We start from the raw sequence: 112,605 nt of genomic DNA on the forward strand, positions 1-112,605 counted from the left end.
GAAGAGCTACGCGCTGCTCGACGAGAACAAGTACACGTTCATCGTCGCGCCCGGCTCCAACAAGACCCAGATCAAGCAGGCCGTGGAAGCGGTCTTCTCGGTCAAGGTCACCGGGGTCAACACGATCAACCGGCAGGGTAAGCGCAAGCGCACCAAGACCGGTTTCGGCAAGCGCGCCGACACGAAGCGCGCCATCGTGACCCTCGCTGAGGGCGACCGTATCGACATCTTCGGCGGCCCGACCTCCTGACGGAGGTTGAGACGTCCAGGATCCGGAAATCTTCCGAGGACTGAGAGATAATGGGTATCCGCAAGTACAAGCCGACGACCCCGGGCCGTCGTGGCTCCAGCGTCGCCGACTTTGTCGAGATCACGCGGTCCACGCCGGAGAAGTCGCTGGTCCGCCCCCTGCACAGCAAGGGCGGCCGTAACAACACCGGTCGTGTGACCGTTCGCCACCAGGGTGGTGGCCACAAGCGCGCCTACCGCGTGATCGACTTCCGTCGTCACGACAAGGACGGCGTGCCGGCCAAGGTCGCGCACATCGAGTACGACCCGAACCGCACCGCGCGCATCGCGCTCCTGCACTACGCCGACGGCGAGAAGCGATACATCATCGCGCCGCGCGGCCTGACGCAGGGCGACCGTGTCGAGAACGGTCCGGCCGCCGACATCAAGCCCGGTAACAACCTGGCGCTGCGCAACATCCCGGTCGGTACGACCATCCACGCCATCGAGCTGCGGCCCGGCGGCGGCGCGAAGTTCGCCCGTTCCGCGGGTGCCTCCGTGCAGCTGCTGGCGAAGGAGGGCACCATGGCCCACCTTCGTATGCCGTCGGGTGAGATCCGCCTGGTCGACGCCCGCTGCCGCGCCACCATCGGTGAGGTCGGCAACGCCGAGCAGTCGAACATCAACTGGGGCAAGGCCGGCCGCATGCGCTGGAAGGGCGTTCGCCCGTCCGTCCGCGGTGTCGCGATGAACCCGGTTGACCACCCGCACGGTGGTGGTGAGGGCAAGACCTCCGGTGGTCGCCACCCGGTCTCGCCGTGGGGTCAGAAGGAGGGTCGTACTCGCTCGCCGAAGAAGGCATCGAGCAAGTACATCGTCCGCCGCCGCAAGACGAACAAGAAGCGCTAGGAGCGGGTTTAGATGCCGCGCAGTCTCAAGAAGGGGCCCTTCGTCGACGGCCACCTCATCAAGAAGGTGGACGTACAGAACGAGGCAGGCACCAAGAACGTCATCAAGACCTGGTCCCGTCGCTCGATGATCATCCCGGCCATGCTGGGTCACACCATCGCGGTGCACAACGGCAAGATCCACGTCCCGGTGTTCGTCACCGAGTCGATGGTCGGCCACAAGCTCGGCGAGTTCTCGCCGACTCGCACCTTCCGCGGCCACGTCAAGGACGACCGGAAGTCGAAGCGCCGCTAAGCGCGGGGTGGAAACGACTATGACTCACACCGAAGGGACAACCATGGAAGCCAGGGCCCAGGCGCGGTACATCCGCGTCACGCCCATGAAGGCCCGCCGAGTGGTGGACCTCATCCGTGGCATGGATGCCACGGAGGCTCAGGCGGTCCTGCGTTTCGCCCCGCAGGCCGCGAGCGTGCCGGTTGGCAAGGTGCTTGACAGCGCCATTGCCAACGCTGCACACAACTACGACCACCCCGACGCCTCTTCGCTGGTCATCAGCGAGGCGTTTGTGGACGAGGGTCCGACCCTGAAGCGGTTCCGTCCGCGTGCTCAGGGCCGTGCCTACCGGATCCGTAAGCGGACCAGCCACATCACCGTGGTCGTCAGCAGCAAGGAAGGAACCCGGTAATGGGCCAGAAGGTTAACCCTCATGGGTTCCGGCTCGGCATTACCACGGACTTCAAGTCCCGTTGGTACGCCGACAAGCTGTACAAGGACTACGTCAAGGAAGACGTTGCCATTCGTCGCATGATGACGAAGGGCATGGAGCGGGCCGGCATCTCGAAGGTCGAGATCGAGCGCACCCGCGACCGCGTCCGCGTTGACATCCACACCGCCCGCCCGGGCATCGTCATCGGCCGCCGCGGCGCCGAGGCCGACCGCATCCGTGGCGAGCTGGAGAAGCTGACCGGCAAGCAGGTCCAGCTGAACATCCTCGAGGTCAAGAACCCCGAGGTGGACGCTCAGCTGGTGGCCCAGGCCGTCGCCGAGCAGCTCTCCTCCCGCGTCTCCTTCCGTCGTGCCATGCGCAAGAGCATGCAGAGCACGATGAAGGCCGGCGCCAAGGGCATCAAGATCCAGTGCGGCGGTCGCCTCGGCGGCGCCGAGATGTCCCGCTCGGAGTTCTACCGCGAGGGCCGCGTGCCCCTGCACACCCTCCGTGCGAACGTCGACTACGGCTTCTTCGAGGCCAAGACGACCTTCGGCCGTATCGGTGTGAAGGTCTGGATCTACAAGGGCGACGTCAAGAACATCGCCGAGGTCCGCGCCGAGAACGCTGCTGCCCGTGCGGGCAACCGCCCGGCCCGTGGCGGCGCTGACCGTCCGGCCGGCCGCGGTGGCCGTGGTGGCGAGCGTGGCGGTCGCGGCCGCAAGCCGCAGCAGTCGGCTCCGGCCGCCGAGGCCCCCAAGGCCGAGGCGTCCGCCGCTGCTCCGGCGGCTGAGAGCACCGGAACGGAGGCCTGACCGAAATGCTGATCCCCCGTAGGGTCAAGCACCGCAAGCAGCACCACCCGAAGCGCAGCGGTATGTCCAAGGGTGGCACGCAGGTTGCGTTCGGCGAGTACGGCATCCAGGCGCTGACCCCGGCGTACGTGACGAACCGTCAGATCGAGTCCGCTCGTATCGCGATGACCCGTCACATCAAGCGTGGCGGCAAGGTCTGGATCAACATCTACCCGGACCGCCCCCTGACGAAGAAGCCTGCCGAGACCCGCATGGGTTCCGGTAAGGGTTCTCCCGAGTGGTGGATCGCGAACGTCAAGCCGGGTCGGGTGATGTTCGAGCTGTCCTACCCGAACGAGAAGATTGCTCGTGAGGCGCTCACCCGCGCTGCTCACAAGCTTCCGATGAAGTGCCGGATTGTTCGGCGCGAGGCAGGTGAGTCGTGATGTCGGCCGGTACCAAGACGTCCGAGCTGCGCGAGCTGGGCAACGAGGAGCTCCTCAACAAGCTCCGCGAGGCCAAGGAAGAGCTGTTCAATCTCCGCTTCCAGGCGGCGACTGGTCAGCTCGAGAACCACGGCCGGCTCAAGTCCGTCCGTAAGGACATCGCCCGGATCTACACCCTGATGCGTGAGCGCGAGCTCGGTATCGAGACGGTGGAGAGCGTCTGATGAGCGAGAAGACTGTGACTGAGACCAACACCGACCGCGGTTTCCGCAAGACCCGTGAGGGTCTGGTCGTCAGCGACAAGATGGACAAGACCGTCGTCGTCGCTGTCGAGGACCGCGTCAAGCACGCGCTGTACGGCAAGGTCATCCGCCGTACGAACAAGCTCAAGGCTCACGACGAGCAGAACGCCGCCGGCGTCGGCGACCGCGTCCTCCTGATGGAGACCCGGCCGCTGTCCGCCACGAAGCGGTGGCGCATCGTCGAGATCCTCGAGAAGGCCAAGTAATTCCTGAAGGGCATTCCCCTCAGGCAGGTTCCGCCAGGCTCGGTGGGGAGCTGCGTAAGTCACTTACGGAGCTCCCCGCCGGGAACCGGCAGACGATCAGGAGATAGACGTGATCCAGCAGGAGTCGCGACTGCGCGTCGCCGACAACACGGGTGCGAAGGAAATTCTCACCATCCGTGTTCTCGGTGGCTCGGGTCGCCGCTACGCGGGCATCGGTGACGTCATCGTCGCCACCGTCAAGGACGCGATCCCCGGTGGCAACGTGAAGAAGGGTGACGTCGTCAAGGCCGTCATCGTTCGCACCGTCAAGGAGCGTCGTCGTCAGGATGGCTCGTACATCCGCTTCGACGAGAACGCCGCCGTCATTCTGAAGAACGACGGCGACCCCCGCGGCACCCGTATCTTCGGCCCGGTGGGCCGTGAGCTGCGCGAGAAGAAGTTCATGAAGATCATCTCGCTCGCGCCGGAGGTGCTGTAAGCATGAAGATCAAGAAGGGCGACCTGGTTCAGGTCATCACCGGTAAGGACAAGGGCAAGCAGGGCAAGGTCATCGTTGCCTACCCTGCTCAGGACCGCGTCCTCGTCGAGGGTGTCAACCGGGTCAAGAAGCACACGAAGGCCGGTCAGACCGCTCGCGGTTCGCAGACCGGTGGCATTGTGACGACCGAGGCTCCCGTCCACGTCAGCAACGTGCAGCTGGTTGTTGAGAAGGACGGCAACAAGGTCGTTACTCGCGTCGGCTACCGCTTTGACGACGAGGGCAACAAGATCCGCGTTGCCAAGCGCACCGGTGAGGACATCTGATGACTACCACCACTGCGCCGCGTCTCAAGACGCGCTACCGCGAGGAAATCGCCGGCAAGCTGCGTGAGGAGTTCTCCTACGAGAACGTCATGCAGATCCCCGGTCTGGTCAAGATCGTGGTCAACATGGGTGTGGGCGACGCCGCCCGCGACTCCAAGCTGATCGATGGCGCCGTGCGCGACCTCACCACGATCACGGGCCAGAAGCCGGCCGTCACCAAGGCCCGCAAGTCGATCGCGCAGTTCAAGCTGCGCGAGGGGCAGCCGATCGGCTGCCACGTCACCCTTCGTGGTGACCGCATGTGGGAGTTCCTGGACCGTACGCTGTCGCTCGCGCTTCCGCGTATCCGTGACTTCCGCGGCCTGTCGCCGAAGCAGTTCGACGGCCGTGGCAACTACACCTTCGGTCTCACGGAGCAGGTCATGTTCCACGAGATCGACCAGGACAAGATCGACCGGGTCCGGGGCATGGACATCACCGTGGTCACCACGGCGACCAATGACGACGAGGGTCGTGCCCTCCTTCGTCACCTCGGCTTCCCGTTCAAGGAGAACTGACCGTGGCGAAGAAGTCCCTGATCGCTAAGGCCGCCCGCAAGCCGAAGTTCGGCGTCCGCGGGTACACCCGCTGCCAGCGCTGCGGCCGGCCCCACTCCGTCTACCGCAAGTTCGGCCTGTGCCGCGTGTGCCTTCGTGAGATGGCTCACCGTGGCGAGCTGCCGGGCGTGACCAAGAGCTCCTGGTAATTCTCCTTCGCCCCTTGGGCGTTGGGATTACCCGGAAGCTCTCGGTAAGTATCTGGTCGGCAGGAGCCCGCCCCCACATGCCGTAGGCTTGTGTGGTTGGGCGCCTGCCGCCCTAGACCGACTTACTACGCCGTAGGTCCCCGCACCGCACCCGTCCCGCCACTGAGTGGGGAGAGGGATGGCGCATACAGGAAACCCCGGCGAGAGAGGCCGAAGGCCAACTCATGACCATGACTGATCCCATCGCAGACATGCTCACGCGTCTGCGTAACGCGAACTCGGCGTATCACGACGACGTCAAGATGCCGCACAGCAAGATCAAGTCGCACATCGCGGAGATCCTCCAGCAGGAGGGCTTCATCACCGGCTGGAAGGTCGAGGACGCCGAGGTCGGTAAGAGCCTCGTTCTCGACCTGAAGTTCGGTCCGAACCGCGAGCGTTCGATTGCCGGCATCAAGCGTATTTCGAAGCCGGGTCTGCGTGTATACGCAAAGTCCACCAATCTGCCGAAGGTTCTCGGCGGCCTGGGCGTGGCGATCATCTCCACGTCCCACGGTCTCCTGACCGGCCAGCAGGCCAGCAAGAAGGGCGTAGGTGGGGAAGTCCTCGCCTACGTCTGGTAGTCGGGAACGGAGGAAAAGCTCATGTCGCGAATCGGCAAGCTCCCCATCCAGGTTCCCGCCGGTGTGGACGTCACCATCGATGGCCGTACGGTCGCGGTGAAGGGCCCCAAGGGCACCCTCTCGCACACCGTTGCCGCGCCGATCGAGGTCACCAAGGGTGAGGACGGCGTTCTGAACGTCATCCGCCCGAACGACGAGCGTCAGAACAAGGCCCTTCACGGCCTGTCCCGCACGCTGGTGGCGAACATGATCACCGGTGTGACCCAGGGATACATCAAGGCGCTCGAGATCAGCGGTGTCGGTTACCGAGTCCAGGCGAAGGGCTCCAACCTGGAGTTCGCCCTGGGCTACAGCCACCCGATCCTCATCGAGGCCCCCGAAGGCATCACCTTCAAGGTCGAGACGCCCACGAAGTTCACTGTCGAGGGCATCGACAAGCAGAAGGTCGGCGAGGTTTCGGCGAAGATCCGCAAGCTGCGGAAGCCTGACCCGTACAAGGCCAAGGGCGTCAAGTACGCCGGCGAGGTTATCCGCCGCAAGGTCGGAAAGGCGGGTAAGTAAGCCATGGCATACGGTGTAAAGATCGCCAAGGGCGACGCCTACAAGCGTGCCGCCCTCAAGCGTCGCCACATCCGCGTCCGGAAGCACATCTCCGGTTCGCCCGAGCGTCCGCGCTTGGTTGTGACGCGTTCGAACCGCCACATGGTCGCTCAGGTCATCGACGACATCGCGGGCCACACGCTCGCGTCGGCGTCGACGCTCGACGCCTCCATTCGCGGTGCCGAGGGTGACAAGAGTGCCCTCGCCAAGCAGGTCGGGGCCCTGGTCGCCGAGCGCGCCAAGGCCGCAGGCGTCGAGGCCGTCGTGTTTGACCGCGGTGGTAACCAGTACGCCGGGCGGATTGCCGCTCTGGCTGACGCCGCCCGTGAAGCCGGGCTGAAGTTCTAAGCCCCGGTTCCTACGCACAGCGGACGTAACAGAGAGAGGTAATTCCAATGGCTGGACCCCAGCGCCGCGGAAGCGGTGCCGGTGGCGGCGAGCGGCGGGACCGGAAGGGCCGTGACGGTGGCGCCAGCGCCGCCGAGAAGACCGCGTACGTCGAGCGCGTCGTCGCGATCAACCGTGTCGCCAAGGTCGTGAAGGGTGGTCGTCGCTTCAGCTTCACCGCGCTGGTCGTGGTGGGCGATGGTGACGGCAGCGTCGGTGTCGGATACGGCAAGGCCAAGGAAGTTCCCGCGGCCATCGCCAAGGGCGTTGAAGAGGCCAAGAAGAGCTTCTTCAAGGTTCCGCGTATCCAGGGCACCATCCCTCACCCGATCCAGGGCGAGAAGGCCGCGGGCGTTGTCCTGCTCAAGCCTGCTTCCCCCGGTACCGGTGTGATCGCGGGTGGCCCGGTGCGCGCCGTTCTGGAGTGCGCCGGCGTTCACGACATCCTGTCGAAGTCGCTCGGTTCTTCGAACCCGATCAACATCGTGCACGCGACGGTGGCGGCCCTTCAGGGTCTGCAGCGTCCCGAGGAGATCGCGGCTCGCCGTGGTCTGCCCCTCGAGGACGTGGCCCCCGCCGCTCTGCTCCGCGCCCGAGCGGCAGGTATGTGATGGCTCGCCTCAAGATCACACAGACCAAGTCGTACATCGGTAGCAAGCAGAACCACCGCGACACCCTGCGTTCGCTCGGGCTCAAGCGCCTGCACGACGTGGTTGTCAAGGAGGACCGCCCCGAGTTCCGCGGAATGGCTAACACCGTCCGCCACCTCGTGACGGTTGAGGAGGTCGACTGACATGGCGGAGAACCAGCCGCTGAAGGCCCACGACCTCCGGCCTGCCCCGGGCGCCAAGACCGCCAAGACCCGTGTGGGTCGAGGCGAGGCGTCCAAGGGTAAGACCGCCGGACGTGGCACCAAGGGCACGAAGGCCCGTTACCAGGTTCCGGAGCGCTTCGAGGGCGGGCAGATGCCCCTCCACATGCGTCTCCCGAAGCTCAAGGGCTTCAAGAACCCGTTCCGCACCGAGTACCAGGTCGTGAACCTGGACAAGCTCGCGACGCTCTACCCCGAGGGTGGAGAGGTCACGGTGGCCGATCTGGTCGCCAAGGGTGCGGTGCGCAACAACCACCTCGTCAAGGTCCTCGGACAGGGCGAGATCTCCGTGGCGCTGCAGGTTTCGGTTGACGCCGTCTCCGGCTCCGCCAAGGAGAAGATTGCCGCTGCGGGCGGCACTGTCACCGAGCTGGTCTGAGACAACTCGGACACATAGGTGGCCTGAACATCCGACCGGGGATGCCTCTCATATGGGGCATCCCCGGTTGGTCGTTCCTAGGGGGGCATGTACGCCGGTAAGGTGGCCTCCGTTGCTGTGGTAAGCCCTGGACGCATGTCGCCCGGGGACCTTTGACTGTTACGTATTCGTCAATCCTCAAGACCGTCACCTCTACGCATCGCGCGGGGGTCGCAGGAGGCACCGTGCTCACCGCGTTCGCCCGGGCGTTCAAGACGCCCGACCTGCGCAAGAAGCTGTTCTTCACGCTCGGCATCATCGTGCTCTACCGGCTCGGGGCGCACATCCCGGTCCCGGGAGTGAGCTACGAGAACGTCCAGACCTGTGTTGATCAGGCAAGTAAGGGCAACAACAGCCTCTTCGGCCTGGTGAACATGTTCAGCGGTGGTGCACTGCTGCAGATCACGATCTTCGCGCTCGGCATCATGCCGTACATCACGGCCAGCATCATTCTTCAGCTGCTGACCGTGGTGATCCCCCGACTCGAGGCGCTCAAGAAGGAGGGGCAGTCCGGCCAGGCAAAGATCACGCAGTACACGCGTTATCTGACGGTCGCGCTCGCCATCCTCCAGGGCACCGGCCTGGTGGCCACGGCCACCAGTGGCGCACTGTTCAGCGGCTGCCCGGTCGCCGACCAGATCGTCCCCAACCATTCGGTCTTCACGACCATCGTCATGGTCACCACGATGACCGCCGGCACTGCCGCCGTCATGTGGCTCGGTGAGCTCATCACCGACCGCGGCATCGGCAACGGCATGTCGATCCTGATGTTCATCTCGATCGCGGCCAGCTTCCCCGGCGCCCTGTGGGCCATCAAGACGAGTGGCAAGCTCGCGGACGGCTGGATCGAGTTCGGCACTGTCATCCTGATCGGCTTCGTGATGGTGGCCCTCGTGGTCTTCGTCGAGCAGGCCCAGCGCCGTATCCCGGTGCAGTACGCGAAGCGCATGATCGGCCGCAGGTCGTACGGTGGCACGTCCACCTACATCCCGCTGAAGGTCAATCAGGCGGGTGTGATTCCGGTCATCTTCGCTTCTTCGCTGCTCTACATTCCGGCCCTGATCGTTCAGTTCTCCAACTCCACCGCGGGCTGGGCGACCTGGATCAAGGACCACTTCGTCAAGGGCGACCACCCGTACTACATCACCGCGTACTTCCTGTTGATCGTGTTCTTCGCCTTCTTCTATGTGGCGATCTCGTTCAACCCCGAGGAAGTCGCCGATAACATGAAGAAGTATGGTGGCTTCATCCCGGGTATCCGGGCTGGTCGACCTACTGCCGAGTATCTGAGCTACGTGCTCAACAGGATCACTTGGCCGGGCTCGCTGTACCTGGGTCTGATCGCTCTGGTGCCAACGATGGCGTTGGCAGGCTTCGGTGGCGCTAACCAGAACTTCCCGTTCGGCGGGACAAGCATCCTGATCATCGTGGGTGTGGGTCTGGAAACCGTGAAGCAGATTGAGAGTCAGCTCCAGCAGCGCAATTACGAAGGGTTCCTCCGCTGATGCGAATCGTCCTCGTCGGCCCGCCGGGTGCCGGCAAGGGAACGCAGGCTGCGTACCTTGCCAAGAACCTGTCGATTCCGCACATCTCCACGGGCGACCTCTTCCGCGCCAACATCAGCCAGGGCACTGACCTTGGCAAGCAGGCCCGTTCCTACATGGACGCGGGACAGCTGGTGCCGGACGAGGTCACGATCGGGATGGCCAAGGACCGGATGTCCCAGTCGGACGCGGTCAACGGCTTCCTGCTCGACGGCTTCCCGCGCAACGTGGGACAGGCCGAAGCCCTCGATGTGATGCTCAAGGACGAGGGCGTAAAGCTGGATGCGGTTCTCGACCTCGAAGTCCCCGAGGACGAGGTCGTGAAGCGGATCGCGGGCCGCCGGATCTGCCGCAACGACAGCGCGCACGTGTTCCACGTGACGTACAACCCGCCGGAGACCGAGGGTGTCTGCGACACCTGCGGTGGCGAGCTGTACCAGCGCGACGACGACAGCGAAGAGACGGTCCGCACCCGGCTCGAGGTCTACCACACGCAGACCGAGCCGATCATCGACTACTACAGGTCGCAGGACCTGGTGGTCACCATCTCCGCGCTCGGCAAGGTCACCGATGTGACCGAGCGGGCCATGGAGGCGCTCAAGAAGTCCGACGAGGGCTGAGAGCGAAACCCGTAGTACTTGTGCAGTCGGCCGCGGCGTCCATGGGCGCCGCGGCCGACTGTTTGCGCCGTATCGTGGAGTACGCCGCACCCGTCACCGTCGATGCAGAAAGGCGCCGCGCAATGGTGCAGATCAAGACCCCCGAGCAGATCGCGAAGATGCGTGAGGCGGGGCTGGTGGTCGCTGCCATTCACGCGGCCACCCGAGAGGCCGCGGTCCCCGGCGCCACCACACTGGACCTGGACCAGGTCGCCCGCAAGGTGATCGCCGACCACGGTGCGAAGTCGAACTTCCTCGGTTACGGCGGATTCCCCGCGACGATCTGCACCTCGGTCAACGAGGTCGTCGTGCACGGCATCCCGGACGACAAGACCGTCCTCAAGGACGGCGACATCATCTCCATCGACGCCGGCGCGATCATCGACGGCTGGCACGGCGACGCCGCGTACACGGCGTTCGTCGGCACCGGTCACGCTCCGGAGCTCGTCGAGCTGTCCCGGGTGACCGAGGAGTCGATGTGGGCCGGCATCGCCGCGATGAAGGTGAACAACCGCCTGGTCGACATCTCGAAGGCGATCGAGTCCTACATCCGCCGTCAGCCCCGCCCGTCGACCGGCAAGTACGGGATCGTCGAGGACTACGGCGGCCACGGCATCGGCACCGAGATGCACATGGACCCGCACCTGCTGAACTATGTCGCCCGCAAGCGCGGCAAGGGCATCAAGCTCGTTCCCGGTGTCTGTCTGGCCATCGAGCCGATGGTCTCGCTCGGCACGGCCCGCACCGAGGTGCTGCCCGACGAGTGGACCGTCATCACGACCGACGGCAGCTGGTCCTCCCACTGGGAGCACTCCATCGCCCTCACGGAGCAGGGCCCGCTGGTGCTGACCGCACCGGACTGCGGCCGCGCGAAGCTGGCGGAGTACGGCGTGGAGGCGGCTCCGGACCCGCTGGGGTGAGGGTCTCCCGGCGGGCGGAGCCCGACGCAGCGGGCCGAAGCCTGTGAGGCGCGTCGGCGCCGAGCCCGCGAGGGCTGCGTGAAAGTGGGGCCGGCGTGGAGGCGGCTCCGGACCCGCTGGGGTGAGAGCCGCCCGGCGGGCGGAGCCCGACGCAGCGGGCCGAAGCCTGTGAGGCGCGTCGGCGCCGAGCCCGCGAGGGCTGCGTGAAAGTGGGGCCGGCGTGGAGGCGGCTCCGGACCCGCTGGGGTGAGGGTCTCCCGGCGGGCGGAGCCCGACGCAGCGGGCCGAAGCCTGTGAGGCGCGTCGGCGCCGAGCCCGCGAGGGCTGCGTGAAAGTGGGGCCGGCGTGCAGGCGGCTCCGGACCCGCTGGGGTGAGAGCTGCCCGGCGAGGGGAGCCCCGCTGCGGTGATGAGGCCGCCACCGGCCCCGACACGGTGATTCGGGGCGGCCCGGAGGTCTAAGGATCTCCCGCGGTGGGCAAACTTGACGGATTCGTCTTTTGGAGTCCGCTGACGTAGACTGACTCGTCGGCTCTCGTGCATCAGTGTGCCCGTATGTATGCACACGAGTGTGCGGAGTCGATCAAGGTAGCCGATTCGAAAGGCGAAGCGTGGCCAAGAAGCAAGGTGCCATCGAAATTGAGGGCACCGTGATCGAGTCTCTCCCGAACGCCATGTTCAGGGTGGAGCTCCAGAACGGTCACAAGGTCCTCGCGCACATCAGCGGGAAGATGCGGATGCACTACATCCGAATCCTTCCCGATGACCGGGTCGTCGTGGAGCTCTCCCCGTACGACCTGACGCGTGGCCGGATCGTCTACCGCTACAAGTAGATCTTGCCCACATTCCGCTGCGGCGGAGTGCTGGCACTGACCCGGAGAACCTGACATCCCATGAAGGTCAAGCCGAGCGTCAAGAAGATCTGCGACAAGTGCAAGGTGATCCGCCGTCACGGTCGGGTCATGGTCATCTGCGACAACCTGCGCCACAAGCAGCGCCAGGGCTGACGCACGACCCCCTCGCATCTCGCAGTACTTCGCGCGACGCACGTAAACGTACATACGCAGAGCCCGTCCAAGCCTCGGCTGACGACACCTCCGGCGGGGGCCGGAGACCCGGACGTACCACTTCTCCCAGTGAGAGGTCGGCGGTCGGGAGTGGTACTGCGGAAGACCCCCGAAATGACAACTGGAGCCATTGAATGGCACGCGTTTCAGGTGTTGACATCCCGCGCGAAAAGCGCGTGGAGGTTGCCCTCACCTACGTCTTCGGTATCGGGCGCACCCGGTCCAAGGAGATCCTCGCCACCACCGGCGTGAACCCGAACACCCGCGTTCGTGACCTGGCCGAAGAGGACCTGGTCAAGATCCGCGAGTACGTGGACGCCAACCTCCGCACCGAGGGTGACCTCCGCCGCGAGATCCAGGGCGACATCCGCCGCAAGATCGAGATCGGCTGCTACCAGGGCATTCGTCACCGCCGTGGTCTGCCGGTGCACGGTCAGCGCACCAGCACCAACGCCCGCACCCGCAAGGGCCCGCGTCGCGCGATCGCCGGTAAGAAGAAGCCGGGCAAGAAGTAGTCCTCAGCGGACGCACTGCGAACGTCCGGGTTCCCGGACATCCGCAGCATCCAGCGGTCTTCGCTGTAGGACCGATCACCTCCCCTCTCCATCTGGAGTAAAGACATGCCCCCCAAGGGTCGTCAGGGCGCAGCCAAGAAGGTGCGTCGCAAGGAAAAGAAGAACGTCGCTCACGGCCACGCGCACATCAAGAGCACGTTCAACAACACCATCGTCTCGATCACGGACCCCGCGGGCAACGTGATCTCCTGGGCCTCCGCCGGCCACGTCGGCTTCAAGGGCTCGCGCAAGTCCACCCCCTTCGCCGCGCAGATGGCCGCCGAGTCGGCCGCCCGCCGCGCGCAGGAGCACGGCATGCGCAAGGTCGACGTCTTCGTGAAGGGTCCGGGCTCCGGCCGCGAGACCGCGATCCGCTCCCTCCAGGCCACGGGCCTCGAGGTCGGTTCGATCCAGGACGTCACCCCGACGCCGCACAACGGCTGCCGTCCGCCGAAGCGTCGCCGCGTCTGATCCGCAACGGCCGGTGACGGCCGTGCGTCAGTAGCGTGGGTACGGGCGGTATGTCCCCTACGGGGGTGTGCCGCCCGTACCCTTGTTTCATCTGTCGGGTGTCAAATAGTGGGCGCCCACGACTGAAGGATTCACACCATGCTTATCGCTCAGCGTCCCTCGCTGACCGAAGAGGTCGTTGACGAGTTCCGCTCGCGGTTCGTCATCGAGCCGCTGGAGCCGGGCTTCGGCTACACGCTCGGCAACTCTCTCCGCCGTACGCTCCTCTCCTCGATCCCCGGTGCCGCTGTCACCAGCATCCGGATCGACGGCGTCCTGCACGAGTTCACCACCGTGCCGGGTGTCAAGGAGGACGTCACCGACCTCATCCTCAACATCAAGCAGCTGGTCGTCTCCTCGGAGCACGACGAGCCGGTCGTGATGTACCTGCGCAAGCAGGGTCCCGGCCTGGTCACCGCTGCCGACATCGCCCCGCCGGCCGGTGTCGAGGTCCACAACCCGGACCTCGTCATGGCCACGCTCAACGGCAAGGGCAAGCTGGAGATGGAGCTGACCGTCGAGCGCGGTCGCGGCTACGTCTCCGCCGTCCAGAACAAGCAGGTGGGCCAGGAGATCGGCCGTATTCCGGTCGACTCCATCTACTCGCCGGTGCTCAAGGTCACGTACAAGGTCGAGGCGACCCGTGTCGAGCAGCGCACCGACTTCGACAAGCTGATCGTCGACGTCGAGACCAAGCAGGCCATGCGTCCGCGTGACGCCATGGCGTCGGCCGGTAAGACCCTGGTCGAGCTGTTCGGTCTGGCGCGCGAGCTCAACATCGACGCCGAGGGCATCGACATGGGCCCGTCCCCGACGGACGCCGCGCTCGCTGCCGATCTGGCGCTGCCGATTGAGGAGCTGGAGCTCACGGTCCGCTCGTACAACTGCCTCAAGCGCGAGGGCATCCACTCGGTGGGTGAGCTCGTGGCGCGTTCCGAGGCCGACCTGCTCGACATCCGCAACTTCGGTGCGAAGTCGATCGACGAGGTCAAGGCGAAGCTGGCCGGTATGGGCCTGGCGCTGAAGGACTCGCCTCCCGGCTTCGACCCCACCGCCGCTGCGGACGCGTTCGGCGCGGACGACGACGCGGACGCGGGTTTCGTGGAGACCGAGCAGTACTGAGCCGCCTCCGGCCGGGGCGCGCGTCCTTGACGGGTGCCCCGGCCGGGCGAGGGCTTTGTTCAATCGCCGGACGGGCCTGATCCTCGGGCTCGGGCGAGGGCTTTGTCCTCAAACGCCGTGCGGGCTTGATCTTCGGGCTGGGGCTCGATGTCGAGTGCGTGCGGCCGACGCATACTTCCGTGTGGCGACCGCCGCACGGGAACTGACACCGGTACCTGGTACGGCCGGTGCAGCACACAAGGAGAAATACCATGCCTCAGCCCGCCAAGGGCGCCCGTCTGGGCGGCAGCGCTGCGCACGAGAAGCACCTTCTCAACAACCTTGCGAAGGCGCTGTTCGAGCACGGCCGCATCACCACGACCGAGGCCAAGGCCCGCCGCCTGCGTCCGGTCGCCGAGCGTTTCATCACCAAGGCGAAGAAGGGCGACATCCACAACCGTCGCCTGGTGCTGCAGTCGATCACGGACAAGGGCATCGTGCACACGCTCTTCACCGAGATCGCCCCGCGGTACGAGAACCGCCCCGGTGGTTACACCCGTATCACCAAGATCGGCAACCGTCGTGGCGACAACGCCCCGATGGCCGTCATCGAGCTGGTCGAGGCCCTGACCGTGGCGCAGGCCGCCACCGGTGAGGCCGAGGCCGCCACAAAGCGTGCGGTCAAGGAAGACGCCCTCAAGAAGGACGAGACCCCGGTCGAGTCCGTCGAGGACGCCAAGCCGGCCGAGGCCGACGCGGAGTCCAAGGACGCCTGAGCGTTCTGAGACCACTGGACGGGCCCGCATCACCCTTCGGGGCGGTGCGGGCCCGTTCTGCTGTGCACGGATCTTGAGAGGATCGCTGGTGAGTGACGTAGTGGAGCCCGGTTTCGTACGGGTGCGGCTGGACCTGGCGTACGACGGCAAGGACTTCTCGGGCTGGGCGAAGCAGACCGGCCGGCGGACCGTCCAGGGGGAGATCGAGGATGCCCTGCGCACGGTGACCCGCTCCCGGCGGACGTACGACCTGACCGTGGCCGGGCGTACCGATGCCGGGGTGCACGCCCGCGGCCAGGTCGCGCACGTGGACCTGCCGGCCGAGGTGTGGGCCGAGCACGCGGACAAGCTGTTGCGGCGGATGGCCGGGCGGATGGCGCCCGATGTACGGATCCGGCGGATCGCGGAGGCGCCCGCGGGGTTCAACGCCCGCTTCTCGGCGCTGTGGCGCAGGTACGCGTACCGGGTGGCGGACCGGCCGGGAGGGGTCGACCCGCTGATCCGGGGTCATGTCCTGTGGCACGACCGGCCGTTGGACGTCGACGTGATGAACGAGGCGGCGGCGCGGATGACCGGCGAGCACGACTTCGCCGCGTACTGCAAGAAGCGGGAGGGTGCGACGACCATCCGCACGCTGCAGAAGCTGAGTTGGGTACGGGACGAGGCGTCCGGGGTCATGACGGCGACCGTGCAGGCCGACGCGTTCTGCCACAACATGGTGCGGGCGCTGATCGGCGCGGCGCTGTTCGTGGGGGACGGGCGGCGCCCGGCGGCGTGGCCGGCCGAGGTGCTGGCGGCCCGGGTGCGGGACCCCGGGGTGCACGTGGTGCGGCCGCACGGGCTGACGCTGGAGGAAGTCGCTTACCCGGCCGACGAGTTGCTGGCCGCGCGAGCCGTCGAGTCCCGTAACGTGCGGACCCTGCCGGGGGGCGGCTGCTGCTGACCGGGGGGCGGAAGGGGGGAACGACGGATCGGTCGGGCCGTGGAGCTCTCGCACGTGGACGGGTCGGTCGGGCCAGGGTGCTCTCGCACATGGACGGGGCGGTCGGGCCGTGGAGCTCTGTGTTGCACGCCGGGCCGGTCAGGCCGTGGAGCGTCGGCGCCGCAGCAGCGAGCCCGTGAGCGACGCCGCCACGTGCACCGCCGCACCGCTCAGCAGCAAGGCGCGGAACCAGCCGATCTGCGGGTTCCACCAGGCGAGGACGGCGGCCGGGGCGAGGACCAGCAGCATCAGCGCCCGGACCAGCAGCCAGAGCGGGGTGCGCGGGGGACGGGGCTCCGGCGGATGGCCGCTGCCGCCCGTGGACATCGTGTCGCGCATCCCCGCCAGGAGCCCGCGCCGGGCCAGCACCCGCGCCCCCGGGAGCTCACCGAGGACCTGGGTCTCCCCGCCGAAGCCCGGCGGTACGGGCGGCAGGCCCAGGGCCGTCACGAGGGTTTCCTGGTGTCCGGCCGGGTCCCCGGTGGAGCGCAGGATGTGGGCCAGGGGGCGCGGGTCGGCCCGCCGGTAGAGGTGCGCGAGGCTCTGGGCGGTGGCCCTGACCTCGGCGTGGTCGGGGGTGGGGGACTCGGTGTGCCAGGTGTGCGTGGCGAGCACCTTCCCCTGGTGGAGGGCGGTGACGCTGCTGCGTCCGGGGGCGCGGTGCAGGACCAGGGCCGGCCAGCTCTCACCGGTCGTGAAGGTCTCGGCCGCCGAGGTCAGGGGCTCCTCCGGGAGCAGCGCCGCGCGCCGGCTGCGGACGGCTCCCGGGACCACCTCGACATAGCTGGAGCCCTCGCCGGCCGGGGCCGTACGCAGGGAGTAGCCGCAGAGCAGTGCGGCCTGGGCGACCTCGGCCGGGGGAGCGGGCACGATCGCGACCGCGCGCGGGGTCAGCTCCGCCCAGTCCGGGGCGTCGGTGGCGGGCGGCTCGGGCGGGCGGCCGAAGAGCGGGATCCGCGAGGCGAGATCGAGCCGGACGTCCGAGCGGGCGTCGAGGAACTCGGCGAGGGGGTCGCCGAGCCGGGCCCACGGGAACTCCGTGGCGTGGGCGCCGATGGACCGGAACGCGTCGAGGGCCTCGGCCGGGCGGTCCGCCATGATCAGCAGCAGGGCCAGTTCGTTGCGGAAGCCGGCCGCCTCGCGGTCGCCCGCGCCGTAGCCGCCCGACAGGCTCAGGGCCCGGGTGAGGGCTGCCTCGGTGTCGGGGCCGTACGGGTCGGGGCCGTCGGGCTCGTCCCGCTCGGACAGCCGGTACTCCAACGCGGCCCGGAGCGGCAGTGCGTGCAGCTTCGAGCCGGGCGGGGCCGAGGCCGCCACCCGCTCCGCGTACCGGAACATCTCCTCGTGCGAGCCGTACCACTTGGCGCACAGGTACTGCAGGGCCTGCTCGTGGCAGCCGAAGTGGTGCGGGTCGCGGGCCTGCGCCTCGGCGAGGTAGGCGTCGAAGACGTCGCGCGGGGCCTGGACGGAGCGTGCGTGCGTGAGGGCGATGCGCCATGGGACCGGGTCGGCGGGGTTCAGCTCGGCCGCGGCGCCGATCACCGGTGCGGCGTCCTCCAGGAGCGCGAAGAAGGCCTGGAACTGGTCGCGTTCCACGTCCTTGGCGCCGGCGTCCGTCCGTATCGTCCAGGCCTGGTGGATCTGGAAGTCGGCCACGACGAGGATCGCGTCCGGGTCGCCGGGCGACTCCTGTATCCAGTTCTCCAGCCAGCCGTCGTGGTGCAGCGCGGTCCGGGCCAGCCGGCTCACGTACGCGTCCCTGCGCTCCCACTGGGCGTGCGTCCGGGTCGCGGCGAGGAGCTCCCGGGCCGGTGCGTGGTCACCGGACACCGCCGCGGCGACGGCGGCGCGCAGCGGGGCGTCCGGCGGGTCGAGGACCACCGCCTCGTCGGGTGCGAGGTCGGTGCCGACGGCGTCGCGGTGGCGCACGACGCGCAGGAACGCGAGCAGGAAGGCAAGACGCACAGCGGCAGTTCCCCCGCATTCGGAAGAGGTGACTCAGACCGGCCGGCATGGCGGGACCGCGGTCGCGGCCGGGATCAGGCGGTGGTGGGGGCGGTGGCCGCCGCCGATGCCTGGACCTCGCCGCGGTGGTGGATCTGCCGGAACGTGAAGTACGTCAGGTCGTCGCCGACGGCGAACACGTTCTTGTCGGCCTTGGTGACGTTCTTGCCGCTGATGAACCCGCCGACCGTGAAGTAGGCGTACCGGCCGTAGGAGTTGGCCGTGCGACGGCAGACGGCGCCGGCGCGGCAGAAGGTCGGCACGCCCGATCCGCTGAGCGACGCGATGCCTCCGTCGGCCTGCTGGGCGGCCTTCTTGGCCTGGGCCTCGGTCCCGAAGACGGCCAGCCCGACGGTCACGGCCACGCCGTCGCGGCTGTACGTGGCACGGATGACCTGGTCGCAGCCGTTGTTGGCGAGGATCGAGCCGAGTGCGCCCTGGGTGGTCGCGGCGCACTTCGTGGTGCGGTCGGTGGGGCCCTTGGCGTAGACCCGGTCGCCCATCTTCAGCTGCTTGCCGGGGAAGAAGGCGTCGGCGTTGATGGGCGCCCGGTCCTTCTTCCCGTCGGATATGTAGTCCTTGGGGTCCGGCGGTGGCGCCGGCGCCACCGAGGAGAAGGACGGCTCCGGCTGGGCCGTCTCGCTCGGCAGGTCGGTCACCGACGGCAGCTGGCTCGCGTCCTTCCCGCCGGACGCGGCGGAGTCGTTCTTGTTGGTCGAGATGACCGCGGTGGCCACGATCGCGCCGACGGCCGCCGTGGCCAGCGCGCCCCCGCCGATCATCAGCCACTTCTTGCGCCTGGCCCGTGCCGCGGACTGCTCGGCCATGGCCGCCCAGTCCGGAGTCCCGCTCTCCCCTGGCCCCCAGGAGGGCCCCCCTTGCCCAAAGCTCATGCGGCGAATCCTAGACGGAACACAAACCGGTTGGGCCAGAGCTTCGCGGCCCGTGACAATGCTGTCCATGGGACATCTTGAAGCAGGCCATCTGGAGTACTACCTACCGGACGGGCGGGTGCTGCTCGGCGATGCTTCGTTCCGGGTGGCGGACGGAGCGGTGGTAGCGCTCGTCGGGGCGAACGGCGCCGGGAAGACCACGCTGTTGCGGCTGCTCGCCGGGGAGCTGCAGCCGCACGGCGGCTCGGTCTCGGTGAGCGGCGGACTGGGCGTGATGCAGCAGTTCGTCGGCTCGGTGCGCGACGAGCGCACGGTGCGTGACCTGCTGGTGTCCGTCGCCCAGCCCCGTATCCGCGAAGCGGCGCGGGCCGTCGACCTGGCCGAGGAGAAGATCCTCAACGTCGACGACGAGGCCGCGCAGATGGCGTACGCGCAGGCGCTCAGCGACTGGGCGGAGGCGCGCGGGTACGAGGCCGAGACGGTCTGGGACATGTGCACGATGGCCGCGCTGGGCGTCCCGTACGAGAAGGCGCAGTGGCGCGAGGTGCGCACGCTGTCCGGCGGTGAGCAGAAGCGGCTGGTGCTGGAGGCGCTGCTGCGCGGGCCCGACGAGGTGCTGCTGCTCGACGAGCCGGACAACTATCTGGACGTCCCCGGCAAGCGCTGGCTGGAGGAGCGGCTGAAGGAGACACGTAAGACGGTGCTCTTCGTCTCGCACGACCGGGAGCTGCTGTCCCGGGCCGCGGAGAAGATCGTCAGCGTGGAGCCCAGCCCGGCCGGCAGCGACGTGTGGGTGCACGGCGGCGGATTCGCCACGTACCACCAGGCGCGCAAGGAGCGCTTCGCGCGCTTCGAGGAGCTGCTGCGGCGCTGGGAGGAGGAGCACGCCCGGCTGAAGGCGCTCGTTCTGCGGATGCGGCAGCAGGCGGCGAACAGCCCCGACATGGCGAACCGCTACCACGCGATGCAGACCCGCTTCAAGAAGTTCGAGGACGCGGGCCCGCCGCCGGAGCCGCCGCGCGAGCAGGACATCCGGATGCGGCTGCGCGGCGGCCGGACCGGGATGCGGGCGGTGACCTGCAAGAACCTGGAGCTGACCGGCCTGATGAAGCCGTTCGACCTGGAGATCTTCTACGGGGAGCGGGTCGCCGTCCTCGGTTCGAACGGGTCGGGGAAGTCGCACTTCCTGCGGCTGCTGGCCGGCGAGCCGGTGGCGCACACGGGGGAGTGGAAGCTCGGTGCGAGGGTGGTGGCCGGCCACTTCGCGCAGACCCACGCCCACCCGGAGCTGCTCGGCAAGACCCTCGTCGAGATCCTGTGGACGGAGCAGGCCAAGGACCGGGGCGGCGCGATGTCCGTGCTGCGCCGGTACGAGCTGGAGCGGCAGGGGGACCAGCCCTTCGAGAAGCTGTCCGGCGGGCAGCAGGCGCGGTTCCAGATCCTGCTCCTGGAGCTGGCCGGCACGACGGCCCTGCTGCTGGACGAGCCGACCGACAACCTGGACCTGGAGTCGGCCGAGGCGCTCCAGGACGGGCTTGAGGTGTACGACGGGACGGTGATGGCCGTCACGCACGACCGGTGGTTCGCGAAGTCCTTCGACCGGTACCTGGTCTTCGGCTCCGACGGGGTCGTACGGGAGACGGCGGAGCCGGTCTGGGACGAGCGGCGGGTGGAGCGGGCACGGTAGGGGCGGCGCGTTTTGACCCATCCGTGGCGGGGCGGGTAGTGTCGAGGTTTGTTATACGTATGGGCTGCGCCGTTAGCGCGCGAAGGCCCGTGCGTAGGTTCTCTGGAGCAGTTACCAGTGGCTCGCATACGGGCAGCGTTCCCGGCATTGTGGGCCCCAGCTGCATGATCGCTTCAGAGGTGTCGTGTGTCTGGACCCCATCCACTGAAGAAGCGAAGGCTACGAAGTGCGTACGTACAGCCCCAAGCCCGGCGATGTCACTCGCCAGTGGCACATCATTGACGCCCAGGACATCGTCCTGGGCCGTCTGGCCACCACGGCTGCGAACCTCCTCCGAGGCAAGCACAAGGCGATTTACGCCCCCCACATGGACATGGGCGACTTCGTCATCATCATCAACGCCGAGAAGGTTCACCTCTCCGGCAACAAGAAGACCCAGAAGATGGCTTACCGCCACTCCGGGTTCCCGGGCGGTCTGCGCTCCGTGCGTTACGACGAGCTCCTCTCGAAGAACCCCGAGAAGGCCGTCGAGAAGGCCATCAAGGGCATGATCCCCAAGAACACTCTGGGTCGCCAGATGATCTCGAAGCTCAAGGTCTACGCGGGCGAGCAGCACCCGCACGCTGCGCAGCAGCCGGTCCCGTTCGAGATCACCCAGGTCGCGCAGTAGTTCCGGCCTCCCCCTAAGACGTACAGAAAGATCTGAGGAGAATCGTGGCCGAGACCACTGCAGAGACGCCCGTCGAGGGCACCGAGGTCACCGAGGGCGAAGAGACCTTCGCCGAGGTGACCACCTTCGAGTCCGAGGTGCCCGTCGAGGGCGAGTACACCTCGGAGTCCCTCGTGGGCCGCTTCGGCGACCCGCAGCCGGCGGCCGGCCTTGGCCGTCGCAAGAACGCCATCGCCCGCGTCCGGATCGTTCCGGGCACCGGCAAGTGGAAGATCAACGGTCGCACCCTTGAGGACTACTTCCCCAACAAGGTGCACCAGCAGGAAGTCAACGAGCCCTTCAAGGTGCTCGAGCTCGACAACCGCTACGACGTCATCGCCCGCATCTCGGGTGGCGGCGTCTCGGGTCAGGCCGGTGCCCTGCGCCTCGGTGTCGCCCGCTCGCTGAACGAGGCGGACGAGGACAACAACCGCGCCACGCTGAAGAAGGCCGGCTTCCTCTCCCGCGACGACCGTGCGGTCGAGCGCAAGAAGGCCGGTCTCAAGAAGGCCCGTAAGGCCCCGCAGTACAGCAAGCGCTAAACCGCCTGCTCATCCGCGTTACACGTTCGCCCCGGCGGCACACCTCGTGCTGCCGGGGCGTTCGTTTATTGACAGCCTCGGGCATATAACGGCATAAGAGGTTCATACGCCGATTGCATGCCTGGTCTGATTCTTATGCGTTTCGGAGCACTTTCGGAGGACACCAGTGGGACGACTCTTCGGCACGGACGGCGTGCGCGGTATCGCCAATGCGGACCTGACGGCTGAGCTCGCGCTCGGCCTGTCGGTCGCTGCGGCGCACGTACTGGGCGAAGTGGGCACCTTCGAGGGCCATCGGCCGACGGCCGTGGTCGGCCGGGACCCCCGCGCCTCCGGAGAGTTCCTGGAGGCCGCCGTGGTGGCGGGCCTCGCCAGCGCGGGCGTCGACGTCCTGCGCGTCGGCGTGCTGCCGACCCCCGCCGTGGCCTACCTGACCGGTGCGCTGGGCGCGGACATCGGTGTCATGCTCTCCGCCAGCCACAACGCCATGCCGGACAACGGGGTCAAGTTCTTCGCCCGCGGCGGCCACAAGCTCGCCGACGAGCTGGAGGACCGCATCGAGACGGTCTACGAGCAGCACCGCACCGGCGCGCCGTGGGCCCGGCCCACCGGTGCCGGAGTGGGCCGGATCAACGACTACGCCGAGGGCTTCGACCGCTACGTCGCTCACCTGATCGGCGTACTGCCCAACCGGCTCGACGGTCTGAAGGTCGTCCTCGACGAGGCACACGGCGCCGCCGCCCGCGTCTCGCCCGAGGCGTTCGCCCGCGCCGGGGCCGAGGTCGTCACGATCGGCGCCGCCCCGGACGGCCTGAACATCAACGACGGCTGCGGCTCCACACACCTGGAGCTGCTCCGCGCCGCCGTCGTCGAGCACGGCGCCGACCTCGGCATCGCGCACGACGGTGACGCCGACCGCTGCCTGGCCGTGGACGCCGCGGGCGAGGAGATCGACGGCGACCAGATCCTGGCCGTGCTCGCCCTCGCCATGCGCGACGCCGGACAGCTGCGCAAAGCCACTGTGGTCGGCACCGTGATGTCGAACCTGGGCTTCAAGATCGCCATGGAGCGGGAGGGCATCGAGCTCGTCCAGACCGCTGTCGGCGACCGCTATGTGCTGGAGTCGATGAAGGCCGAGGGCTATGCCCTGGGCGGCGAGCAGTCCGGCCACGTCATCGTCCTGGACCACGCCACGACCGGCGACGGCACGCTGACGGGCATGATGCTGGCGGCACGGGTCGCCGCCACCGGCCGTACGCTCGCCGACCTGGCCGGTGTGATGGAGCGCCTGCCGCAGGTGCTCATCAACGTGCCGGACGTCGACAAGTCCCGGGTGGACACCTCCCCGGAGCTGGCCGCGGCCGTCGCCGAGGCCGAGCAGGAGCTGGGTGCCACCGGACGCGTGCTGCTGCGCCAGTCGGGCACCGAGCCGCTGGTACGTGTCATGGTCGAGGCCGCCGACATCGACCAGGCACGCGCGGTGGCCGGACGGCTGGCCGATGTGGTGAAGTCCGCGCTGGGCTGAGCGGTAGGGGCCGGGGCCGGGTGGGCGGATCTCCGCCACCCGGCCCCGGCTTGGTTCCGGCCCCGGCTTGGTTCCGGCCCCGGCTTGGTTCCGGCCCCGGCTTGGTTCCGGCCCCGGCTTGGTTCCGGCCCCGGCTTGGTTCCGGCCCCGGCTTGGTTCCGGCCCCGGCTTGGTTCCGGCCCCGGCTTGGTTCCGGCCCCGGCTTGGTTCCGGCCCCGGCTTGGTTCCGGCCGGTCTCAGCTCCCGCTGGTTCCCGCGGGCGCCTGTGCCGGTGGCCGCACGGCAGCCCGCCTGTGGCGGGTCGCCCGCCACAGGGCCTTCTGGGCCAGCAGCGTCAGTGTTCCCGCGAGCACGATCCCGCCGAGGTTCGCCAACAGCTGCTGCGTCGAGCCCGTCATCTGCCGGTAGTCGCTGTAGCTGAAGGCCACCGCCGCATTGGCCGCGGCCGGTACGGTCGTCACCGAGATCGCGACCCCGATCAGCGCCCCGGACTTCGCCGAGGTGAGGGAGAGCGTCCCGGCGATGCCGGCCAGGAACGCCACCACGAACGACATCCAGTCCGGCTTCCAGATGAACGCCGTATTGGGCCGGGCCCCCTCGATCATCGTGGCGTCGAACAGCCCGAAGGCGTTCATCAGCCAGGCGAAGCCGGCCGTCAGCACCATCGCCACGGCGAAGCCGCCGACCAGGGCGTACAGCGAGCGCCACACCAGCCCAGGGGCCCGCTGCACCAGGGCCGTGGAGATCCCGGCCAGCGGACCGAACTCCGGGCCCACCGCCATGGCGCCCACGATCAGGATCGCGTTGTCGAGCATCACACCGCAGGCGGCGAGCATCGTCGCGACCGCGAGGAACGACACGTAGGTGACGCTGAACGTCGACTCCTCGTGGGTCGCCTCCGTCAGCTCCTCCCACAGCACCGCGTCCGCGCCCTCGCCCGGCGCCTCCTCCTCGGCCCGGTCGGCGTGCGCGGAGAGCGTCAGGTCCGTCTTCTCGACGGTGATCGCCCCGTACTCGTCGACGCCGAGCTCCCGCAACGCCCCGATCAGCTCGTCGCCCGCCTCCCGCGCCACGTCGCACAGCACCACGTCACCCACCGGGTCGCGGGCCGCTCCCGCCAGCACCACGAGGTGGGTGGTGCCGACGGTCCGCTCCAGCAGGTCGACCACCTCGTCCGTACGGCCGGCGGGCACGATCAGGCGCAGATGCAGCACAGGGCTCCTCGGGGAGATCGGTCGATCGGCCCTGCGGCTCAGAGTTTGCGCAGGGACAGCCGCTGGACCTTGTGGTCGGGCCCCTTGCGGAGCACCAGAGTGGCACGGCCCCGGGTCGGCGCGACGTTCTCCACCAGATTGGGCTTGTTGATGGTCCGCCACATCGTCGCCGCGTACTCCATCGCCTCCGCCTCGGAGACCTGGGTGTACTTGCGGAAGTACGAGGACGGGTCCTGGAACGCCGTCGCGCGCAGCTTGCGGAAGCGGTTGAGGTACCAGGTCTCGATGTCCTCGGGCCGCGCGTCCACGTACACACTGAAGTCGAAGTAGTCCGCGAGCCCGACCCTGGTCCGGCCGTCCTTGCCGGGCAGCGCGGGCTGGAGCACGTTCAGCCCCTCGACGATGAGGATGTCCGGGCGCCGTACGGTGAGCCGCTCACCGGGCACGATGTCGTAGATCAGGTGCGAGTAGACGGGGGCCGTCACCTCGTCCTTGCCCGCCTTGATGTCGGCGACGAAGCGGGTGAGGGCGCGCCGGTCGTAGGACTCCGGGAAACCCTTGCGCGACATCAGCCCGCGCGAGTGGAGCTCCTTCATCGGCAGCAGGAACCCGTCCGTGGTCACCAGCTCCACCCGCGGGTGCTCCGGCCAGCGGGCCAGCAGCGCCTGGAGGATACGGGCGCTGGTCGACTTGCCGACCGCGACACTGCCCGCGACCCCTATGACGAACGGGGTGCCGCGCTGCGCGCCGTGCCCGTTGCCCGCGTCCCCGAGGAAGGTGTTCAGCGCGCCGCGCAGCCCGGAGGTGGCCTGTACGTACAGGTTGAGGAGCCGGGAGAGCGGCAGATAGACGTCCCGCACCTCGTCCAGGTCGATGACGTCCCCGAGCCCGCGCAGCCGTTCCACCTCCTCGGCGGTCAGCGGCAGCGGCGTCTTGTCGCGCAGGGCGCTCCACTCCGCTCGGGAGAGGTCGACGTACGGCGTCGCGGCATGCTCGGCGCGTCGGTTCGTGCTCCGTGTCGGCGAAGTGATCACGGTTTCATTGTCGCGGGAATCCGAACGGAGTGGAGGGTGGGCTCGGTCACGTGAGGACCGGCCGGGACCCGTTCCGGGCGGCCCGCCGACGCAGCCGCCGGACGGGATTCTTCATGATCACCCTGCCCGGATCGCCCGGCCGGCCCGCTGGTAGCCTGCGGCTCCGCCGATCGGCCGGTGACGGTCCGGGCAGGCGGGTCCGCAGTCCTTTCACAGCGAGCATCAACTCACAGCGAGCATCAACTCACAGCGAACATCAACTCACAGCGAGCATCAACGAGGTACGCATGAAAGCAGGCAGCAGAACCGGCGCCGTGACCGCACTCGCGGGGGCCCTCGTCCTCTCGGCGTTCACGGCTCCGACGGCGCAGGCCGCCGGCACCGGGATCACGGTGACGGGAATCGTCGTGAACGGCGGCAAGCCCGTCGTCGTGGGCACGACGGACGTGAAGGAGCCACGGATCACCTTCCGGATCCAGCTTCCCGCCGGCCTCAGCACGGCCAAGCCCGCCGCGTGGGACGTGTATCCCTACCTCTACCACGGCGGCACCGCCGCGAAGGAATGGGAGAGGAACGGCTTCCAGGGGATCTACACCTGCTACGAGAAAACCGCCCGGATCTCGGACTGCGAAGGCACGCTGTACATCGATCCCCGATACCGCCTGAAATCGGCCAAGGACGCCACGACCTGGAAGATCGGCGTCGCGACACAGCTCTGGACGGCCAACGACCACCTCAAGACCGAGCAGTTCGCGACCGCTCCGGGCGGTGTGCAGATCAGGCGGTGGGCGAAGGCGACGGTCAACGCCTCCCCGGAGCCGGTGAAGAAGGGCAAGACGCTCACCGTGACGGGCAGCCTCAAGCGCGCCGACTGGGCGAAGCACACGTACACGGGCGTAGCCGCGGCGACGGTCAAGCTGCAGTTCCGCAAGAAGGGCAGCTCCGCCTACTCCACGGTCAAGACGGTGACGTCGAGCTCCACGGGCGCGCTGAAGACCACCGTCAAGGCATCCGTCGACGGCTACTGGCGCTGGAGCTTCGGCGGCTGGTCCACCACGGGCGCCGCCACCTCCCCCGTCGACTACGTCGACGTGCGCTGAGCGGCCCCGCCGGGCGGTACGGGGCCGTGCGACGGCCCCGTACCGCCACCGCGAGGGCCCGCGACGGCGGTCGGCCGCGGTCCCCGGACGGCGCCCGGGGGCGGGGCGGGGCGGGCATGGTGTGATGGCGGTGTGAGCCGCGCCGCAGAAGAGTCGAACCGCCGGATGCTCCGGGCCCGGGACGCGATGGACCGTGCCTACGCGCAGCCGCTGGACGTACCCGCCCTGGCACGCATCGCCCATGTGTCCCAGGCACACTTCTCGCGCACCTTCCGTGCCACGTTCGGCGAGACGCCCCACCGCTATCTGCAACGCCGCCGGGTCGAACGCGCGATGTTCCTGCTGCGGGAGACCGACCACAGTGTGACGGCCATCTGCTTCGAGGTCGGCTTCGGCAGCACGGGCACCTTCAGCCGTACCTTCAGTGACATCGTCGGCCGCTCACCGAGGACGTACCGCAAGGAATCCGCGCCCACGGGCGTACCCACGTGCTTCACGATGGCGTGGACGCGGCCGAGCGGCTGAGTGGCCGAGCTGCCGGGCGACTCAGCAGTTCCGGATAAGTTTTCCCGCCTGGTTCCCCGTAGCGTTGAGCACATGTTCAACGCAATCACGCACTCGCAGATCTACGTCCTCGACCAGGACCAGGCCCTCGACTTCTACGTCGGCAAGCTCGGCCTGGAGGTCGCCGCCGATGTCGACATGGGCTTCATGCGCTGGCTCGCCGTCAGCGTCCCCGGCCACCCGGAGCGCCAGATCCTGCTGGAGAGGCCCGGAGCTCCCGCGATGTCCGAGGAGACGGCGGAGCAGGTACGCGAACTGGTGACCAAGGGCGCGATGGGCGGCTGGCTCATCCTCACCACGGACGACTGCCGCAAGACGTACGAGACGCTGCTCGCCAAGGGCGTCGAGTTCACGGAGGAGCCCACCGAGCGTGATTACGGAATCGACTGCGGTTTCCGTGACCCGTTCGGCAACCGCCTCCGCTTCACCCAGCTGAAGACCGCGTAGCGCCCCGGGCGGGCGGCCAGGGCCCGCCCAGGGGTGCCCGCACCCGTGTCGGAAGTGCGCATGACTGCCCCCTGCGGATCGGCGTGTACCGCGCTAGAGCATCAGGGACGCCTGTTCGGTTCCCGCCGGCGGGGCTCCGGCGATCAAGGGCCGGTCAGCCCGGTCACCGCCACGCGGCGAGTACGTCCTCGGGCCCCCAGTGCGCGGCTAGCCCCTCGGCCGCCGCGTCTGTCGGGGGCCTGCGGCTGACCGCGATCAGGGCCGCGCCCTGCGCGCCCGGCACCTGCTGCGCGGACGCGACGAGTTCGGCCAGGTCCCGTGCCCCGAACGGGGTCTCGTCGCGCCACTTCACCGAGCCCACGAAGGCGACTTGGCGCGCCACCGGTTGGGTGTCGGCACCGATGAGGTCGACCTCCGGGTTGTTCTGACGGTTCCACCAGCCGCCGACCTCGGTCGCCTCGGGGAAGAGGCCGTCCGGCACCCGGCGGGCGAGCGACTCCCTGATCACCGGTTCCACCGCGCGCCCCCGCCAGGACGGCCAGGACTGTTGGATGCGTGCGGCCGAGACCTCGCCCCGGCCTCTTTCTGCCTGTGCGACGGCGTTCTCCAAGTGGGCCAGCCAGAAGCGCAGATAGGTGTCCGCGATGCGGTAGCGCTTGAGCTTGGGGGCCGCCCGGGTGGACAGCGGGAGGTCGGCGGCCACGATCCGCTTCGCCTCGGTGAGTTCGGCCAGTATCGGGGCGAGGGTGCCGTGCGCCAGCGCTCGCCCGTCGGCGCCGCCCGTGCTTGCGGCGATGCCGGAGAAGGTGCGCTCGCCGGAGCCGATCGCCCGGAGCACTCTGCCCGCCTGCAGCCTGGCGGGGAACTCCGCGGCGAGGGATCGCTCACCCGTCGTGAGCAGGACCGACGACGGGTCCTCCACCTGGCGGTTCAGGTACGCGGCGACGGGTTCCCCGGTCCGCCAGCCGGTGACCACTTCGGGGAAGCCCCCGGTGACGAGGTAGGCGTCGAGCGCGGCTGCCGCGTCCAGTCCGGTGGAATCCTGCACGTCCGCCGGGCTGAGCGGCCCCACGGTGTACTGACCCGCCCGGCCGTAGAACGGATGGTCGTACGACGTCAGCCGGTCCATCATCGCCAGGTCGGAGCCGAGCAGCAGCAGGAGCACCGGCTTCGCGGACAGATGCATGTCCCACGCCGTCTTGAGCGCCGCGTCGAATCCCGGGTCCGCCTCGGAGAGCCAGGGGACCTCGTCCAGTACGAGAATCACCGGCTCGTCCGTGGGCAGGGTGGCCGCGACTGCGGCCAGCGTCCGGACCCAGTCCTGCGGGGCGGCGGCGTGCTCCAGCGCCGCGCCGTGGTCTCGCATTCCCTGGCCGCACGCAACCGCGTCGAACAGGGCCCGCCGGGCCATAGGCGCGGGTTGGCTGCGGGTCGCCTGGAAGAAGACGTACGGCTGCCCCGAACGGGCACAGAACTCCTGCACCAGGCGGGTCTTGCCGATCCGGCGTCGGCCCTTGATCACCAGCGCCTGCCCGGTGCTGCCCCCTGCCCCCGAAGTGACGCGCTCCAGCCATGTTCCGAGAATGCGCAGCTCACGGCTGCGTCCGGTGAAGGCCACGGGCTCTCCTGAGGCAGGCGGTAAAGTAGGAACGGCTCAAAGTATGAGTGGTTCCTACTTTACTGCTCGGCCGCAGGAACGGCATCGACCCTTCAGGAGCTGTTCAGGTCCACTGCCGGTGTCTCAGACGGCCGGTCCCTGCTCGAAGGCCGCCTTCGACCGGGTGGCGAGCAACGCGGTGATCTCATCGGCGACGTGCGGGCCCAGCTCGCCCCAGCCGTCCTTGTAGCCGTAGACACCGGACAGGGTGCGGGCGTCGTAGTCGCCGTTCAGGATCTCGATGTCGTTGGCCGTGATGAAGGCAGGGTGGGCGACGCCGACGGCCGCCGAGACCTTCATCAGCTCCATCCGCAGGGTGCGCAGGTAGGCGGCGGCGCGGGCGGCCTTCGAGGTCGGGTCGAGGCCGCGGGCCAGCCGCGGGTTCTGGGTGGCGACGCCGGTGGGGCACTTGTCGGTGTGACACTTCTGCGACTGGATACAGCCGATCGACAGCATCGCCTCACGCGCCACGTTGATCATGTCGGCACCGAGAGCGAAGGCGACCACGGCGTTCTCGGGCAGGCCGAGCTTGCCGGAGGCGATGAAGGTCAGGTCGTCGGTCAGCCCCAGCTCGGCGAAGGTGCCGTAGACCCGGGAGAAGCCCATCCGGAACGGCAGCGACACCGAGTCGGCGAAGATCAACGGTGCTGCCCCGGTGCCGCCCTCGCCGCCGTCGACGGTCACGAAGTCGACGCCGCGGTCGCCACGCGCCATCAGCGTGGCCAGCTCCTGCCAGAACGCCATCTCTCCCACGGCGCTCTTGATCCCGACCGGCAGACCGGTCTCGGTGGCGAGCAGTTCGACGAAGTCGAGCATCGAGTCGACATCGCTGAACGCGGTGTGCCGCGACGGGGAGGCGCAGTCCTCGCCGAGCGGGATGCCACGGATCTCGGCGATCTCCGGGGTCACCTTCGCGCCCGGCAGCAACCCGCCCAGCCCTGGCTTGGCGCCCTGGGAGAGCTTGATCTCTATCGCCTTGACCGGGGCGCCGGCGACCACATCCATGAGCTTGTCAAGGTTGAAGCTGCCGTCCTCGTTGCGGCAGCCGAAGTAGGACGTGCCGAGCTGAAGAATCAGGTCGCCGCCGTTGCGGTGGTACGGCGAGAGGCCGCCCTCGCCCGTGTTGTGCATCGTGCCCGCCAGCGCCGCCCCCTTGTTGAGGGCCGTGATCGCCGCACCGGAGAGCGATCCGAAGCTCATCGCCGAGATGTTCACCACGCTCGCCGGCCGGAACGCCTTGGCGCGTCCGCGCGGCCCGCCCAACACCTTGGCCGAGGGCAGCAGGGCCTGCGGGTCGTGCACGTCGGGGAGCAGTTCTCCGGCGAACGTGCGCTGCTTCACGTACGCGTGCCCCTGCACGTGCTCGATGTCGTTGTCGGTTCCGAACCCGAAGTAGTTGTTCTCGCCCTTCGCCGACGCGTAGATCCAGGTGCGCTGGTCACGACTGAACGGGCGCTCCTCGTCGTTGGAGGTCACGATGTACTGCCGCAGCTCCGGCCCGATCGTCTCCAGCAGGTACCGGGCGTGCCCGACCACCGGGAAGTTCCGGAGCAGTGCGTGCTTCTTCTGGACGAGGTCGCGGGCGCCCACCAGCGCCAGTGCTGTCGCGGTGGCGGCAACGATATTCCGGGCACGCATGAACGTTCCTCTCGTCGATGCTCGACTCCGACGCCATGTGGTGGCCGTCGTCGTGTCGTGTCGCTGTTGGGCGGCGGGGCACGACCGAGCGGGCGTCGGCGTCCGCCGGAGAACACCGAAACTGATATTAGAAGCCCGCGCGGGTGGGCCCGTGATCAGGGTCGTCGGGTGGGGGACGGCCCGGCGCAGTCCTCCGGGGCGGCGGCGTGCTCCGGCGCCGAGCCGTGGCGCCGCATTCCCTGACCGACGCCGTCCTCCCCGACACCCCACGCCCCTTCTGCGAATATGCGAAGAACATGGGCAGGTGACCACGAAGGGACCGGTATGTGCGGAATCGTCGGATACGTCGGTAGGCAGTCGGCGCAGGACGTCGTCGTCGCCGGCCTCAAGCGGCTGGAGTACCGGGGGTACGACTCCGCCGGGATCGCCGTCCTCGCCGATGGCGGGCTGGCCGCCGCGAAGAGGGCCGGGAAGCTGGTCAATCTGGAGAAGCTGCTGGTCGAGCGGCCGCTGCCGACCGGGAGCGCCGGCATCGGCCACACCCGCTGGGCGACCCACGGCGGGCCCACCGACGTCAACGCCCACCCGCACCACGACAACGCCGGACGCGTCGCCGTCGTGCACAACGGGATCATCGAGAACTTCGCCGCCCTGCGCGCCGAACTGACCGGGCGCGGCCACGAGCTGGTCTCCGAGACCGACACCGAGGCCGTCGCACACCTCCTCGCCGAGGCGTACGCGGGCAGCGGGGACCCGGCCGAGGCGATGCGGCAGGTCTGCCGGCAGCTCGAAGGGGCGTTCACCCTCGTCGCCGTGTTCGCGGACGAGCCCGACGTGGTGGTCGGAGCCCGGCGGAACTCGCCGCTCGTGGTGGGGGTGGGGCAGGACGAGGCGTTCCTCGCGTCCGACGTCGCCGCGTTCATCGCGCACACCCGGTCCGCGATCGAGCTGGGCCAGGACCAGGTGGTGGAGCTGCGCCGGGAGGGTGTCGTCGTCACCGGGTTCGACGGGCGGGACGCCGAGGTGCAGCCGTACCACGTGGACTGGGACGCGTCCGCCGCGGAGAAGGGCGGCTACCCCTCCTTCATGCTCAAGGAGATCGCCGAGCAGCCGAAGGCCGTCACGGACACCCTCCTCGGCCGGATCGACTCGGAGGGCACGCTCCACCTCGACGAGGTGCGGATCACGCGGACGGAGCTCCGCGAGGTCGACAAGGTGGTGATCGTCGCCTGCGGGACCGCGTTCCACGCCGGGATGATCGCCAAGTACGCCATCGAGCACTGGACCCGGATCCCGTGCGAGACCGAGCTGGCCAGCGAGTTCCGCTACCGGGACCCGATCCTGGACCAGCGCACCCTCGTCATCGCGATCTCGCAGTCCGGCGAGACGATGGACACCCTGATGGCGCTGCGGCACGCCCGGGAGCAGGGGGCGAAGGTCCTCGCCATCTGCAACACGAACGGGTCCACCATTCCGCGCGAGTCCGACGCGGTCCTCTACACGCACGCCGGGCCCGAGGTCGCTGTCGCCTCGACCAAGGCGTTCCTCACCCAGCTCGTCGCCTGCTACCTCGTCGCCCTGTACCTCGGCCAGATCCGCGGGACCAAGTGGGGCGACGAGATCCGCACCGTCATCCGTCAGCTCTCCGCGATCTCCGGCGAGGTCGAGCGGGTCCTGGAGACCATGGAGCCCGTACGCGCACTGGCGCGCTCCCTGGCGGGCCACGACACCGTGCTCTTCCTCGGCCGGCACGTCGGCTACCCGGTCGCCCTGGAAGGCGCGTTGAAGCTCAAGGAACTGGCGTACATGCACGCCGAGGGGTTCGCCGCCGGAGAGCTCAAGCACGGGCCGATCGCCCTCATCGAGGACGGTCTGCCGGTGGTCGTGGTGGTGCCGTCCCCGGCCGGGCGCTCGGTGCTGCACGGCAAGATCGTGTCGAACATCCAGGAGATCCGGGCCCGCGGCGCCCTCACCGTCGTCATCGCCGAGGAGGGCGACGAGGCGGTCGTCCCGTACGCCGACCACCTCATCCGGATTCCCGCAACGCCTACGCTGCTTCAGCCGCTGGTCGCGACCGTGCCCTTGCAGGTCTTCGCCTGCGAACTGGCCACGGCCCGCGGCAACGAAGTGGACCAGCCGCGCAATCTGGCGAAGTCCGTCACCGTGGAGTGAGAGCTGAGGCTACGTACGTGATCATCGGGGTCGGGATCGATGTGGCGGAGATCGAGCGGTTCGACGCGGCGCTGGAGCGCACGCCGCAGATGGCCCAACGTCTTTTCCTGGAGCAGGAGTTGCTGCTGCCCGGCGGCGAGCGGCGCGGTATCGCCTCGCTGGCCGCCCGGTTCGCCGCCAAGGAGGCCCTCGCCAAGGCGCTCGGCGCGCCCGCCGGGCTGCTGTGGACGGACGCCGAGGTGTACGTCGAGGAGACCGGGCAGCCCCGGCTGCGGGTGAGCGGCACGGTCGCCGCGCGCGCCGCCGAACTGGGCGTGCGGCAGTGGCATGTGTCGCTCAGCCATGACGCGGGGATCGCGTCGGCCGTGGTGATCGCGGAGGGGTGATCAGGGGGGTGATCGGGGAGGGGCGATCGCGGAGGGGTGATCGTGGCGCCGGAGCGAGGAGCCCGTCCGAGTGCCGAAGGCGTACACCTCCGCGTACGTTGGAGCCATGCGTACTGCGTACAGCGTCTCGACCGTACGGGCCGCCGAACAGGCCCTCATGGCACGGCTCCCGGAGGGCGCGCTGATGCAGCGCGCTGCCGCCGGGCTCGCCGCCGCCTGCGCCGATCTGCTGCGGCGCGGCGGCCGGGTGTACGGGTCCCGGGTCGTCCTCCTCGTCGGCAGCGGCAACAACGGCGGCGACGCCCTGTACGCGGGCGCCCGGCTCGCCCGGCGCGGGGCCGGGGTGGTGGCCGTACGGGTCACCCCGGGCCGGGCCCACGAGGGCGGCAGCGCGGCGCTGCGCGCGGCGGGCGGGCGGGTGGTGGACGCCGACGCGGGCCGAGCGGCGGACCCGCACCGCGACTGGGGCCGCCGGGTCGACCTCGTCGTCGACGCCATCACCGGCATCGGCGGGCGCGGCGGGCTGCGCCCCGGGGCCGCCGCACTGGTGGAGCGGTACACGGCACACGGGGCGCCCGTCGTCGCCGTCGATCTGCCGAGCGGTGTCGAGGCCGGCACCGGAGAGGTGCTGGGGGACGCGGTCCGCGCGGACGCGACCGTCACCTTCGGGGCGTACAAGCCGGGGCTGCTCGTCGACCCGGCCGCCGAACTCGCGGGGGCGCTGCACCTCGTCGACATCGGGCTCGGCGCCGAACTGCCCGACGTACCCGATCTGGAGGCGCTCCAGTACGCGGACGTGGCCGCGCTGCTGCCCGTCCCGGGCGCCGAGAGCGACAAGTACCGGCGCGGTGTCGTCGGCATCGTCGCCGGGTCGGCGCGCTATCCGGGAGCGGCGGTCCTGGCCGTCTCCGGGGCGCTGCGCGGCGGGGCCGGTGCGGTGCGGTACGTCGGTCCGGGGGCGGACGCGGTCATCGCGCGGCATCCCGAGACCCTGGTCCACGCGGGCCCGCCGTCGAAGGCCGGGCGGGTACAGGCCTGGGTCGTCGGGCCGGGGCTCGGCGACGGCACGGACGCCGTCGAAGCGGTCCGGGACGTGCTGGCCGCGGACGTCCCGGTGCTGGTCGACGCGGACGGGCTGCGGCTGCTGGACGCCGCCGTCGTGCGGGCGCGCACCACCCCCACCGTCCTCACCCCGCACGCCGGGGAGGCCGCCGCGCTGCTCGGCGTCCCCCGTGAGGAGGTCGAGGCGGGGCGGCTCGCCGCCGTACGCGAACTCGCCTCCCGGTTCCGTGCGACGGTCCTGCTCAAGGGGTCGACGACCCTGATCGCCACCGATGACCCGCACACCCCCGTGCGGGTCAATCCGACCGGCACCTCCTGGCTGGCCACCGCGGGCAGCGGCGACGTCCTGTCCGGGCTGACCGGCTCCCTGCTCGCCGCCGGCCTCGCCCCCCGCGACGCCGCGTCCGTCGGCGCCCACCTCCACGGCCTCGCGGCCCGGCACGCCTCGGACGGCTCCCCGGTCGCCGCGCAGGACGTCGCGGACGCGATCCGGGCGGCCTGGCGGGACGTACGGGTCTGAGTGATGCTGAGGGAACGGGGGCGGCGGCAGTGAGGGAGTGATCGGTCGTGGGCAGCAGCAGTGACGTGCGGGTACGCCGGGTGTACGACCCGCAGGAGGACGGCGACGGCACCCGCGTCCTGATCGACCGGCTCTGGCCGCGCGGGGTCGCCAAGGACCGCGCCGCGATCGACAAGTGGCTCAAGGACCTCACCCCGTCGAGCGAGCTGCGCTCCTGGTACCACGAGGACCGCTCCGGCACCCGCTACGACGACTTCGTCGACCGCTACCGCGCCGAGCTGGCCGACCCCGTGCACACCGCGGCCGTCGGCGAACTCGTCGCACTGGTCCGCGACGGCGGCCCGGTGACGCTGGTCACGGCCGTCAAGGACGTCCCGCACAGCCACGTACCGGTCCTCGTCGACCACCTGGAACACGAGCTGCGCCACGGCTGACGTGATCGCCGCCGCTCCCGTCGCGCCGGCCCGCCGACGCGCCTGTCGCCGCTCCCGCCGACGCGCCCGCGCGCCGGAGCGGTGCGCCCTGCCGCGACCGGTGCCCGGGGGCCGTGCCATGCGGCTCTGAGACACTGGGCGCGATGAACGAGACAGCGTCCTTGAGAGCCCGTGCCGAGATCGACCTCGCCGCACTCCGCGCCAACGTGCGCGTTCTGCGCGCCCGGGCGTCCGGCGCGCAGCTCATGGCCGTCGTCAAATCCGACGCGTACGGACACGGTGCGGTGCCCTGTGCCCGCGCCGCGCTCGAAGCCGGTGCGACCTGGCTGGGCACCGCCACCCCGCAGGAGGCCCTGGCGCTGCGCGCGGCGGGGCTCGGCGGCCGGGTGATGTGCTGGCTGTGGACGCCCGGCGGGCCCTGGCGCGAGGCGATCGAGGCCGACGTCGATGTGTCGGTGAGCGGCATGTGGGCGCTGCGCGAGGTCACCGCGGCGGCCGCGGAGGCGGGCCGCCCCGCCCGTGTCCAGCTCAAGGCCGACACCGGCCTCGGACGCAGCGGCTGCCAGCCCGCCGACTGGCCCGAACTCGTAGCCGCCGCCCGCACCGCCGAGGAGGCGGGCACCCTCCGGATCACCGGCCTCTGGTCCCACTTCGCCTGTGCGGACGAGCCCGGACACCCCTCCATCGCCGCCCAGCTGGACGTGTTCCGCGACATGCTGGCGTACGCCGCGAAGGCCGGTGCCGAGCCCGAGGTGCGGCACATCGCCAACTCCCCGGCGACGCTGACGATCCCCGAGTCGCACTTCGATCTGGTGCGGACCGGGATCGCCATGTACGGCATCTCGCCCAGCCCCGAGCTCGGCACCCCGGCCGACTTCGGGCTGCGGCCGGTGATGACGCTCGCCGCGTCGGTCGCCCTGGTCAAGCAGGTGCCGGCCGGTCACGGCGTCAGCTACGGGCACCACTACACGACGTCCCGGGAGACCACGCTCGGCCTGGTGCCGGTGGGGTACGCGGACGGCATCCCGCGCCACGCCTCGGGCCGCGGTCCGGTCCTGGTCGGCGGCGTCCGGCGGACGATCGCGGGCCGGGTGGCCATGGACCAGTTCGTCGTCGACCTCGACGGGGACGTGGTCGAGGAGGGCAGCGACGCCGTGCTGTTCGGCCCGGGGGACCGGGGCGAGCCGAGCGCCGAGGACTGGGCACAGGCGGCGGACACGATCGCGTACGAGATCGTCACCCGGATCGGCGGCCGGGTGCCGCGCGTCTACCGGGACGGGACGGCGGACGGCAAGTCGGCCGGGTCCTGACCGCGGAAGCGCTCCTGACCAGGCACGATCTGAGCATGATCCGAGGACCGGACCGGCCGGATCCGATCCGGCCGGACCAGCTCCGACCTGAAGGACACGACCCACGAGGAGCGCGGCACGGTGAGCGAGATCAGCGCGGGGGACGCGATGGCGACGGCCGTCACGACGGTCGGCTGGCGCCGGGCGGGGGTCGCCGGGGCCGCCATAGGCGTGATCGCCGCGGGCGCGGCGGCCGGTGTCGCGGTCGAGCGGCTGACGGTCGGCCGCGGTATGCGGAAGCGGGCCAGGCTGGCGCTGGACGCCACCGGTCCTTACGGCTCGTTGCGCGGGCTGCCGGGCCGGGCGGCGGCCGACGACGGCACCGAGCTGTACTACGAGACCGACGAGATCGAACCCGGCGGTGACCCGGGCACGGGCGGTGCACCCCCCGGCAGCGCGGCCGGACCGCGCCGGCGCCGGCTCTTCGGGCGCAAGGCCCCCGCCCCCGTCACGGTCGTCTTCAGCCACGGCTACTGCCTCGGCCAGGACTCCTGGCACTTCCAGCGCGCGGCCCTGCGCGGGCTCGTGCGCACGGTCCACTGGGACCAGCGCAGCCACGGCCGCTCGGAGCGCGGCCGGGCGCAGGCGCAGGGCGTCCACGTCGGCATCGACCAGCTCGGCCGCGACCTCAAGGCCGTGATCGACGCGGCCGCGCCCGAGGGTCCGCTGGTGCTGGTCGGGCACTCCATGGGCGGCATGACGATCATGGCGCTCGCCGACCAGTACCCGGACCTGATCCGCGACCGGGTCGCCGCCGTCGCCTTCATCGGTACGTCGAGCGGGAACCTCGGCGAGGTCAGCTTCGGGCTGCCCGTGGCGGGCGTGAACGCGGTACGGCGGGTGCTGCCCGGGGTGCTGAAGGCGCTCGGCTCGCAGGCGGAGCTGGTGGAGCGGGGGAGGCGGGCGACCGCGGACCTGTTCGCCGGCCTGATCAAGCGGTACTCCTTCGGGTCGCGCGACGTCGACCCCGCGGTCGAGCGGTTCGCCGAGCGGCTCATCGAGTCCACGCCGATCGACGTGGTCGCGGAGTTCTACCCGGCCTTCACCGACCACGACAAGAGCGCCGCGCTGCCCCTGTTCCGCGACGTCCCGGTGCTGATCCTGGCGGGCGACAAGGACCTGGTGACGCCCAGCTCGCACAGCGAGGCGATCGCGGACCAGTTGCCCGACGCGGAACTGGTCATCGTCCCGGACGCCGGGCACCTGGTGATGCTGGAACACCCGGAGACGGTGACGGACCGGCTGGCCGACCTGTTGGTGAGGGCGGGAGCCGTACCGGAATCCTCTAACGTTGGCGGGCATGGAAGCACCGCACAACAGCCCGGCGGCTGAGGTCGCCGAAGGCGCCGAGCCGGTCACCGTCAGCGTGAACCTGGCCGTCGAGTCCCCCGAACAGATGCAGGCCCTGGGCCGCCGGATCGCCGGTGTGCTGCGCCCCGGCGACCTCGTGATGCTCTCCGGCGAGCTCGGTGCCGGGAAGACGACCCTGACCCGTGGCCTCGGCGAGGGCCTGGGGGTGCGCGGCGCCGTGACGTCCCCCACGTTCGTGATCGCCCGCGTCCACCCGGCCCTCGGCGACGGCCCGGCGCTGGTCCACGTCGACGCGTACCGCCTGGGCGGCGGGCTCGACGAGATGGAGGATCTGGACCTCGACGTGTCGCTGCCCGAGTCGGTGGTGGTCGTCGAGTGGGGCGACGGCAAGGTCGAGGAGCTGGCGGACGACCGGTTGCGGGTGCTCATCGACCGCGCGGTCGGCGACACGGACGATGAGCGGCGCGCGGTGACGCTGGTGGGGGTGGGCGCGCGCTGGGCCGGACTGCGGCTCGCACCGTGGGCGCCATGGGTGGTGGATGGGGCCGACGGGCCCGGTGGCACCTGAGGGACTGTCGGCGACGACCACGTTCCGACACGGTGTCGGTAAATTGTTGCGCGGGGCGGGGCGGGCGTGGTGACATGGAGGGCGAGAGCAGGTTAGGTCCGCCTAACCGTGCCTTCCACCGGAGCCCCAGGAGGCGTCCATGCCGACATCCGAGCGTGAAGTGCGGCCGCCGCGGGCGGTAACGATGAGCGAGCTGCTGGCGGCGGGGGCGGCGGCGAACGCGGTGTCCACACCGCCGGAGGCCGAGCGCCCGGCGGTGGGCTGCGTCCCCCCGAGACCGTCCGGCACCCCGACCACCTCCGGCACATCGAGCCGGTCCGGCGCCTGAGGACGGAAGCCGGGCGATCGGTGCCGGCCGGGCGCGAGGACGCCGTCAGCCGCCGGCGGGGCGCGAGGATGCAGTCAGCCGTGGGCAGGGCGCGTGGATGCCGTCAGCCGTCGGCCGGGCTCGGGGCTGTCGTCGGTCGTCGGCCGGGTTCGATCCGGGCTACGGGACCACGACGACCTTCGCGCCCACCGTGGCGAACGTCCACACCGCGTTGCCGTCCGCACGGGACATCCGTACGCCGCCCGCCTTCAGCGTCGGGTCCGGGCTCTCCATCGAGCCGTCCTGCGCGGCGCTGAAGCCGATGGGCACGTCGTCGGTCGTCGCGAACCTCACCACGTGCTCGATCGGCACCCCGTCGGAGCCGGTGACGACGCCGGAGCGCGAAGTGACGCTGTAGGTCCCCGGCCTCGCGCTCACCGCGCTCGGCATGACCTCGAAGGTCCGCGCCGCCTGGCCCTTCGCGTCGACCAGCCACACCCGCCGGTCACTCAGCGCGTACACCACCCGCGCGCCCGTGCCTGACGCGGCCGGAACCGCGAGCGGGTCCTTCCTGGGCTTCGGCTTGGCGTGTTCCGCCGCGGCCGGCGTGCTGCTGGACGCCTTCGGCTTGTGGGTGAGCGTGGCGGGGGCGTTCGCCGATGCCTGGTAGGCGAGGAAGCTGACCACCGCGACGGACGCCGCGGTGAGCGCGGCCACGATTCCCGAGCTGCCCCTTGCCACCGTGCGCGCCTCTTTCGCCATGGGTTGTCGTACAAGCGTTTACACGTACTCCGCGTATACCCGGTGACGGTAGCAGTCGTGCCGCCTCGGTCCCGGGACGCCGGACGGGGCGCGGTTCTCCCCGCGGCGGAGCCGTAGGCTGTTTGCGTGCTCTTGCTCGCTGTGGATACCGCCACCCCTGCCGTCACCGTCGCCCTGCACGACGGGACCCGTGTCGTCGCCGAGTCCGGTCAGGTCGACGCCCGGAGGCACGGGGAACTGCTCCTGCCCGCCGTCGACCGGGTCCTCGCCGAGGCCGGGGTGAAACTCGACGCCGTGACGGCCGTGGTCGTGGGCGTCGGCCCCGGCCCGTACACCGGACTGCGGGTCGGCCTGGTGACGGCCGCGACGTTCGGTTCGGCGCTGTCCGTGCCCGTGCACGGACTGTGCACCCTGGACGCCCTCGCGTACGCCGCCGGGCAGGCCGGGCTGGAGGGGCCGTTCGCCGTCGCGACGGACGCCCGCCGCAAGGAGGTCTACTGGGCGCGCTACGAGGACCCCCGCACCCGGACCGGTGAACCCGCCGTCGACCGGCCCGCCGACATCGCCGGGCAGCTCGCCGGGCTCCCCGTGGTCGGCGCGGGCGCGGTGCTCTACCCCGAGGCGTTCCCGGACGCGCGCGGCCCCGAGCACGTCGCGGCCGGTGCCCTGGCCGCCCTCGCCGCCGAACGCCTCGCAGCGGGCGCCGACATGCTGCCCCCGCAGCCGCTCTACCTCCGCAGGCCCGACGCGCAGGTCCCGAAGAACTACAAGGTGGTCACACCGAAGTGACCACCGCGACCGCAGTACTGCGCGAGATGCGCTGGTGGGACATCGACCCGGTACTCGACCTCGAACACGAGCTGTTCCCGGACGACGCCTGGTCACCCGGCATGTTCTGGTCCGAGCTGGCGTACGCCCGGGGCCCGCAGGCCACCCGCCGCTATGTGGTCGCGGAGGACCCGGTCACCGGCCGGATCGTCGGGTACGCGGGACTGGCCGCGGCCGGTGACCTCGCCGACGTACAGACGATCGCCGTCTCCCGCGACCACTGGGGCGGCGGCCTCGGCTCCGAACTGCTGACCGACCTGCTGAAGCACGCCACGGCCTTCGAGTGCGCCGAGGTGCTGCTGGAGGTCCGGGTCGACAACACCCGGGCGCAGAAGCTGTACGAACGCTTCGGCTTCGAACCGATCGGCTTCCGCCGCGGCTACTACCAGCCGGGCAACATCGACGCGCTCGTCATGCGCCTCCACGTACACGAACACGTACCAGAAACTGAGACTGACTGATGGCTGACGAACCGCTCGTACTCGGCATCGAGACCTCCTGCGACGAGACCGGCGTCGGCATCGTCCGCGGGACGACGCTGCTCGCCGACGCCGTCGCGTCCAGCGTCGACACGCACGCCCGCTTCGGCGGCGTCGTCCCGGAGATCGCCTCCCGCGCGCATCTGGAGGCGATGGTCCCCACCATCGAGCGCGCCCTGAAGGAGGCCGGGGTCACCGGCCGTGACCTCGACGGCATCTCCGTCACCGCTGGTCCGGGTCTCGCGGGCGCCCTGCTCGTCGGCGTCTCGGCCGCGAAGGCGTACGCGTACGCGCTGAACAAGCCGCTCTACGGGGTGAACCACCTCGCCTCGCACATCTGCGTCGACCAGCTCGAGCACGGCCCGCTGCCCGAGCCGACGATGGCGCTGCTGGTCAGCGGCGGGCACTCCTCGCTGCTGCTGGCCCCCGACATCACCAACGACGTACGGCCGCTGGGCGCGACCATCGACGACGCGGCGGGCGAGGCCTTCGACAAGATCGCCCGGGTGCTGCACCTCGGCTTCCCCGGCGGCCCGGTCATCGACCGCCTCGCGAAGGAGGGCGACCCGAAGGCCATCGCCTTCCCGCGCGGTCTGAGCGGCTCGCGCGACCCCGCGTACGACTTCTCCTTCTCCGGTCTGAAGACCTCCGTCGCCCGCTGGATCGAGGCGAAGCGCGCCGCGGGCGAGGAGGTGCCGGTACGGGACGTGGCGGCGTCCTTCCAGGAGGCCGTGGTGGACGTGCTCACCCGCAAGGCCGTCCGCGCCTGCAAGGACGAGGGCGTCGACCACCTGATGATCGGCGGCGGGGTCGCGGCCAACTCGCGGCTGCGGGCACTCGCCGAGGAGCGCTGCGAGCGCGCCGGGATCCGGCTGCGGGTGCCGCGGCCGGGGCTGTGCACCGACAACGGGGCGATGGTCGCGGCGCTGGGCGCGGAGATGGTCGCGCGCAACCGGCCGGCCTCCGACCTGGAGCTGTCGGCCGACTCCTCGCTGCCGGTGACCGAGACGCACGTACCGGGCAGCGCCCATGCCCATGCCCACACGCACGATCATGTGCACGAGATCAGCAAGGACAACCTCTACTCGTGAGCGCCGCGACCGTCGCGATGATGTGGGAGGCCCGCGCCACCGAGGGCCGGGGCGCGGAGCTGCTGGAGTGGGCGCGCGCCCGCGCCGGCGAGCTGGCCCGGCCACCGCTGCGCAGCGAGCTGCTGCGCGCCCCGCAGGACCGGGTCCTGGTCATCACCTGGTGGGAGGGCGCGTACGGCGACGAGCTGCCGGAGCTGCCCGAGCCGGACGCGGGGATCGTCACCCGGCCGGTGCACCGCTGGCGCTTCGAGTCCCTCGGGTCAGCAGGCCGGTGATGATCGCGTCGAGTTCGTCCACCACGTCGTAGTCGAAGGCGTACGCCCGCCGGTCGTCCTTGATCGCGGTGAGCCGGGGCAGCTCCGCCGCGTCCTCCTCGGAGACGATGGGTGGCCGTGACGGCAGCGAGCGCGGTTGAGACGGTGTTCAGGATCGAGTCCGCGCGGATCATCGCCGGTGTCGCCCGGATCGTGCGGGACGTGGGCATCGCCGAGGAGCTCGCGCAGGACGCCCTGGTCGCCGCGCTGGAGCAGTGGCCGGAGTCGGGTGTCCCGGACAACCCGGGAGCCTGGCTCATGGCCACCGCCAAGCACCGCGCCATCGACCTCGTGCGCCGCCGCGACACGTACGCCCGCAAGCTGGCCGAGATGGGCCGCGACCTCGACGAGGCGGGCCACACCCCGGAACCCGGCCCGGCCGATCCGGACGACATCGACGACGACCTGCTCCGGCTGATCTTCACCTCCTGCCATCCGGTGCTCTCCACCGAGGCCCGGATCGCCCTCACCCTCCGGCTGCTCGGCGGCCTCACCACCGAGGAGATCGCCCGCGCCTTCCTCACCTCCGAGCCGACCGTCGCCGAGGGGGTACCTCCCATGCGTTGAGCCATGGGGGAGCATCGTCCGGGCCAAGCGGACGCTCGGCCGGGCCGCCGTCCCCTTCGAGGTGCCGTACGGCCCCGAGCGGGCGGCCCGGCTCGGATCGGTGCTCGAAGTCATCTACCTCGTCTTCAACGAGGGCTACGCCGCGACCGCCGGAGACGACTGGCTGCGCCCGGCGCTCTGCGAGGACGCCCTGCGGCTGGCCCGGGTGCTGGCCGGCCTGATGCCGCGGGAGCCCGAGGTGCACGCGCTGGCCGCGCTGCTGGAGCTCCAGGCCTCGCGCACCGCCGCCAGGACCGGGCCGGACGGCGCGCCGGTGCTGCTCGCGGACCAGAACCGGGCCCGCTGGGACGGGCTGCTGATCCGCCGTGGCTTCGCGGCCCTGCTCCGGGCGAACGACGTCGCGGGCGCGGCGGGGCAGGCCCTGGGCCCGTACGCCCTCCAGGCCGTCATCGCCGCCTGCCATGCCCGGGCCGCCCGCTGCGAGGACACCGACTGGGCCGCCATCGCCGCGCTCTACGACCGCCTGGCCGCCCTGACCCCGTCCCCGGTCGTCGAACTCAATCGCGCCGTCGCCGTCTCCATGGCCCAGGGCCCGGCGGCCGGTCTGGTACTGGTCGACGCGCTGGCCGGGGACCCCGCCCTCAAGGGCTACCACTTGCTGCCGAGCGTCCGAGGGGATCTGCTGGTCGGGATGGGCCGTACGGACGAGGCGCGCGCCGAGTTCGTACGGGCGGCGGAGCTGACCCGCAACGAACGGGAACGGTCGATGCTTCTGGACCGGGCGATGCTTCTGGACCGGGCCGGCCGATGAATTCCGGGCCCGCGGCCGGTCCACCCCGTACGACCATCCGCACCACCGCGTGAGGAGAAAGACCATGCAGAAGGTCACTACGTTCCTGTGGTTCGACCACAACCAGGCCGAGGAGGCCGCGGACCACTACATCTCGGTCATCGGCGGCGACTCCCGCGTCGTGGACGTGACCCGCTGGACCGCGCCGTCACCGGGCGAGGCGGGCGCCGTGATGACCGTACGGTTCCGGCTGGCGGGCACCGAGTACGTCGCGTTCAACGGCGGCCCCGAGTTCCCCTTCAGCGAGGCGGTCTCCCTCTCCGTCGACTGCGCGTCGCAGGAGGAGGCGGACGAGCTGTGGGACAAGCTCACCGCGGACGGCGGACAGGAGAGCCAGTGCGGCTGGCTCAAGGACAGGTTCGGCGTCTCCTGGCAGATCGTCCCGCCCGGCCTGGGCGAGGCACTGACCGATCCGGACCCGGACAAGGCGGCCCGCGCCATGAAGGCGATGCTCGGCATGAAGCGGCTCGACATCGAGGCCCTGCGCAACGCGTGAGAGGTTCCCCGCGCAACGAGCGAGAGGCGGTCGGAGTTCATCACCCGAGAGCCTCTGGGCCCGGTCTTCGCGCACGTGGCGGGGGCCCGTGCGGCGTACCGCGCTCGGTAGGGTCTCGCGCATGCCCGCTCGCGCAACACTGCCCCCGCCCCCGCCGCCCGTCGAGGTACGCAGCTGGCCGGACCGGGGCGCCTTGCGCGCCGACCGGGCCCTGGTTCTCGGTGAGTTGGTGACGATGCATCTGGGGCCGGGGCGGCTCGGGCTGCTGTGGCTCCGGGGCGCGCTCGGCGCCCTCGGCTGGTCACTGATCGGCACGGCGCTCATCACCTTCGAGGAGTCGTACGACGTCGCCGGCGCCATCGTCGGCGTGGCCCTCCTCGCCGTGGGCGCGTGCGGCCTGGTGCCGGCGGTCGTCCTCGTCGTCGTCGGGCTGCGCCGCGACCGCGAGATCCGCCGACTGCTGGCGCAGTGGGGCGAGTTGGACCGCGACCCGGCGGCCGACCGTGCGCTCCGGCTGCCCGGGACGAGCCTGGTCTGGCTGCTGGGCTCGTTCCTGCTGTGTGCGGTCGGGCTGTACACCTGTGTCGCCGTTCCGGCCGGCGCGGTCCGGGGTGATGACACATACGGCCTGGTGGCCCTCGGTATGGGCCTCGGGTTCATCGGCTGGCTCATCGGGCTGACCGGTGTCACCAAGGCTCTCCTGCACCGGCGTTGGGTGCTCCGGGTGCTCATCGGGGCGCCCGCGCCCGCGCCGCTGATCTCCTTCGGCGAAGGGTCGCACCGCTGACTCCGGCCCTATCCTTGGCACGTACAGGAAGCACTCAGGGGGGCGTCTCATGCAGTGGTACTGGTGGCTGCTCATCATTTTCTGGACGGGCGGATTCGGCTGGGTCGTCGACAACGTCCGTACGGCGCTGCGCAATCGGCACACACGCAGGCTGGAACTGCTGGAGGCCGGCAAGCAGGAACGGCTGGCCGTCGAGGCGGCGCACAGGCCGCCGGAGCCGGTCTGCGGCTGCACGCACCACCTCGCCAAGCACGACAGGCAGGGCAAGTGCCATGAGCTGGTCGAGGTGCCGACCGCCTGGGACGAGCAGAAGAAGCCGGTGCGCTTCGAGTCGGGGCAGTGCAACTGCCAGCAGTACGTGGGCCCGCAACCGCTCTCGCAGGTGTACGCCGACGAACTGACCGATCTCGCGTAGGGCCCGGACGGCCCCGGTCCGCCGGGGGAGCCGCCGTCAGCCCCGGCCGGCCTCCGGGCCGGTCACGGGACGGCCGATCAGCATCGTCGGGGCGTCCGCCACCCGGGTCAGGAAGACGGTGGCCCGGTTCGGACCCTGGAGCTTCATCTTCCTTCGCAGTTCCTCCGGTTCGACCGGGGAGCCGCGCTTCTTGACCGTCAGGACGCCGACCTTCCGTTCCCGCAGCAGCGCCTTCAGCCGCTTCATGTTGAACGGCAGCTGATCGGTGATCTCGTACCCGGCGGTGTACGGGGACTCGTAGAGCTCGTCGCTCGTGACGTACGCGATCATCTCGTCGATCAGCCGGCCGTTGCACCGGTTCACGATGTCGGCGACCAGATGGGCCCGGATCACCGCGCCGTCCGGCTCGTACAGATAGCGGCCGACCGGACCGACCGGCGGGGCGGGCAGCACGGCCGGGGCCGACAGGGTGGCCCCGGACGGGAGCAGCGTGGCGCGGTACGCACCGGCCTCGAAGCCCTCGCCGAACCAGAGCACCGCCTCCTTCACGTCGCCGCCGTCCGAGATCCACTCGGCCTCCGCCCGCGGCCCGATCGCCTCGTGCGGGACTCCGGGGGCGATCTTCAGCGCCGCCCTGGGAGCCCTCAGCGCGGCGGCTGTTGCCCAGGAGAGGGGCGGGGAGTAGGCCTCCGGGTCGAAGATCCGGCCGCGGCCGCCCCGGCGGGCCGGGTCGACGAACACCGCGTCGTAGGGCGAGGTGTCGATCTCCGTGACGTCGGCGCACCGCACCTCGATCAGCGCGTCCAGGCCCAGCGCGACGGCATTGGCCCTGGCCACCTCGGCGGTCAGCGGGTCGCGGTCCACGGCGAGCACGGAGATCCCGGCACGGGCCAGCGCGATGGCGTCCCCGCCGATCCCGCAGCAGAGGTCGGCGACGCTGCGCACCCCGGCGCCCGCGAACCGTCCGGCGCGGTGGGCCGCCACCGAGGTGCGGGTCGCCTGCTCCACCCCGTTCGGGGTGAAGAACATCCGGTACGCGTCCTCGGCACCGAATTTCGCCACCGCCCGCTGCCGCAGCCGGGCCTGCCCCAGCGCCGCCGAGACGAGGGCGGCCGGGTGGGTGCGGCGCAGCCGGGTGGCGGTGGCGAGTTCCGTGGCGGGGTCGTACGACCGCAGCCCGGCCAGCAGCTCGGCGCCCTCCGGGGCGCGCAGGGCCAGGAAATCGGCCAGGGGGTCTCCCCCGCCCGAGCGGAGCCGAGAGCTTGGGGAAGGGTCGGGGGCGTCGGACGCGTCGGGGTGGGTGTCGGTCGGGTCGAGAGCGTTCACCTGTCCCATTGTGAGCCAGCCGGGGGACCGTGCGGGTCCGGCGGTGGTGTCGGCCCGTGAGCCCGATCGTGGACTGGCAGTATGCGGCGCCATGCAGCTGGTAAGACAAAAGGAAGAACCCGATGTGAAGAGGCGCGGATCGGGGCGAACGGGGCAGGCGCGGGGCGGGACGGGGCGTGGGCGCGGATACCTGCGTCGCCGTCCCGGTCACGCGGTTCTGGCCGCCCTCCTGGTCGCCGCGGTCGGCTCCGGCTGTGCGGCCGGGACCGACAGCCACACCGCCACCGGGGCCGGGCGGACGGCCAAGGCCCACGCCGGACAGCCGGGCGGCCCGGCCGGGAACGCGGGGGCGGCGGGCGTCCGTGCCGCGCAGGCCGAGAAGGTGCGCCTCGCCCAGGCCGCCCGCGCCGTCGCCGCCAAGAAGTGGGGCCTGGCGGGCACGCCGCTGGCCGCGCCGGCGCCGCCGGCCGTGAAGCCGCACATCACCACCCGCAAGGGCTTCGAGGTCGAGGGCGGTGACGACTCGCTGCCGCCGGTCTTCACCACGGTCCCGACCGACAAGAAGATCGTCTTCCTGACGATGGACGACGGGGACGACAAGGACCCCGAGCTGCTGCGGATGATGTCGGACCTGGACATCCCGTACAGCGCCTTCCTCAGCGACTACCTGGTGCGCGACGACTACGGGTACTTCAAGGACGCGCAGGCCCGCGGCGTCTCCCTCAACAACCACACGCTCAACCACCGCTACCTGCCCGGTCTCTCCCGCGACGAGCAGAAGAAGGAGATCTGCGACCAGCAGGACATCATCGAGAAGGAGTACGGAACGCGCCCCCGGCTCTTCCGCCCGCCGTACGGCAACTACAACGGCGACACCCTCCGGATCGCCAAGGCCTGCGGCATCACCGGGGTGCCCCTGTGGTCGGAGGAGGCCTTCCCCGACCACATGGAGTGGCGGGAGGAGGACCAGGACCTGCACCCCGGAGACATCATCCTCACGCACTTCCGGGGCAGGAAGGACTGGAAGGGCGCCATGCCCGACCTGGTCCGGGCCGTCATGAAGGTCATCACGGACAAGGGATACGCCGTGGCCCGGCTGGAGGACTACGCATGAGAAGGGCGCACCGGCTGCTGGCCGGACTGCTGACAGCCGGTGCGCTCCTGACCACCACCGCCGGCTGCGCGCAGTCGGTGGACCCGATCGAACGGCTGGGCCGCAAGGCGGTGCAGCGGGTGAACCGGTCGCCGAGTGCGCCGGCGGTGCGGCCGGCGCCGGCGCGCGGTGATCACGGAGCGTCGGGCGCGATGGTCGTCGTCGCCTGCGTCCGGTCGCCGGAGGACGGGCACGTCAGGCCGCCGTCCCCGCAGTCGCGTTGGTGGCCGGGTGGCCCGGTACCGCACGACGGGGCGGGGCCGGGGCCGAGGGCGGGGTGCGCGCGCCGGTGACGCCCGGAACGGTCCGGGAGCACCGGGCGTTCTCCCTGGGGCGGGACCGGTTCGAGCCGGCCCAGGCCGTGAGGTCGTACGACATGGACGCCACGAGGGGCGTGAATTGGCACTCCGCTTGACCGAGTGCTAACCGCAGTCATAGTGTCAGTGCTGGCACTCCCCACTGGAGAGTGCCAGCAGTACTGTGCGACCGGCAGGTCCGGCACCCGCGACGACGGGCCCACCTGGTCGCCCACCCAAGACTGTTAACCCCGTGAGATCTCCGAAGGGGGAGACCGGATCGTGTCGACCGCCAGCTCCAAGGTTGCGATCAAGCCGCTCGAGGACCGCATTGTGGTCCAGCCGCTCGACGCCGAGCAGACCACGGCCTCCGGCCTGGTCATTCCGGACACTGCCAAGGAGAAGCCCCAGGAGGGCGTCGTCCTGGCCGTGGGCCCGGGCCGCTTCGAGAACGGCGAGCGCCTTCCGCTCGACGTCAACACCGGCGATGTCGTGCTGTACAGCAAGTACGGCGGCACCGAGGTGAAGTACAACGGCGAGGAGTACCTCGTCCTCTCGGCTCGCGACGTGCTCGCGATCATCGAGAAGTAATTCACCCACGTTTGCTTCTGTTCTGCGCCCCTGGCCCCCTGCGAAATAACTAGCCGGGCGGCGAGGGGCGCAGTTCTTGTTCTGAGAGGACAGTTCAGCTCCATGGCGAAGATCCTGAAGTTCGACGAGGACGCCCGTCGCGCCCTCGAGCGCGGCGTCAACAAGCTTGCCGACACGGTGAAGGTGACGATCGGCCCCAAGGGCCGCAACGTCGTCATCGACAAGAAGTTCGGTGCGCCCACCATCACCAACGACGGTGTCACCATCGCGCGCGAGGTCGAGCTGGACGACCCGTACGAGAACCTGGGTGCCCAGCTGGTGAAGGAGGTGGCGACCAAGACCAACGACGTTGCGGGTGACGGTACGACCACCGCCACCGTTCTCGCCCAGGCGCTCGTCCGCGAGGGCCTGCGCAACGTGGCCGCGGGCGCGTCCCCGGCCGCCCTGAAGAAGGGCATCGACGCCGCGGTCAAGGCCGTGTCCGAGGAGCTCCTCGCGACGGCCCGCCCGATCGAGGACAAGTCCGACATCGCCGCCGTGGCCGCGCTCTCCGCGCAGGACACCCAGGTCGGCGACCTCATCGCGGACGCGATGGACAAGGTCGGCAAGGACGGTGTCATCACCGTCGAGGAGTCCAACACCTTCGGTCTGGACCTCGAGTTCACCGAGGGCATGGCCTTCGACAAGGGTTACCTGTCCCCGTACATGGTGACCGACCAGGAGCGTATGGAGGCCGTCCTCGACGACCCGTACATCCTGATCCACCAGGGCAAGATCGGCTCGATCCAGGAGCTGCTGCCGCTCCTGGAGAAGGTCATCCAGGCCGGTGCCTCCAAGCCGCTGCTGATCATCGCCGAGGACGTCGAGGGCGAGGCCCTGTCGACCCTGGTCGTCAACAAGATCCGTGGCACCTTCAACGCCGTCGCGGTGAAGGCCCCGGGCTTCGGTGACCGCCGCAAGGCCATGCTCGGCGACATCGCCACCCTCACCGGTGCGACCGTCATCGCCGAGGAGGTCGGCCTCAAGCTCGACCAGGCCGGTCTGGACGTACTGGGCACCGCCCGTCGCGTCACCGTCTCCAAGGACGACACCACCATCGTCGACGGCGGCGGCAAGTCCGACGAGGTCGCGGGCCGTGTCAACCAGATCAAGGCCGAGATCGAGTCCACGGACTCCGACTGGGACCGCGAGAAGCTCCAGGAGCGCCTGGCGAAGCTGGCCGGCGGTGTCTGCGTGATCCGCGTCGGTGCGGCCACCGAGGTGGAGCTCAAGGAGAAGAAGCACCGTCTGGAGGATGCCATCTCCGCGACCCGCGCCGCGGTCGAGGAGGGCATCGTCTCCGGTGGTGGCTCCGCTCTGGTCCACGCCGTCAAGGTCCTTGAGGGCAACCTCGGCAAGACCGGCGACGAGGCCACCGGTGTCGCGGTCGTGCGCCGCGCCGCCGTCGAGCCGCTCCGCTGGATCGCCGAGAACGCGGGCCTCGAGGGCTACGTCATCACCTCGAAGGTCTCCGAGCTCGACAAGGGCCAGGGCTTCAACGCCGCGTCCGGCGAGTACGGCGACCTGGTGAAGGCCGGCGTCATCGACCCGGTCAAGGTCACCCGCTCCGCGCTGGAGAACGCCGCGTCCATCGCGTCGCTGCTGCTCACGACCGAGACGCTGGTCGTCGAGAAGCCGGCCGAGGACGAGACCGAGGCCGGTCACGGCCACGGCCACTCGCACTAGCGTGTAGTCCCCCGCGTAGCGGTGAGGCCCGGTACTCCGCGAGGAGTACCGGGCCTTTCGCGTGGGACCGCTCGGGCAGCGTCACGCCGAGCGGGACAGCGTCTCCCCGTGGACCGGGTCCGCGAACGGACGCCCGCTCGCGAACCGTTCCAGCTCGTCCAGCGCCTGGTCCGCCATCCGGTGCAGCTCATTGCCGAGCGAGCCCGCGACATGCGGAGTGAGCAGCACGTTCGGCAGGTCGTACAACGGCGAGGGCGCGAGGGGCGGGTCGGGATGCGTCACATCCAGCACCGCGTGCAGCCGGCCGCTCGTCAGCTCGGGAAGCAGCGCGTCCTCGTCGACCAGCGAGCCCCGCGCGGTGTTGATCAGCGTCGCCCCCGTCGGCATCGCCGCCAACTGGGCCCCGCCGATGAGATGGTGCGTCTCCGGGAGCTGCGGGGCGTGCACCGAGACCACGGAACTGCTCGCGCACAGCTCGTCGAGCGAGGTGAGGCGGGCGCCCAGCCGCGCCGCCTGTTCCGCGTCGGTGTAGGGGTCGTACAGCAGGACGTCCAGATCGAAGGGGCGCAGCAGCTCGATCACCCGGCGGCCGATGCGGGAGGCCCCGATGATGCCCACCGTGCGGCGGTAGTTGCCGCTGCCGTCCAGTTCGGCGAGCCAGTCGTGGTCGGCGCGCAGGGCGCGGTAGCGGTCCGCGGAGTGCAGGACCCGCTTGCCCGCGAAGAGGATCGCGGCGAGGGTGAACTCGGCGACCGGCAGGGCGTTGGCCGCGGCCGCCGAGGTCACGGCGATGCCGCGTTCCCAGCAGGCGTCGGTGATGTGGTGCTTGACCGAGCCGGCCGCGTGCACCACCGCGCGCAGCCGCGGCGCGGCGGCCAGCACCGGCGCGGTGAGCGGCGTCGCCCCCCAGCAGGTGAACAGCACGTCGGCCTCGGCGAGTGCGGCGGCCACGTCGGGTGTCGGGTCGGCCAGGTCGTGGGCGACGAGGCGGGTGTCCGTACGGGTGAGGGCGGCCAGCCGGGCGTGGTGGCGTGCGGCGAGGAGGCGTCCGGCGATGCCGGGGCCCATCGCGAGCAGGGCCCGGGGCCGGTTGTCAGTGTCGTGCGGCATGGTGGAACTCGTACTCCTCGGGGCTCGCGTGGACGGTCACTTGACGCTTCCGGCGGTCAGTCCGGCCTTCCAGTGCCGCTGCAGGGAGACGAAGGCGACGATCAGCGGGATGACGGCGAGGAGCGAGCCGGTGACGACGAGGGGGTAGAAGCTCGGCTCGCCATGGGTGTTGGTGTTCCACGAGTACAGCCCGAGGCTCAGCGGGAACAGCTTGCGGTCCGAGAGCATCACGAGGGGGAGGAAGAAGTTGTTCCAGATCGCGGTGAACTGGAAGAGGAAGACGGTCACGAAGCCCGGCATGACCATGGGCAGACCGATGGACCAGAAGGTGCGCAGTTCACCCGCCCCGTCGATACGGGCCGCCTCCAGGGCCTCGTTCGGTATGTACCCCGAGCAGAACACCCGGGCGAGATACACGCCGAACGGGTTGACCAGCACCGGGATCAGCACCGACCAGTAGGTGTTCACCAGGCCGACCTTGGACGCCAGCAGATACATCGGCAGGGCCAGCGCGGTGGTGGGGACCAGCACGCCCATCAGCACCAGGCCGAACAGCTGATCCTTGCCCCGGAACGAGTACTTCTCGAAGGCGTACCCCGCGGCGACACAGATCAGCGAGCAGACGAGCGCTCCGCCGCCCGCGTAGCCGAGGCTGTTGAGGTACCAGCGGAAGTAGATGCCGTCGCCGTAGGAGGCCAGGTTCGACAGGTTCTCGCCGAGGTTGAAGCCGTCGAAGGAGAACGCGTTGCCGGCGAGCAGTCCACCGGTGTCCTTGGTGGCGGCGGTGACCAGCCAGACGAGCGGAAAGAGCATGTAGACGACGGCGAGCAGCAGGAAGCCGTTGACCGCGGTCTTCGACATCCAGCGGCCGCGGGAGGCGGGGGAACTCATGCTTTCTTGCCCTTCCGGCCGGTGAAGCGGGTGACGACGAAGGACAGCAGCGCGGCGGTGAGCGCCAGCAGGATGGAGGCGGCCGCGGCGAGGCCGTAGTCGTTGCGTTCGAAGGCCGCGGTGTACGCGTACATGTTCGGCGTCCAGGTGGAGGTGACGGCGGAGCCCGTCCCCTTGTTGAGGATCAGCGGTTCGGTGAAGAGCTGGAGCGAGCCGATGACGGTGAACAGCGCGACCATCACGACCGAGGCGCGGATCAGCGGGACCTTGATGGCGATCGCGATGCGCCAGGCGCCCGCCCCGTCGACCGTCGCCGCTTCGAGGACGGAGCGGTCGATGGCCTGCAACGCGGCGTAGAAGATCACCATGTTGTAGCCGAGCCACTCCCACAGCGCGATGTTGACGATGGAGGGCAGTGCGCCGTCGGGCGAGAAGAAGTCGAAGCCGATGCCGCCGGACTCCATGGCGCTGACCACCGGGCTGAGCTGCGGTGTGTAGAGGTACACCCAGATCAGCGCGGCGATGATGCCGGGCACGGCATGCGGCAGGAACAGCGCGAGCTGGAAGAACCGGCGGGCGCGGGCCAGTGTGGAGTCCAGCAGCAGAGCGAGAGCGAGGGCTCCGACGAGCAGGAGCGGAATGTAGAACAGGCAGTATCCGAGGAGTACGCCGAAGCCCTCGCGGAACGCCCGGTCGCCCAGCGCCGCCGTGTAGTTGTCGAGCCCGCTGAAGACGGTCTCGGTGCCGCCGAAGCCCAGGCCGGACTGCTTCTCGGTGAACAGGCTGAGCCAGACCGCGTATCCGATCGGCAGCACCATGGCCAAGGTGAACAGTACGAAGAAGGGCCCCAGCAGGATGGCGGCGGCTCTGGTCGTCCGGGCGTGCTTCATCAGCCTGCGTCCTCGACCTTCAGGCCGCGCTTCTTCAGCTCGGCGACCGTGGCGTCGTGCCCGGCCTTCACCGCGTCCTTGACGGTGGTGCCGCCGCTGGCGACCTTGCCGAACTGGTCCTTCATCGTGGTGTTCGTGGTGCCGGTCGTGGGGCCCCAGGTCCAGTTCTGGCCGATGGACGTCGCGGCTCCCTCGAACACCTGGTAGATGTCCTCGCCGCCGTAGAAGTCGGCGTCGAACGCCTTCTGCGCGACCGGGCGCAGGGATGCCGCGGCCGGGAAGGCGCTCGAGGTGCCGGACTCGATACGGGCCTTGATGCCGTCCTCGGTGGTCGACATCCAGGTGGCGAACTCGACCGCGGTCGCCGCCTTCTTGCTGGTCTTCGTCACCGCGAAGGTGGAGCCGCCGAGCATGCCGCTGGCCGGCTTCCCGTCCCAGCTGGGCATCGGGGCGACGGCCCACTTGCCGCCCTGTTCGGGCAGGGTGCCCTTGAGGACGCCCGCGCCCCAGGCCGCACCGAGGTAGCCGACGGTGCCGCCGTTCTTGAGGGAGTTGGTCCACTCCGGGCTGAACGAGGCGTTGGCGCGGATCAGGTCGTCGTCGAGCAGACCCTGCCAGTAGTCGGCGACCTTGTTGGTGGCCGCGTCGGTGGTGTTGACCTTCCAGGTGTCGCCCTCGGGCTTGTACCACTGGGCGCCGGCCTGCCAGGCCATCGCCTGGAACGTGGTCGGGTCGTCGGGGAAGAACGTGCCGATGCGGGCCTTCTTGTCGGCCTTCTTGACCTTCTCGGCGGCCTTGCGGAAGTCGTCCCAGGTCTGGGGGACCTCGACGCCGTACTTCTTGAACAGGTCCTTGCGGTAGTAGAAGGACTGCGGCGAGGCGTCGAAGGGGACGGCCCAGTTCTTGCCGCCGAGCGTCGTCAGTTCCACCGCCTGGGGCAGCAGCTTCTTCCTGATGTCCTCGGTGAAGTACGGGCCGATGTCCTGGAGCGCGCCCTGGCTGACGTACTCCGGGAGCTGCGGGTACTCGATGGAGACCAGATCGGGGGCGTTGCCCGCCTTCACGGCGTTGGAGATCTTGGCGTAGCCGCCGGCGTTGCCGGACGGGATCTCCTCGTACACCACCTTGATGTTCTTGTGCGAGGCGTTGAACGCGTCAACGACCTCCTTGGACCCCTTGGTCCAGCCCCAGAAGGTGATGCTGACGGGCTTTCCGTCGCTTCCGGCGGCGGACGTGTCGTCACCGCCGCCGCCACAGGCCGTGAGAACGGCGAGGGCAGTGGCGGCGCCGACTACGGCGAGGGACGTTCTGCTCGAACTGCGGCTCACAGCGAGGCTCCTGAACAGGCGGCGACATTGGCGTTGGCCGTGATCTTTGGACCAGCCGTGACCGAAGTCAAGAGCGAAAGAGCGATTGATCGAAAAAAGATCAAAAGCGTTGCGTGTGGAGGCCGTGCGAAGGCGTGCGGGGACCACCCTCCGGATACGTGCGGACGTGCTCGGGAGCGCCTACGGAAGCGGCGCGCCGCAGGAGTCCCTGACCCGCAGCTGCGGGAGCAGCGTCAGGTGCCGGCGGGGCGCACCCGTTCCCTGGCCGAGCCGTTCCACCAGCAGTTCCGTCGCATGGCGGCCCACCTCGCGTTTGGGTGGTGCCACGGCGGTGAGGGGGGTGTCGGCGAGCGCCGCCACCTCGTCGTCGTACGCGATCAGCGCCAGGTCCTGCGGCACGCGCACGCCCAGTTCGGCCAGGCGCTGCACCACCTGGATGGCGTCCACGTCGTTGTGGATCAGCGCGGCCGTCGCCACGCCCGAGCCGACGGCCTCGCGAAGTGCCCGCACGGCCTCCTCGAACGCCTCCGGGGCCTGATCGGCCGGAACGGAATCGATCACGTCCTGGGGTGCGCGCAGTCCGAGCGCGGTCAGCGCGTCCGCGTATCCGGAGCGCACCGCGAGGGCGGTCGGGGAGTCCGCGCGGGCCATCAGCAGCGGCGCCCCGTGCCCGAGACCCACCAGGTGGCGCACGGCCAGCAGCACCCCGTGCGCGTGGTCCGAACAGACCCGGTCCAGGCCGTCCAGCGGGGAGCCCGCGGTGGGCCTGCGCTCCAGCAGGACGGTCGGCACGGGCAGCGAGCCGATCCAGTCGCCGAACGCGGAGGGGTCCCCCGGATGCTGCCAGCCGGGGGCGACCAGCAGCCCCTCGGCGCCCGCGGAGAGCAGCCCCTGGGTGCGGGCGTGGTCCTCCTGCGGCCGGTAGTCGGAGATCCGCAGGATCAGCCTGGCCCCCGCCCGGGCGGCGGCCTCGTGGGCGCCGCGGATCACCTCGGCGAAGTAGTAGGTCGCGGAGGGCGCGAGCATGCCGAGGACCAGGCCGCCGTCCGCGCTGCCGGGCCCTGCGGCGGGGGCGGCGGCCTGGGGCCAGGAGACCGAGCCGTGGACCCGGTCGAGCAGGCCGCGGCCGGCCAGTTCCTCGACGTCCCGGCGCACCGTGACGGGCGAGACCCCCAGCTGCGAGGCCAGGTCCGAGACCCGGGCGGAGCCCCGGTCCCGTACCAGCCCGAGCAGGCGGTCATGACGTTCAGCAGCACTCTCGCGCACGGCGGCAGTCCCCTCGCAGTGTGTGGCCCGGCCCTGGGCCCGGCCGGAGCCGGAGCCGGTGTCCGACCCTAGACCAACGTGATCGAACGATGGGAGTTTCGATCATTCAAACGTAATCCATTGACGTTCGATCAATCCGAGTCCAGGATTTCCGGCGATGCCGATCAGGCCGTTCCCGGCCCGTCCGAAGCCCCGGACCGACTTCCGGCTCGGCGCGGGTTCGCCCGCCCTTGCCGCCGGAGCCGTCATCGAGAACAACGGCGGCAAGGACTACTTCGGTAACAGGCTGAGGCCCGGCGCCCCCGACATCGGCGCCTACGCGGGCCGCGGCCTGCGCTGACCACCCCACCCACGAGGGGCGGCGGCGCCGCGGGTGAGGTCGTAACCGACCGCTCACTGGGGTCCGTACTTGCGGCCTGTCTTGGAGGTCACCCCTCCGAGCAGGCCGCGCGGCGTCACCTTGACCAGCCCCATCAGCGCCTTGTACCGCGGGTCCGGAACCGAGACCGACTTGCCGCGCGCCAGGTCCGCGAGCGCCGCGGCCACCAGCTTGTCGGCGTCGAGCCACATCCAGCCCGGGATGTTGCCGGTGCCCATGCCGGCCCGCTGGTGGAACTCCGTCCGCACGAAGCCGGGGCAGAGCGCCATCAGCCGGACGCCCGAGCCCGCCAGGTCCTTGGCCGCGCCCTGGGTGAACTGCACGACCCACGCCTTGGACGCCCCGTACGTGCCGCGCGGCACGAACGCCGCCACCGAGGCCACGTTCACGACACCGCCCCTGCCGCGCTCCTTCATCCCGGCCGCGGCCGCCGACGTCAGCCGCAGCACCGCCTCGCAGTGCACCTTCAGCATGGCCAGCTCATCGGCCATGGGGACGTCCAGATAACGGCCCTTGTTGCCGAACCCGGCGTTGTTCACCAGCAGATCGACGGAGTGCAGACGATCGCTCAGCCGCGCCTCGACCGCCGCGATCCCGTCATCCAGGGACAGGTCCGCGGGCAGCACCTCGGCCTCGATGCCGTGCCGGTCGTGCAGTTCGGTGGCCTGCTCCCGCAGCCGCTCGGTGTCGCGGGCCACCAGGACCAGGTTGTGCCCCTCGGCCGCGAGCCGCCGCGCGAAGGCGGCCCCGATGCCCGCGGTGGCGCCCGTAATCAGTGCAGTCGTCATACGCGGCACGTTAGTGCCCCGCACGAACCTCCGGCCCACCCGTCCGCCGCCCGGACCCGACGGCCACGAACCACCCCGTCGCCCCGTGATCCTCACGGTCCGTCGGACGGCGGCGGCGCGGGTACGGACGCGCCGTGCCGTGCCACGTACTCCCGTGCCTCGCCCAGCGGTACGGGGTGCAGCGCCTCCCCGGCCCGGAGCAGGAGCGGCAGCAGTTCCCGCCGGGTCGTCACGGCCCGGAACTGGAGCTCCACCGTGACGTCGTGGTCCGGCCGGTGAACGATCTCCACCGGGTCACCGGCCCGGATCGCGCCCGGCGTGATCACCCGCAGATACGCGCCGGGGGAGGCCGCCCGGGTGTACCGCCGGACCCATCGCCTCTCGTCGAGGTGGCCCGCGAACGTACGGCACGGAATGCGGCCCGACGTGATCTCCAGGACCAGATCGGGACCGATCCGCCAGCGCTCGCCGATCAGCGCGCCCCTGACGTCCACCCCGCCCGTGGTCAGGTTCTCGCCGAAGCAGCCGTTGGGCAGCGGGCGTCCCAGCTCCCGCTCCCACCGGTCCAGCTCCTCGCGGGCGAAGGCGTACACGGCCTGGTTCGAGCCGCCGTGAAAACGCAGGTCACAGACCGCGTCGCCGGCCAGACCGCTGCCGCCGGCGCCCTCGGGGCCGGGGTCGCGGACCCGTACGGGACCGTCGACCGGGCGCTTGTCGATCCCGGTCGCGCCGCCCAGGGCGTCGGTGTGGGGCACCGCCACGGGCCGGCCCGTGTTCACGGTCAGCACTCGCCTTGCGTTCATACCCGCACGCTAACGACTATCGCCCCAAAGTAGCCCGCGAATAATTCGCACCTTCCCCAAGAGTCCCTTATACTCGAAGGGTGATCGAAGCCCGTCATCTCCGTGTCCTGCGAGCCGTGTCCACGACCGGTTCCTTCTCCGCCGCAGCCCGCGAGCTGGGCTGCACACAGCCCGCGGTCAGCCAGCAGATGAAGGCCCTGGAGGCCTCCGCGGGCACCGCGCTGCTCATCCGGACCGGACGCGAGATGCGGCTGACACAGGCGGGCGAGGCCCTCGTGCGGCACGCCTCGGGCATCCTCGCCGGGCTCACCGCCGCCGAGGAGGAGGTCGCCGCCATCGCGGGCCTGCGGGCCGGCCGGGTCCGGCTCGTGTCCTTCCCGAGCGGCAGCTCCACCCTGGTCCCGGGCGCTCTCGCGGCGCTGCGGGCCGCCCACCCCGGCACCCGGGTCTCCCTGGTCGAGGCCGAGCCGCCCCACTCCGTGGAGATGCTGCGCGACGGTGACTGCGACATCGCCCTGGCCTTCCGGTACGGCACGCAGGGCGCCGAGTGGGACGACCTGGTGGTGCGCCCGCTGCTCACCGACCGGCTGATCGGTCTGCTGCCCGACGGACACCGCCTGGCCGGCCGGCCGACGGTGGGCATCGCCGAACTCGCGGGTGAACCGTGGATCGCCGGCTGCCCGCGCTGCCGCCGGCAGTTGGTGGAGGTCTGCGAGGAATCCGGCTTCACCCCCCGGATCGACTTCGCCACCGATGACTACCCGGCGGTGATCGGCCTGGTCGGCGCAGGGCTGGGGGTGGCCGTGCTGCCGGCGCTGGCGATCGAGTCGGTACGTCCGCGGGGCGCCCGGACCGTCGCCGTGGAGCCGGCCATCGAGCGCGAGATCGTCGCGCTGACCCTGCCCGATCTGGCGCGGGTCCCGGCGGTGGCGGCCACTCTGGACCAGCTGGCACTGACGGCCGCCCGCTGAGCGGTCTGTCGGTGGCTCGGCTCCAGGTGGGCGGGCCTTCGCGCGGACCCCGTGTGGAGAAACGTTTTTGTCTTACGGCGGGGGTCGGCGTGCGGCAGGGGTCAGCCGTGCCCCGGGGGTGACGCGGAGCCCGAGTGGGCCGCCGCGATCAGCCGGTTGCGGGCCCGCCCCATGAGCTCCTCGCGCTCGTCCTCGGTCAGTCCGCCCCACACTCCGTAGGGCTCTCGTACCGCCAGCGCGTGCGCCGCGCACTCGGCGCGTACCGGACATCGCATGCAGACCTCCTTCGCGGAGTTCTCGCGGGCGCTCCGGGCAGCGCCACGCTCCCCCTCGGGATGGAAGAACAGCGAGCTGTCGACCCCACGGCAGGCCGCCAGCAGCTGCCAGTCCCACAGATCGGCGTTGGGCCCTGGAAGGCGGGAGAAATCTGCCATTGCTTGTCTCCTCGAAACCATGCTGAGCCGGAAACGTCGTTGTCGTCCGTCGCTTGACCGTTGCCCATGACCGTACATCTACAGTGTTAGTAGATGTAAATATGACTGATTGCGAATCTAGTCACAGACACCAGCAAAAGGGAAGAAAACCCGCCAAATGGGGCATAACTTCCTGTGGAAGGTCCAGTCGACGGCTGGACGACCCGTGGCGCGCTCCTCCGTGCTCGCCTCCTCACGTAGAGTGCTGAACTCGGCTGCCCGACCCGTAACTCTTTCGAGTGACCGTCGTTGAGAGTGCGGAGGCGGTTGGCAGAGAAAGCGATCGGGCAGATGTCCGAGAGCGTCAACCGCACAGGTGACGACTTGTAACAGCCTGGAGGCTCAAGGTGACGCGCATCAGCTTCGGAGGGCGGTCATGACATCCGTCCTCGTCTGCGACGACTCCCCGCTTGCCCGAGAGGCGCTCCGTCGCGCGGTCGCGACCGTGCCCGGCGTCGAGCGTGTGACGACGGCGGCCAACGGCGAGGAAGTCCTCCGCCGCTGGGGTGCCGACCGTTCGGATCTGATTCTGATGGACGTACGCATGCCCGGTCTGGGAGGTGTGGAGACGGTCCGCCGACTGCTCTCCGCCGACCCGGGGGCGAGGATCATCATGCTGACCGTCGCCGAGGACCTGGACGGCGTCGCGCTCGCGGTCGCCGCCGGGGCCCGCGGCTATCTGCACAAGGACGCCTCCCGGGCGGAGCTCCGGGCGACCGTCACCCAGGCGCTGGCCGATCCGACGTGGCGGCTCGCCCCGCGCCGGCTGCGGTCCGCCGAGATGGGTGCGGCGCCCACGCTCACGGCGCGTGAGATCCAGGTGCTCGAAGGGATGAGCCACGGCCGCTCCAACGCGGAGATCGGCCGTGAGCTGTTCCTCTCCGAGGACACGGTGAAGACACACGCCAGGCGTCTGTTCAAGAAGCTCGGCGCCTCGGACCGGGCGCACGCCGTCGCGCTCGGTTTCCGTTGGGGCCTGGTCCGTTAGGACGTGTCCGCGGCCTGGGCCTGCCCATGGACGCGGTGGATCCGTCCCCCGCCCGCACGCCGGCGGGCGGGGGACGGCCCGGTCCGGGCCGGGATCGCACCAGGGCCTGTTCCGGGCCCCGCCCGTCGTGCGGCGTCCGGCGCGCACGCTCGTGGCGCAGCCGAATCGCCGGTGTCCCCTTCCCGGTATGTGACGCTTCCCGGCGGATGACGCATCCTTGAGATGTGGAGTTCCTTGGGAACGATTCGGCCGAGCGGAATGGGAGGGCTCAAGGCATGACTTCCGGCGCGGCCGCTCATAACGCTTCAGTGCACAACTACGGACACGGTGCCGCGGATGACGCGGCGTCGAGGCACCATGGTTCGATGCGCGACGAAGGAACGACGGTGATCGGTGCTCTGGTGCACCGCGCCGTCGAGGGCGACGCGCAGGCCACCCACGATCTGCTGGCCCATGTCCACCCCCTGGCGCTGCGCTACTGCAGGTCCCGGCTGAGCCGGCTGCCCGGTGATGCTCGCCACTTCGTGGAGGACCTGGCGCAGGAGGTCTGTGTCGCGGTGCTGATGGCACTGCCCCGGTACAAGGACACCGGCAGACCCTTCGAAGCCTTCGTCTTCGCCATCGCCGGCCACAAGGTGGCCGATCTCCAGCGGGCCGCGATGCGGCACCCCGGATCGACCGCCGTGCCCTCCGACGAGATGCCTGAGCGGCCGGACGATTCACTCGGGCCCGAGGAGCGCGCGCTGCTCAGCAGCGATGCGGCCTGGGCCAAGAGGCTCCTCGCCAACCTCCCGGAGAACCAGCGCGAGCTGCTCGTCCTGCGCGTCGCGGTCGGACTGACCGCCGAGGAGACCGGACAGCTGCTGGGCATGTCGCCGGGCGCGGTCCGGGTCGCCCAGCACCGTGCGCTGAGCCGGCTGCGGGCCCTCGCGGAGCAGTGAGCCCGCAGCCGGTCGCGGGCCCCGTAGGAAGGTACAGAACCTCCGGGTGATCTTGCTCGTGGAATGAGACACGCACGGAGGCCGTTAGCATGGACATCCGCACCGATCAAGGCCATTTGGGGAAGGTGTCATGACTGCAAACGTCGACGGAGTGCCCGAGAAATTCGCGACGCTCGGGCTGACATACGACGACGTGCTGCTGCTGCCGGGCGCATCTGATGTGCTGCCCAACGCGGTCGACACCTCGTCGCTCATCTCGCGGAACGTACGCGTGAACATCCCGCTGCTCTCCGCCGCGATGGACAAGGTGACCGAGGCCCGCATGGCCATCGCCATGGCCCGTCAGGGCGGCGTCGGCGTACTGCACCGCAACCTCTCGGTCGAGGACCAGGTCAACCAGGTGGACCTGGTGAAGCGGTCCGAGTCCGGCATGGTCACCGACCCGATCACCGTCAGCCCGGACGCCACGCTCGGCGAGGCCGACGCGCTGTGCGCCAAGTTCCGCATCAGCGGCGTCCCGGTCACCGACCCGGCGGGCAAGCTGCTCGGCATCGTCACCAACCGCGACATGGCCTTCGAGTCGGACCGCTCGCGCCAGGTGCGTGAGGTCATGACGCCGATGCCGCTGGTCACCGGCAGGGTGGGCATCTCCGGCGTGGACGCCATGGAGCTGCTGCGCCGTCACAAGATCGAGAAGCTTCCGCTGGTCGACGAGACGGGCATCCTCAAGGGCCTCATCACGGTCAAGGACTTCAAGAAGGCCGAGCAGTACCCGAACGCGGCCAAGGACGGCGAGGGCCGGCTGCTCGTCGGCGCGGCCGTCGGCGCCAGCCCGGAGGCGCTGGACCGCGCCCAGGCGCTGGCCGGGGCAGGTGTCGACTTCCTGATCGTCGACACCTCGCACGGCCACAACAGCAACGCCCTCAACTGGATGGCGAAGATCAAGTCGGCCGTCGGCGTGGATGTCATCGGCGGCAACGTCGCGACCCGCGACGGCGCCCAGGCCCTGATCGACGCCGGTGTGGACGGCGTCAAGGTGGGCGTCGGACCCGGTTCGATCTGCACCACCCGGGTGGTCGCCGGCATCGGCGTCCCGCAGGTGACCGCGATCTACGAGGCCGCGCTGGCGGCCCGTGCCGCGGGTGTCCCGGTCATCGGTGACGGCGGCCTGCAGTACTCCGGCGACATCGGCAAGGCCCTGGTGGCCGGCGCCGACGCGGTGATGCTCGGCTCGCTGCTCGCGGGCTGCGAGGAGTCCCCGGGCGAGCTGCAGTTCATCAACGGCAAGCAGTTCAAGTCGTACCGCGGCATGGGTTCGCTCGGCGCGATGCAGTCTCGCGGCCAGGGCCGCTCCTACTCGAAGGACCGGTACTTCCAGGCCGAGGTGTCCTCCGACGACAAGCTTGTCCCCGAAGGCATCGAGGGCCAGGTGCCCTACCGGGGCCCGCTGGCTAATGTGCTGCACCAGCTCGTCGGCGGTCTCCGCCAGACGATGGGGTACGTGGGCGCGGCCTCCGTCGACGAGATGGAGAGCAAGGGCCGCTTCGTGCGGATCACCTCGGCGGGTCTCAAGGAGAGCCACCCGCACGACATCCAGATGACGGTCGAGGCACCGAACTACAGCAGGAAGTAACACGACAACGCAGGTGAGGGGCGGACCGGGGTTCCCCGGGCCGCCCCTCACCTGCGTGTCGGGGATACTGGACAGCGCAGACGTAGAGGGAAAGGCCACACCATCGTGACTGAGATCGAGATCGGGCGCGGCAAGCGCGGCCGCCGGGCATACGCATTCGACGACATCGCCGTCGTCCCGAGCCGCCGGACCCGCGACCCGAAGGAGGTCTCGATCGCCTGGCAGATCGACGCCTACCGCTTCGAGCTGCCGTTCCTGGCCGCTCCCATGGACTCCGTCGTCTCCCCGCAGCACGCCATCCGCATCGGCGAGCTCGGCGGCCTCGGTGTCCTCAACCTGGAAGGGCTGTGGACCCGGCACGCCGACCCGCAGCCGCTGCTCGACGAGATCGCCGAGATGCCCGTCGAGTCGGCGACCCGCCGTCTCCAGGAGATCTACTCCGCCCCCATCCAGGAGGAGCTGATCGGGCAGCGCATCAAGGAGGTGCGCGACTCCGGTGTCGTCACCGCCGCCGCGCTCTCCCCGCAGCGCACCGCCCAGTTCTCCAAGGCCGTCGTCGACGCGGGTGTGGACATCTTCGTCATCCGCGGTACGACGGTCTCCGCCGAGCACGTCTCGGGCGCGGCCGAGCCGCTCAACCTGAAGCAGTTCATCTACGAGCTGGACGTCCCGGTCATCGTCGGCGGCTGCGCCACGTACACCGCCGCCCTGCACCTGATGCGTACCGGCGCGGCCGGTGTCCTCGTCGGCTTCGGCGGCGGCGCCGCGCACACCACGCGCAACGTCTTCGGCATCCAGGTCCCGATGGCGACCGCGGTCGCCGATGTGGCCGGTGCCCGCCGCGACTACATGGACGAGTCCGGCGGCCGGTACGTGCACGTGATCGCGGACGGCGCCGTCGGCTGGTCCGGCGACCTGCCGAAGGCCATCGCCTGCGGTGCGGACGCCGTGATGATGGGCTCCCCGCTCGCCCGCGCGACGGACGCGCCGGGCCGCGGCCGCCACTGGGGCATGGAGGCCGTCCACGAGGACGTGCCGCGCGGCAAGCTGGTCGACCTCGGCTCGGTCGGGACGACGGAGGAGGTCCTCACCGGCCCCTCGCACACCCCCGACGGCTCGATGAACATCTTCGGCGCGCTGCGCCGGGCGATGGCGACCACGGGCTACAGCGACCTGAAGGAGTTCCAGCGCGTCGAGGTGACGGTGGCGGACTCGCAGCACCGGCGCTGAGTGCTCGGAGCACGTCATACGGGAGGGCCGGACCGCGACCGCGGTCCGGCCCTCCCGTATGCGGGGGGACGCGTGGTGGTTACGAAGCCTTCCTCACGCCGCCGATGGCCCCGACGGCACCGATCGCGAGATAGAGATACGTCTTGAAGGTAGCCGCGTCGTTCCACGCCTTCGAGATGACGTCGAAGCGGTCGAAGAAGACGCTCGTCGCCGGCTCGTGCGTCAGGTCACCCCGGATGATCGAGATCCCCACGAGCTGGCCGAGGTAGACCGCGCCCATCGACAGCAGCGCGCTGACGACGGTCAGTACCGGGTTCTGTCCGCCGACCTTGCTTGCCGCGAAGCCGACGAGGAAGCCGACGCCGACGGCGATATAGCCGACCTCGCGCTCGATCGCACCGGCGATGAGGCCGTACAGGAACGCCCCCACGAGTGCGGCGCCCAGAGCGGTCAGAAGCCCGAGCCCGATGTTGTTCCGCGCCGGCGCCATCGGCGTGAACGGCGCACCGCCGCCGAACGCGGCGCCGGGCTGACCGGGCTGGCCCGGCTGGCCGAACTGTCCCGGCTGCTGGCCGGCGAACGGGTTGCCGGTCGGGGCGGCGGGCTGCTGGGCGGCGTACGGGTTGCCGGCCTGGGGCTGGGCGCCGTACGGCTGGTTCGGCGGTGGTGCGGGCTGGCTCATTCGGGCTCCCCCTGGGACGGATGCGCACGGTTGTGCGAGAAGTGACGCCGCAGGCTAGCAGTCACGTCGGACATCGGCCCCTGGGAATCCTTGGGGGGACTGAGGTCAGAGCCGGTGCGCGGCTCCTGCGGGGGTCGCTCCGCGGGTGTCGAGGAGGAGCTGCGCCTTCACGGCGAGTCCCTGGAGGTCGTACGTGCGGTGGTGCTGCAGCAGCACCGTGAGGTCGGCGCTGGAGGCCGCTTCGTACAGTGAGTCGGCCCGGGGGACCGGGAGTTCACGTACGCGCCAGTCCAGGACATGCGGATCGTGGTAGCCGATCTGGGCCCCCATGTCCATCAGCCGGGTGGCGATCTCGCGGGCGGGGGAGGCCTCCTGATCGGCGAGGTCCGGCTTGTAGGTGACGCCGAGCAGCAGCACCCGGGCGCCGCGCACGGACTTCCCGTGCTCGTTGAGGAGGGTGGCGCAGCGCTGGATCACGTACTGCGGCATCCGGTCGTTGATCTCCTGGGCGAGCGAGACCATCCGCAGCGGGTGGCCGGGGGTGCGGCTGCTGTACGGGAGGTAGCCCGGGTCGACCGGGACTCCGTGGCCGCCGACGCCGGGGCCGGGGCGGAAGGGCTGGAAGCCGAAGGGCTTGGTCTCGGCGCACCTGATGACGTCCCACAGGTCGACGCCCAGGTCGTGGCAGAGCACGGCCATTTCGTTGACCAGGGCGATGTTGACGTGCCGGAAGTTGGTCTCCAGGACCTTCGTCATCTCGGCCTCGCGCGGGCCGCGGGCACGTACGACCTTGTCGGTGAGCCGGCTGTAGAAGGCCGCGGCCGATTCGGTGCAGGCGGGGGTGAGGCCGCCGATGACCTTGGGGGTGTTGGCGTGGACGTGGGTGCGGTTGCCGGGGTCGAGCCGCGTCGGCGAGTAGGCGAGGTGGAAGTCGCGTCCGCCGCGCAGCCCCGAGCCCGTTTCGAGGAGGGGGAGCAGGAAGTTCTCGGTGGTGCCTGGGGGCACGGCCGATTCCAGCAGCACGGTGGTGTGGGGTCGCAGCCGGGCGGCGAGGGCGCGGGCCGCGTCACCGACGGCGCTGAGGTCCAGGGTGCGGTCGGGACCGAGCGGTGTGGGCGCGCAGATCACGGCGGTACGGACCCGGCCCAGCTCGGCCTCGTTGGTGGTGGGGCGGAACCCCCCGGAGAGCATGCGGCGGACGTCGGAGGCGGTGAGCGGTCCCTCGACGGGGGTGCGGCCCGCGGAGAGCTCCGCGAAGGCCCGTGGGTCGGTGTCGTAGCCGACGGTCTGGATGCCGGCTGCGACGGCGGCTTGGGCGAGGGGCAGGCCGAGGTGACCGAGTCCGATGACGGCGAGGTCTGCAGGCACGTGGATGGCCGTCCTTCCCTAAGACCATGAGGACAGAAAGCGCAACTGCTGAGGACAGCGCAATGTCAGACTAGGCGTAAATATGACCTATATGTCGCATTGTGCTGTCCTGGTTGTCCGGGTGTTGTCCACAGCCGGTGGCTGAAGTCGCGGAGCGCGGACAGAATCGAGGGATGGGCACGGGTGCTCGACCCCGCGGTCGGGCCGCATGCCCGTGACAGGACCACCCCGATCTACCGGGAGGCAGCAGTGAGGACAGCGACACTGGGACCCGCGGAGCGCGTGGAGGCGCTCGAGGCGATGGCCGAGCGCGAACTGGACGTGCTGGTCGTGGGGGCGGGCGTGGTCGGCGCCGGGACGGCACTCGACGCGGCTACGAGAGGGCTCGCGACCGGCCTGGTCGAGGCGCGCGACTGGGCGTCCGGCACGTCGAGCAGGTCGAGCAAGCTGATCCACGGCGGGCTGCGCTATCTGGAGATGCTCGACTTCACGCTCGTCCGGGAGGCACTGAAGGAGCGCGGGCTGCTGCTGGAGCGGCTGGCCCCGCATCTGGTGAAGCCGGTGCCGTTCCTCTACCCGTTGCAGCACAAGGGCTGGGAGCGGCTGTACGCCGGTTCGGGTGTCGCGCTGTACGACGCGATGTCGGTCTCGTCCGGGCACGGTCGCGGACTGCCTGTGCACCGGCACCTCTCCCGCCGCCAGGCCCTGCGGGTCGCACCCGCGCTGAAGCGGGACGCCCTGGTGGGCGCCCTGCAGTACTACGACGCCCAGATGGACGACGCCCGCTATGTGGCGACGCTGGTGCGGACCGCCGCCGGGTACGGGGCGCACGTGGCGAACCGGGCCCGGGTGATCGGCTTCCTCCGGGAGGGCGAGCGGGTCGTCGGCGTGCGGGTGGAGGACGTCGAGGCGGGTGGTGAGTACGAGGTCAGGGCCAAGCAGGTGGTCAACGCCACCGGCGTCTGGACGGATGACACCCAGGCGCTGATAGGTGAGCGCGGCCAGTTCCACGTCCGGGCGTCCAAGGGCATCCACCTGGTCGTCCCGAAGGACCGCATCCATTCCTCCACCGGCCTGATCCTGCGCACCGAGAAGTCCGTGCTCTTCGTCATCCCGTGGGGGCGGCACTGGATCGTCGGCACGACGGACACCGACTGGGACCTGGACAAGGCGCATCCGGCGGCGTCCAGCGCGGACATCGACTATCTGCTCGAACACGTCAATTCGGTCCTGGCCACGCCGCTGACCAGGGACGACGTCGAGGGGGTCTATGCGGGGCTGCGACCCCTGCTGGCCGGCGAGTCGGACGCGACCAGCAAGCTCTCGCGCGAGCACACGGTGGCGCATCCGCTGCCGGGCCTCGTCGTCGTCGTGGGCGGGAAGTACACCACCTACCGGGTGATGGCCAAGGACGCCGTCGACGAGGCGGTGCACGGCCTCGACCAGCGGGTGGCCGAATGCGTCACCGAGGACATCCCGCTGCTGGGCGCCGAGGGCTACCGCGCCCTGTGGAACGCGCGGGCCAGGATCGCCGCCCGGAGCGGGCTGCACGTCGCCCGGGTGGAGCATCTGCTGAACCGGTACGGCGCCACGACCGAGGAGCTCCTGGAGCTGATCGTCGCCGATCCGGTGATGGGTGAACCACTGCCGTCCGCCGACGACTACCTGAAGGCCGAGATCGTCTACGCGGCCTCGCACGAAGGGGCCCGCCACCTCGACGACGTACTGACCCGGCGGACCCGGATCTCCATCGAGACCTTCGACCGGGGCACCCGTTCCGCCCGGCTCTGCGCGGAACTGATGGCTCCGGTGCTCGGCTGGGACGAGAGCCAGATCGAACGGGAGGTCGCGCACTACGAGAAGCGGGTGGAGGCGGAGCGGGAGTCGCAGCGCCAGCCCGACGACCTGACGGCGGACGCGGCACGGCTCGGGGCGCCGGACATCGTGCCCATCTAGGGCCGCGGGAGCGGCGCCGTGCCGGTGCGTCACGCGTACCGGCACGGCAGGGGAACCGGCTCAGTCCGGGCAGAACTCCGCTTCCAGGAGCACGGGTTCGAGCGACCCGGCATGGGGCAGGATGTCCGTGTCGATGCGGTACGTCAGGATGTGCCCGCCGTCACGGGTGGCGGCGGTACGGACGTAACTGCCCGCTATGCGGCCGTTGTGTCCCCAGACGGTCACCCCGCAGGAGAGCCGCTCCGGGTAGATCCCCAGGCCGTAGTGCCCTTGTGCCGCAGTGGTGTTCAGCAGCGCGGACAGCTGGGCGGGCGGGAGCAGCCGGCCGCCCAGCAGGGCCGCGTGGAAGCGGTTCAGATCGGCGAGGGTGGAGATCAGTTCACCCGCGGCGCCCGCGATGCGCGGGTCGAGGTCGGTGGCGTCGGTCAGGCGACCCGCGGCATCGCGTGAGTAGCCGCGGCCGTGCGGTGCGGGCAGGGTGGTGCGGGCTCCGGGCAGGGAGGTGCCGGTCAGGTGGAGAGGTCTGATGATGCGTCGCCTGATCTCGGTCGCGTAGTCGTGACCGGTGACACGTTGAACGACCAGGCCCAGGACGGCGTAATCCGTGTTGGAATAGGCGAATGTGCCGGGCCGGGTCGTCGGGCGGTGGCTCGTCGCCGCACGGACCGCGGCGGTGGCGGAGAGCGGATGCGCGGACGGGTCGTCGGTGTAGTCGTAGAGCCCGCTGGTGTGGCTGAGCAGGGCGCGCAGCGTGATGCGGCGGCCGTCGTTTCCGTGACCGCGGATCAGCCCGGGCAGGAACCGGTCGGCCGTGTCCGACAGCCGCAGCCTTCTTTCATGGGCGAGTTGGAGGACGACGGTGGCGACGAAGGTCTTGGTGATGCTGCCCGCCCGGAACCGGTCCGCGTACCGGATGCCGGGCCCCGTCGACCGGTACACGCCATGGCGGGCGGAGGCCGTGGCACGTACCAGGAGTGCCGCGGTGGGGGCCCCGCCCCGGACGACGAACCGCGGAAGGTAGGAGGCTGCGGGCGTGAGGTGTGGTTCGCTGGGCAGGCTGGCTGTTCCGAGGCCGAGCAGGCTCGTCACCAACAGGGTGGCGAGCAACGCCCTTGCGGTCGGCATGGCGGGGAGTCCCTTTCCTCCGGCCACATCATGGCGGACCCGGGCCCCGGCACCAGGACCGGTCCCGGGGTGAGGGACAATGAACGCTCTGCCAGGGCGGGTTGATCGCAGAGGGGACGCATGTCGGAGGCGGAGCAGGCACGGGAGCCCCAACGGGACAAGAACGGACGTCTCCTCGCGGGGCGGTACCGGCTCGGGGAGGTGCTCGGCCGGGGCGGTATGGGCACGGTCTGGCGTGCTGTCGACGAGACGCTGGGCCGCACGGTCGCGGTCAAGGAACTGCGGTTCCCGACAGCCATCGACGACGACGAGAAGCGCCGTCTCATCACGCGTACGCTGCGCGAGGCGAAGGCGATCGCCCGGATCCGCAACAACGGCGCGGTCACGGTCTACGACGTGGTCGACGAGGACGACCGGCCGTGGATCGTCATGGAACTCATCGAGGGCAAGTCGCTGGCCGAAGCGGTGCGCGAGGACGGTGTCCTGACGCCGAGACGGGCGGCCGAGGTCGGTCTGGCCATCCTCGACGTACTGCGTTCGGCGCACCGCGAGGGCATTCTGCACCGCGATGTGAAGCCGTCCAACGTGCTGATCGCCGAGGACGGCCGGGTCGTGCTGACCGACTTCGGGATCGCCCAGGTCGAGGGTGACCCGTCCGTCACCTCCACGGGCATGCTCGTCGGCGCCCCCTCGTACATCTCGCCGGAGCGGGCCCGCGGGCACAAGCCGGGCCCGCCGGCCGACCTGTGGTCGCTCGGCGGATTGCTGTACGCGAGCGTCGAGGGCTGCCCGCCGTACGACAAGGGCTCCGCGATCGCCACCCTGACCGCGGTGATGACCGAACCGCTCGACCCGCCGAAGAACGCGGGCCCGCTGGAGGAGGTCATCTACGGCCTGCTCGCCCGGGACCCCGAGCAGCGGCTCGACGACGCCGGGGCGCGCGCCCTGCTCAACGCGGTGATCGAGGCCCCCGAGAAGCCCGACGTCCCGGTACCGCCGCCGGCCGACGCCACTCAGGTGATGGCGCTGCCCGGGGTGTCCGCCGCCAAGCCGGCGTCGAAGTCCGGCGAACCGGGCGAGGGCACCCGCGACCGGCTGCGGGGCGCGCTGCGCTCGGCACGGAACGCGAAGGCGCCCGGCGCGGCGGCGGGCGTCGCCGCCGCACCGTCCGTGCCGGCGGCCCGGCCCGCCACGACGGCCACGGCCGCCTCCGGGGCCGTACCGCCGCCGCGTCAGGCCACCTCTGCGAGCACCCCGCCGAAGGCGTCCCTCACGGACGTGGTGCCGCGCCGCACCCTGGCGATCATCGCGGCCGTCATCGTGCTCGCCGTGCTCGGCACGGTCCTCGCGCTCACGATGGGCGGGGACGACAAGGGCACCGACAACGCGGGCAAGGGCAAGGACGACACGTCCGCCTCGGCCGGCCCGTCGGCGACCGGCGGCTCCGCCGGTACCGCGGGGACGGAACAGGGCGGCAGCGGCAAGGACCAGGGCAAGGGCCAGGACGGGAACGACGGCCAGGGCAAGGGCAAGGACGACTCCGGCAAGGGGTCGGACAACTCGGACGACGACGAAGACACGGACGCGGGCAAGGACACGGGCGCCAAGGACGCGCTGCCCGCCGGGTACAAGACGGTCACCGACAAGCGGTTCCACTTCACCATGGCGATGCCCGAGGGCTTCGAGCGCAACTCGATCGCCGGCAGCAACTCCGGCGGCATCTACAACATCGACAAGGGCTTCCCGCGCGTCCAGGTCGACTTCAACAGCTCGCCCGGCCAGGACGCGGCCGCCGCCTGGAACTCGCTGCGCGGCGCGGTGGCCGGCAGCAGCGACGGATACCGGCACCTGGGTATCAAGCCGGTCCAGTACAACGGATACCCGACCGTCGCCGACTGGCAGTTCGAACGCAACGAGAAGGGCCAGCGCAGCCGGATCCTGAACCGCGGCTTCAAGGTCGACGCCAAGCGCGGCTACTCGATCATGATCAGCTGCAAGGTCGACGAGTGGGACGGCAAGGCGTGCAAGACGCTGCGCGAGACGGCCTTCGACACGTTCGAGCCGCTCGACTGAGGGCCACCGGCGGACCGGGTTGCGCCGACCTTCGGCGCGGCCGCCGGTTGCCACGTATTGTGAAAGCTCGAAGACCGTACGCAGCCGAAACCACAAGTCAATTGCACGGCAAGTGAGCGCAATTGACGGGTTTCGTGCGGTGCGGGTGACCGGGGGACAGCGCGCTCTGGGGAGGCGGCGTGGACGACTACGCGGGTCGGGTACTTGCCGACCGCTACCGCCTTCCGCTGCCCCCGTCCGACGCGTACGAACTGGTCGAGACCCGGGCGTTTGACACCTATAGCGGACAGGAAGTCCTGGTCCGGCAGGTGCCGTTACCGGAGGTCGTGGACGCGGAGGTGCTCGACGCCGACGGCCTGCCCACACCGGCCCGGCGCACGAGCGGGCGCACGGTGCGGCGCTCCACCGATCCGGCGGTCCGGCGCGCCATCGAGGCCGCCCAGGCGGCGGCCCAGGTTCCCGACCACCCGCGGCTCGACCAGGTCTTCGACGTGTTCGCCGAGGCGGGATCGCTCTGGATCGTGAGCGAACTGGTCGCGGCCCGCCCGCTGGCGGCCCTGCTCGCGGAGCGCCCGCTCAATCCGTACCGGGCCGCGGAGATCGGCTCCGACGTCCTGACGGCGCTGCGCGTCCTGCACGCGCACGGCTGGACCCATCGCAACATCACCGTTCGCACGGTGCTCGTCTGCGACGACGGACGCGTCGTGCTGACCGGCCTGGCGGCCGGGGCGGCGGAAGAGGCCCTCTGCGGCTACGTGCCGGTGCCGCGCCAGGACGACGCCGAGGACGACGGGGAGTACGGCCGCCCCGCGGTGGAGTCGGGCCCCACCGGCCCGTACGTGCCGCCGACGGCCGGGCACGAGTCCGGTTCCGGCGATCCGTACGCGCTGCCGGCGGCCGGTCCGGGGCCGGAAGATCCGTACGCACCGCCGGCGGCCGGGTCCGGGTCCGCCGGTCCGCACGAGCCGCCCACCTCGCACGCGCCCTTCCGGCCGCCCGCGCAGTCGCCGCCCGCCGAGGTGCCCGGTTCCCGCGGCCCCGCCGCGATCGAGCCGGCGTCGTCCGCGGACGACGGTGAGCAGCCGTACGGCCCCGGCGAGCTGGAATCCGTCCGCCGCCCGTCACCGCCCGCCCTCCCCGCCCCCGAGCCAAGCAGCGCCGCGCAGGCGCGTGCCACCCGTGCGGGCGCCATCGCCGCGTACCGGGCGGGGGCCCGCGCCGCCGCCCGCATCAGCGAGGAGGAGCGCCGGGCCGGTACGGACGAGGCACGGGACACCGGCACCCTGCCGGTCCAGCGCGAAGGCGGCGGCCTGCTGCCGCCCGTCGGCTGGGGCAGCACGCCCGACGCACAGCACCCCTACGACTACGACGACGAGGACGACGACCCGTACGACGACGAGGACGGTGACAGCGACGGCGGCGGGCAGGCTCCGCCCCGGCGGCTGCATCTGACCGGCTCCTGGGACGACGGCCCCGGCCACGGGCGCCCGGTCCCCGCCGGCGGCTCCAGCGAGGACGCCCTGCGCGCCGACTCCCGCCGACAGGGCGCCACCCCGGCCGTCCGCCCGCAGCCCCCCGCGGACGACCGGGAGACCGCCCCGGGCCGCTGGGACGAGATCGTCGCCGGGAACCGCGACACCTCCGCCTACCGGGGCCCCGCCACGCCCCTCGCCGCCGAGCGCGCGCGGCAGGCCCGGATCGCCGTCGTCGGCGCCGTCACCGAGCGCTGGGCGCCCGAGCAGGCCGGACCGGTCCACGAGAACTGGCAGCTGGCACCGCCCATCGGCCCCTCCACCGACCTCTGGGCACTGGGCGCCCTGCTCTACCGCGCCGTCCAGGGCCACGCCCCGTACCCGGAGGAGAACGCCGCCGAGCTCGTCCAGATGGTCTGCGGCGAGCCGCCCGCCTTCGCCGAGGAGTGCGGCGCGCTGCGGCCCGTCGTCGAGTCGCTGCTGCGGCAGGACCCCACCGAGCGACCGGACTTCGAGGAGCTGCGCGGCTGGCTGCGCTCCCTCGTACGGGCGGCGCCCGAGCCCGAGGCCGGTCTCGACGTCGTGCCGCTGCCGTCCGCCGACGACACCCGGCTGCCCGTCGTGCGCCGCCGCGGCGAGCTCGTCCGCAAGCGCCGCGGCCGCCGGAACGGCCCGGCGCACGGCCGCCACCGCCACGCCAAGGGGCGGCTGGAGGCTGCGGAGCCGGTACTCGAGGAACCGCGCGAGCGTAGAGCCGTCAAGCCGCCGCGCGAGCCCAAGGGCCCCAAGGCGCTGCGCACCCCGCCCCGCCCGCGGCAGGACGGGCAGCGCGCGCCGCGACGGCTCGGCCGGCTGCTGCTCGTCCTGATACTGCTGGTCCTGGTCGCGGCGATCACGTACGCCGTGGCGTTCATGCCCAGGTCCGGTTCGCAGCCCGGTGCGGGCGCCGGCCCGTCCCGTACGGCGTCCGAGGCGCCCGATGCCGGATCCGGCACCCCCTCCGGCGGATCGTCACCGTCCCGGTCCGGCAGCGCGAAGAAGCCGCAGACCAGCCGCTCCGCCGTCGCACTCGCGCCCGGCTACGTCCTGCGCAAGGACGCCGAGGGCTTCGAGGTCGGGGTGCCCGAGGGCTGGCAGCGCAGCCCCGCCAACACCGACCGTCAGATCCACTACGGCAGCGACGGCTTCACCCTGCTGATCGTCCCCGGCCGCGACACCGTCAAGGCCAACGGCGCCGACCCGCTGGGCTACCAGCGGGACAAGGAACCCGAGTTGAAGCCGTTCCGGGACTCCAGCTGGTCGTCGGCGAGCGGACTGCGCCGGATCGACGTCGGCCGACAGGCCATGGCGGAAGGCCAGTTCACCTGGCAGGACGGATCGGGGCGGGAAGTGTACGTACGCAACCTCGCGATGGTCGTCGAGGGCCGCTACCACATCCTTCAGGTCATCGGTCCGGAGAGCCAGCGCGACAAGGTGTCGGACATCTACCAACAGGCCATCGCCTCCTACCGTGTGACGCCCTGACACATGACGGGTCCGCAGAGCGACCGCCGGAAGCGACAAGCATCACAGTGCGATCTCGTGGGCGGTGCGAGGTTCCGTGGCCGTGCGTCCTCTCCGTAACCTGTCATCCGAAGGAAACGGGGCGGGGAGACGTGGATCGATCACAGGGCACGGACGCGGGACTGGTACTGGCCGGGCGATATCGGCTCGGTGAAGTCCTCGGGCGCGGCGGCATGGGCAAGGTCTGGCGGGCACATGACGAGGTGTTGCACCGCACCGTCGCCGTCAAGGAGCTGACCGCCGGGCTGTACGTCGCCGAGGCGGACCGGGTGGTGCTGCACGCCCGCACCCAGAAGGAGGCCCGCGCCGCCGCCCGCATCACGCACCCCGGCGTGGTCACCGTCCATGACGTCATCGAGTACGACAACCGGCCGTGGATCGTCATGCAGTACGTCGACGGTCCCTCACTCGCCGACGCGATCAAGGAATCCGGCGAGGTGGAGCCGCGCGAGGCCGCCCGGATCGGCCTCCATGTGCTGGGCGCGCTGCGCGCCGCGCACGGTGCCGGGGTGCTGCACCGCGATGTGAAGCCGGGCAACGTCCTGCTCGCCCGGGACGGCCGGGTACTGCTCACCGACTTCGGGATAGCGGCGATAGAGGGCGACTCGACCATCACCAGGACCGGTGAACTGGTCGGCTCCATCGACTATCTGGCGCCCGAGCGGGTACGCGGCAGCGACCCGGGTCCCGCATCCGACCTGTGGTCGCTGGGGGCCACGCTGTACGCGGCGGTCGAGGGCAGCTCGCCGTTCCGCCGCACCTCCCCGATATCCACCATGCAGGCCGTCGTCGCCGAGGAACCGCCGCCGCCGACCCGGGCCGGGGCGCTCGGCCCCGTCATCACCGCGCTCCTCCGCAAGGAACCGGACGGCAGGCCGTCGGCCGGGGAGACGGAACGGATGCTGCTGGAGGCCATGGAGGGGCGCCAGCCCCGCGCGGCCCAGGCGTACGTCCCGACGCAGCGGGTCCCGGAGGAGGTCCTGCACGCGCTGGGTTCCGGCGGCACGACCCAGCTGCCCTACCCCGGAGCCGCCCCGGCTCCCGGGTCCGCACCGGTGACCCGGCGCAGCCGGGGCCGTTGGCGCACCGCGGTCCTCGTCGTCGCCCTGGCGGCGCTCGTCGGCGGCGGCGCGGGGATCGCCGCGATGGAGTACCGGGACGGTCCGGGCAGCGGCACCGCGAGCGGCGGCCCCGAAACCCCCGGCACCCGGTCGCAGGATCCGGCCCCCCACAAGTCCTCGCCGAAGTCCTCACCGGAATCCTCGCCGGACTCCTCGCTCAAGACCGACCCGGCGGTGAAGGGCGTGCCGGCCGGCTGGCAGCGGGTCGACGACCCGGACGGGTTCAGCCTCCTCGTACCGGACGGCTGGAAGCGTCGGAAGAACGGCACGAACGTCGACTACAGCCCGGACAACGGCAGCCACTACCTGCGCGTCAGCATCGATCACCAGCCCGACTTCGAGAGCTCGTACCTGCACATGAAGGACATGGAGTCGAGCCTCCAGAAGCGGCTGCCGGACTACCGGAGGCTGGCCCTGCAGGAAAACTTCTACCGTGACCACCCCGGATCGCTCCTGGAGTTCACCTGGACGGAGAAGGACGGGCCGCGGCACGCCGTCGACCAGATGTACTACGCCGACGACAGCGGTCCAGAGTACGCGCTGTACATGACGGGTCCGGCGGCGGACTGGGACACCACCCGGGACCGGTTCGACACCATGCTGCGCGGCTGGCGAGCCCCGGGGGACACCGACTGACGTCGGGAACCGCCGGCGGCCGCACCGGCGCGGTGTTCACGGCACTCGTCCCGCGGCGAGATAGCCCCTGATCAGGGCTTACGTAGCCAGTAGCCACTGGCTCGATCGACGAGTGCTCGCGCAGGGGTGCGGCAGCGACTGCGAAAAGCTGTTACCCACGGGTATCCAAAGTATCCGGCTGGACGTACTCTCGCCCTCATGACGGACTCGCAGGCCTCCACGCCCACATCCGCCGCCGGTACCGGCACCAACCCGGTGGCCGCCGCGCCCGCGGGTGTGCGTACGGCCGCCGATGTCGTGACCCCCGAGGTGATCGCCCGGCTGACCCGCGGCGTCGTCGGCTCCGGCCGTACGGCCAACCACACCCCCTTCACCGGGGAGAAGCTGGCCGACCTGCCCGAGTCCACCCCCGAGGACGTGGCGGCCGCCTTCGAGCGGGCCCGGGCCGCCCAGCCGGCCTGGGCCGCGACGCCCGTCCGGGCCAGGGCCGCCGTGCTGCTGCGCTTCCACGACCTCGTGCTCGGCCGCCAGTCCGAGGTCCTCGACCTCATCCAGCTGGAGACCGGCAAGGCCCGTCTGCACGCCCACGAGGAGGTGCAGGCGGTCGCCGTCGCTGCCCGGCACTACGGCCGCAGGGCCGGTTCGTATCTGAGGCCGAAGCGGCACACCGGTGTCGTACCGGCCCTCACCAAGGTCACCGAGCTGCGCCAGCCGCGCGGCGTCATCGGCCAGATCGCGCCGTGGAACTACCCGTTCGAGCTGTCGGTCGGCGACGCCCTGCCCGCGTTCGTCTCCGGCAACGCGGTGGTGATGAAGCCCGACACGGAGACCGCGCTGACCGCGCTGTGGGCCCGTGACCTGCTGATCGAGGCGGGACTGCCCGCCGAGGTGTTCCAGGTCGTGCTCGGTGACGGACCCGTCGTCGGCCCCGAGGTCGTCAAGCACGCCGACTACGTCTCGTTCACCGGTTCCACCCGTACCGGCCGCGAGGTCGCCCAGGGTGCCGCGGCCCGGCTCGTCGGGGTCTCGCTGGAGCTCGGCGGCAAGAACGCCATGCTGGTCCTGAAGGACGCCGACGTGGAGAAGGCCGCCGAGGGCGCCGTCCGCGCCTGCTTCTCCTCCGCCGGTCAGCTCTGCATCTCCATCGAGCGGCTGTACGTCCACGAGTCGGTCGCCGACGCCTTCGTGGAGCGGTTCGCCGCCCGTACGAAGGCCATGCGGCTCGGCAACTCCCTCGCCTACGGGGCCGACATGGGCTCGCTGGTGGGCGAGCGCCAGCTGGAGACCGTCAGCCGGCATGTCGCGGAGGCCGTCGAGAAGGGCGCCAAGCTCGTCGCGGGCGGGGTCGCCCGCCCCGACGTCGGCCCGCTCTTCTACGAGCCGACCATCCTCGACGGCGTCGAGGCGCCGATGGCCGTCTGCGTCGAGGAGACCTTCGGACCGGTCGTCTCCGTCTACCGCTTCAGCGACGAGGACGAGGTCATCGGCCTCGCCAACGCCACCCCGTACGGCCTCAACTCAAGTGTCTGGACCAAGGACGGCAGGCGCGGCCACCGGGTCGCCGCCCGGCTGCGGACCGGCACGGTCAACATCAACGAGGGCTACGCACCCGCGTACGGCAGCGTGCAGTCCCCGATGGGCGGCATGAAGGACTCCGGTCTCGGCCGCCGGCACGGCTCCGAGGGCATCCTCAAGTACACCGAGGCCCAGACCGTCGCCCAGCAGCGGCTCATCCCGCTGGCCCCGTCCTTCGGGATGGACGACGAGAAGTACGCGGCGTTCATGAGCCGCAGCCTGAGGGCGATGAAGGCGTTCCGCCTGCGCTGACCCCCGTGCCACCGCAGCATCTCTGTCCTTTTCGTACCGAGGAGAGCCATGTCCCAGGACAGCCCTGCCCAGAACCAGGCCGGACCGGCCGGTGCGGCCGATGACGACGACGCGTACGACTATGACGTACTGGTCGTCGGTTCGGGCTTCGGCGGCGCGGTGTCGGCCCTGCGGCTGACCGAGAAGGGGTACCGGGTCGGCGTCCTGGAGGCGGGCCGGCGCTTCACTCCCGGCACCCTGCCCAAGAACTCCTGGGACCTGAAGAACTACCTCTGGGCCCCCGCCCTCGGCCTCTTCGGCATCCAGCGGGTGCATCTGCTCGGGAACGTGATGGTGCTGGCCGGTGCGGGGGTCGGCGGCGGCTCGCTGAACTACGCCAACACGCTGTACGTGCCCCCTGCGCCGTTCTTCGAGGACCGGCAGTGGGCGCACATCACCGACTGGCAGGACGAGCTGAAGCCGTACTACGACCAGGCCAAGCGGATGCTCGGGGTCCGGCTCAACCCGACGACGACCCCCTCGGACGTCCATCTGAAGGCGGCCGCCGAGGCCATGGGCGTCGGCGACACCTTCCATCTCGCCCCGGTCGGCGTCTTCTTCGGCGACGGCTCGGACGCCGACGGAACGGCGCGGGCGAAGCCCGGAGGCACGGTCGCCGACCCGTACTTCGGCGGCGCGGGCCCCGCCCGCAAGGCCTGCACGGAGTGCGGCGAATGCATGACGGGCTGCCGGCACGGCGCGAAGAACACCCTCAACGAGAACTACCTCCACCTCGCCGAGAAGGCCGGAGCGGTCATCCACCCGATGACCTCCGTCGTCGCGGTCACGGACGACCCGGAGGGCGGCTACCACGTCACCACCGTCCCGACCGGCCGCCGGAGGAAGGGCGGGCCGACGCGGCTGCGCGCCCGCGAGGTGGTCGTGGCGGCGGGCACGTACGGCACCCAGACGCTGCTGCACACGATGAAGGACCGGGGGCTGCTGCCCCGGATCTCGTCCCGGCTGGGCGAACTGACCCGGACCAACTCCGAAGGGCTCGTGGGAGCGCAGACCTCCGACCGGCGCTACCGCAGGAAGCACGGCACCGCGAAGGCCGACTTCACCCGGGGTGTCGCCATCACCTCGTCGATCCACCCCGACGAGAACACCCACATCGAGCCGGTCCGCTACGGCAAGGGCTCCAACGCGATGGGTGCGATGACCATCCTCCAGGTCCCGTACAGCACCCGCCGGGTGCTGGGCTGGCTCGGCAACATGGCCAGGCACCCGGCGCTCGCCGTACGCTCGCTCTCCAACCGCCGCTGGTCGGAACGGACCATCATCGGGCTCGTCATGCAGTCGCTGGACAACTCCCTGACCGCGTACCGCAAGCCCAGCGGCATCGGGAAGGGCCTGCTCACCGCCCGGCAGGGCCACGGCGCGCCCAACCCGACCCAGATAGCCGAGGCGACCCGGAGCGCGACGCTGCTCGCCGAGGAGATCAACGGTTTCGCGGGCTCCAACATCGGCGAGCTGATGGGCACCCCGCTCACCGCGCACTTCCTCGGCGGCTGCCCGATCGGGGCGAGCGCGCAGGAGGGGGTCATCGACGCGTACCACCGGCTGTACGGGCACCCGGGCATCTCGGTGGTCGACGGTTCGGCGGTCTCCGCCAACCTCGGCGTCAACCCGTCGCTGACGATCACCGCGCAGGCCGAGCGGGCCATGTCGTTCTGGCCGAACAAGGGCGAGTCGGATCCCCGCCCAGCGCCGGGCGGGGCGTACGAGCGGCTGGCGGCGGTCGAGCCGCAGGCACCGGCCGTTCCGCGGGAGGCGTTCGGCGCGCTGAGGCTGCCGTTCCTGGGGATGCCCGCGGTGCCGCCGAAGAAGGACGAGCAGGCCTGACCTCGTCCGGGCCACCGGCGGTCACCTGCGAAAAGGACAGCAGAAGGGGCTGCACCCCCCTCCGAGTGCAGCCCCTCACGCTCTACCGGTGAAGCCGAGTTACGGATGCGACCGGTGGTTCCGCATACATGACCTGCAAGACATCCCGATGGTTGTCCCGGGCTTCACCACATCCTTGTGTGATGCCGATCACGTTTCCCCTGTGCTCAATCCGTGACCTGTACCCGCGCAACTGTTCGTACGGTCCCGGGGTCGAACTCGTATCGCTGCCGGAGCAGCCGCACGGTTTCAACCGACCCCAGAAGGTCCACGCGATGAGAAACACGACCCCGAGAGCCGCTCTGCGCCGCGCCGCGGGCAGCCTCGCCGCAGTCGGCCTGCTGGCCGCCGGATCGCTCGCCCCTGCCGCCACGGCCCACGCGGCCGGTACTGCCGTACTGCACTTCGGCGGCCCCGCCGAGACCGCCCTGCACCCGTACCCGGCGAGCGGAGCGCCGCAGCGGACCTCCGTCGCGATCACCATCGACAACCCGTACCCGGACGTGGGCTTCGAGGGCGAGTACACCGTGACCTTCGACCTCAGCGGGATCGCGGGCGTCGCCGACGCGGTCTTCGGCAAGCAGGGCGCAGCCGACTGCGCGATCACCGGCACCACCGGCGTCTGCCACGGCGAGGGCCTCTCACCCGGCACGAACCCGCTGCCCGAACTCCGCGTCACCGCCGCCCAGGGCAGCGAGGACGGGGACTGGGGCACCATCCGGATCACCGGTGCGGCGGACGGCGAGACCTTCGAACCGTTCTCCACCCGGATCGGTGTCGGCGGCCCCGACCTGGTCATGAAGCAGTCCCCGCTGAAGACGGAACTCAAGCCGGGCGAGACCCAGCCGGTCCCGCTCGTCTTCTCCAACAACGGCACCCGCGCCGCCGACGGGATACTGCTCACCCTCATGTACACGCACGGCATCGAGTTCACCGAGCGGTACCAGAACTGCGAGTACAAGGGGGGCGACGCCACCCGGGGCGTCCCCGTCTGGACCACCGCGCTCTGTTCGGTCAAGGGCAGTTTCGAGGCGGGCGCCACCTACGAGCTCGCCGAACCGCTGACGCTCCGGGCCACCGGGCGCGCCTACCGCGACAGCTTCGTCTACCGGGTCGACGAGGGCGGCTCCGGGGCGTTCGACGCCCAGCGGGCCGGGGCGCGGTTCGCCCCGGGCGCCAAGGGGAACGTGCTGAGCCTCAAGGAGCTCCCCACCGCCCGGTCCGCGGATCTCAACCCGCGCGACAACCAGCAGGAGGCCGACTTCAGCACCGCGAACACCGCCGACTTCGTGGCCGACGGCGATACGGCGCGGGGCGTGCGGGGCGGCAGGGCCGAGGCCAATATCGGCTTCCACAACGAGGGACCGGCCTGGATCGCCCACCTGCGCTCGGGCGAGTCCGTAGCCACCCTCGACTTCACCGTCCCCGAGGGCGCCTCGGTCGTCGAGTGGCCCGACAACTGCCGGGGCGTGACGGCCGACGGGCGGTACCGCAAGGAGCAGTCCGGCGCACCGCGCTACCTGTGCGAGGCGGCGACGGCCTTCGGGGAGGACCAGTACCTGGCGCTGCACTTCGACATGAAGATCGCCAAGGTCGTCGTGGGGGCCTCCGGCGCGGTCGTCGTCCGTAGCGCGCGGCTGAATGACCCGCTGCTGCCGTTCGACCCGAAGCGGAAGAACAACACCGCGTCCTTCGTCCTGAACGCCGACGACCCGGGGGACTCCGCGACCGGAGGCGCGGGAGCCACCGCATCGGGTTCCACCGACGGCTCGACCACCACGGGCGGCACGGCGGGCGGCTCGGCGGGCGGCTCCACCGGCGACGGCGGTGCCACTTCGGGTGGCGCGGGCGCGACGGGCTCCACGGGCTCGACCGGTTCGGCTTCCGGGACGGGCGGCACGGGGGGCGGTCTTGCGGCCACCGGCTCCACCGCGCTGCCGGCCGCCACCGCGGCGGCGGCCGCGCTGCTGGCGGGCGGTGTGCTGTACGTGACGACCCGGCGGCGCGCCGTCCGGCAGCGGTAGCGGGGCCCGGCGCAACACAAGGGCCCGTGGACCGTCGGAACCCGAGCGGGTTTCCGGTCCACGGGCCCTTGAGTACGGCCGCCCCGGGCGTCCCCGGAGGCGGCCGTTTTCGGGTGACCGGGCTGCTGTCCCCTGCCGACCGGTCACGCACGCCGGTGCGCGGTCCCACGGCGTACGTGCAGTACGCCACACGCCCCGGCGGAGCCACGCGTGGTTTCTTTCCACAGCCGCCCCTGGTTGGCACGGACACCAGGATCAACGAAGCCGTGCCGGGCCCGGTCACGCGCCGTACGGGTGAGAGTGCGCCCGAACTGGGATACGCCCCGTCAGCCGGGCCGTGGGGGCCGTCCCGCCCGCACCGCGTCACACGCGGCCGCGGCACAGCTCCAGCAGGGTCATCGCGAGGGAGGTGCCGGGCCTGCCGAGCGCGTCCCGGTACTGGCCGAGGATCTCCATCTCCCGGGAGAGGTTCACCCGGCGGCCCCCGGAGGTGATCCGGGCCTCCTGGATGACCGAGGAGACGGCCATCCGTTCCTGGACGAGACCGATGATCCGGTCGTCCAGGGCGTCGATGCGCGACCGGGCGTCGCCGATCAGGGACGCGGCCTCCTCGGTGTGCGCGCCGGTCTGCTCGGTGGCGGTGCGGGCGGTGGCGGTGCGGGCGGCGGCGGGCCGGTCGGTCGCGGTGCTGCTCATGCTGGGTCTCCCGGTGGGGTGCGGCTCCCCGGGGGCCGGCCGGCCCGGAACGCCAGAACGCCCCGGGCCTGTCGGCCCGGGGCGCCTGGAACGTTGCTTGTCAGTTGCTCAAGCAGCACGACCATGGCAGCCGGCGGGCCGGTTGCCATAGGTAAAGACGAAGGTCGTGTGCTGACGCATGGGGACAGTATGGACCGGGCGGCGGGCGGGAGCCAACGCACGGCCCGGATGCTGAGACGGCCGTACGCCCGGGCCCCTGCGCCCCGTACCCCCGCACCTGGGGCCTCCGCGCCCTCACCCCCTGTCCGGCGCGACGAGGGCCGCCCCCGGCCGCCGGTAGAATTGGGAGGACCGACCCCCTCCCCACCGCCGGAAGGCCGCCCCGTGCCAGCAGCACCCCCCGCCGCCCCCGACACCGCCACCGACGTGGTCCTCGTTGTCGACTTCGGCGCGCAGTACGCCCAGCTCATCGCCCGCCGCGTCCGTGAGGCCCGGGTCTACAGCGAGATCGTGCCCTCCACGATGCCGGTGGCCGAGATGCTGGCCAAGAACCCCCGGGCGATCATCCTGTCCGGCGGCCCCTCCTCGGTGTACGCCGACGGCGCGCCTTCCCTCGACCGCGCGCTTTTCGAGGCCGGGGTCCCCGTCTTCGGCATGTGCTACGGCTTCCAGCTGATGGCCACCACGCTCGGCGGCACCGTCGACGACAACGGTGCCCGTGAGTACGGCCGTACCGCGCTCGCCGTCTCCAAGACCGGCTCGACCCTCTTCGAGGGCACCCCGGCCGAGCAGTCGGTGTGGATGTCGCACGGCGACGCCTGCTCCGCCGCCCCCGAGGGCTTCACCGTCACCGCGTCCACCGACGTCGTGCCGGTCGCCGCCTTCGAGAACGACGAGAAGAAGCTCTACGGCGTCCAGTACCACCCGGAGGTCCTGCACTCCACGCACGGCCAGCAGGTGCTGGAGCACTTCCTGTACCGCGGCGCCGGCATCGAGCCGAACTGGACGACCACCAACGTCGTCGAGGAGCAGATCGCCCTGATCCGCGAGCAGGTCGGCACCAAGCGCGCCATCTGCGGACTCTCCGGCGGGGTGGACTCGGCGGTCGCCGCGGCCCTCGTGCAGAAGGCCATCGGCTCCCAGCTGACCTGCGTCTACGTCGACCACGGGCTGATGCGCAAGGGCGAGACGGAGCAGGTCGAGAAGGACTTCGTGGCCGCCACCGGCGTCCAGCTGAAGGTGGTCGACGCCGAGGAGCGCTTCCTGAACGCGCTGGCCGGGGTATCCGACCCGGAGCAGAAGCGGAAGATCATCGGCCGCGAGTTCATCCGCGTCTTCGAGCAGGCGCAGGCCGATCTCGTCGCCGAGGCGGGCGCGGCCGGCGAGGACGTCGCCTTCCTGGTCCAGGGCACGCTCTACCCGGACGTCGTCGAGTCCGGCGGCGGCACCGGCACCGCCAACATCAAGTCCCACCACAACGTGGGCGGGCTCCCCGACGACATCGAGTTCCAGCTCGTCGAGCCGCTGCGCCAGCTGTTCAAGGACGAGGTCCGGATGGTCGGCCAGGAGCTCGGCCTGCCCGAGGAGATCGTCCAGCGCCAGCCCTTCCCCGGCCCCGGCCTCGGTATCCGCATCGTCGGCGAGGTCACCAGGGAGCGGCTCGACCTGCTGCGCGAGGCCGACGCCATCGCCCGCGAGGAGCTGACCGCGGCCGGCCTGGACCGTGACATCTGGCAGTGCCCGGTGGTCCTGCTCGCGGACGTCCGCAGCGTCGGTGTCCAGGGTGACGGCCGCACCTACGGCCACCCGATCGTGCTGCGCCCGGTCTCCTCCGAGGACGCCATGACGGCGGACTGGTCCCGGCTGCCGTACGAGACCCTCGCCAAGATCTCCACCCGCATCACCAACGAGGTCGCGGACGTCAACCGCGTGGTCCTCGACGTGACGAGCAAGCCGCCGGGCACCATCGAGTGGGAGTAGGAGCGACCGGTACCCGGGAGCGGCGTCCCCCGGGTACCGGTGGCTTCCCCGCCCGACCGCGCCCGGCCCGTGCCGGTACCGATGCCGCCGCCCGTTCCCACGGTCGGCGGCATCGCCGTTCCCCCGCCCCGAATCGATGCCCCCTGCCTCTGGTCACCTGTGGCAACCGACGGTAACTTCCGGCCCGTACGCCTGATCCCGCACGCCCGATCCCGTACGCCCGGGAGCCCCGAGGAGCCGTCATGCCCGAGCCCACACCCATACCCGTGGAGCAACTGCGCTTCGCGATGCCGCCCGTGCACGCCTCCGCCGACGACGAGCGCGCGTACCGCAAGGAACGCCTGGCCGGGGCGCTGCGGCTGTTCGGGGAGTACGGGTACGAGGACGGCGTCTCCGGGCACATCACGGCGCGCGACCCGGAATTCCCCGACTGCTACTGGGCCAACCCCTTCGGCGCCCCCTTCGAGGGGCTGCGGCCGGACGAGCTGATCCTGGTCAACGGGGAGGGCCAGGTCGTCGAGGGACACCACCACGTCAACCAGGCGGCGTTCGCCGTCCACGCCCAGGTGCACCGGGCCCGCCCGGACGTCGTCGCCGTCGCGCACACCCACTCCGTGCACGGCCGGGCGCTGGCCTCGCTGGGGGAGCTCATCGAGCCGATCACCCAGGAGTCCTGCGCCTTCTACGAGGACCACGCCCTCTACGACGCGTACACGGGGGTCGTCGTGGACGAGGACGAGGGGCGCCGGGTCGCGGCCGCGCTCGGCGCCCGCAAGGCGGTCATCCTGCGCAACCACGGGCTGCTGACCGTGGGCGACTCGGTGGACGCGGCGGCCTGGTGGTTCCTCACGATGGAGCGGTCCTGCCAGGTGCAGCTGGCCGCGCGGGCGGCCGGGAAGCCGGTGCTGATCGAGCACCGGGACGCGGTCACCACCCGGGAACAGCTCGGCAGCGACCTGGTCGCCTGGATCAACTACCAGCCGCAGTGGCGGCGCATCGCTCGAACGTTCTGACGATCCCGCCCGCCCGATCCGCCCCGATGCGGGAGAAGCCCCTCCGGTACGGCACAATTCGCAGCAATCACAGCTGAGTTGCATCGGGTCGCAGCTGTACCGGGGCGGGAAAGGGCGGCGTTCTCCGTGGCGTTGGACGAGGCACGACAAGGCACGCACGGCGGTGGCTGTACGTGCGGCGACTGCCCGCACGGAGCGCGCGAGGGACACCGGCGCGCGGTGGCCGCCTTCCTGGCCAAGCGGGACGAACTCGCCGCAGGTCAGGGCCTGCCCGCCGGGGTCGCCCGGTCCGCCTCCGCGACCCGGCAGTGGGTCTCGGACGAGCTGACCCAGTCCGCGCGCACCGTCGCCGACCGGGGCAGGGAAGCGGGCGACGCCTGGCTCTACCGGGTGTGGCAGCGCACCCTGGTCATCGTGTGGGGCGCCGTCGCCGTACTGGCCATCGCGGAGGCCGCCACCGCGATCGGGGCGGGCTGGACCCACGCCCGTACCGCGGGCCTGGTCGCCGGACTCGTCACCGCGGGGCTGCTGACCACGGCCGCCCACGTCCACCGGGCGCGCGGCGGCCTCCTCGCCCCGCTGATCGGCGAGGACAACCGGCTGTCCACCTCCCGCGCGGTCGCCGCGTCCTGGGTGCTCCTCGCGGTCTTCTCCGTGCTCGTCCTCGCACTCCAGCTGGCGGGTGCCTCCGGCCACGCACAGCGCGACGCGCTGATCGAGGGCCTGGACCTGGCGCGCGGCGCCGGAGTGGTGACCGTCCTGGCGCTGGTGTGCGCCATCGCCGTGGTGGTACGGCGGGTGGTGAGCGTACGGGTGCTGTCCGGGCGGATCCAGAAGCTGCGGGCCGACCGCCCGCGCGCCGCCGATCTGCTGACCGACGACTCCGGGCGGGGCGGCTTCACCGATGTGCAGTACGTGCTGGTGAGCACCGTCGCCGTGCTCTTCGCCGCGGTCCGGCTGGCCCGGCGGCCCGAGCAGCTGCCCGATCTGCCCTGGGGGCTGGCCCTGCTGGTGGCCGTCTCCGCGGCGGCCTACTTCGCCGGGAAGTACACCGAGTCCGGCCGGCCGGTGGTGCTGTCGGTGGTCAGGGCCCGGGAGGCAGGCGATCTGGACGCCCCGATCCGTACCGGCGACGACATCGAGATCCGCGGCGCGGGTTTCGTCCCGCCCGGGGCCGGGGCCCCCGACCGGCTGGCCCGGATGGTCGTCCGGATCGGCACGGTCCACGTCCATGTTCCGCTGATCCCGGTCCCGGGCGGCTTCGCCAACCCGACCGACACCGTGCTGACCGTGCCGGTGCCGGTGGAGGTGGAGCCCGGGGCGGTCGAGGTGCAGGTCGTCACGGCGGCGGGGACGGAGTCGAACCGGGTCGAGATCGACGTGACCGACTGAGTCCTTCCGGGGGACGGGATCTGACCGTCCGACACCTTCCGCGGGCATCCGGTGAGCAGCATCCTTCCCGCATACGTAACGGCCTGGTGCACGATAGTGAGCGGGCTCCCGGCGTCATGCGACTCCGCCTCCGGCGTTGTCGTCGGTCAACGACGCTCCGCGTCGATTCCCTCCTCCGCCTTGGATTCGAAGCCGCATGACGCCGCTCGCTGATCCGCTCCCCATCGCGCACCAGGCCGTAAGGTCTGGTGACGGGTCGAACGGTCCGGCGAGGGTCGAATGGCCCTGTGGGCGGAGCCCGGCAGTCTGCCGGCGGGGCTACGGAAGGCGGGACAACCATGCAGGGGTACGGCACGAACGGGCGAGGTCTGGGCGAGGCCAGGACCCTCGGGGAACTGGCGCGGGAGCACGCCCTGCTGCCGCTGCGGATCTTCCTCGGGATCACCTTCGTCTACGCCGGGCTCGACAAGCTGACCGACAGCGCCTTCTTCCGCACCACCGGCGCCGGTTCCATCGGCGAGACGATGAACGCGGTCCGGGACTCCTCCGCGATCCCGGCTCTCGTCGACCTCGCGCTCAAGAGCCCGTCCGGCTTCGGACACGCCATCGCGATCGGCGAGATCGCCGTCGGGATCGGCACGCTCCTCGGCCTGTGGAGCAGGATCGCCGCGCTCGGCGGTGCGCTGATCTCGCTGAGCCTGTGGCTGACCGTCAGCTGGCAGATCGAGCCGTACTACTTCGGCAACGACCTGGCCTATCTCATGGCCTGGCTGCCGCTGCTGCTCGCCGGGGCCCCGTCCTTCTCCCTGGACGCCCTTCGCGCCTCGCGGCGGCGCCGGATCCGGTAGGCCACCCAGGTGGTCAGGACAGCCGCCCAGAGGCCGCCGGTGAACAGCGCGACGAAGAACGCCGGCGGGGCGTCCCAGAGGCCCGCCGCGTCCGCCGCGTAACCGGCCGCCAGGGCCAGCATCACCAGGCCCGCCACGGCCCGCCCGGGCCGGATCTCATGACGCAGCACGGGCGACCTCCACCTGTCCGAAATCAACTTCCAGATCGAGCTCGACCGTGCCGGCCCGCTTGCTGCCCGCGGCGGGCGGGAGTGTCCGGTGTTCGTTCTGCGAGGCCCGGATGTCCACATCGACCCTGTTCCGGCCGTCGAGCAGCGTGATGGCGCCGAGTCCGGACCGTGCGTGCACCTTCACGGTGACCGCCCGCGGCACGTGCACCAGGACCCGGCCCGCCCGTGCCTCCACCCGGGTCCTGACGGTGTCGCCCTCGGGGACGGCGACCCGGGTGAGGTCCAGCTCCGCCACCCCGGTGCGGACCGCGTAACGCGGCTGCACGGCGGCGACCGAGGCCGGCCGCCACTCCTCGTGCACCCAGCGCGTGGGGATGTCCTTGGGCAGGGCGGACGCACCCGCCAGCAGGCCCGCCGTGATCACCGCCAGCAGCACCGTGCCGAAGCCGGTCCGGCCGAAGAAGGCGCTGACCAGCATCCCGGCCCCGAACACCGCGAGCGCGGCGGCCAGGCCGATCTGCAGACTCGTACCGAGCGGCTGCGAGTTCCAGCTCAGCCCCGTGCCCAGAGCGGCCGCCAGCACCGCGTTCACGAAGACGGCGCCGCCGATGGAGTGCGGCCCCCAGGTCTCCTTCTCCCGCGACCGCCGGGGCGCCCGGAACGGGGCATCGGGCGTCGGCCCGGACGCCCGGCCGCCGTCCATCACCGTGTCCGAGGGACCCCACAGATAGCCGGGGCCCACCGGCCCGGACGTTCCGTCCTTGACGATCGGGTCCCGCCACCAGGACGGGCTGCCCGGCCGCGGCGGCGCCTTCACCTCGGGCGGCGCGTCCGACACCGCCTGCGCGGCCGCCGGATGCAGCGGGCCCTGCGGGGCGGCCGTCCTGCGGTGCTGCGTCCAGACGGAGAAGCCGATCACCGCGAGGGACAGCATCGCGGCGAACGCCACCGTGCCGCCGTTGCCCAGCATCGACAGGAACAGACCGCAGCCGATCAGCGCGAGCAGCACCGCGATCAGCGACGCACCCTCGACCCGGCCCGACAGCAGCCGGCGCGCCTCGTTCTCGTCCTCGCCCTCCAGCGGGACCAGCAGCCACGCGAAGCCGTAGAAGATCAGCCCGAGACCGCCGGTCACGGAGAGCACACCGAGCACGATCCGGAAGATCACCGGATCGACATCGCAGTACCGGCCGAGGCCGCCGCACACCCCGGCCACCACCTTCTGCCGCGAGCTGCGCCGCAGCTGTGGGGCCGGCCCGGGGGGCGGCACGACGCCGGGCGGCGCATCCTGGGGAACGGTCATGGCTCCATGGTGACGGGCGCCGGGCCCGTCCGGCACCCACCCCGACCCTGGCCGATCCCTGATATTGGCCCGCCGGACCCTGAAGGGACGCTTCCGCGCCCCGGCCCACCGGACCGGACGCTCTCAGGGTCGAAGTGGGGGCCGACCCTGATGCCACCACCCGCACACACGTGTGACCATCGGGTCATGCCAGCCGCCACCACCCGAGCCGCCAGCTCCCTCAACCCCGACCCGGAGGAGCCGCCGCAGCGCAAGCTGTACCGCAGCGCGGACGGACGGCTGCTCGGCGGCGTCGCACGCGGACTCGCCGGACACCTCGGACTGCCGGTCGCCTGGGTACGGTTCGTCTTCCTCGGACTGTTCTTCGCGGACGGCCTCGGCGCGCTCCTGTACGCCGTGTTCTGGATCGTCGTCCCGCTCGGCGTCGGCGGTGTGGACAGCCCGCGGTCCGTCTTCGAGACCGCCCCCGACGGCAGACGCCGGCTCCGCAAACCGGACCGCGGCCAGGTCTTCGCCCTCGTCGCGCTGCTCATCGGCGCCGTGATCTTCGTCGGCAACGTCGACATGGGCAGCAAGGCCGACCGCTACATCTGGCCCACGCTGCTGATCGGCGCCGGGTCCGTCCTGGTGTGGCGGCAGGCCGACAACGCCCGCCGCGCCCGCTGGATGGAGGTCGGCAGCCGCCGCCGGGTCCTGCACCTGGCCCGGGGGCTCGCCGGAGTCGCCCTGGTCGGCCTCGGCCTCGCGGGCTTCATGGTGGTACGCGGCTCCGCCGCCCAGCTCGGCAACGTCCTCACCGCGGCCATCGCGGTGCTCACCGGCATCGCGCTGCTGGCCGGGCCCTATCTCGTACGGATGACCCAGGACCTCTCCGAGGAACGCCTGATGCGCATCAGGGCCCAGGAACGCGCCGAGGTCGCCGCCCATGTGCACGACTCCGTCCTGCACACCCTCACCCTGATCCAGCGCAACGCGGAGGACCCCGGCGAGGTGCGCCGGCTGGCCCGCGCCCAGGAACGCGAACTGCGCAACTGGCTCTACAACCCCGAGGGCACCGGCAAGGACGAGGACGACGAACCCGAGACCCTGGCCGAGGCCGTCAAACGCGCCGCCGCCGAGGTCGAGGACAAGCACGGCGTCCCGCTGGAGGTCGTCGTCGTCGGCGACTGCCCGCTCGACGAGAAGCTGACCGCACAGATGCAGGCAGCACGTGAAGCCATGGTCAACGCCGCCAAGTACGGTGGCGAGGGCGGCGCCGTGCAGGTCTACGCGGAGGTCGAGGGCCGCACGGTCTTCGTCTCGGTCCGCGACCGGGGCCCCGGATTCGATCTGGACTCCGTACCGGGGGACAGAATGGGCGTACGAGAATCAATCATCGGCCGGATGCAGCGCAACGGCGGTACCGCACGGCTGCGTTCGGTGCCCGGCGGGGGCACGGAAGTCGAGCTGGAGATGGAGAGGACGAGCGATGAACGGGACCACTGAGGCGACCGGGAGCCACGAGGGCCCGGAGCGCCGGGTACGAGTCGTGCTCGTCGACGACCACCGGATGTTCCGCACCGGCGTACAGGCCGAGATCGGCCGCACCGAGGAGACCGGGGTCGAGGTCATCGGCGAGGCCGCCGACGTCGACCAGGCGGTCACCGTCATCACGGCGACCCGCCCCGAGGTCGTCCTCCTGGACGTCCACCTCCCGGGCGGCGGCGGCGTCGAGGTGCTGCGCCGCTGCGCCCCGTTCATGGGCGCGGTGGAGAACCCGGTCCGCTTCCTGGCGCTGTCCGTGTCGGACGCCGCCGAGGACGTCATCGGAGTCATCCGCGGCGGCGCCCGCGGCTATGTCACCAAGACCATCACCGGCGCCGACCTGGTCGACTCGGTCTTCCGGGTCCAGGACGGCGACGCGGTGTTCTCGCCCCGGCTGGCCGGATTCGTCCTCGACGCCTTCGCCTCGACGGACGCGCCGCCGGTCGACGAGGACCTCGACCGGCTGACCCAGCGCGAGCGCGAGGTGCTGCGGCTGATCGCCCGCGGCTACGCGTACAAGGAGATCGCCAAGCAGCTGTTCATCTCGGTGAAGACGGTCGAGTCGCACGTCTCTGCGGTGCTGCGCAAGCTCCAGCTGTCCAACCGGCACGAGCTGACGCGGTGGGCGACGGCCCGGCGGCTGGTCTGACCGTCCGGTAGGCGCGTACCCGGATCGCGCCGACCCGCCCGTGTGCGACGCGAGGAGAACGGGCTGGACGGCGCGCAGGCCTCAGGCACGCGCCTGCTCTCTCCCGCCCTGCCAGGCCGCCCACTCCTTCACCGCGAACTGGCCACCGACGCGCCGCACCTCGGCTGCGCCCGGTCCGGGGAAGCGCGCGGGGAACAGCAGGGCGCCCCGGTCCGCGGCCTCCCCCAGCACCGGCGCCGGCTGTCCCGTGCGCGGGGCTCGTCCTCGTCGAAGCCGGGGCAGTCGTCCGGTTCCACGATCTGCAGTGGGCGGTGCAGCAGATCTCCCGCGAACACCGCCCGGTCCGAGCCGGACCGCAGCCACACGACGCAGGAGCCGGGCGTATGGCCGGGGCGGGTTCGATACGGAGCAGGTCGTCGACGTCGCGGTACGGCCGGCCGGCGGACCCGATGCCGAAGCGCGACGACGTCGACGAGAGTTCAGCCGAGCGAGATGTTCAGCTTCTCGCCGACCCTGCGGTAGCCGATGCCGGCGTAGATCCGTTCCACATCGGCGTCGCCGGGCTCCAGCCACACCACCCGGCAGCCCCGCTCGAAGGCGGTCGCGGTGAGTCGGGCGGAGAGGGCGGCCCCGATGCCCCGGCGGCGGAAGTCCGCGGCGACGGCCAGGCCCACCAGCTCGCTGAGGCCGTCGACCGGGACCGAGCAGCCGCCCGCGCCCGCCGGGGTGCCGCCGACGGTGGCGAGCGCGGCGGCCCCGCCGTTCGCCACCGCGTTGCGCAGCCAGTCCGCCTCGCCGCCCTCGGGTTCGCCGGTCCCGCCGTACCCCAGGTGCTGCACCAGGGCGGCGGCGTCGAACTCCGCGTCCGTGGCCGGTTCGGCGGTCACCAGAGCGTCCACCGGCTTGGGCGGCAGCAGGTCGCCGGGGGCGCAGGCCAGGATCGGGGCCCGGTTCTCGACGGTGAACCCGGCGGTGAGCAGCGCGGGTTCGAGGGCGGGTGCCCAGGTGGGCAGGTACTCCAGGCGAGGCATCCGGTCGCGCTCGCGGAACGCCGCGACCAGGGCGTCGAGTTCGCCGGGCGTCGGTTCGGCGCCCTGGTCGGGGATCGCGTAATTGGCGTACTTCAGCGACCAGTTCACGCTGTGGCGCACCGTGAAAGGGCCGACCCGGTAATGGTCCGGGGAGCGGAGGGCGAGCGTACGGGCGTGGGTCTGGACGTCGAAGTCCATGGGCATGTGTGGGTGTCCCTCTGGCCGCTGGGTCCGAAGGACGGGAGCCTACGCCACCCGGGTCGCCCCGGCGAAGGGCATTTGGTCGATCGGCGCGATGCGGACCGGGGCTCCCGGGCGCGGTGCGTGGATCATCTGCCCGTTGCCGATGTAGATGCCGACGTGGCTGACGCCCGAGAAGAAGAACACCAGGTCCCCGGGGGCGAGTTCGGACCTGGAGACGCGTTGCCCGGCGTTGATCTGGGTGTACGTGGTCCGGGGGAGGGAGACACCCGCGGAGCGCCAGGCGGCCTGGGTGAGGCCGGAGCAGTCGAACGAGGAGGGGCCGGTGGCGCCCCAGACGTACGGCTTGCCGAGGGACCCGTACGCGAAGGCGATGGCTTCGGCGGCGCGGGCGTTCGGCGCCCGGTCGGTGCCGCGCGGGGAGCTGCGGTCGGCGCGGCCCGCGCCGCCGCCGCCGTCCGAGGCGTCGTACGCGGCGCGCTCGGCGGGGGAGAGGCGGGCCAGCAGCTTCCGGGACTCGGACAGCTTGGCCCGCACCGTCGCCTTGCGCTTCTTCAGGTCGGCCTGGCGGGCGGTGAGCTCGGCCAGCTGTCCCGCGGCCTCGGACCGCAGCTGGGCCACCTCCGCGACCTGGCGCTGCACGGTGCGGAGCTCGTCGGCCCGGCCGGCGGCGGCCCGCTCCACGTACGAGGCGCGCTGCAGGTACTGGTCGGGGTCCGAGGAGAGCGCGAGCTGGAGGGACGGGTCGAGGCCGCCCGCGCGGTACTGCGCCGCGGCGTACGAACCCAGCGCCTCGCGCGAGGCGTTGAGCCGCTCGGTCTTCCGGGCGGCCTCGTCGCGCATCGCGTCGATCGACTTGGCGGTGGCGGCCGCCTTCACCTTCGCGCCGTTGTACTGCTCGGTGGCGACCTCCGCCTCCCGGTACAGCCGGTCCACCTCGGCCTTGACCTGGGCGGCGGTGGGCGTCGGGTCGGCGTGCGCGGATCCCGGCAGCGCGGCAGCGGTCGCGGCCCCGGCGAGGGCGAGGGTCGCTGCGGTGCGGGCGGCAGAGCCGGTGTACGGGCGCTGCTTGGGTTTCCGATGCGCGGCCACGAGGGCGGTGGTCCTTCCTGTCGACTGCCCGTCGGGGCCTACCGGCGGGCCCGCCCGGTCCGGCGGCGGGTCACCAACAGGGGGAGTGACCCGCCGCCGGATCTCTCGGCGGGGTGACCGGATGGTGCCGTCCGGGTGCGGAGCGGCACTGAAGCCGGTCACCTGGGTAGCGACGCTAAACCCGGGGCAAGCGGAAGAGTCGTAATGACACCTATTGCCTTAATTTGGCGTTGCGTTGTTGTTGAATGACCGGAAAAATTGCGTCAGAGTCAGGCAATTGGTGCATTTATCAGTCAAGCGTCCAGTAAGCCTCACCTGGTTGCAGAAGGTTGATAGGGGCGGGGCTAGGGTGCGGAACCATGCGTGTACTCATCGATGTCTTCGTCGCCCTGCACATCATCGGAATCGCCGCCCTGCTGGGAGGTTTCCTCACTCAGATGAAGGCGATGGGGGCGGGGACGGCGCGATTCGTGCCGGGCATGCTGCACGGCGCGCTGACCATGCTGGTCACCGGTATCGCGCTGGTCGGGCTCGACCGGGCCGACGACCACCCCGTGAACAACATCAAGATCGGCATCAAGCTGCTGATCCTGGTCGTCATCCTCGCGCTCATCTACGTCAAGCGGGACGAGGAGAAGGTCGAGAAGGGCCTCTTCGCGGCGGTGGGCGGACTGACGACGGCCAACATCTTCATCGCCACGCTCTGGACCTGAGCGGTTGGTCGCACGGGGGGCGACCTTCTGCGACCGCCCGGTGGCACGGGGGTGCTGACGGCCGTCTGCAACCGCCAGGTGGCCGGCCACTGCTGATCCCCTCCGGCTACGGCGCGGCGTCCCAGTCGACCTGCCGGCCGTCCTGCCGCAGCGCCTTCTCCACGCCCGCCCAGTCCTCGACCCACTCGCCCACGCAGTCCCGCGTCATCGCAGGGTCGGCCGCCACCAGGATGATCACTCCGGCGGCGGAAGCCCGCTCCTCGGGTGTCTCGGACAGGTCGGCCGACCGGTCGACGCGGAGGTAGCCCCCGGCGTCGGAGCCCGCCGTGATCCGGCCCACCACCCCGTAGCGGGCGCGCTGTTCGGCCGCCGCGACATCGCCGCGGTCGACGGTGGCCGTGACCGAGCCCGGGTGCGTGACGGTTCCGTCCGGTGCCCCGTCGCCGAGGCCGTGGCGGGCCCGGGCCGCCGCCAGCCGGTCGCGGCCCGTCTCCGCTGAAGCCGCGCGTAGCCCGTGGAGGTGCAGCGTCCGCTCCTGCGGGCTCCAGGACATGATCCGCTCGATGTCCCGGTCCTGGATCGCGTCTTCCTCGGCGGCCGTCGTGCCGCTCTCCCCGTCCAGTTCCCGGGCGAGTGCCCGCGCCGATTGGGACGGTTCGACCGCGCCGTCCGGGCCTTGGTCGATGAGCATCGCGACGCCGGTGACCAGGGCTCTGAACCCGAGCACCGCCGACTGCTGGACGCCGCTCGGCCGGAACTCCTGACCGAGCTCAGGCAGTCCGCTCAGCCTGCGGTGCAGGGCGGCGGCCGCGTTCTCGTCCGGCGGCGCGGTGTCCCACAGCAGCTCCAGCGCGGCCACACAGGTGTCCTGGTCCGCCGGGCGCCCCTCGTCGGCGAGGTACTGGAGGAGCACCCCGGCGGTGTGCTCGGCACAGGCCGCCGAGAACAGCCTGGCCTGGACGAAAGTTCCCAGGAAGGCCATGCCCCGGACGCTCTCCAAGATCTTCACGGCCGCTCGCTCCTGTGGGTGCCCTGTGCCCTGTGCCTGCGCGTGGTGCCTGCGCGTGGTGCGCCGTGCCCGTCCGGTGCCCGACACCTCCCGCACGGTACCCGGCACCGGCGGCGCCCCCGGTGACGGTCACCGGAGCGTCTCGTACTGCCGTACGGCCCGCCCCAGGGGCGCCGGACACGCGCTAGCCGGGCCGCACGCTCCCGTAGATCGGCATGTAGTAGATCGACTCCTCGCGCACGTTCGCCCCCGGCTTCGGCGCGTGGATCATCATGCCGTCGCCCTTGTAGATGCCGACGTGGCTGATGTCGTCGTAGAAGAAGACCAGGTCCCCGGGCCGCAGATCCGCCGTGGCGATCCGGGTGCCGACCTCCACCTGATCCCAGGTGGTCCGCGGAAGGGTGACGCCCGCCGCCTTCCAGGCCGCCTGGGTGAGCCCCGAGCAGTCGTACGAGGACGGGCCGGTCGCCCCCCAGACGTACGGCTTGCCTATCTGGGCCCTGGCGAACGCGAGGACCTTCTCGGCCTTCGTCGTGGCGCTGCTGTCCGAGCCCGAACCGGAGCCCGTCCCGGTACCGGTGCCAGTGCCGGTACCGGCACCGGTCGCGCTTTCCGCCTCCTTGGCCTTGCGATCGGCCTCCGCCTTCGCGGCGGCCTGCTTCTTCGCCAGCTCGGCCGCCTTGAGCCGGGCCTCGTCCTTCCGCTTCTGCTCCAGCTCGGCGAGGCGCGCCTTCTCCTCGGCGGTCAGCTTCGACAGCAGCGTGCGGGCCTCGGCCAGCTTGTCCTGGACGTGCTGCTTGCTGGTGCGCAGTCTGGTCTGCGACTCGGTGAGCGTCTCCAGGCTCGTCACCGCCTCGGCACGCTTCTTGGACGCCTCGGCCTGCTTCGTACGGAAGTCCGTGACGGCCTGCTGCTGGTTCGCGGCCATCCGGTTCATGAGGTGCGTCTGGTCGAAGAACGACTGCGGGTCGTTGGCCAGGAAGAAGGTGGCGGTCGGCGCGAGCGCGCCGTCGCGGTACTGGGCGGCGGCGTAGTTCCCGAGCGTCCGGCGGGCATCGTTCAGCTTGTCGGCGCGCTTGGCGATGTCGTCCAGCAGCATGTCCACCTTGGCGCGCTGCTTGGCGGACGCCTCTTTCGCCTGGTCGTAGTGCTGGGTCGCGGTGCCCGCCTGCCGGTAGAGGCCGTCGACCTTCTTCTGGACGTCCTCGATGCTGGGCTTCGGGGCCGGGGCCGCCAGCGCGCTCTGCGTGGACAGCAGGGTCACCGAGGCGAGTGCGGCCGTCGTGAACCCGATGGCCGGGGTGGTGCTGCGCACCCGGGGGCGCGGTTTGCGATGTGATGCCAAGGCCGGCATCTCCTTCCGTGGACCGCCTACCGGGTTAGCTGTCGGGTTCGGGCGGAACGGAAGGCTGCCCTACGGTCCTGATGGGGGATTCGGACCGATTCACCCCGGTGATGCGTGTGGGTCCCCGGTTCCTGGCTCCGTACGGGCAGCCCGGATTCGGCGTGGACGTCCGCTCGGCGTGGTTCGCCTCTGGGGGTACGGGCCGCCCGAACGAGCACGCTAGCCAACTCATGGTGCCGCTGTGAAGGTTGATGTTCGATATGCCCGATACATTTTCGTGACCTCGGCGAAGTGGTGCGGTCCGGGCAGGTCAGGTCCGGGATTCACCCACGCAGTGTCGACGCGGCATCGCTTTGTGTGCCCGCGCGGTGGTGTGCGGTTCGCCATGCGGCCCCGGGGTGTCGGTGCGGCGCTCTAGACTCGGACAGCGATGAGCAGCCTCTTTGACGACAGTTTCCTGGCCGGCCTCCAGCACACGGAGGAAGGGCCCCCGCCGCCCCCCGAGGACTCCGCACCCGAAGTGGTGCCGGAGGACCTCTTCGGGGGCGTGTTCGACGGGCCCCCGCCGTCCCACGACGCGTACTACCGCGACGGGGCCCACCGCCCGGTCGTCGACCCCGCCGCGCTGCTCGACGGGCTGAACACCGAGCAGCGCGCCGCCGTCGTGCACGCGGGCTCCCCGCTGCTCATCGTCGCCGGGGCCGGTTCGGGCAAGACCCGGGTGCTCACCCACCGCATCGCCCACCTGCTGGCCGAGCGCGGGGTGCACCCCGGCCAGATCCTGGCGATCACCTTCACCAACAAGGCCGCCGGTGAGATGAAGGAGCGCGTCGAGCAGCTCGTCGGACCCCGTGCCAACGCCATGTGGGTCATGACCTTCCACAGCGCGTGCGTACGGATCCTGCGCCGCGAGTCGAAGAAGCTCGGCTTCACCTCCTCGTTCTCGATCTACGACGCGGCGGACTCCAAGCGGCTGATGGCCCTGGTCTGCCGCGATCTCGACCTCGACCCGAAGCGCTTCCCGCCGAAGTCGTTCACGGCGAAGGTGTCGAACCTGAAGAACGAACTGATCGACGAGGAGACGTTCGCCGGCCAGGCCGCGGACGGCTTCGAGAAGACCGTCGCCCAGGCCTACGCGCTCTACCAGTCCCGGCTGCGCGAGGCCAACGCGCTGGACTTCGACGACATCATCATGACGACGGTGCACCTGCTCCAGGCGTTCCCCGACGTCGCCGAGCACTACCGCCGCCGCTTCCGGCACGTCATGGTCGACGAGTACCAGGACACCAACCACGCCCAGTACACGCTCGTACGGGAACTGGTCGGCCCGGCCGGTGCCGACGACGCCCCCGCCGAACTGTGTGTCGTGGGTGACGCGGACCAGTCGATCTACGCCTTCCGCGGCGCCACGATCCGCAACATCCTCCAGTTCGAGGAGGACTACCCGAACGCGACCACGATCCTGCTGGAGCAGAACTACCGCTCCACCCAGACGATCCTGTCCGCCGCCAACGCCGTCATCGAGCGCAACGAGAGCCGCCGCCCGAAGAACCTCTGGACCAACGCCGGCTCCGGCGCCCGGATCACCGGCTACGTCGCGGACACCGAGCACGACGAGGCGCAGTTCGTCGCCGACGAGATCGACCGGCTGACCGACGCGGGCGACACCAAGGCGGGCGACGTCGCGATCTTCTACCGGACGAACGCGCAGTCCCGTGTCTTCGAGGAGATCTTCATCCGGGTCGGCCTGCCCTACAAGGTCGTCGGCGGTGTGCGCTTCTACGAGCGCAAGGAGGTCCGGGACGTCCTGGCCTACCTCCGGGTCCTCGCCAACCCGGAGGACACGGTTCCGCTGCGCCGCATCCTGAACGTGCCCAAGCGCGGCATCGGCGACCGGGCCGAGGCGATGATCGACGCCCTGTCACTGCGCGAGAAGATCACCTTCCCGCAGGCGCTGCGCCGCGTCGACGAGGCGTACGGCATGGCCGCCCGTTCCGCCAACGCCGTCAAGCGGTTCAACACGCTGATGGAGGAGTTGCGCACGATCGTCGAGTCCGGCGCGGGGCCCGCGGTCGTGCTGGAGGCCGTCATGGAACGGACCGGCTACCTCGCCGAGCTCCAGGCCTCCACCGACCCGCAGGACGAGACCCGGATCGAGAACCTCCAGGAGCTCGCCGCCGTCGCGCTCGAATTCGAGCAGGAGCGCGGCGAGGAGGAGGGCGCGGGCACCCTCCCGGAGTTCCTGGAACGGGTCGCGCTCGTCGCCGACTCCGACCAGATCCCCGACGAGGACACCGACGGCTCCGGCGTCGTCACGCTGATGACCCTGCACACGGCGAAGGGCCTCGAGTTCCCGGTGGTCTTCCTGACCGGCATGGAGGACGGCGTCTTCCCGCACATGCGGGCGCTGGGCCAGGTCAAGGAGCTGGAGGAGGAGCGCCGGCTCGCCTATGTCGGCATCACCCGGGCCCGCGAGCGGCTCTACCTGACCCGGGCGGCGATGCGCAGCGCCTGGGGCCAGCCCTCGTACAACCCGCCTTCGCGGTTCCTGGAGGAGATCCCGGAGCAGCACCTGGAGTGGAAGCGGAAGGGGCCGATGGCGGCTCCCGCGGGACCGACGTCGGGCATCACCTCGTCGCTGTCCGCGTCCCGCTCGCGTTCCGGGCCCTCGGGCTTCGCGACCCGGCGGACCTCGGACAGGCCGACGATCACCCTGGTGGTCGGCGACCGGGTCACCCACGACCAGTTCGGTCTGGGCACGGTGACGGCGGTCGAGGGCATCGGCGACCAGGCGAAGGTCACGGTCGACTTCGGGGACGAGCGGCCGAAGAAGCTGCTGCTGCGGTACGCACCGGTCCAGAAGCTGTAGCGGCCGGCCGGTCCGGCGGACGGCTGCGGCCGCCCGCCGCTCAGGTCGGGTCGACGTTGTGGCTGCGGAGCCAGGGCAGCGGGTCGATCGCCGCGCCGCCGCCGGGCCGCACCTCGAAGTGCATGTGGGGGCCGGTCGAGTTGCCGGAGTCCCCGGAGTACGCGATCACGTCGCCGGCCCTGACCTGGCCCGAGCGGATCCGGGTGCTGCTGAGGTGGCAGTACCAGGTCTCGGTGCCGTCGGCCATCGTGACGATGGCCATGTTCCCGTAGGCGGTGTGGAACTGCGTGCGAACGGTGCCGTCGGTCGCCGCCATCACCGGGGTTCCCTCCAGGACGGGGAAGTCGATGCCCGTGTGCACGGACATCCAGTTGACGCCCGCCTGGCCGAAGTACGCGCTGAGGCGGTGGTCCTTGACCGGCATGACGTACTTGGGGCGCAGGGCCTCCTTGCGGGCGGCCTCCACCTCGCGCTTCTTCTTCTCGGCGGCCTGCCGCGCCTTCAGGTCGATGCGCTCCTGGGTGCGGCTGGCGCGGTCGGCGAAGTTCTCCGCGTCGGCGCTGAGATTGGCGAGCTGGGTGTCGAGTTTGTTGTTGGCGGCGACCGGCTTGACCGTGCCGGGGTCGGCGGCCGCCATCGTCGTGGTGTCGTCCTTCTTCTCCTCGTCGCCGCCCAGCCCGCCGATTCCGCCCACGGAGGCGGCGGCGATACCGGCCACGCTCATCACGCAGGCGGAGGGAACGGCGACGGTGAGGAGCGCGGAACGCTTGGCGGGCGAACGCCTGCGGCTGCGGCCGCCACCGCGGGAGACCGGACGGCCCACGGGGCGATGGGCGTCGGCAGGGGACGGGGACGGCGCAGGGGGCGGGGACGAGGGCCGGGCCTGGTCGTGGTTTCGGGCGGCGGCTTCGTGGCCGGAGGGGCGGTCGCCCGGTCCGGCATCGGGGCCGTCGGCGTCGAGGCCCGTCTCCGGGAGGCTGAACTCGGCGGTCCGGTAGGGCTCGTACGGATCGTAGGAGGCCTGATCATGGGCCTGATCGCGGTCACGGTCGCGGTCGAGGTCGACGTTGAGGTCGTGGCGATGGTCCTGGTCGTGGTCCGGGGAGCTGCCCTCGTGAGGCTCATACGCCTCGTGCCTCTCGTACGTCTCGTACGGATGCCGTGTTGTCTGTTCGGGCCCATGCGATGGCGTCACATGGTGCGGCGTTTGCGGCGTCTGCTGTGTGTGCTCGGGCGTGGCGCCGGTGTTCCAGGCGGTGGCGTCGTACGCGCCGGAGTCGTATCCCGCCGTGGCGCCACTTGCCCACTGGCCGTTCGCGTACCAGCCGGAGGTGTCCCACTGGCCGGACGAGTCCGGGTCGCCGCCCTGCGCCGGGATGTTCGCACCGTAGCCGTCGGGCACTGCCCAGGTCCCGGTGGTGTCGTACTGATGCGCAGCCGCGTCGTACTGGGGGGCCGCTTCGTACTGCTGCGCCGCCGCCTCGTACTGCGGGGCCGCTTCGTACGGGGGGTGCTGTTGAGGGTGGGGGGTGTAGGCCGTGTAGTCGGCGGTGTGGTCGTACTCGGCGGTCCGGTGCGCGCCCGTGTCCCACTGGGTGGTGTCGTACTGGCCGCTGTAACCGGCCTGCCCGCTGTCGTACGGGGCGGCGTAACCAGGCGTCATGGTGTCGTACGAACCGTCGTAGCCGCCGGGGAGGGAGCCGAAGAGCGGGTCGCTGTCGAAGCCGCCCGTGGAGTGGCTTTCGTATCCGACGTGCCCGGCGTGGGGGTGCTGGTCGTTCACCAACTTCTCTCTCGCCTCGGCAGCAGGACCTGTGTCCGGGGTCCGTGGGGGACTCCGTGGGGAAAGCAGTGGCCGCGACTGTACCCGGCGGTATGCGACGCCGACAATCTTCCACGGCTCCCGGCCGCTCGGGAAACGGGCAATCGGCCGTCTTTCGACGAACCGCTCACACACCCTTGGCTCTATGTTCGAAACTCGTTCTATTTCCGGCGCGACAAGCCGTTGCCCGGCCCGCCCGGACGGTGCGCGGCTCCGGAATCCGGCGGGCTCAGGCCACGGATGCGGCGCCGGGGCCGCCCCGGGCCGGCTCGTGCGCGTCGAGCGCCTGGCGGATTCCGGCGGCCACGGCCGGGTGCACGAGCAGCGCGAGATGCCCGATCCCGCTGACGCGTACGTTCGTCACGTCGAGGTCCGGGTGGTCGATGCAGGCCGCCTCGGCAGGGACGATCACCTGGTCCAGCTCGCTCCAGAAGCTGACGAACCGGGTGCGGCAGCCGGGCGCCGGCAGCCGCAGTTCCTCGATCGGGGCCGAACCGCTGCGCATCTGGCGCACGATCGGGTGGGCGCTGGCCAGCGGGGCGACAGCGGTGCCGGCGTGCGGTGTACCGAGGGTGACCAGGGTGCGGACCCGTCGGTCACCACCCAGTCGCTGCACGTAGTAGCGCGCTATCAGGCCGCCCAGGCTGTGCCCGACGATGTCGACCTCGTGGTGCCCGGTGCGGGCGCAGATCTCCTCGATGTGCAGGCCGAGCAGCTCGGCGGACGTACGGATGTCGCAGGTCAGCGGGGAGTAGTTGAGCGACTCCAGATGGCGCCAGCCGTGCCGGGAGAGGGAGCGGCGCAGCAGGACGAAGACGGAGCGGTTGTCGATGAAACCGTGCAGGAGTACGACGGGCGGCCGGTCGGGGTTTGCGGCGTTGCCGGTGTTGCCGGCGTTCGCGGCGCCTCCGGTGTTCCTGACGGCTCCGGCGGCTCCGGCGGCTCCTGCGGCTCCGGCGGTTCCGGCTTTTCTGGCGGCTTTGGACGTTCCTGCGGCTCCGGCGGTTTCGGCTTTTCTGGCGGCTTTGGACGTTCCGGCGGCTCCGGCGGTTTCGGCTTTTCTGGCGGGCCGGGTGGTGGTCCCGGACGGTGCGGGGGCCGGATCGACCGCCGGGCATGGTGGGGTGCGCCGTTCGCCGGTGATCCCGGTGGGATAGAGCAGTGCGTGGCCGGCGAGCACCACGAGTTCCAGTGCGGTCGCTCTCAGCAGTGCGGACGACAGCCAGGGGTCACGCAGGCACGACGGGCACGGCAGTAGGAGAGGAAAGGGCAGCGCCTTCACGGGTCGACCTCCTGCTCCGGCACTCGGGGAGAGGCGGCTCCTGCCCCGTATGCCTTCATGGGGCGCCGTGCCGGAGGTCCGGGTCGGTCCGGGCGGCGGAGCGCCGACCGGGACCCGCCGGCCGCCGCGCCTTCCGGATCACCTTCGGTGACCGGCCGGTGGGCGGTCGGTGAGTCGTACCACCGTGCCGTGCGGCTGACGGCGCGGTGGTACGACGACCTCGTGCGGCTCCCCTGGCGGCCGGTCCCGCACGGCAGGTGTGCCGCGTGCTGCGGGAAACGGCGCCCGGTGAACATGTCCCACGTGTGATTTCCCCCTCCCCGACCACCGCGAAACAGCGGCTTGCGGGATGCTGTGGATAACGTTCGTTCACATTCCCGGCCCTTCAGGTGCGGGAGACGCATGTGGAGGCAGTGATGGGTGTGACGGGTCCGATCCGTGTGGTGGTGGCCAAGCCGGGCCTCGACGGCCATGACCGCGGGGCCAAGGTGATCGCGCGGGCGCTGCGCGACGCCGGTATGGAGGTCATCTACACAGGGCTCCACCAGACGCCCGAGCAGATCGTGGACACCGCGATCCAGGAGGATGCCGACGCGATCGGCCTCTCGATCCTCTCGGGCGCGCACAACACGCTCTTCGCGAAGGTGATCGCGCTGCTGAAGGAGCGCGAGGCGGAGGACATCAAGGTCTTCGGCGGCGGCATCATCCCGGAGGCGGACATCGCACCGCTCAAGGAGCAGGGTGTCGCGGAGATCTTCACCCCGGGCGCGACGACGGTCGAGATCGTCGCCTGGGTCAACGCGAACGTCCGCCAGCCGGCTGAAGCCTGATCCCACGGGCGGCCGGTCCCACCACGGGGGCTGGCCGCGGGAACTGATCCGTACCGAGCCTGATCCGCCCTGAGCCGGATCCGCCCTGATCCTGGCCTGCCCCGAGCCTGATCCGCCGCGAGCCTGATCGGCTGCCCCGGGCCTGATCCCAGCCTGTCCGTCTCACCGTCCCACCCGTCTCAGTTATCCCGTCTGTCTCGTCTGTCCTGTCTGTCTCGTCTTTCTCACCGGTCCGGTGCCAGCTCCGCGTCCATCTCCGCCCGCAGCCGCAGGGTGGAGACCAGGCGCTGGAACGCCTCCGACCAGTAGCCGTTCGCTCCGGGGGAGGCGTCGGCCGGTTCGTCGGGGGTTGTGGTGAGGACCTCCAGGTGGCCGGCCTCGGCCGGGTTCAGGCAGCGTTCGGCGAGGCCCATCACTCCGCTGAAGCTCCAGGGATAGCTGCCGGCGTCCCGGGCGATCTCGAGGGCGTCGACGACGGATCGGCCGAGCGGCTCGGCCCAGGGGGTCGGGCAGACCCCCAGCAGCTGGAACGCCTCCGACAGGCCGTGCGCGGCGATGAATTCGGCCACCCAGCCGGCCCGTTCGGCGGCGGGCAGCACGACCAGGAGCTTCGACCGCTCGGCGAGCGACGCCGTACCGGGGCTGTTCGACGGGGGTGTCGAGGGGGTGCCGAGCAGCGCTCGCGCCCACTCCGGGTCCCGCTGCCGGACGGCCGCCCGGCACCAGGCCGCGTGGAGTTCCTCGCTCCAGCCGTCCGCCACGGGCAGCGCGACGATCTCCCGCGCATCGCGGCCGCCGAACCGCTCCGGCCAGATGGCGAGCGGGGACGACTCCACCAACTGGCCGAGCCACCAGGACCGCTCGCCCCGCCCGGACGGCGGGAGTGCCACCACACCGTCGCGCTGCATCGCCGCATCGCATTCGTGCGGGGCCTCCACGGCCACGGACGGGTCGGTGCCGGTGAGGCCGGGGCTGACGCAGGACAGGGCTCGGGCCGCCATCCGGCGGGCGAGCGCCGATTCGGGGAGTGCGGAAAGCAGCTCGGCGGCCGTCGTCCGGACATTGCGGCTGCGGTCGGCGAGGGCCTGCTCCAGGAAGTCCTCATCGGCGCCGGAGAGCCCGTTGCGCAGGGAGTCGACGAACATCAGCCGGTCCTCGGCCCGCTCGGCGGCCCAGGTGGTGGCGAGCAGGACGCGAGCGGCACCGGCCTCGTGCGCCCGCACCGCCGCGAGCAGGGCGACCCGTTCGGCGAACAGGCCTTCCTCCCACAGCTGGTGGACCGCTTCCGGGTCGGTCACGTCGGGCAGCAGCGAGCTGCCGGACGCGCCGCGCAGCGCGAACTTCCACTCGGGGTTCAACCCGGCCAGCCACAGCCCGCGCGGCCCGGCGAACGCCAGGGCGTGGGGCCGCAGATCGGTTCGTGCCCGGGCCGCGTCCAGCAGGGCGGGCAGCGCCGCGTCCGGTGCCCGGTAGCCGTGCAGATTGGCGGCGGCCAGCCACTGCGGAATCAGTTCCGTCAGATCAGGGGCCGTGCCGCGTCTGCCGCCCGAACCGCTCGGTGCCGCCCGGTCCGCCAGCAGCCGGTTCAGCCTGCTCCGGGCGGCCTCCGGCAGGGGTGGTCGCGGGTCGGCGGGCGCGGGATCGGGCCGGGGGGCCGCGGGAGCGGGCAGCAGACCCGCCCGGCGCCGCACGGTGTGCAGGGCGGCGGCACTCAGCAGCGCGGCCGCCGCGCCGTCCGGGCCGGCGTGACCCGGGGCGCCGCCCGGGGCGCCTTTCGCGCCGCTTTTCGCGACGTCTTTCGCGCGGGTGCCGGATGCCACCGGGGGTGGGCGGCGGTCCGTTCCGAGCAGCGCCGAGGTGACGAGCTCCTCCCACGACGTGGCGGCGGGCAGACGGGTGGAGGCGGGCACATCGGTGTTGGCGCCGGCCGCAGGGTGCGCGCCGGGCGCGCCGGTGGGAGCTCCGGTGGGGGCGCCGGTGGGGCCGTCGGCCGCCGAGGCAGTGGTGGTGGGCGTGGTGGGCGTGGTGGTACGGGGCATCGCTCCTCCTCCAGGAGTCAGATGAGCGGCACGGTCTCGGCGGTGACCGGCACGGTGTGCGAGGCGGCCACCGACGTGGCGTCGCCGCCCCCGCGCGCGGCGGGCCAGGCCGCGAGCGGGTCGAAGCCGCGGTGGCCGCACTCGCCGAAGACGGTGAGCGGGCCGCCGCCGGAGAGCGCGACGAGCTTCCACAGCGCGGGCCGGGACAGCGCGGCCGGGGCGACGGGCAGGCCCGAATCGCCTTCCGCGTCCGCCAGTTGCCAACCGTCCTCGGACGGCACGGGTATGACGTCGCGCAGTGTCACCGGCCAGGAGCCCAGCCAGGGGTCGTCGCCCAGCGCCCGCCCGTATGCGGCGACGGCCCCGGCGGTCGTCACACCCGGCGGAGGCGTGCCGGTCGGCACCGGCGTCCCGAACTGCCGTCCCAGCTCGGCCCGTAGCTGACCCGATCCCGGATACGGCGTGAGCTCGGCGTCCAGCGTGACACCCACCGGCAGGGCCTGCCCGGGGGAGCGGCCGGCGGCCCCGAAGGACAGCAGCAGCGCGGTCCGGCCCGACTCCCGCCCGTACAGCCAGATGCGGCGGGCGACGATCTTGCCGTCGGGGGTGTCGTACTGGGCGAGGACCAGCCAGTGGTCACGGACCGGCGGGCCCTCGGCGGGGGCTGTCAGCCCGACCCGCGTACGGACCGTGGCCGCCAGGGGCCCGGGCAGCCGGTCGATACCCTGCCAGGCCGTGTCCAGCAGGTGCAGCAGCGCGCACTCCTCCAGCAGCCGCACCGGCCAGCCCGGACCGGACGCCGGTAGCGCGCCCAACTCCCTTACCCGGCCCGCCAGGCCGGGCGCCTGGGCGTCGACCATGCGGGCCGCCGTCTCCTCCCACAGTCCGTACCCGGACTGCTCGGCCGCGGCCAGACCGCCGCGCACCAGGTCGGTCAGGCGCTGTTCCAGCTCCTGCACACCGCCGCCGATCCGCTCGGCCCGACGCTCGGCACGCCGCCGGGCGGCCGCCGGATCGGCGGGTCCGGCCGCAGCGCCTTCACCCCCTTCCGGCCGCTCCTGCGCCTCCGCCGCCTGCGCGCGACGGCGCCGGCCCGTCAGCCACTCATCCGCCCAGTCGGGCGGATCGGCCGCGGGCAGGGCCTCCTCGTCGGACGCCCGGAGCAGCAGCAGGCCCAGTGCGTGCTTGCAGGGGAACTTCCGGCTGGGGCAACTGCACTTGTAAGCGGGGCCGGTGGTGTCGATCACCGTCCGGTACGGCTTGCTCCCGCTGCCCTTGCACAGCCCCCACACCGCACCCGGGCCGTCCCACCCGGTGTCCGACCACGGCCCGGCCGAACCGAGCTTGTTCCCCGCCTTGCGTGAAGCTTCGTCAGGAGCCAGGGCCAGGACCTGCTCCACCGTCCAGCGCGCCGCCGGAGCAGCGGTGCGCAAGGGTTCTCCCCCGTCAGTCAGCAGCATGGATAAGACGGTAGGCCGCGCCACTGACAACCGCCTCCGACCTGCGGGAAAGCCGATTGTCAGTCCCATGGTGCACCGTGGGAACCACATCGGATCGACCGATCTGGAGGGGGATCCATGACCGTGTCCGAAACCACCGCAGCCGTGGGCGCCGAGGCACTGCGCCCGCACGCCGAGGATGCCTTCGCCGATGAGCTGAAGGCGCTCGCGGCAGCCGACGACCGCCCGCGGCCGGCCCGTTGGCGGCTGTCGCCCTGGGCCGTCGCCACGTACCTGCTCGGCGGTGCCCTGCCCGACGGCACGGTGATCACACCCAAGTACGTGGGCCCGCGCCGCCTCGTGGAGGTCGCCGTCACCACGCTCGCCACCGACCGGGCGCTGCTGCTCCTCGGTGTGCCGGGCACCGCCAAGACCTGGGTGTCCGAGCATCTCGCGGCAGCCGTCAGCGGCGATTCGACGCTCCTCGTCCAGGGCACGGCGGGCACACCCGAGGAAGCGGTCCGCTACGGGTGGAACTACGCGGAACTGCTCGCGCACGGACCCAGCCGCGAGGCGCTGGTGCCCAGCCCGCTGATGCGCGCCATGTCCGAGGGCATGACCGCCCGGATCGAGGAACTCACCCGCATCCCCGCCGATGTGCAGGACTCACTGATCACCATCCTGTCCGAGAAGACCCTGCCGCTGCCCGAGCTGGGCCAGGAGGTCCAGGCCGTCCGCGGCTTCAACGTCATCGCCACGGCCAACGACCGCGACCGCGGGGTCAACGAGCTGTCCAGCGCGCTGCGCCGCCGGTTCAACACGGTGGTCCTGCCGTTGCCGGCCACCCCCGAGGCGGAGGTCGACATCGTCTCCCGGCGCGTCGACCAGGTAGGCCGCTCACTCGATCTGCCTCCCGCGCCCGACGGCCTCGCGGAGATCCGCCGCGTGGTCACCGTCTTCCGCGAGCTGCGCGACGGGGTCACCGCGGACGGCCGCACCAAGCTCAAGTCCCCGTCGGGGACGCTGTCCACGGCCGAGGCCATCTCCGTCGTCACCAACGGCCTCGCGCTCGCCGCCCACTTCGGCGACGGAGTGCTGCGCGCCGGGGACGTCGCCGCCGGCATCCTCGGCGCGGTCGTCCGGGACCCGGCTGCCGACCGGGTGATCTGGCAGGAGTACCTGGAGACGGTGGTGCGCGAGCGGGACGGCTGGAAGGACTTCTACCGCGCCTGCCGTGAGGCCTCCGTATGACCGGCGCCCCGCACCCCGGAGGGCCGCTGCTGCTGGGGGTGCGGCACCACGGCCCCGGCTCGGCCCGCGCCGTCGGCGCCGCACTGGAGGCCGCCCGTCCGCGGGCGGTGCTCATCGAGGGCCCGCCCGAGGGCGACGCACTGCTGCCGCTGGCCGCCGACGAGCAGATGCGGCCGCCCGTCGCCCTGCTCGCCCATGCGGTGGACGATCCCGGACGGGCGGCGTTCTGGCCGCTCGCCGAGTTCTCGCCCGAATGGGTCGCGATCCGCTGGGCCCTCGCGCACGGCGTCCCGGTCCGTTTCATCGACCTGCCCGCCGCCCACTCGCTGGCCATCACGGAGGAAGAGGAGCGCCGGGCTCCGGCGGAACAGGACGGCGGACCGGGCCCCGCCCCGTCCGCCCCGGTCGACCCCATCGGCGTGCTGGCCGAGACCGCGGGCTACGACGACGCCGAGCGCTGGTGGGAGGACGTCGTCGAACACCGCGCCCACGACGGCGGCCCCGGCGACCCGTTGGCGGCCTTCGCCGCGCTCGGCGAGGCGATGACCGCCCTGCGCGAGGTGTACGGCGACGGCGGCCACCCCCGGGACGCGGTCCGCGAGGCGTACATGCGGATCCAGTTGCGCACGGCGCGCAAGGAGTTCGGCGACGACTTCGCCGTGGTCTGCGGCGCCTGGCACGTTCCCGCGCTCGAAACGAGGACGACACTCGCCGCCGACCGTGCTCTCCTCAAGGGCCTGCCCAAGGTCAAGGCCGAGCTGACGTGGGTGCCCTGGACCCACCACCGACTCGCCCGGCACAGCGGATACGGGGCCGGGATCGACTCACCCGGCTGGTACGCCCACCTCTTCGCATCCCCGGACCGCCCGGTCGAACGGTGGATGACCGAGGTCGCCGGACTCCTGCGCGACGAGGACCACTTCGTGTCGTCCGCCCATGTCATCGAGGCCGTCCGGCTCGCCGCGACCCTCGCCGCCATGCGGGGCCGGCCGCTCGCCGGCCTGAGCGAGGTGACCGACGCGGTCCGGGCCGTGATGTGCGACGGCTCCGACGTACCGCTCGCACTCGTCCGCGACCGGCTGATCGTCGGCGGAACACTCGGCGAGGTACCGGACACCGCCCCCGCCGTACCGCTCCAGCGCGACCTCACCCGCAGTCAGCGCACCCTGCGGCTCAAACCGGAGCCGTCCGAACGGGAGATGGAGTTCGACCTCCGCAAGGACACCGACGCGGCCCGCAGCCGTCTGCTGCACCGGCTGCGGATCCTCGGCGTCGGCTGGGGCGAACCCACCGAGGGCCGGGGGAGCACCGGCACCTTCCGGGAGAGCTGGCGGCTGCGCTGGGAGCCCGAGTTGTACGTACGCGTCGCGGAGGCGGGCGTATGGGGCACCACCGTGCTCTCCGCCGCGACCGCCCGCGCCGAGTCGGACGCCCTGGCGGCCACCGCCCTCGCCGAGGTCACCACGCTCGCCGAACGGTGCCTGCTGGCCGAACTGCCCGAGGCACTGCCCGTCGTGATGCGCGTGCTCGCCGACCGGGCCGCACTCGACACGGACGTCGGCCATCTCGCCGACGCCCTGCCGTCCCTGGCCAGGACGCTGCGCTACGGGGACGTCCGGTCCACGGACACCTCGGCGCTCGGCGAGGTCGCGGCCGGGCTCGCGGAGCGGATCTGCGTCGGGCTGCCTTCCGCCTGCACCGGACTCGACACCGACGGGGCCGCCGCGCTGCGCCGCCAGGTGGACGGCGTCCACACGGCGATCGGACTGCTCGCCGGCGCCCTGCCCGCGAACGCGGACGGGCTGCGCGACCGCTGGAGGGCGGTGCTGCGCAAGCTCGCCGCCCGGGACACGGTCGCGGGCGTGATCCGGGGCCGGGCCGCCCGGCTGCTGCTCGACGACGGGCACCTCGAACAGGACGACGCGGCCAGGCTGATGGGCCTGGCCCTGTCGCCCGGCACGCCGCCCGCCGACGCCGCCGCCTGGATCGAGGGCTTCGTCGGCGGGGCGGCCGGTGGCGGCATGCTCCTGGTCCATGACGAGAGGCTGCTCGCCCTGGTCGACTCCTGGCTGACCGGGGTCTCCCCGGACACCTTCACCGACGTGCTGCCGCTGCTGCGCCGCACCTTCTCGGCGTACGAATCAGGCGTCCGGCGCACGCTGGGCGAGCTCGTCCGGCGCGGCCCGGCCGCCGGCGGAGGGGCCGGGGCGACAGGCGCGGTCCCGGGCGGCGGGGCGACGGCCCCCGGATTCGGCCCCGTCCTCGACGGACCGAGGGCCGACGCGGTGCTGCCGGTGCTGCACCTGCTGCTGGGACTGCACGCGGACGCGCCCACGGAGAAGTACGAGTACACCGAGGAACCGCTGGGGGCAACGGCATGACGACGGACGGGACCATCAGGGCTGCCGGAACCAACAAGCCGGCCGGGACCAACAAGCCCGCCGGGACCAACAAGCCCGCCGGTACAGACAAACTGGCCGGTACAGACAAGCCCGCCGGGACGGACAAGGCGGCTCGGGTGCGTGGCGCGGATGACGGTGAGCGGCTGCGGCGCTGGCGCATGGTGCTGGGCGCGGACAGTGCGGAGAGTACGGGCTGCGCCCTCACCGGGCGCGACGCCGCGATGGACGGCGCCCTGACCGCCCTGTACGAGGGCGCGGGGAGGAAGCCCGGCGGACGGGGCAGCGGCGGCCGCTCGGCCGGTCTGGGCGCCTCCGCGCCCTCCGTGGCCCGCTGGCTGGGGGACATACGTACGTACTTCCCCAGCTCCGTCGTCCAGATCATGCAGCGCGACGCCATCGACCGCCTCGGCCTCTCCGCGCTCCTGCTCGAACCGGAGATGCTGGAAGCCGTGGAGGCGGACGTGCATCTCGTCGGCACCCTGCTCTCGCTCAACAAGGTGATGCCCGAGACGACGAAGGAGACCGCGAGAGCCGTCGTGCGCAAGGTCGTCGAGACGCTGGAGAGCCGGCTCACCACCCGTACCAGGGCCGCGCTCACGGGTGCGCTGGACCGCTCGGTGAAGGTCAGTCGACCCCGCCACCACGACATCGACTGGAACCGGACCATCCGGGCCAACCTCAAGAACTATCTGACCCTCCCCGGGAAGGACGGCGAGGACGGGGCGGGCACGGTCGTGCCCGAGCGGCTCATCGGCTACGGGCGAGCGGCGCAGTCCGTGAAGAAGGACGTCATCCTCTGCATCGACCAGTCCGGTTCGATGGCGGCCTCCGTGGTGTACGCCTCGGTCTTCGGCGCCGTACTCGCCTCCATGCGCACCCTGCGGACCAGACTCGTCGTCTTCGACACGGCCGTCGTCGACCTCACCGACCAGCTCGACGACCCGGTGGACGTGCTCTTCGGCACCCAGCTCGGCGGCGGCACCGACATCAACCGGGCGCTCGCCTACTGCCAGTCCAGGATCACCCGGCCCGCCGACACCGTCGTCGTGCTCATCAGCGACCTGTACGAGGGAGGCATCCGCAACGAGATGCTGAAGCGGGTCGCCGCGATGAAGGCGTCCGGAGTGCAGTTCGTGACCCTGCTGGCCCTCTCCGACGAGGGCGCGCCCGCCTATGACCGCGACCACGCGGCGGCACTGGCCGCGCTCGGTGCTCCGGCCTTCGCCTGCACACCGGACCTCTTCCCGGAGGTGATGGCGGCCGCCATCGAGAAGCGGCCGCTGCCCGTGC

General features: G+C 71.1%; 109 protein-coding genes, 2 pseudogenes and 1 riboswitch (2 of these 112 cut by a window edge). Of the genes and pseudogenes, 80 read left to right on the forward strand and 31 right to left on the reverse strand.

Annotated features, from left to right (window positions below; all coding sequences use genetic code 11):
- The 28 genes from rplW to truA form a co-directional block, all read left to right on the forward strand.
- Window positions 1-250 carry the 3' portion of a 50S ribosomal protein L23 gene (rplW, locus tag FHX80_RS17855; protein ID WP_014154589.1) on the forward strand. It extends 74 nt beyond the left edge of the window, so only the last 250 of its 324 coding nucleotides appear in the window; its start codon lies beyond the left edge, outside the window; its stop codon occupies window positions 248-250.
- Between the two features lie 50 nt (window positions 251-300).
- On the forward strand, window positions 301-1,137 hold the full coding sequence (rplB, locus tag FHX80_RS17860; RefSeq protein WP_145765090.1) for a 50S ribosomal protein L2: 837 nt from the start codon (window positions 301-303) through the stop codon (window positions 1,135-1,137).
- Window positions 1,138-1,149: 12 nt separating this feature from the next.
- Window positions 1,150-1,431, forward strand: a complete 282-nt coding sequence (gene rpsS / locus FHX80_RS17865) for a 30S ribosomal protein S19 (RefSeq protein WP_023539342.1) — start codon at window positions 1,150-1,152, stop codon at window positions 1,429-1,431.
- 43 nt (window positions 1,432-1,474) lie between these two features.
- Window positions 1,475-1,822 (forward strand): 50S ribosomal protein L22, encoded by a 348-nt coding sequence (rplV, locus tag FHX80_RS17870; protein ID WP_073733141.1) that lies wholly within the window; start codon window positions 1,475-1,477, stop codon window positions 1,820-1,822.
- Window positions 1,822-2,658 (forward strand): 30S ribosomal protein S3, encoded by an 837-nt coding sequence (gene rpsC / locus FHX80_RS17875; protein ID WP_123461067.1) that lies wholly within the window; start codon window positions 1,822-1,824, stop codon window positions 2,656-2,658. The genes rplV and rpsC overlap by 1 nt, the downstream gene beginning before the upstream one ends.
- 5 nt (window positions 2,659-2,663) lie before the next feature.
- The gene (rplP, locus tag FHX80_RS17880; RefSeq protein ID WP_003966953.1) at window positions 2,664-3,083 is read left to right on the forward strand and encodes a 50S ribosomal protein L16; all 420 of its coding nucleotides are present in this window, start codon (window positions 2,664-2,666) and stop codon (window positions 3,081-3,083) included.
- Window positions 3,083-3,307 (forward strand): 50S ribosomal protein L29, encoded by a 225-nt coding sequence (gene rpmC / locus FHX80_RS17885; RefSeq protein ID WP_024494976.1) that lies wholly within the window; start codon window positions 3,083-3,085, stop codon window positions 3,305-3,307. The genes rplP and rpmC overlap by 1 nt, the downstream gene beginning before the upstream one ends.
- Window positions 3,307-3,591 (forward strand): 30S ribosomal protein S17, encoded by a 285-nt coding sequence (gene rpsQ / locus FHX80_RS17890; RefSeq protein WP_073786784.1) that lies wholly within the window; start codon window positions 3,307-3,309, stop codon window positions 3,589-3,591. Before rpmC ends, rpsQ begins: the two co-directional genes overlap by 1 nt.
- A 109-nt stretch (window positions 3,592-3,700) precedes the next feature.
- Entirely contained in the window at window positions 3,701-4,069 is a 369-nt protein-coding gene (rplN, locus tag FHX80_RS17895) for a 50S ribosomal protein L14 (protein WP_003966950.1), read from the forward strand.
- A 2-nt stretch (window positions 4,070-4,071) separates the two neighbouring features.
- On the forward strand, window positions 4,072-4,395 hold the full coding sequence (rplX, locus tag FHX80_RS17900) for a 50S ribosomal protein L24 (RefSeq protein ID WP_018550616.1): 324 nt from the start codon (window positions 4,072-4,074) through the stop codon (window positions 4,393-4,395).
- Window positions 4,395-4,952 (forward strand): 50S ribosomal protein L5, encoded by a 558-nt coding sequence (gene rplE, locus FHX80_RS17905; protein ID WP_018550615.1) that lies wholly within the window; start codon window positions 4,395-4,397, stop codon window positions 4,950-4,952. Before rplX ends, rplE begins: the two co-directional genes overlap by 1 nt.
- Before the next feature lie 2 nt (window positions 4,953-4,954).
- A complete protein-coding gene (locus FHX80_RS17910; RefSeq protein WP_024491590.1) occupies window positions 4,955-5,140 on the forward strand; it encodes a type Z 30S ribosomal protein S14 in 186 nt (61 codons plus the stop codon).
- A gap of 224 nt (window positions 5,141-5,364) precedes the next feature.
- Window positions 5,365-5,763, forward strand: a complete 399-nt coding sequence (gene rpsH / locus FHX80_RS17920) for a 30S ribosomal protein S8 (protein ID WP_024491591.1) — start codon at window positions 5,365-5,367, stop codon at window positions 5,761-5,763.
- Window positions 5,764-5,784: 21 nt separating this feature from the next.
- Entirely contained in the window at window positions 5,785-6,324 is a 540-nt protein-coding gene (rplF, locus tag FHX80_RS17925) for a 50S ribosomal protein L6 (RefSeq protein WP_145765091.1), read from the forward strand.
- Window positions 6,325-6,327: 3 nt separating this feature from the next.
- The gene (gene rplR, locus FHX80_RS17930) at window positions 6,328-6,711 is read left to right on the forward strand and encodes a 50S ribosomal protein L18 (protein WP_136328430.1); all 384 of its coding nucleotides are present in this window, start codon (window positions 6,328-6,330) and stop codon (window positions 6,709-6,711) included.
- Window positions 6,712-6,758: 47 nt separating this feature from the next.
- The gene (gene rpsE, locus FHX80_RS17935) at window positions 6,759-7,361 is read left to right on the forward strand and encodes a 30S ribosomal protein S5 (protein WP_123461068.1); all 603 of its coding nucleotides are present in this window, start codon (window positions 6,759-6,761) and stop codon (window positions 7,359-7,361) included.
- Window positions 7,361-7,543, forward strand: coding sequence for a 50S ribosomal protein L30 (rpmD, locus tag FHX80_RS17940; protein ID WP_024491595.1), 183 nt, complete (start codon window positions 7,361-7,363; stop codon window positions 7,541-7,543). Before rpsE ends, rpmD begins: the two co-directional genes overlap by 1 nt.
- A gap of 1 nt (window position 7,544) precedes the next feature.
- Window positions 7,545-8,000 (forward strand): 50S ribosomal protein L15, encoded by a 456-nt coding sequence (gene rplO, locus FHX80_RS17945; protein ID WP_123461069.1) that lies wholly within the window; start codon window positions 7,545-7,547, stop codon window positions 7,998-8,000.
- A gap of 224 nt (window positions 8,001-8,224) precedes the next feature.
- A complete protein-coding gene (secY, locus tag FHX80_RS17950; protein WP_145765092.1) occupies window positions 8,225-9,544 on the forward strand; it encodes a preprotein translocase subunit SecY in 1,320 nt (439 codons plus the stop codon).
- Window positions 9,544-10,203, forward strand: a complete 660-nt coding sequence (locus FHX80_RS17955; protein ID WP_145765093.1) for an adenylate kinase — start codon at window positions 9,544-9,546, stop codon at window positions 10,201-10,203. Before secY ends, FHX80_RS17955 begins: the two co-directional genes overlap by 1 nt.
- Before the next feature lie 122 nt (window positions 10,204-10,325).
- Window positions 10,326-11,162 (forward strand): type I methionyl aminopeptidase, encoded by an 837-nt coding sequence (gene map, locus FHX80_RS17960; RefSeq protein ID WP_145765094.1) that lies wholly within the window; start codon window positions 10,326-10,328, stop codon window positions 11,160-11,162.
- Between the two features lie 610 nt (window positions 11,163-11,772).
- Window positions 11,773-11,994: a translation initiation factor IF-1 gene (gene infA / locus FHX80_RS17965; protein WP_014047798.1), complete on the forward strand. Its 222-nt coding sequence runs from the start codon at window positions 11,773-11,775 to the stop codon at window positions 11,992-11,994.
- 60 nt (window positions 11,995-12,054) lie between these two features.
- Entirely contained in the window at window positions 12,055-12,168 is a 114-nt protein-coding gene (gene rpmJ, locus FHX80_RS17970; protein WP_003956441.1) for a 50S ribosomal protein L36, read from the forward strand.
- Window positions 12,169-12,362: 194 nt separating this feature from the next.
- On the forward strand, window positions 12,363-12,743 hold the full coding sequence (gene rpsM / locus FHX80_RS17975; protein WP_014047799.1) for a 30S ribosomal protein S13: 381 nt from the start codon (window positions 12,363-12,365) through the stop codon (window positions 12,741-12,743).
- Between the two features lie 105 nt (window positions 12,744-12,848).
- Window positions 12,849-13,253, forward strand: coding sequence for a 30S ribosomal protein S11 (gene rpsK, locus FHX80_RS17980; RefSeq protein WP_006376016.1), 405 nt, complete (start codon window positions 12,849-12,851; stop codon window positions 13,251-13,253).
- A 138-nt stretch (window positions 13,254-13,391) separates the two neighbouring features.
- Entirely contained in the window at window positions 13,392-14,414 is a 1,023-nt protein-coding gene (locus FHX80_RS17985; RefSeq protein WP_024491600.1) for a DNA-directed RNA polymerase subunit alpha, read from the forward strand.
- 251 nt (window positions 14,415-14,665) lie between these two features.
- The gene (gene rplQ / locus FHX80_RS17990; protein ID WP_123461073.1) at window positions 14,666-15,169 is read left to right on the forward strand and encodes a 50S ribosomal protein L17; all 504 of its coding nucleotides are present in this window, start codon (window positions 14,666-14,668) and stop codon (window positions 15,167-15,169) included.
- 88 nt (window positions 15,170-15,257) lie between these two features.
- Complete coding sequence (truA, locus tag FHX80_RS17995) at window positions 15,258-16,112, forward strand: tRNA pseudouridine(38-40) synthase TruA (protein WP_145765095.1); 855 nt, start codon at window positions 15,258-15,260, stop codon at window positions 16,110-16,112.
- A gap of 138 nt (window positions 16,113-16,250) precedes the next feature.
- Here the strand turns inward: truA and FHX80_RS18000 are convergent, their stop codons facing one another.
- On the reverse strand, window positions 16,251-18,116 hold the full coding sequence (locus FHX80_RS18000; protein ID WP_145765096.1) for a DUF4034 domain-containing protein: 1,866 nt from the start codon (window positions 18,114-18,116) through the stop codon (window positions 16,251-16,253).
- Between the two features lie 74 nt (window positions 18,117-18,190).
- Window positions 18,191-19,048 carry a hypothetical protein gene (locus FHX80_RS18005; RefSeq protein WP_145765097.1) on the reverse strand — a complete coding sequence of 286 codons (858 nt, stop codon included), beginning with the start codon at window positions 19,046-19,048 and terminating at the stop codon, window positions 18,191-18,193.
- A 67-nt stretch (window positions 19,049-19,115) separates the two neighbouring features.
- Between FHX80_RS18005 and FHX80_RS18010 the strand changes: the two genes are divergently transcribed.
- The 4 genes from FHX80_RS18010 to glmM all read left to right on the forward strand — a co-directional run bounded on the left by FHX80_RS18010 (window position 19,116) and on the right by glmM (window position 23,511).
- Window positions 19,116-20,735 (forward strand): ABC-F family ATP-binding cassette domain-containing protein, encoded by a 1,620-nt coding sequence (locus FHX80_RS18010; protein ID WP_145765098.1) that lies wholly within the window; start codon window positions 19,116-19,118, stop codon window positions 20,733-20,735.
- 226 nt (window positions 20,736-20,961) lie between these two features.
- A complete protein-coding gene (rplM, locus tag FHX80_RS18015; protein ID WP_145765099.1) occupies window positions 20,962-21,405 on the forward strand; it encodes a 50S ribosomal protein L13 in 444 nt (147 codons plus the stop codon).
- Window positions 21,406-21,449: 44 nt separating this feature from the next.
- Window positions 21,450-21,986, forward strand: coding sequence for a 30S ribosomal protein S9 (gene rpsI, locus FHX80_RS18020; RefSeq protein ID WP_123461078.1), 537 nt, complete (start codon window positions 21,450-21,452; stop codon window positions 21,984-21,986).
- A gap of 166 nt (window positions 21,987-22,152) precedes the next feature.
- Window positions 22,153-23,511 (forward strand): phosphoglucosamine mutase, encoded by a 1,359-nt coding sequence (gene glmM / locus FHX80_RS18025; RefSeq protein WP_145765100.1) that lies wholly within the window; start codon window positions 22,153-22,155, stop codon window positions 23,509-23,511.
- A gap of 236 nt (window positions 23,512-23,747) precedes the next feature.
- Here the strand turns inward: glmM and FHX80_RS18030 are convergent, their stop codons facing one another.
- Both FHX80_RS18030 and coaA read right to left on the reverse strand, forming a co-directional pair.
- Window positions 23,748-24,725, reverse strand: coding sequence for a DUF389 domain-containing protein (locus tag FHX80_RS18030; RefSeq protein ID WP_145765101.1), 978 nt, complete (start codon window positions 24,723-24,725; stop codon window positions 23,748-23,750).
- 38 nt (window positions 24,726-24,763) lie between these two features.
- Window positions 24,764-25,759, reverse strand: coding sequence for a type I pantothenate kinase (gene coaA, locus FHX80_RS18035; protein WP_145765102.1), 996 nt, complete (start codon window positions 25,757-25,759; stop codon window positions 24,764-24,766).
- A 287-nt stretch (window positions 25,760-26,046) separates the two neighbouring features.
- On the opposite strand from coaA, the gene FHX80_RS18040 reads away from it, so the two are divergent.
- The 3 genes from FHX80_RS18040 (at window position 26,047) to FHX80_RS18050 (ending at window position 27,870) form a co-directional block, all read left to right on the forward strand.
- Entirely contained in the window at window positions 26,047-26,859 is an 813-nt protein-coding gene (locus tag FHX80_RS18040) for a hypothetical protein (protein WP_208764679.1), read from the forward strand.
- Between the two features lie 132 nt (window positions 26,860-26,991).
- Window positions 26,992-27,384: a helix-turn-helix domain-containing protein gene (locus FHX80_RS18045; RefSeq protein WP_208764680.1), complete on the forward strand. Its 393-nt coding sequence runs from the start codon at window positions 26,992-26,994 to the stop codon at window positions 27,382-27,384.
- A 72-nt stretch (window positions 27,385-27,456) separates the two neighbouring features.
- Window positions 27,457-27,870 (forward strand): VOC family protein, encoded by a 414-nt coding sequence (locus tag FHX80_RS18050; RefSeq protein ID WP_145765103.1) that lies wholly within the window; start codon window positions 27,457-27,459, stop codon window positions 27,868-27,870.
- Between the two features lie 163 nt (window positions 27,871-28,033).
- Here FHX80_RS18050 and FHX80_RS18055 read toward each other — a convergent pair whose 3' ends face one another.
- Together FHX80_RS18055 and FHX80_RS18060 are read right to left on the reverse strand one after the other, a co-directional pair.
- Window positions 28,034-29,488: an ATP-binding protein gene (locus FHX80_RS18055; protein WP_145765104.1), complete on the reverse strand. Its 1,455-nt coding sequence runs from the start codon at window positions 29,486-29,488 to the stop codon at window positions 28,034-28,036.
- Window positions 29,489-29,611: 123 nt separating this feature from the next.
- Window positions 29,612-31,165, reverse strand: coding sequence for an FMN-binding glutamate synthase family protein (locus tag FHX80_RS18060; RefSeq protein ID WP_145765105.1), 1,554 nt, complete (start codon window positions 31,163-31,165; stop codon window positions 29,612-29,614).
- Between the two features lie 324 nt (window positions 31,166-31,489).
- Between FHX80_RS18060 and glmS the strand changes: the two genes are divergently transcribed.
- The 8 genes from glmS to FHX80_RS18100 all read left to right on the forward strand — a co-directional run bounded on the left by glmS (window position 31,490) and on the right by FHX80_RS18100 (window position 39,295).
- Window positions 31,490-33,337, forward strand: coding sequence for a glutamine--fructose-6-phosphate transaminase (isomerizing) (gene glmS / locus FHX80_RS18065; protein WP_145765106.1), 1,848 nt, complete (start codon window positions 31,490-31,492; stop codon window positions 33,335-33,337).
- 17 nt (window positions 33,338-33,354) lie between these two features.
- Window positions 33,355-33,723, forward strand: coding sequence for a holo-ACP synthase (locus FHX80_RS18070; protein WP_145765107.1), 369 nt, complete (start codon window positions 33,355-33,357; stop codon window positions 33,721-33,723).
- Between the two features lie 106 nt (window positions 33,724-33,829).
- Window positions 33,830-35,305, forward strand: a complete 1,476-nt coding sequence (locus tag FHX80_RS18075; protein WP_145765108.1) for an NAD(P)H-hydrate dehydratase — start codon at window positions 33,830-33,832, stop codon at window positions 35,303-35,305.
- 47 nt (window positions 35,306-35,352) lie between these two features.
- On the forward strand, window positions 35,353-35,739 hold the full coding sequence (locus FHX80_RS18080) for a DUF488 domain-containing protein (protein ID WP_145765109.1): 387 nt from the start codon (window positions 35,353-35,355) through the stop codon (window positions 35,737-35,739).
- A 143-nt stretch (window positions 35,740-35,882) separates the two neighbouring features.
- Window positions 35,883-37,049 (forward strand): alanine racemase, encoded by a 1,167-nt coding sequence (alr, locus tag FHX80_RS18085; RefSeq protein WP_145765110.1) that lies wholly within the window; start codon window positions 35,883-35,885, stop codon window positions 37,047-37,049.
- A gap of 120 nt (window positions 37,050-37,169) precedes the next feature.
- Window positions 37,170-38,420 (forward strand): alpha/beta fold hydrolase, encoded by a 1,251-nt coding sequence (locus tag FHX80_RS18090; RefSeq protein WP_145765111.1) that lies wholly within the window; start codon window positions 37,170-37,172, stop codon window positions 38,418-38,420.
- Window positions 38,389-38,967, forward strand: a complete 579-nt coding sequence (gene tsaE, locus FHX80_RS18095) for a tRNA (adenosine(37)-N6)-threonylcarbamoyltransferase complex ATPase subunit type 1 TsaE (RefSeq protein WP_145765112.1) — start codon at window positions 38,389-38,391, stop codon at window positions 38,965-38,967. Before FHX80_RS18090 ends, tsaE begins: the two co-directional genes overlap by 32 nt.
- 139 nt (window positions 38,968-39,106) lie before the next feature.
- Window positions 39,107-39,295, forward strand: a complete 189-nt coding sequence (locus FHX80_RS18100) for a hypothetical protein (protein WP_145765113.1) — start codon at window positions 39,107-39,109, stop codon at window positions 39,293-39,295.
- Between the two features lie 159 nt (window positions 39,296-39,454).
- Here FHX80_RS18100 and FHX80_RS18105 read toward each other — a convergent pair whose 3' ends face one another.
- Window positions 39,455-39,991 (reverse strand): hypothetical protein, encoded by a 537-nt coding sequence (locus tag FHX80_RS18105; protein ID WP_145767366.1) that lies wholly within the window; start codon window positions 39,989-39,991, stop codon window positions 39,455-39,457.
- Window positions 39,992-40,162: 171 nt separating this feature from the next.
- Here FHX80_RS18105 and tsaB point away from each other — a divergent pair, with 171 nt between their 5' ends.
- The 8 genes and pseudogenes from tsaB (at window position 40,163) to FHX80_RS18145 (ending at window position 45,863) form a co-directional block, all read left to right on the forward strand.
- A complete protein-coding gene (gene tsaB / locus FHX80_RS18110) occupies window positions 40,163-40,825 on the forward strand; it encodes a tRNA (adenosine(37)-N6)-threonylcarbamoyltransferase complex dimerization subunit type 1 TsaB (protein WP_244318318.1) in 663 nt (220 codons plus the stop codon).
- Window positions 40,822-41,325 (forward strand): ribosomal protein S18-alanine N-acetyltransferase, encoded by a 504-nt coding sequence (rimI, locus tag FHX80_RS18115; protein WP_145765114.1) that lies wholly within the window; start codon window positions 40,822-40,824, stop codon window positions 41,323-41,325. Before tsaB ends, rimI begins: the two co-directional genes overlap by 4 nt.
- Window positions 41,325-42,434, forward strand: a complete 1,110-nt coding sequence (gene tsaD / locus FHX80_RS18120) for a tRNA (adenosine(37)-N6)-threonylcarbamoyltransferase complex transferase subunit TsaD (protein ID WP_145765115.1) — start codon at window positions 41,325-41,327, stop codon at window positions 42,432-42,434. Before rimI ends, tsaD begins: the two co-directional genes overlap by 1 nt.
- Complete coding sequence (locus FHX80_RS18125; RefSeq protein ID WP_145765116.1) at window positions 42,431-42,709, forward strand: hypothetical protein; 279 nt, start codon at window positions 42,431-42,433, stop codon at window positions 42,707-42,709. Before tsaD ends, FHX80_RS18125 begins: the two co-directional genes overlap by 4 nt.
- A gap of 117 nt (window positions 42,710-42,826) precedes the next feature.
- Window positions 42,827-44,126, forward strand: a pseudogene (locus FHX80_RS18130) (RNA polymerase sigma factor).
- 64 nt (window positions 44,127-44,190) lie between these two features.
- On the forward strand, window positions 44,191-44,661 hold the full coding sequence (locus FHX80_RS18135) for a VOC family protein (RefSeq protein ID WP_145765117.1): 471 nt from the start codon (window positions 44,191-44,193) through the stop codon (window positions 44,659-44,661).
- 121 nt (window positions 44,662-44,782) lie between these two features.
- Window positions 44,783-45,448, forward strand: coding sequence for a hypothetical protein (locus FHX80_RS18140; RefSeq protein WP_145765118.1), 666 nt, complete (start codon window positions 44,783-44,785; stop codon window positions 45,446-45,448).
- 49 nt (window positions 45,449-45,497) lie between these two features.
- Window positions 45,498-45,863 (forward strand): hypothetical protein, encoded by a 366-nt coding sequence (locus tag FHX80_RS18145; protein WP_145765119.1) that lies wholly within the window; start codon window positions 45,498-45,500, stop codon window positions 45,861-45,863.
- Window positions 45,864-45,899: 36 nt separating this feature from the next.
- On the opposite strand, the gene FHX80_RS18150 is transcribed toward FHX80_RS18145, so the two are convergent.
- On the reverse strand, window positions 45,900-47,198 hold the full coding sequence (locus FHX80_RS18150; protein WP_145765120.1) for a THUMP-like domain-containing protein: 1,299 nt from the start codon (window positions 47,196-47,198) through the stop codon (window positions 45,900-45,902).
- An 82-nt stretch (window positions 47,199-47,280) separates the two neighbouring features.
- Between FHX80_RS18150 and FHX80_RS18155 the strand changes: the two genes are divergently transcribed.
- The 4 genes from FHX80_RS18155 to groL all read left to right on the forward strand — a co-directional run bounded on the left by FHX80_RS18155 (window position 47,281) and on the right by groL (window position 50,954).
- Window positions 47,281-48,303, forward strand: a complete 1,023-nt coding sequence (locus FHX80_RS18155; protein WP_145765121.1) for a polysaccharide deacetylase family protein — start codon at window positions 47,281-47,283, stop codon at window positions 48,301-48,303.
- Window positions 48,300-48,635 carry a hypothetical protein gene (locus FHX80_RS18160; protein WP_145765122.1) on the forward strand — a complete coding sequence of 112 codons (336 nt, stop codon included), beginning with the start codon at window positions 48,300-48,302 and terminating at the stop codon, window positions 48,633-48,635. The genes FHX80_RS18155 and FHX80_RS18160 overlap by 4 nt, the downstream gene beginning before the upstream one ends.
- A gap of 285 nt (window positions 48,636-48,920) precedes the next feature.
- Window positions 48,921-49,229, forward strand: a complete 309-nt coding sequence (gene groES / locus FHX80_RS18165) for a co-chaperone GroES (protein ID WP_145765123.1) — start codon at window positions 48,921-48,923, stop codon at window positions 49,227-49,229.
- A gap of 102 nt (window positions 49,230-49,331) precedes the next feature.
- Window positions 49,332-50,954: a chaperonin GroEL gene (gene groL, locus FHX80_RS18170; RefSeq protein ID WP_145765124.1), complete on the forward strand. Its 1,623-nt coding sequence runs from the start codon at window positions 49,332-49,334 to the stop codon at window positions 50,952-50,954.
- Between the two features lie 81 nt (window positions 50,955-51,035).
- Here groL and FHX80_RS18175 read toward each other — a convergent pair whose 3' ends face one another.
- The 5 genes from FHX80_RS18175 to FHX80_RS18195 all read right to left on the reverse strand — a co-directional run bounded on the left by FHX80_RS18175 (window position 51,036) and on the right by FHX80_RS18195 (window position 56,439).
- Window positions 51,036-52,064 carry a hydroxyacid dehydrogenase gene (locus FHX80_RS18175; protein WP_145765125.1) on the reverse strand — a complete coding sequence of 343 codons (1,029 nt, stop codon included), beginning with the start codon at window positions 52,062-52,064 and terminating at the stop codon, window positions 51,036-51,038.
- Between the two features lie 36 nt (window positions 52,065-52,100).
- Complete coding sequence (locus FHX80_RS18180) at window positions 52,101-52,955, reverse strand: carbohydrate ABC transporter permease (protein WP_145765126.1); 855 nt, start codon at window positions 52,953-52,955, stop codon at window positions 52,101-52,103.
- Window positions 52,952-53,845, reverse strand: a complete 894-nt coding sequence (locus FHX80_RS18185; protein ID WP_145765127.1) for a carbohydrate ABC transporter permease — start codon at window positions 53,843-53,845, stop codon at window positions 52,952-52,954. The genes FHX80_RS18180 and FHX80_RS18185 overlap by 4 nt, the downstream gene beginning before the upstream one ends.
- On the reverse strand, window positions 53,845-55,173 hold the full coding sequence (locus FHX80_RS18190; protein ID WP_145765128.1) for an ABC transporter substrate-binding protein: 1,329 nt from the start codon (window positions 55,171-55,173) through the stop codon (window positions 53,845-53,847). Before FHX80_RS18190 ends, FHX80_RS18185 begins: the two co-directional genes overlap by 1 nt.
- Before the next feature lie 180 nt (window positions 55,174-55,353).
- Complete coding sequence (locus tag FHX80_RS18195; protein ID WP_145765129.1) at window positions 55,354-56,439, reverse strand: substrate-binding domain-containing protein; 1,086 nt, start codon at window positions 56,437-56,439, stop codon at window positions 55,354-55,356.
- 157 nt (window positions 56,440-56,596) lie between these two features.
- On the opposite strand from FHX80_RS18195, the gene FHX80_RS18200 reads away from it, so the two are divergent.
- On the forward strand, window positions 56,597-56,779 hold the full coding sequence (locus tag FHX80_RS18200; protein ID WP_145765130.1) for a hypothetical protein: 183 nt from the start codon (window positions 56,597-56,599) through the stop codon (window positions 56,777-56,779).
- 53 nt (window positions 56,780-56,832) lie between these two features.
- Here FHX80_RS18200 and FHX80_RS18205 read toward each other — a convergent pair whose 3' ends face one another.
- Both FHX80_RS18205 and FHX80_RS18210 read right to left on the reverse strand, forming a co-directional pair.
- Window positions 56,833-57,606, reverse strand: coding sequence for an SDR family NAD(P)-dependent oxidoreductase (locus FHX80_RS18205; RefSeq protein WP_145765131.1), 774 nt, complete (start codon window positions 57,604-57,606; stop codon window positions 56,833-56,835).
- 92 nt (window positions 57,607-57,698) lie between these two features.
- Window positions 57,699-58,409 (reverse strand): MOSC domain-containing protein, encoded by a 711-nt coding sequence (locus FHX80_RS18210; RefSeq protein ID WP_145765132.1) that lies wholly within the window; start codon window positions 58,407-58,409, stop codon window positions 57,699-57,701.
- Window positions 58,410-58,489: 80 nt separating this feature from the next.
- On the opposite strand from FHX80_RS18210, the gene FHX80_RS18215 reads away from it, so the two are divergent.
- A complete protein-coding gene (locus tag FHX80_RS18215) occupies window positions 58,490-59,380 on the forward strand; it encodes a LysR family transcriptional regulator (protein ID WP_145765133.1) in 891 nt (296 codons plus the stop codon).
- Between the two features lie 101 nt (window positions 59,381-59,481).
- Here FHX80_RS18215 and FHX80_RS18220 read toward each other — a convergent pair whose 3' ends face one another.
- Entirely contained in the window at window positions 59,482-59,814 is a 333-nt protein-coding gene (locus FHX80_RS18220; protein ID WP_145765134.1) for a WhiB family transcriptional regulator, read from the reverse strand.
- A 415-nt stretch (window positions 59,815-60,229) separates the two neighbouring features.
- Between FHX80_RS18220 and FHX80_RS18225 the strand changes: the two genes are divergently transcribed.
- The 4 genes from FHX80_RS18225 (at window position 60,230) to FHX80_RS18240 (ending at window position 64,645) form a co-directional block, all read left to right on the forward strand.
- Window positions 60,230-60,841: a response regulator transcription factor gene (locus tag FHX80_RS18225; RefSeq protein ID WP_003948568.1), complete on the forward strand. Its 612-nt coding sequence runs from the start codon at window positions 60,230-60,232 to the stop codon at window positions 60,839-60,841.
- Between the two features lie 365 nt (window positions 60,842-61,206).
- Entirely contained in the window at window positions 61,207-61,782 is a 576-nt protein-coding gene (locus FHX80_RS18230; RefSeq protein ID WP_145765135.1) for a sigma-70 family RNA polymerase sigma factor, read from the forward strand.
- Between the two features lie 130 nt (window positions 61,783-61,912).
- The gene (guaB, locus tag FHX80_RS18235; RefSeq protein WP_145765136.1) at window positions 61,913-63,415 is read left to right on the forward strand and encodes an IMP dehydrogenase; all 1,503 of its coding nucleotides are present in this window, start codon (window positions 61,913-61,915) and stop codon (window positions 63,413-63,415) included.
- 105 nt (window positions 63,416-63,520) lie between these two features.
- The gene (locus tag FHX80_RS18240) at window positions 63,521-64,645 is read left to right on the forward strand and encodes a GuaB3 family IMP dehydrogenase-related protein (protein ID WP_145765137.1); all 1,125 of its coding nucleotides are present in this window, start codon (window positions 63,521-63,523) and stop codon (window positions 64,643-64,645) included.
- Window positions 64,646-64,724: 79 nt separating this feature from the next.
- Here the strand turns inward: FHX80_RS18240 and FHX80_RS18245 are convergent, their stop codons facing one another.
- Both FHX80_RS18245 and FHX80_RS18250 read right to left on the reverse strand, forming a co-directional pair.
- On the reverse strand, window positions 64,725-65,327 hold the full coding sequence (locus tag FHX80_RS18245; protein ID WP_145765138.1) for a hypothetical protein: 603 nt from the start codon (window positions 65,325-65,327) through the stop codon (window positions 64,725-64,727).
- A 105-nt stretch (window positions 65,328-65,432) separates the two neighbouring features.
- Window positions 65,433-66,695 carry a nucleotide sugar dehydrogenase gene (locus FHX80_RS18250; protein ID WP_145765139.1) on the reverse strand — a complete coding sequence of 421 codons (1,263 nt, stop codon included), beginning with the start codon at window positions 66,693-66,695 and terminating at the stop codon, window positions 65,433-65,435.
- A gap of 249 nt (window positions 66,696-66,944) precedes the next feature.
- Here FHX80_RS18250 and FHX80_RS18255 point away from each other — a divergent pair, with 249 nt between their 5' ends.
- On the forward strand, window positions 66,945-68,651 hold the full coding sequence (locus FHX80_RS18255; protein WP_145765140.1) for a glycerol-3-phosphate dehydrogenase/oxidase: 1,707 nt from the start codon (window positions 66,945-66,947) through the stop codon (window positions 68,649-68,651).
- Between the two features lie 60 nt (window positions 68,652-68,711).
- Here the strand turns inward: FHX80_RS18255 and FHX80_RS18260 are convergent, their stop codons facing one another.
- Window positions 68,712-69,776, reverse strand: coding sequence for a serine hydrolase domain-containing protein (locus tag FHX80_RS18260; RefSeq protein ID WP_145765141.1), 1,065 nt, complete (start codon window positions 69,774-69,776; stop codon window positions 68,712-68,714).
- Window positions 69,777-69,896: 120 nt separating this feature from the next.
- Here FHX80_RS18260 and FHX80_RS18265 point away from each other — a divergent pair, with 120 nt between their 5' ends.
- The 6 genes from FHX80_RS18265 (at window position 69,897) to FHX80_RS18290 (ending at window position 82,415) form a co-directional block, all read left to right on the forward strand.
- Complete coding sequence (locus tag FHX80_RS18265) at window positions 69,897-71,849, forward strand: serine/threonine-protein kinase (RefSeq protein ID WP_145765142.1); 1,953 nt, start codon at window positions 69,897-69,899, stop codon at window positions 71,847-71,849.
- A gap of 179 nt (window positions 71,850-72,028) precedes the next feature.
- Window positions 72,029-74,845 (forward strand): protein kinase, encoded by a 2,817-nt coding sequence (locus FHX80_RS18270; protein WP_145765143.1) that lies wholly within the window; start codon window positions 72,029-72,031, stop codon window positions 74,843-74,845.
- Between the two features lie 131 nt (window positions 74,846-74,976).
- Window positions 74,977-76,641, forward strand: coding sequence for a serine/threonine-protein kinase (locus FHX80_RS18275; RefSeq protein ID WP_145765144.1), 1,665 nt, complete (start codon window positions 74,977-74,979; stop codon window positions 76,639-76,641).
- Window positions 76,642-76,839: 198 nt separating this feature from the next.
- Window positions 76,840-78,468, forward strand: coding sequence for a succinic semialdehyde dehydrogenase (locus tag FHX80_RS18280; protein ID WP_145765145.1), 1,629 nt, complete (start codon window positions 76,840-76,842; stop codon window positions 78,466-78,468).
- Between the two features lie 48 nt (window positions 78,469-78,516).
- Window positions 78,517-80,352, forward strand: coding sequence for a GMC oxidoreductase (locus FHX80_RS18285; protein WP_145765146.1), 1,836 nt, complete (start codon window positions 78,517-78,519; stop codon window positions 80,350-80,352).
- 314 nt (window positions 80,353-80,666) lie between these two features.
- Entirely contained in the window at window positions 80,667-82,415 is a 1,749-nt protein-coding gene (locus FHX80_RS18290) for a COG1361 family protein (RefSeq protein ID WP_145765147.1), read from the forward strand.
- Between the two features lie 363 nt (window positions 82,416-82,778).
- Here the strand turns inward: FHX80_RS18290 and FHX80_RS18295 are convergent, their stop codons facing one another.
- Window positions 82,779-83,111: a chorismate mutase gene (locus FHX80_RS18295; RefSeq protein ID WP_145765148.1), complete on the reverse strand. Its 333-nt coding sequence runs from the start codon at window positions 83,109-83,111 to the stop codon at window positions 82,779-82,781.
- A 384-nt stretch (window positions 83,112-83,495) separates the two neighbouring features.
- Here FHX80_RS18295 and guaA point away from each other — a divergent pair, with 384 nt between their 5' ends.
- The 4 genes from guaA to FHX80_RS18315 all read left to right on the forward strand — a co-directional run bounded on the left by guaA (window position 83,496) and on the right by FHX80_RS18315 (window position 88,344).
- Window positions 83,496-85,091 (forward strand): glutamine-hydrolyzing GMP synthase, encoded by a 1,596-nt coding sequence (gene guaA, locus FHX80_RS18300; RefSeq protein WP_145765149.1) that lies wholly within the window; start codon window positions 83,496-83,498, stop codon window positions 85,089-85,091.
- Between the two features lie 242 nt (window positions 85,092-85,333).
- Window positions 85,334-86,104: a class II aldolase/adducin family protein gene (locus tag FHX80_RS18305; protein ID WP_145765150.1), complete on the forward strand. Its 771-nt coding sequence runs from the start codon at window positions 85,334-85,336 to the stop codon at window positions 86,102-86,104.
- Window positions 86,105-86,230: 126 nt separating this feature from the next.
- Entirely contained in the window at window positions 86,231-87,496 is a 1,266-nt protein-coding gene (locus FHX80_RS18310; protein WP_167523564.1) for a hypothetical protein, read from the forward strand.
- A 338-nt stretch (window positions 87,497-87,834) separates the two neighbouring features.
- Entirely contained in the window at window positions 87,835-88,344 is a 510-nt protein-coding gene (locus FHX80_RS18315; protein WP_145765152.1) for a DoxX family protein, read from the forward strand.
- A gap of 156 nt (window positions 88,345-88,500) precedes the next feature.
- On the opposite strand, the gene FHX80_RS18325 is transcribed toward FHX80_RS18315, so the two are convergent.
- A complete protein-coding gene (locus FHX80_RS18325) occupies window positions 88,501-89,817 on the reverse strand; it encodes a PspC domain-containing protein (RefSeq protein WP_145765154.1) in 1,317 nt (438 codons plus the stop codon).
- Between the two features lie 186 nt (window positions 89,818-90,003).
- On the opposite strand from FHX80_RS18325, the gene FHX80_RS18330 reads away from it, so the two are divergent.
- Window positions 90,004-91,302 (forward strand): ATP-binding protein, encoded by a 1,299-nt coding sequence (locus FHX80_RS18330; RefSeq protein WP_145765155.1) that lies wholly within the window; start codon window positions 90,004-90,006, stop codon window positions 91,300-91,302.
- Window positions 91,286-91,990 (forward strand): LuxR C-terminal-related transcriptional regulator, encoded by a 705-nt coding sequence (locus FHX80_RS18335; protein ID WP_145765156.1) that lies wholly within the window; start codon window positions 91,286-91,288, stop codon window positions 91,988-91,990. The genes FHX80_RS18330 and FHX80_RS18335 overlap by 17 nt, the downstream gene beginning before the upstream one ends.
- An 81-nt stretch (window positions 91,991-92,071) precedes the next feature.
- Here the strand turns inward: FHX80_RS18335 and FHX80_RS36610 are convergent, their stop codons facing one another.
- From FHX80_RS36610 to FHX80_RS18350, 4 genes and pseudogenes are all read right to left on the reverse strand, one after another.
- The gene (locus FHX80_RS36610) at window positions 92,072-92,221 is read right to left on the reverse strand and encodes a hypothetical protein (protein ID WP_341874046.1); all 150 of its coding nucleotides are present in this window, start codon (window positions 92,219-92,221) and stop codon (window positions 92,072-92,074) included.
- A 50-nt stretch (window positions 92,222-92,271) separates the two neighbouring features.
- Window positions 92,272-92,355 (reverse strand): annotated as a pseudogene (locus FHX80_RS36615) (hypothetical protein); the annotation flags it as partial.
- Window positions 92,356-92,469: 114 nt separating this feature from the next.
- Entirely contained in the window at window positions 92,470-93,225 is a 756-nt protein-coding gene (locus FHX80_RS18345; RefSeq protein WP_145765157.1) for a GNAT family N-acetyltransferase, read from the reverse strand.
- A 42-nt stretch (window positions 93,226-93,267) separates the two neighbouring features.
- Window positions 93,268-94,314 (reverse strand): C40 family peptidase, encoded by a 1,047-nt coding sequence (locus tag FHX80_RS18350; RefSeq protein WP_145765158.1) that lies wholly within the window; start codon window positions 94,312-94,314, stop codon window positions 93,268-93,270.
- Between the two features lie 359 nt (window positions 94,315-94,673).
- On the opposite strand from FHX80_RS18350, the gene FHX80_RS18355 reads away from it, so the two are divergent.
- Window positions 94,674-95,027 carry a hypothetical protein gene (locus FHX80_RS18355; RefSeq protein ID WP_145765159.1) on the forward strand — a complete coding sequence of 118 codons (354 nt, stop codon included), beginning with the start codon at window positions 94,674-94,676 and terminating at the stop codon, window positions 95,025-95,027.
- A 106-nt stretch (window positions 95,028-95,133) separates the two neighbouring features.
- Here FHX80_RS18355 and FHX80_RS18360 read toward each other — a convergent pair whose 3' ends face one another.
- Together FHX80_RS18360 and FHX80_RS18365 are read right to left on the reverse strand one after the other, a co-directional pair.
- The gene (locus FHX80_RS18360) at window positions 95,134-96,036 is read right to left on the reverse strand and encodes a hypothetical protein (protein ID WP_145765160.1); all 903 of its coding nucleotides are present in this window, start codon (window positions 96,034-96,036) and stop codon (window positions 95,134-95,136) included.
- A gap of 184 nt (window positions 96,037-96,220) precedes the next feature.
- Window positions 96,221-97,390 (reverse strand): C40 family peptidase, encoded by a 1,170-nt coding sequence (locus FHX80_RS18365; protein WP_145765161.1) that lies wholly within the window; start codon window positions 97,388-97,390, stop codon window positions 96,221-96,223.
- A riboswitch (cyclic di-AMP (ydaO/yuaA leader) is annotated at window positions 97,389-97,553 on the reverse strand. It overlaps the preceding gene by 2 nt.
- A gap of 258 nt (window positions 97,554-97,811) precedes the next feature.
- On the opposite strand from FHX80_RS18365, the gene pcrA reads away from it, so the two are divergent.
- On the forward strand, window positions 97,812-100,250 hold the full coding sequence (pcrA, locus tag FHX80_RS18370) for a DNA helicase PcrA (protein ID WP_145765162.1): 2,439 nt from the start codon (window positions 97,812-97,814) through the stop codon (window positions 100,248-100,250).
- A 40-nt stretch (window positions 100,251-100,290) separates the two neighbouring features.
- On the opposite strand, the gene FHX80_RS18375 is transcribed toward pcrA, so the two are convergent.
- Together FHX80_RS18375 and FHX80_RS18380 are read right to left on the reverse strand one after the other, a co-directional pair.
- Window positions 100,291-102,033: a M23 family metallopeptidase gene (locus tag FHX80_RS18375; protein ID WP_145765163.1), complete on the reverse strand. Its 1,743-nt coding sequence runs from the start codon at window positions 102,031-102,033 to the stop codon at window positions 100,291-100,293.
- A 268-nt stretch (window positions 102,034-102,301) separates the two neighbouring features.
- Window positions 102,302-103,354 (reverse strand): esterase/lipase family protein, encoded by a 1,053-nt coding sequence (locus FHX80_RS18380; protein ID WP_375887643.1) that lies wholly within the window; start codon window positions 103,352-103,354, stop codon window positions 102,302-102,304.
- 416 nt (window positions 103,355-103,770) lie between these two features.
- On the opposite strand from FHX80_RS18380, the gene icmB reads away from it, so the two are divergent.
- Window positions 103,771-104,184 carry a coenzyme B12-dependent isobutyryl CoA mutase small subunit gene (gene icmB / locus FHX80_RS18385; RefSeq protein ID WP_145767369.1) on the forward strand — a complete coding sequence of 138 codons (414 nt, stop codon included), beginning with the start codon at window positions 103,771-103,773 and terminating at the stop codon, window positions 104,182-104,184.
- A gap of 224 nt (window positions 104,185-104,408) precedes the next feature.
- Here the strand turns inward: icmB and FHX80_RS18390 are convergent, their stop codons facing one another.
- Both FHX80_RS18390 and FHX80_RS18395 read right to left on the reverse strand, forming a co-directional pair.
- Window positions 104,409-106,223: a DUF5691 domain-containing protein gene (locus FHX80_RS18390; protein WP_145765164.1), complete on the reverse strand. Its 1,815-nt coding sequence runs from the start codon at window positions 106,221-106,223 to the stop codon at window positions 104,409-104,411.
- A 17-nt stretch (window positions 106,224-106,240) separates the two neighbouring features.
- Entirely contained in the window at window positions 106,241-107,683 is a 1,443-nt protein-coding gene (locus FHX80_RS18395; protein WP_208764681.1) for an SWIM zinc finger family protein, read from the reverse strand.
- A gap of 117 nt (window positions 107,684-107,800) precedes the next feature.
- Between FHX80_RS18395 and FHX80_RS18400 the strand changes: the two genes are divergently transcribed.
- The 3 genes from FHX80_RS18400 to FHX80_RS18410 form a co-directional block, all read left to right on the forward strand.
- Window positions 107,801-108,913, forward strand: a complete 1,113-nt coding sequence (locus tag FHX80_RS18400; RefSeq protein WP_145765165.1) for an ATP-binding protein — start codon at window positions 107,801-107,803, stop codon at window positions 108,911-108,913.
- Complete coding sequence (locus FHX80_RS18405; RefSeq protein ID WP_167523566.1) at window positions 108,910-111,294, forward strand: DUF5682 family protein; 2,385 nt, start codon at window positions 108,910-108,912, stop codon at window positions 111,292-111,294. Before FHX80_RS18400 ends, FHX80_RS18405 begins: the two co-directional genes overlap by 4 nt.
- 179 nt (window positions 111,295-111,473) lie before the next feature.
- Window positions 111,474-112,605: the 5' portion of a VWA domain-containing protein gene (locus FHX80_RS18410; RefSeq protein WP_244318599.1), read on the forward strand. 23 nt of this gene lie beyond the right edge of the window; only the first 1,132 of its 1,155 coding nucleotides appear in the window; its start codon is at window positions 111,474-111,476; its stop codon lies off the right edge, out of view.

Source organism: Streptomyces brevispora, from assembly GCF_007829885.1.
Taxonomy (GTDB): Bacteria; Actinomycetota; Actinomycetes; order Streptomycetales; family Streptomycetaceae; genus Streptomyces; species Streptomyces brevispora.

What these genes read in the sequence shown, in the direction of transcription:
- rplV (WP_073733141.1), top strand. Translation starts at nt 1,475, where the DNA reads ATGGAAGCCAGGGCCCAGGCGCGGTACATCCGCGTCACGCCCATGAAG.
- rplB (WP_145765090.1), top strand. Translation starts at nt 301, where the DNA reads ATGGGTATCCGCAAGTACAAGCCGACGACCCCGGGCCGTCGTGGCTCC.
- FHX80_RS18405 (WP_167523566.1), top strand. Translation starts at nt 108,910, where the DNA reads ATGACCGGCGCCCCGCACCCCGGAGGGCCGCTGCTGCTGGGGGTGCGG.
- groL (WP_145765124.1), top strand. Translation starts at nt 49,332, where the DNA reads ATGGCGAAGATCCTGAAGTTCGACGAGGACGCCCGTCGCGCCCTCGAG.
- FHX80_RS17985 (WP_024491600.1), top strand. Translation starts at nt 13,392, where the DNA reads ATGCTTATCGCTCAGCGTCCCTCGCTGACCGAAGAGGTCGTTGACGAG.
- FHX80_RS18005 (WP_145765097.1), bottom strand. Translation starts at nt 19,048, where the DNA reads ATGAGCTTTGGGCAAGGGGGGCCCTCCTGGGGGCCAGGGGAGAGCGGG.
- FHX80_RS18400 (WP_145765165.1), top strand. Translation starts at nt 107,801, where the DNA reads ATGACCGTGTCCGAAACCACCGCAGCCGTGGGCGCCGAGGCACTGCGC.
- FHX80_RS18060 (WP_145765105.1), bottom strand. Translation starts at nt 31,165, where the DNA reads ATGCGTGCCCGGAATATCGTTGCCGCCACCGCGACAGCACTGGCGCTG.
- FHX80_RS18220 (WP_145765134.1), bottom strand. Translation starts at nt 59,814, where the DNA reads ATGGCAGATTTCTCCCGCCTTCCAGGGCCCAACGCCGATCTGTGGGAC.
- FHX80_RS18160 (WP_145765122.1), top strand. Translation starts at nt 48,300, where the DNA reads ATGAGAAGGGCGCACCGGCTGCTGGCCGGACTGCTGACAGCCGGTGCG.
- FHX80_RS18180 (WP_145765126.1), bottom strand. Translation starts at nt 52,955, where the DNA reads ATGAGTTCCCCCGCCTCCCGCGGCCGCTGGATGTCGAAGACCGCGGTC.
- FHX80_RS18175 (WP_145765125.1), bottom strand. Translation starts at nt 52,064, where the DNA reads ATGCCGCACGACACTGACAACCGGCCCCGGGCCCTGCTCGCGATGGGC.
- FHX80_RS18245 (WP_145765138.1), bottom strand. Translation starts at nt 65,327, where the DNA reads ATGAGCCAGCCCGCACCACCGCCGAACCAGCCGTACGGCGCCCAGCCC.
- icmB (WP_145767369.1), top strand. Translation starts at nt 103,771, where the DNA reads ATGGGTGTGACGGGTCCGATCCGTGTGGTGGTGGCCAAGCCGGGCCTC.
- rplR (WP_136328430.1), top strand. Translation starts at nt 6,328, where the DNA reads ATGGCATACGGTGTAAAGATCGCCAAGGGCGACGCCTACAAGCGTGCC.
- FHX80_RS18075 (WP_145765108.1), top strand. Translation starts at nt 33,830, where the DNA reads ATGCGTACTGCGTACAGCGTCTCGACCGTACGGGCCGCCGAACAGGCC.
- rpsM (WP_014047799.1), top strand. Translation starts at nt 12,363, where the DNA reads ATGGCACGCGTTTCAGGTGTTGACATCCCGCGCGAAAAGCGCGTGGAG.
- FHX80_RS18305 (WP_145765150.1), top strand. Translation starts at nt 85,334, where the DNA reads ATGCCCGAGCCCACACCCATACCCGTGGAGCAACTGCGCTTCGCGATG.
- FHX80_RS18290 (WP_145765147.1), top strand. Translation starts at nt 80,667, where the DNA reads ATGAGAAACACGACCCCGAGAGCCGCTCTGCGCCGCGCCGCGGGCAGC.
- alr (WP_145765110.1), top strand. Translation starts at nt 35,883, where the DNA reads ATGAACGAGACAGCGTCCTTGAGAGCCCGTGCCGAGATCGACCTCGCC.
- FHX80_RS18205 (WP_145765131.1), bottom strand. Translation starts at nt 57,606, where the DNA reads ATGACGACTGCACTGATTACGGGCGCCACCGCGGGCATCGGGGCCGCC.
- FHX80_RS18185 (WP_145765127.1), bottom strand. Translation starts at nt 53,845, where the DNA reads ATGAAGCACGCCCGGACGACCAGAGCCGCCGCCATCCTGCTGGGGCCC.
- rplX (WP_018550616.1), top strand. Translation starts at nt 4,072, where the DNA reads ATGAAGATCAAGAAGGGCGACCTGGTTCAGGTCATCACCGGTAAGGAC.
- FHX80_RS18365 (WP_145765161.1), bottom strand. Translation starts at nt 97,390, where the DNA reads ATGCCGGCCTTGGCATCACATCGCAAACCGCGCCCCCGGGTGCGCAGC.
- FHX80_RS18225 (WP_003948568.1), top strand. Translation starts at nt 60,230, where the DNA reads ATGACATCCGTCCTCGTCTGCGACGACTCCCCGCTTGCCCGAGAGGCG.
- rpsH (WP_024491591.1), top strand. Translation starts at nt 5,365, where the DNA reads ATGACCATGACTGATCCCATCGCAGACATGCTCACGCGTCTGCGTAAC.
- FHX80_RS18230 (WP_145765135.1), top strand. Translation starts at nt 61,207, where the DNA reads ATGCGCGACGAAGGAACGACGGTGATCGGTGCTCTGGTGCACCGCGCC.
- FHX80_RS18325 (WP_145765154.1), bottom strand. Translation starts at nt 89,817, where the DNA reads ATGACCGTTCCCCAGGATGCGCCGCCCGGCGTCGTGCCGCCCCCCGGG.
- FHX80_RS18280 (WP_145765145.1), top strand. Translation starts at nt 76,840, where the DNA reads ATGACGGACTCGCAGGCCTCCACGCCCACATCCGCCGCCGGTACCGGC.
- glmS (WP_145765106.1), top strand. Translation starts at nt 31,490, where the DNA reads ATGTGCGGAATCGTCGGATACGTCGGTAGGCAGTCGGCGCAGGACGTC.
- FHX80_RS18050 (WP_145765103.1), top strand. Translation starts at nt 27,457, where the DNA reads ATGTTCAACGCAATCACGCACTCGCAGATCTACGTCCTCGACCAGGAC.
- FHX80_RS18145 (WP_145765119.1), top strand. Translation starts at nt 45,498, where the DNA reads ATGCAGTGGTACTGGTGGCTGCTCATCATTTTCTGGACGGGCGGATTC.
- FHX80_RS18040 (WP_208764679.1), top strand. Translation starts at nt 26,047, where the DNA reads ATGAAAGCAGGCAGCAGAACCGGCGCCGTGACCGCACTCGCGGGGGCC.
- rplF (WP_145765091.1), top strand. Translation starts at nt 5,785, where the DNA reads ATGTCGCGAATCGGCAAGCTCCCCATCCAGGTTCCCGCCGGTGTGGAC.
- FHX80_RS18265 (WP_145765142.1), top strand. Translation starts at nt 69,897, where the DNA reads ATGTCGGAGGCGGAGCAGGCACGGGAGCCCCAACGGGACAAGAACGGA.
- rplQ (WP_123461073.1), top strand. Translation starts at nt 14,666, where the DNA reads ATGCCTCAGCCCGCCAAGGGCGCCCGTCTGGGCGGCAGCGCTGCGCAC.
- FHX80_RS18150 (WP_145765120.1), bottom strand. Translation starts at nt 47,198, where the DNA reads ATGGGACAGGTGAACGCTCTCGACCCGACCGACACCCACCCCGACGCG.
- tsaD (WP_145765115.1), top strand. Translation starts at nt 41,325, where the DNA reads ATGGCTGACGAACCGCTCGTACTCGGCATCGAGACCTCCTGCGACGAG.
- rpsC (WP_123461067.1), top strand. Translation starts at nt 1,822, where the DNA reads ATGGGCCAGAAGGTTAACCCTCATGGGTTCCGGCTCGGCATTACCACG.
- FHX80_RS18285 (WP_145765146.1), top strand. Translation starts at nt 78,517, where the DNA reads ATGTCCCAGGACAGCCCTGCCCAGAACCAGGCCGGACCGGCCGGTGCG.
- guaB (WP_145765136.1), top strand. Translation starts at nt 61,913, where the DNA reads ATGACTGCAAACGTCGACGGAGTGCCCGAGAAATTCGCGACGCTCGGG.
- FHX80_RS18345 (WP_145765157.1), bottom strand. Translation starts at nt 93,225, where the DNA reads ATGCCCATGGACTTCGACGTCCAGACCCACGCCCGTACGCTCGCCCTC.
- FHX80_RS18390 (WP_145765164.1), bottom strand. Translation starts at nt 106,223, where the DNA reads ATGCCCCGTACCACCACGCCCACCACGCCCACCACCACTGCCTCGGCG.
- tsaE (WP_145765112.1), top strand. Translation starts at nt 38,389, where the DNA reads ATGGAAGCACCGCACAACAGCCCGGCGGCTGAGGTCGCCGAAGGCGCC.
- rpsK (WP_006376016.1), top strand. Translation starts at nt 12,849, where the DNA reads ATGCCCCCCAAGGGTCGTCAGGGCGCAGCCAAGAAGGTGCGTCGCAAG.
- FHX80_RS18335 (WP_145765156.1), top strand. Translation starts at nt 91,286, where the DNA reads ATGAACGGGACCACTGAGGCGACCGGGAGCCACGAGGGCCCGGAGCGC.
- FHX80_RS18140 (WP_145765118.1), top strand. Translation starts at nt 44,783, where the DNA reads ATGCCCGCTCGCGCAACACTGCCCCCGCCCCCGCCGCCCGTCGAGGTA.
- FHX80_RS18295 (WP_145765148.1), bottom strand. Translation starts at nt 83,111, where the DNA reads ATGAGCAGCACCGCGACCGACCGGCCCGCCGCCGCCCGCACCGCCACC.
- FHX80_RS18100 (WP_145765113.1), top strand. Translation starts at nt 39,107, where the DNA reads ATGCCGACATCCGAGCGTGAAGTGCGGCCGCCGCGGGCGGTAACGATG.
- FHX80_RS18355 (WP_145765159.1), top strand. Translation starts at nt 94,674, where the DNA reads ATGCGTGTACTCATCGATGTCTTCGTCGCCCTGCACATCATCGGAATC.
- map (WP_145765094.1), top strand. Translation starts at nt 10,326, where the DNA reads ATGGTGCAGATCAAGACCCCCGAGCAGATCGCGAAGATGCGTGAGGCG.
- FHX80_RS18210 (WP_145765132.1), bottom strand. Translation starts at nt 58,409, where the DNA reads ATGAACGCAAGGCGAGTGCTGACCGTGAACACGGGCCGGCCCGTGGCG.
- rpsE (WP_123461068.1), top strand. Translation starts at nt 6,759, where the DNA reads ATGGCTGGACCCCAGCGCCGCGGAAGCGGTGCCGGTGGCGGCGAGCGG.
- rpmD (WP_024491595.1), top strand. Translation starts at nt 7,361, where the DNA reads ATGGCTCGCCTCAAGATCACACAGACCAAGTCGTACATCGGTAGCAAG.
- FHX80_RS18200 (WP_145765130.1), top strand. Translation starts at nt 56,597, where the DNA reads ATGCCGATCAGGCCGTTCCCGGCCCGTCCGAAGCCCCGGACCGACTTC.
- FHX80_RS18260 (WP_145765141.1), bottom strand. Translation starts at nt 69,776, where the DNA reads ATGCCGACCGCAAGGGCGTTGCTCGCCACCCTGTTGGTGACGAGCCTG.
- FHX80_RS17955 (WP_145765093.1), top strand. Translation starts at nt 9,544, where the DNA reads ATGCGAATCGTCCTCGTCGGCCCGCCGGGTGCCGGCAAGGGAACGCAG.
- FHX80_RS18330 (WP_145765155.1), top strand. Translation starts at nt 90,004, where the DNA reads ATGCCAGCCGCCACCACCCGAGCCGCCAGCTCCCTCAACCCCGACCCG.
- FHX80_RS18315 (WP_145765152.1), top strand. Translation starts at nt 87,835, where the DNA reads ATGCAGGGGTACGGCACGAACGGGCGAGGTCTGGGCGAGGCCAGGACC.
- rpmC (WP_024494976.1), top strand. Translation starts at nt 3,083, where the DNA reads ATGTCGGCCGGTACCAAGACGTCCGAGCTGCGCGAGCTGGGCAACGAG.
- rpsQ (WP_073786784.1), top strand. Translation starts at nt 3,307, where the DNA reads ATGAGCGAGAAGACTGTGACTGAGACCAACACCGACCGCGGTTTCCGC.
- rplO (WP_123461069.1), top strand. Translation starts at nt 7,545, where the DNA reads ATGGCGGAGAACCAGCCGCTGAAGGCCCACGACCTCCGGCCTGCCCCG.
- pcrA (WP_145765162.1), top strand. Translation starts at nt 97,812, where the DNA reads ATGAGCAGCCTCTTTGACGACAGTTTCCTGGCCGGCCTCCAGCACACG.
- FHX80_RS18155 (WP_145765121.1), top strand. Translation starts at nt 47,281, where the DNA reads ATGCAGCTGGTAAGACAAAAGGAAGAACCCGATGTGAAGAGGCGCGGA.
- rplE (WP_018550615.1), top strand. Translation starts at nt 4,395, where the DNA reads ATGACTACCACCACTGCGCCGCGTCTCAAGACGCGCTACCGCGAGGAA.
- FHX80_RS18135 (WP_145765117.1), top strand. Translation starts at nt 44,191, where the DNA reads ATGCAGAAGGTCACTACGTTCCTGTGGTTCGACCACAACCAGGCCGAG.
- rplP (WP_003966953.1), top strand. Translation starts at nt 2,664, where the DNA reads ATGCTGATCCCCCGTAGGGTCAAGCACCGCAAGCAGCACCACCCGAAG.
- FHX80_RS18010 (WP_145765098.1), top strand. Translation starts at nt 19,116, where the DNA reads ATGGGACATCTTGAAGCAGGCCATCTGGAGTACTACCTACCGGACGGG.
- FHX80_RS18395 (WP_208764681.1), bottom strand. Translation starts at nt 107,683, where the DNA reads ATGCTGCTGACTGACGGGGGAGAACCCTTGCGCACCGCTGCTCCGGCG.
- rpsS (WP_023539342.1), top strand. Translation starts at nt 1,150, where the DNA reads ATGCCGCGCAGTCTCAAGAAGGGGCCCTTCGTCGACGGCCACCTCATC.
- rpmJ (WP_003956441.1), top strand. Translation starts at nt 12,055, where the DNA reads ATGAAGGTCAAGCCGAGCGTCAAGAAGATCTGCGACAAGTGCAAGGTG.